This is a genomic window from Microbacterium oxydans (assembly GCF_026559675.1).
Taxonomy (GTDB): domain Bacteria; phylum Actinomycetota; class Actinomycetes; order Actinomycetales; family Microbacteriaceae; genus Microbacterium; species Microbacterium oxydans_D.
In genome coordinates, this window is the sequence record NZ_CP092891.1 from 1,131,355 (window position 1) to 1,241,758 (window position 110,404).

The 110,404-nt window shown below is 70.6% G+C and carries 111 protein-coding genes, 1 tRNA gene and 1 pseudogene (2 of these 113 running past the window's edge); 64 read left to right on the plus strand and 49 right to left on the minus strand.

Annotated elements, in window-relative coordinates; genetic code table 11:
- The 8 genes and pseudogenes from dhaK to MME74_RS05410 all read left to right on the plus strand — a co-directional run.
- Positions 1–163, plus strand: the 3' end of a protein-coding gene (dhaK, locus tag MME74_RS05380) for a dihydroxyacetone kinase subunit DhaK (RefSeq protein WP_267417694.1). Its footprint begins 830 nt before the window's first position; only the last 163 of its 993 coding nucleotides appear in the window; its start codon lies beyond the left edge, outside the window; the stop codon is at positions 161–163.
- On the plus strand, positions 163–804 hold the full coding sequence (dhaL, locus tag MME74_RS05385; protein WP_267417695.1) for a dihydroxyacetone kinase subunit DhaL: 642 nt from the start codon (positions 163–165) through the stop codon (positions 802–804). Before dhaK ends, dhaL begins: the two co-directional genes overlap by 1 nt.
- Positions 804–1,532: pseudogene (locus MME74_RS18370) on the plus strand (HPr family phosphocarrier protein); the annotation flags it as partial. The gene dhaL and the pseudogene MME74_RS18370, both read left to right, overlap by 1 nt.
- Before the next feature lie 126 nt (positions 1,533–1,658).
- Positions 1,659–3,329, plus strand: a complete 1,671-nt coding sequence (ptsP, locus tag MME74_RS05390) for a phosphoenolpyruvate--protein phosphotransferase (RefSeq protein ID WP_416383341.1) — start codon at positions 1,659–1,661, stop codon at positions 3,327–3,329.
- Positions 3,330–3,480: 151 nt separating this feature from the next.
- On the plus strand, positions 3,481–4,779 hold the full coding sequence (locus MME74_RS05395) for a hypothetical protein (RefSeq protein ID WP_267417697.1): 1,299 nt from the start codon (positions 3,481–3,483) through the stop codon (positions 4,777–4,779).
- Between the two features lie 118 nt (positions 4,780–4,897).
- Complete coding sequence (gene paaI, locus MME74_RS05400) at positions 4,898–5,326, plus strand: hydroxyphenylacetyl-CoA thioesterase PaaI (protein WP_267417698.1); 429 nt, start codon at positions 4,898–4,900, stop codon at positions 5,324–5,326.
- Positions 5,327–5,353: 27 nt separating this feature from the next.
- Positions 5,354–6,676: a phenylacetate--CoA ligase PaaK gene (paaK, locus tag MME74_RS05405; protein ID WP_267417699.1), complete on the plus strand. Its 1,323-nt coding sequence runs from the start codon at positions 5,354–5,356 to the stop codon at positions 6,674–6,676.
- 74 nt (positions 6,677–6,750) lie between these two features.
- Positions 6,751–7,389: a TetR/AcrR family transcriptional regulator gene (locus MME74_RS05410; RefSeq protein ID WP_267417700.1), complete on the plus strand. Its 639-nt coding sequence runs from the start codon at positions 6,751–6,753 to the stop codon at positions 7,387–7,389.
- Between the two features lie 18 nt (positions 7,390–7,407).
- Here MME74_RS05410 and paaZ read toward each other — a convergent pair whose 3' ends face one another.
- The 8 genes from paaZ to MME74_RS05450 all read right to left on the minus strand — a co-directional run bounded on the left by paaZ (position 7,408) and on the right by MME74_RS05450 (position 17,472).
- Positions 7,408–9,489 carry a phenylacetic acid degradation bifunctional protein PaaZ gene (paaZ, locus tag MME74_RS05415; protein ID WP_267417701.1) on the minus strand — a complete coding sequence of 694 codons (2,082 nt, stop codon included), beginning with the start codon at positions 9,487–9,489 and terminating at the stop codon, positions 7,408–7,410.
- Between the two features lie 14 nt (positions 9,490–9,503).
- Positions 9,504–10,367, minus strand: a complete 864-nt coding sequence (locus tag MME74_RS05420) for a 3-hydroxyacyl-CoA dehydrogenase family protein (protein WP_267417702.1) — start codon at positions 10,365–10,367, stop codon at positions 9,504–9,506.
- Positions 10,364–11,119, minus strand: coding sequence for an enoyl-CoA hydratase/isomerase family protein (locus MME74_RS05425; RefSeq protein ID WP_267417703.1), 756 nt, complete (start codon positions 11,117–11,119; stop codon positions 10,364–10,366). The genes MME74_RS05420 and MME74_RS05425 overlap by 4 nt, the downstream gene beginning before the upstream one ends.
- Positions 11,119–12,309, minus strand: coding sequence for a thiolase family protein (locus MME74_RS05430; RefSeq protein WP_267417704.1), 1,191 nt, complete (start codon positions 12,307–12,309; stop codon positions 11,119–11,121). The genes MME74_RS05425 and MME74_RS05430 overlap by 1 nt, the downstream gene beginning before the upstream one ends.
- Positions 12,310–12,435: 126 nt before the next feature.
- A complete protein-coding gene (locus MME74_RS05435; protein WP_267417706.1) occupies positions 12,436–13,755 on the minus strand; it encodes an MFS transporter in 1,320 nt (439 codons plus the stop codon).
- Between the two features lie 137 nt (positions 13,756–13,892).
- Entirely contained in the window at positions 13,893–15,332 is a 1,440-nt protein-coding gene (locus MME74_RS05440; RefSeq protein WP_267417707.1) for a dihydrolipoamide acetyltransferase family protein, read from the minus strand.
- Complete coding sequence (locus tag MME74_RS05445) at positions 15,329–16,357, minus strand: alpha-ketoacid dehydrogenase subunit beta (protein WP_267417708.1); 1,029 nt, start codon at positions 16,355–16,357, stop codon at positions 15,329–15,331. Before MME74_RS05445 ends, MME74_RS05440 begins: the two co-directional genes overlap by 4 nt.
- Positions 16,354–17,472, minus strand: a complete 1,119-nt coding sequence (locus MME74_RS05450) for a thiamine pyrophosphate-dependent enzyme (RefSeq protein ID WP_267417709.1) — start codon at positions 17,470–17,472, stop codon at positions 16,354–16,356. Before MME74_RS05450 ends, MME74_RS05445 begins: the two co-directional genes overlap by 4 nt.
- Before the next feature lie 152 nt (positions 17,473–17,624).
- On the opposite strand from MME74_RS05450, the gene MME74_RS05455 reads away from it, so the two are divergent.
- On the plus strand, positions 17,625–18,062 hold the full coding sequence (locus tag MME74_RS05455) for an Lrp/AsnC family transcriptional regulator (RefSeq protein ID WP_267417710.1): 438 nt from the start codon (positions 17,625–17,627) through the stop codon (positions 18,060–18,062).
- 55 nt (positions 18,063–18,117) lie between these two features.
- Here MME74_RS05455 and MME74_RS05460 read toward each other — a convergent pair whose 3' ends face one another.
- The 3 genes from MME74_RS05460 to MME74_RS05470 form a co-directional block, all read right to left on the minus strand.
- On the minus strand, positions 18,118–18,498 hold the full coding sequence (locus tag MME74_RS05460; protein WP_267417711.1) for a DUF202 domain-containing protein: 381 nt from the start codon (positions 18,496–18,498) through the stop codon (positions 18,118–18,120).
- Positions 18,495–18,851 (minus strand): YidH family protein, encoded by a 357-nt coding sequence (locus tag MME74_RS05465; RefSeq protein WP_267417712.1) that lies wholly within the window; start codon positions 18,849–18,851, stop codon positions 18,495–18,497. Before MME74_RS05465 ends, MME74_RS05460 begins: the two co-directional genes overlap by 4 nt.
- A gap of 72 nt (positions 18,852–18,923) precedes the next feature.
- A complete protein-coding gene (locus tag MME74_RS05470) occupies positions 18,924–19,574 on the minus strand; it encodes an HAD-IA family hydrolase (protein ID WP_267417713.1) in 651 nt (216 codons plus the stop codon).
- 66 nt (positions 19,575–19,640) lie between these two features.
- On the opposite strand from MME74_RS05470, the gene MME74_RS05475 reads away from it, so the two are divergent.
- Positions 19,641–20,783 carry a DUF998 domain-containing protein gene (locus MME74_RS05475; protein WP_267417714.1) on the plus strand — a complete coding sequence of 381 codons (1,143 nt, stop codon included), beginning with the start codon at positions 19,641–19,643 and terminating at the stop codon, positions 20,781–20,783.
- A gap of 77 nt (positions 20,784–20,860) precedes the next feature.
- On the opposite strand, the gene MME74_RS05480 is transcribed toward MME74_RS05475, so the two are convergent.
- Entirely contained in the window at positions 20,861–21,718 is an 858-nt protein-coding gene (locus MME74_RS05480; protein WP_267417715.1) for a MurR/RpiR family transcriptional regulator, read from the minus strand.
- 136 nt (positions 21,719–21,854) lie between these two features.
- Between MME74_RS05480 and MME74_RS05485 the strand changes: the two genes are divergently transcribed.
- The 4 genes from MME74_RS05485 (at position 21,855) to MME74_RS05500 (ending at position 24,978) form a co-directional block, all read left to right on the plus strand.
- Entirely contained in the window at positions 21,855–22,751 is an 897-nt protein-coding gene (locus MME74_RS05485) for a BadF/BadG/BcrA/BcrD ATPase family protein (protein WP_267417716.1), read from the plus strand.
- Positions 22,741–23,676, plus strand: coding sequence for an N-acetylmuramic acid 6-phosphate etherase (gene murQ / locus MME74_RS05490; protein WP_267417717.1), 936 nt, complete (start codon positions 22,741–22,743; stop codon positions 23,674–23,676). Before MME74_RS05485 ends, murQ begins: the two co-directional genes overlap by 11 nt.
- Before the next feature lie 62 nt (positions 23,677–23,738).
- Positions 23,739–24,281 carry a hypothetical protein gene (locus MME74_RS05495; RefSeq protein WP_267417718.1) on the plus strand — a complete coding sequence of 181 codons (543 nt, stop codon included), beginning with the start codon at positions 23,739–23,741 and terminating at the stop codon, positions 24,279–24,281.
- Between the two features lie 31 nt (positions 24,282–24,312).
- Positions 24,313–24,978 carry an SDR family oxidoreductase gene (locus MME74_RS05500; protein ID WP_267417719.1) on the plus strand — a complete coding sequence of 222 codons (666 nt, stop codon included), beginning with the start codon at positions 24,313–24,315 and terminating at the stop codon, positions 24,976–24,978.
- 25 nt (positions 24,979–25,003) lie between these two features.
- Here MME74_RS05500 and MME74_RS05505 read toward each other — a convergent pair whose 3' ends face one another.
- Together MME74_RS05505 and MME74_RS05510 are read right to left on the minus strand one after the other, a co-directional pair.
- Positions 25,004–25,327: a DMT family transporter gene (locus tag MME74_RS05505; protein ID WP_267417720.1), complete on the minus strand. Its 324-nt coding sequence runs from the start codon at positions 25,325–25,327 to the stop codon at positions 25,004–25,006.
- Complete coding sequence (locus MME74_RS05510; protein WP_267417721.1) at positions 25,324–25,692, minus strand: DMT family transporter; 369 nt, start codon at positions 25,690–25,692, stop codon at positions 25,324–25,326. Before MME74_RS05510 ends, MME74_RS05505 begins: the two co-directional genes overlap by 4 nt.
- 241 nt (positions 25,693–25,933) lie before the next feature.
- Here MME74_RS05510 and MME74_RS05515 point away from each other — a divergent pair, with 241 nt between their 5' ends.
- Together MME74_RS05515 and MME74_RS05520 are read left to right on the plus strand one after the other, a co-directional pair.
- The gene (locus MME74_RS05515; RefSeq protein WP_267417722.1) at positions 25,934–27,382 is read left to right on the plus strand and encodes a glyceraldehyde-3-phosphate dehydrogenase; all 1,449 of its coding nucleotides are present in this window, start codon (positions 25,934–25,936) and stop codon (positions 27,380–27,382) included.
- A gap of 44 nt (positions 27,383–27,426) precedes the next feature.
- The gene (locus tag MME74_RS05520) at positions 27,427–28,473 is read left to right on the plus strand and encodes a winged helix DNA-binding domain-containing protein (protein WP_267417723.1); all 1,047 of its coding nucleotides are present in this window, start codon (positions 27,427–27,429) and stop codon (positions 28,471–28,473) included.
- A gap of 58 nt (positions 28,474–28,531) precedes the next feature.
- On the opposite strand, the gene MME74_RS05525 is transcribed toward MME74_RS05520, so the two are convergent.
- Positions 28,532–29,974 carry a helix-turn-helix transcriptional regulator gene (locus MME74_RS05525; protein WP_267417724.1) on the minus strand — a complete coding sequence of 481 codons (1,443 nt, stop codon included), beginning with the start codon at positions 29,972–29,974 and terminating at the stop codon, positions 28,532–28,534.
- Positions 29,975–30,086: 112 nt separating this feature from the next.
- On the opposite strand from MME74_RS05525, the gene MME74_RS05530 reads away from it, so the two are divergent.
- Both MME74_RS05530 and MME74_RS05535 read left to right on the plus strand, forming a co-directional pair.
- The gene (locus tag MME74_RS05530) at positions 30,087–31,949 is read left to right on the plus strand and encodes a phosphoenolpyruvate carboxykinase (GTP) (RefSeq protein ID WP_267417725.1); all 1,863 of its coding nucleotides are present in this window, start codon (positions 30,087–30,089) and stop codon (positions 31,947–31,949) included.
- Between the two features lie 209 nt (positions 31,950–32,158).
- On the plus strand, positions 32,159–33,289 hold the full coding sequence (locus tag MME74_RS05535; protein ID WP_267417726.1) for a DUF4232 domain-containing protein: 1,131 nt from the start codon (positions 32,159–32,161) through the stop codon (positions 33,287–33,289).
- A gap of 4 nt (positions 33,290–33,293) precedes the next feature.
- On the opposite strand, the gene MME74_RS05540 is transcribed toward MME74_RS05535, so the two are convergent.
- From MME74_RS05540 to MME74_RS05550, 3 genes are all read right to left on the minus strand, one after another.
- The gene (locus tag MME74_RS05540) at positions 33,294–35,180 is read right to left on the minus strand and encodes an ABC transporter ATP-binding protein (RefSeq protein WP_267417727.1); all 1,887 of its coding nucleotides are present in this window, start codon (positions 35,178–35,180) and stop codon (positions 33,294–33,296) included.
- A 77-nt stretch (positions 35,181–35,257) separates the two neighbouring features.
- Positions 35,258–35,464, minus strand: a complete 207-nt coding sequence (locus tag MME74_RS05545) for an AsnC family protein (RefSeq protein ID WP_267417728.1) — start codon at positions 35,462–35,464, stop codon at positions 35,258–35,260.
- 154 nt (positions 35,465–35,618) lie between these two features.
- A complete protein-coding gene (locus tag MME74_RS05550) occupies positions 35,619–37,079 on the minus strand; it encodes an MFS transporter (protein WP_267417729.1) in 1,461 nt (486 codons plus the stop codon).
- Between the two features lie 149 nt (positions 37,080–37,228).
- On the opposite strand from MME74_RS05550, the gene MME74_RS05555 reads away from it, so the two are divergent.
- Positions 37,229–37,726 (plus strand): metallophosphoesterase family protein, encoded by a 498-nt coding sequence (locus tag MME74_RS05555; RefSeq protein WP_267417730.1) that lies wholly within the window; start codon positions 37,229–37,231, stop codon positions 37,724–37,726.
- Positions 37,727–37,751: 25 nt separating this feature from the next.
- Here the strand turns inward: MME74_RS05555 and MME74_RS05560 are convergent, their stop codons facing one another.
- The 4 genes from MME74_RS05560 to MME74_RS05575 form a co-directional block, all read right to left on the minus strand.
- Complete coding sequence (locus MME74_RS05560) at positions 37,752–39,548, minus strand: glycoside hydrolase family 35 protein (RefSeq protein WP_267417731.1); 1,797 nt, start codon at positions 39,546–39,548, stop codon at positions 37,752–37,754.
- 73 nt (positions 39,549–39,621) lie between these two features.
- Positions 39,622–40,983, minus strand: coding sequence for an ABC transporter substrate-binding protein (locus tag MME74_RS05565; protein WP_267417732.1), 1,362 nt, complete (start codon positions 40,981–40,983; stop codon positions 39,622–39,624).
- Between the two features lie 67 nt (positions 40,984–41,050).
- Positions 41,051–41,896 carry a carbohydrate ABC transporter permease gene (locus tag MME74_RS05570; RefSeq protein WP_324170134.1) on the minus strand — a complete coding sequence of 282 codons (846 nt, stop codon included), beginning with the start codon at positions 41,894–41,896 and terminating at the stop codon, positions 41,051–41,053.
- A gap of 46 nt (positions 41,897–41,942) precedes the next feature.
- Positions 41,943–42,860, minus strand: a complete 918-nt coding sequence (locus tag MME74_RS05575) for a carbohydrate ABC transporter permease (RefSeq protein ID WP_267417734.1) — start codon at positions 42,858–42,860, stop codon at positions 41,943–41,945.
- Positions 42,861–43,019: 159 nt separating this feature from the next.
- Between MME74_RS05575 and MME74_RS05580 the strand changes: the two genes are divergently transcribed.
- The gene (locus MME74_RS05580) at positions 43,020–44,006 is read left to right on the plus strand and encodes a LacI family DNA-binding transcriptional regulator (protein WP_267418520.1); all 987 of its coding nucleotides are present in this window, start codon (positions 43,020–43,022) and stop codon (positions 44,004–44,006) included.
- 47 nt (positions 44,007–44,053) lie between these two features.
- Here the strand turns inward: MME74_RS05580 and MME74_RS05585 are convergent, their stop codons facing one another.
- The 7 genes from MME74_RS05585 to MME74_RS05615 all read right to left on the minus strand — a co-directional run bounded on the left by MME74_RS05585 (position 44,054) and on the right by MME74_RS05615 (position 49,634).
- Entirely contained in the window at positions 44,054–44,407 is a 354-nt protein-coding gene (locus MME74_RS05585; protein ID WP_267417735.1) for a Fe-S protein, read from the minus strand.
- A 53-nt stretch (positions 44,408–44,460) separates the two neighbouring features.
- On the minus strand, positions 44,461–44,934 hold the full coding sequence (ribH, locus tag MME74_RS05590; protein WP_267417736.1) for a 6,7-dimethyl-8-ribityllumazine synthase: 474 nt from the start codon (positions 44,932–44,934) through the stop codon (positions 44,461–44,463).
- Positions 44,931–46,199: a GTP cyclohydrolase II gene (gene ribA / locus MME74_RS05595; protein ID WP_267417737.1), complete on the minus strand. Its 1,269-nt coding sequence runs from the start codon at positions 46,197–46,199 to the stop codon at positions 44,931–44,933. Before ribA ends, ribH begins: the two co-directional genes overlap by 4 nt.
- Positions 46,196–46,825 (minus strand): riboflavin synthase, encoded by a 630-nt coding sequence (locus MME74_RS05600; protein ID WP_267417738.1) that lies wholly within the window; start codon positions 46,823–46,825, stop codon positions 46,196–46,198. Before MME74_RS05600 ends, ribA begins: the two co-directional genes overlap by 4 nt.
- Entirely contained in the window at positions 46,825–47,868 is a 1,044-nt protein-coding gene (gene ribD, locus MME74_RS05605; RefSeq protein WP_267417740.1) for a bifunctional diaminohydroxyphosphoribosylaminopyrimidine deaminase/5-amino-6-(5-phosphoribosylamino)uracil reductase RibD, read from the minus strand. Before ribD ends, MME74_RS05600 begins: the two co-directional genes overlap by 1 nt.
- A 286-nt stretch (positions 47,869–48,154) precedes the next feature.
- Positions 48,155–49,018, minus strand: coding sequence for an Fpg/Nei family DNA glycosylase (locus MME74_RS05610; protein ID WP_267417742.1), 864 nt, complete (start codon positions 49,016–49,018; stop codon positions 48,155–48,157).
- Positions 49,019–49,049: 31 nt separating this feature from the next.
- A complete protein-coding gene (locus tag MME74_RS05615; protein ID WP_267417743.1) occupies positions 49,050–49,634 on the minus strand; it encodes a GNAT family N-acetyltransferase in 585 nt (194 codons plus the stop codon).
- A gap of 55 nt (positions 49,635–49,689) precedes the next feature.
- Here MME74_RS05615 and mfd point away from each other — a divergent pair, with 55 nt between their 5' ends.
- Together mfd and MME74_RS05625 are read left to right on the plus strand one after the other, a co-directional pair.
- Positions 49,690–53,265, plus strand: coding sequence for a transcription-repair coupling factor (mfd, locus tag MME74_RS05620; RefSeq protein WP_267417744.1), 3,576 nt, complete (start codon positions 49,690–49,692; stop codon positions 53,263–53,265).
- 35 nt (positions 53,266–53,300) lie between these two features.
- Positions 53,301–53,900, plus strand: coding sequence for a gamma carbonic anhydrase family protein (locus MME74_RS05625; RefSeq protein WP_267417745.1), 600 nt, complete (start codon positions 53,301–53,303; stop codon positions 53,898–53,900).
- 69 nt (positions 53,901–53,969) lie between these two features.
- Here MME74_RS05625 and gdhA read toward each other — a convergent pair whose 3' ends face one another.
- Positions 53,970–55,340 (minus strand): NADP-specific glutamate dehydrogenase, encoded by a 1,371-nt coding sequence (gene gdhA, locus MME74_RS05630; RefSeq protein ID WP_267417746.1) that lies wholly within the window; start codon positions 55,338–55,340, stop codon positions 53,970–53,972.
- A 132-nt stretch (positions 55,341–55,472) separates the two neighbouring features.
- Complete coding sequence (locus tag MME74_RS05635) at positions 55,473–58,166, minus strand: phosphoenolpyruvate carboxylase (RefSeq protein ID WP_267417747.1); 2,694 nt, start codon at positions 58,164–58,166, stop codon at positions 55,473–55,475.
- Positions 58,167–58,277: 111 nt separating this feature from the next.
- Between MME74_RS05635 and nhaA the strand changes: the two genes are divergently transcribed.
- The 4 genes from nhaA to MME74_RS05655 all read left to right on the plus strand — a co-directional run bounded on the left by nhaA (position 58,278) and on the right by MME74_RS05655 (position 62,338).
- Entirely contained in the window at positions 58,278–59,447 is a 1,170-nt protein-coding gene (gene nhaA, locus MME74_RS05640; protein ID WP_267417748.1) for a Na+/H+ antiporter NhaA, read from the plus strand.
- A gap of 100 nt (positions 59,448–59,547) precedes the next feature.
- Positions 59,548–60,144 (plus strand): MazG family protein, encoded by a 597-nt coding sequence (locus MME74_RS05645; RefSeq protein ID WP_267418521.1) that lies wholly within the window; start codon positions 59,548–59,550, stop codon positions 60,142–60,144.
- Positions 60,145–60,212: 68 nt separating this feature from the next.
- Complete coding sequence (gene hisS / locus MME74_RS05650; protein WP_267418522.1) at positions 60,213–61,463, plus strand: histidine--tRNA ligase; 1,251 nt, start codon at positions 60,213–60,215, stop codon at positions 61,461–61,463.
- A gap of 53 nt (positions 61,464–61,516) precedes the next feature.
- Positions 61,517–62,338 (plus strand): SGNH/GDSL hydrolase family protein, encoded by an 822-nt coding sequence (locus tag MME74_RS05655; protein ID WP_416383333.1) that lies wholly within the window; start codon positions 61,517–61,519, stop codon positions 62,336–62,338.
- Here MME74_RS05655 and MME74_RS05660 read toward each other — a convergent pair.
- The gene (locus tag MME74_RS05660) at positions 62,307–62,849 is read right to left on the minus strand and encodes a VOC family protein (protein WP_267417749.1); all 543 of its coding nucleotides are present in this window, start codon (positions 62,847–62,849) and stop codon (positions 62,307–62,309) included. The genes MME74_RS05655 and MME74_RS05660 overlap by 32 nt on opposite strands.
- Before the next feature lie 86 nt (positions 62,850–62,935).
- Here MME74_RS05660 and MME74_RS05665 point away from each other — a divergent pair, with 86 nt between their 5' ends.
- Positions 62,936–63,724: a helix-turn-helix domain-containing protein gene (locus tag MME74_RS05665; protein WP_267417750.1), complete on the plus strand. Its 789-nt coding sequence runs from the start codon at positions 62,936–62,938 to the stop codon at positions 63,722–63,724.
- A gap of 2 nt (positions 63,725–63,726) precedes the next feature.
- Here the strand turns inward: MME74_RS05665 and MME74_RS05670 are convergent, their stop codons facing one another.
- The gene (locus MME74_RS05670; RefSeq protein WP_267417751.1) at positions 63,727–64,956 is read right to left on the minus strand and encodes an APC family permease; all 1,230 of its coding nucleotides are present in this window, start codon (positions 64,954–64,956) and stop codon (positions 63,727–63,729) included.
- Positions 64,957–65,117: 161 nt separating this feature from the next.
- Between MME74_RS05670 and MME74_RS05675 the strand changes: the two genes are divergently transcribed.
- From MME74_RS05675 to MME74_RS05685, 3 genes are all read left to right on the plus strand, one after another.
- Complete coding sequence (locus tag MME74_RS05675; RefSeq protein ID WP_267417752.1) at positions 65,118–65,411, plus strand: hypothetical protein; 294 nt, start codon at positions 65,118–65,120, stop codon at positions 65,409–65,411.
- Positions 65,408–67,069, plus strand: coding sequence for a hypothetical protein (locus MME74_RS05680; protein WP_267417753.1), 1,662 nt, complete (start codon positions 65,408–65,410; stop codon positions 67,067–67,069). The genes MME74_RS05675 and MME74_RS05680 overlap by 4 nt, the downstream gene beginning before the upstream one ends.
- 95 nt (positions 67,070–67,164) lie before the next feature.
- Positions 67,165–67,569: a hypothetical protein gene (locus MME74_RS05685; protein ID WP_267417754.1), complete on the plus strand. Its 405-nt coding sequence runs from the start codon at positions 67,165–67,167 to the stop codon at positions 67,567–67,569.
- A gap of 31 nt (positions 67,570–67,600) precedes the next feature.
- Here the strand turns inward: MME74_RS05685 and MME74_RS05690 are convergent, their stop codons facing one another.
- The gene (locus tag MME74_RS05690) at positions 67,601–68,071 is read right to left on the minus strand and encodes a PaaI family thioesterase (RefSeq protein ID WP_267417755.1); all 471 of its coding nucleotides are present in this window, start codon (positions 68,069–68,071) and stop codon (positions 67,601–67,603) included.
- 101 nt (positions 68,072–68,172) lie between these two features.
- On the opposite strand from MME74_RS05690, the gene MME74_RS05695 reads away from it, so the two are divergent.
- From MME74_RS05695 to MME74_RS05750, 12 genes are all read left to right on the plus strand, one after another.
- Positions 68,173–68,523 carry a GntR family transcriptional regulator gene (locus MME74_RS05695; RefSeq protein WP_267417756.1) on the plus strand — a complete coding sequence of 117 codons (351 nt, stop codon included), beginning with the start codon at positions 68,173–68,175 and terminating at the stop codon, positions 68,521–68,523.
- The gene (locus MME74_RS05700) at positions 68,520–69,572 is read left to right on the plus strand and encodes a DUF1648 domain-containing protein (RefSeq protein WP_267417757.1); all 1,053 of its coding nucleotides are present in this window, start codon (positions 68,520–68,522) and stop codon (positions 69,570–69,572) included. The genes MME74_RS05695 and MME74_RS05700 overlap by 4 nt, the downstream gene beginning before the upstream one ends.
- Complete coding sequence (locus tag MME74_RS05705; RefSeq protein ID WP_267417758.1) at positions 69,569–70,624, plus strand: DUF1648 domain-containing protein; 1,056 nt, start codon at positions 69,569–69,571, stop codon at positions 70,622–70,624. Before MME74_RS05700 ends, MME74_RS05705 begins: the two co-directional genes overlap by 4 nt.
- A gap of 26 nt (positions 70,625–70,650) precedes the next feature.
- The gene (locus MME74_RS05710; RefSeq protein ID WP_267417759.1) at positions 70,651–71,571 is read left to right on the plus strand and encodes a CPBP family intramembrane glutamic endopeptidase; all 921 of its coding nucleotides are present in this window, start codon (positions 70,651–70,653) and stop codon (positions 71,569–71,571) included.
- Positions 71,572–71,602: 31 nt separating this feature from the next.
- The gene (locus MME74_RS05715; RefSeq protein ID WP_267417760.1) at positions 71,603–72,262 is read left to right on the plus strand and encodes an O-methyltransferase; all 660 of its coding nucleotides are present in this window, start codon (positions 71,603–71,605) and stop codon (positions 72,260–72,262) included.
- A gap of 122 nt (positions 72,263–72,384) precedes the next feature.
- A complete protein-coding gene (gene eno / locus MME74_RS05720; RefSeq protein WP_267417761.1) occupies positions 72,385–73,665 on the plus strand; it encodes a phosphopyruvate hydratase in 1,281 nt (426 codons plus the stop codon).
- 77 nt (positions 73,666–73,742) lie between these two features.
- Entirely contained in the window at positions 73,743–74,300 is a 558-nt protein-coding gene (locus MME74_RS05725; RefSeq protein ID WP_267417762.1) for an FtsB family cell division protein, read from the plus strand.
- Between the two features lie 47 nt (positions 74,301–74,347).
- Positions 74,348–74,890 carry a DUF501 domain-containing protein gene (locus MME74_RS05730; RefSeq protein ID WP_267417763.1) on the plus strand — a complete coding sequence of 181 codons (543 nt, stop codon included), beginning with the start codon at positions 74,348–74,350 and terminating at the stop codon, positions 74,888–74,890.
- A complete protein-coding gene (locus MME74_RS05735) occupies positions 74,887–76,194 on the plus strand; it encodes a S8 family serine peptidase (protein WP_267417764.1) in 1,308 nt (435 codons plus the stop codon). The genes MME74_RS05730 and MME74_RS05735 overlap by 4 nt, the downstream gene beginning before the upstream one ends.
- A 25-nt stretch (positions 76,195–76,219) precedes the next feature.
- A complete protein-coding gene (locus tag MME74_RS05740) occupies positions 76,220–77,731 on the plus strand; it encodes an NAD(P)/FAD-dependent oxidoreductase (RefSeq protein WP_267417765.1) in 1,512 nt (503 codons plus the stop codon).
- A 294-nt stretch (positions 77,732–78,025) separates the two neighbouring features.
- Positions 78,026–78,955 (plus strand): cation-transporting ATPase, encoded by a 930-nt coding sequence (locus MME74_RS05745; protein WP_267417766.1) that lies wholly within the window; start codon positions 78,026–78,028, stop codon positions 78,953–78,955.
- Positions 78,956–78,961: 6 nt separating this feature from the next.
- Entirely contained in the window at positions 78,962–79,651 is a 690-nt protein-coding gene (locus MME74_RS05750) for a DedA family protein (protein ID WP_267417767.1), read from the plus strand.
- A gap of 35 nt (positions 79,652–79,686) precedes the next feature.
- On the opposite strand, the gene MME74_RS05755 is transcribed toward MME74_RS05750, so the two are convergent.
- Positions 79,687–79,759, minus strand: a tRNA-Leu gene (locus MME74_RS05755).
- Between the two features lie 88 nt (positions 79,760–79,847).
- Here MME74_RS05755 and MME74_RS05760 point away from each other — a divergent pair.
- The 3 genes from MME74_RS05760 (at position 79,848) to MME74_RS05770 (ending at position 83,061) form a co-directional block, all read left to right on the plus strand.
- Complete coding sequence (locus MME74_RS05760; protein ID WP_267417768.1) at positions 79,848–81,095, plus strand: alanine racemase; 1,248 nt, start codon at positions 79,848–79,850, stop codon at positions 81,093–81,095.
- Complete coding sequence (locus MME74_RS05765) at positions 81,092–82,405, plus strand: D-arabinono-1,4-lactone oxidase (RefSeq protein WP_267417769.1); 1,314 nt, start codon at positions 81,092–81,094, stop codon at positions 82,403–82,405. The genes MME74_RS05760 and MME74_RS05765 overlap by 4 nt, the downstream gene beginning before the upstream one ends.
- Before the next feature lie 89 nt (positions 82,406–82,494).
- Entirely contained in the window at positions 82,495–83,061 is a 567-nt protein-coding gene (locus tag MME74_RS05770; protein WP_029262976.1) for a LemA family protein, read from the plus strand.
- Between the two features lie 9 nt (positions 83,062–83,070).
- Here the strand turns inward: MME74_RS05770 and MME74_RS05775 are convergent, their stop codons facing one another.
- Together MME74_RS05775 and MME74_RS05780 are read right to left on the minus strand one after the other, a co-directional pair.
- The gene (locus tag MME74_RS05775) at positions 83,071–83,991 is read right to left on the minus strand and encodes a hypothetical protein (protein WP_267417771.1); all 921 of its coding nucleotides are present in this window, start codon (positions 83,989–83,991) and stop codon (positions 83,071–83,073) included.
- The gene (locus MME74_RS05780; RefSeq protein WP_267417772.1) at positions 83,988–85,247 is read right to left on the minus strand and encodes a winged helix-turn-helix domain-containing protein; all 1,260 of its coding nucleotides are present in this window, start codon (positions 85,245–85,247) and stop codon (positions 83,988–83,990) included. The genes MME74_RS05775 and MME74_RS05780 overlap by 4 nt, the downstream gene beginning before the upstream one ends.
- Before the next feature lie 89 nt (positions 85,248–85,336).
- On the opposite strand from MME74_RS05780, the gene MME74_RS05785 reads away from it, so the two are divergent.
- Together MME74_RS05785 and ilvA are read left to right on the plus strand one after the other, a co-directional pair.
- Positions 85,337–86,533 (plus strand): AI-2E family transporter, encoded by a 1,197-nt coding sequence (locus MME74_RS05785; protein WP_267417773.1) that lies wholly within the window; start codon positions 85,337–85,339, stop codon positions 86,531–86,533.
- Entirely contained in the window at positions 86,530–87,759 is a 1,230-nt protein-coding gene (gene ilvA / locus MME74_RS05790; protein ID WP_267417775.1) for a threonine ammonia-lyase, read from the plus strand. The genes MME74_RS05785 and ilvA overlap by 4 nt, the downstream gene beginning before the upstream one ends.
- A gap of 70 nt (positions 87,760–87,829) precedes the next feature.
- On the opposite strand, the gene greA is transcribed toward ilvA, so the two are convergent.
- Both greA and MME74_RS05800 read right to left on the minus strand, forming a co-directional pair.
- Positions 87,830–88,318, minus strand: a complete 489-nt coding sequence (greA, locus tag MME74_RS05795; RefSeq protein ID WP_267417776.1) for a transcription elongation factor GreA — start codon at positions 88,316–88,318, stop codon at positions 87,830–87,832.
- A gap of 98 nt (positions 88,319–88,416) precedes the next feature.
- Positions 88,417–88,803, minus strand: a complete 387-nt coding sequence (locus MME74_RS05800; protein ID WP_267417777.1) for a DUF4307 domain-containing protein — start codon at positions 88,801–88,803, stop codon at positions 88,417–88,419.
- Positions 88,804–88,871: 68 nt separating this feature from the next.
- Between MME74_RS05800 and MME74_RS05805 the strand changes: the two genes are divergently transcribed.
- Positions 88,872–89,177 carry a hypothetical protein gene (locus MME74_RS05805; protein WP_267417778.1) on the plus strand — a complete coding sequence of 102 codons (306 nt, stop codon included), beginning with the start codon at positions 88,872–88,874 and terminating at the stop codon, positions 89,175–89,177.
- A 49-nt stretch (positions 89,178–89,226) separates the two neighbouring features.
- Here the strand turns inward: MME74_RS05805 and trhA are convergent, their stop codons facing one another.
- Entirely contained in the window at positions 89,227–89,958 is a 732-nt protein-coding gene (gene trhA / locus MME74_RS05810; protein WP_267417779.1) for a PAQR family membrane homeostasis protein TrhA, read from the minus strand.
- Between the two features lie 112 nt (positions 89,959–90,070).
- On the opposite strand from trhA, the gene MME74_RS05815 reads away from it, so the two are divergent.
- From MME74_RS05815 to MME74_RS05830, 4 genes are all read left to right on the plus strand, one after another.
- Positions 90,071–90,850, plus strand: coding sequence for an isoprenyl transferase (locus tag MME74_RS05815; RefSeq protein ID WP_267418524.1), 780 nt, complete (start codon positions 90,071–90,073; stop codon positions 90,848–90,850).
- Positions 90,851–90,889: 39 nt separating this feature from the next.
- The gene (locus MME74_RS05820; protein ID WP_267417780.1) at positions 90,890–91,801 is read left to right on the plus strand and encodes an aminotransferase class V-fold PLP-dependent enzyme; all 912 of its coding nucleotides are present in this window, start codon (positions 90,890–90,892) and stop codon (positions 91,799–91,801) included.
- Positions 91,708–92,019: a hypothetical protein gene (locus MME74_RS05825; RefSeq protein ID WP_267417781.1), complete on the plus strand. Its 312-nt coding sequence runs from the start codon at positions 91,708–91,710 to the stop codon at positions 92,017–92,019. Before MME74_RS05820 ends, MME74_RS05825 begins: the two co-directional genes overlap by 94 nt.
- A gap of 158 nt (positions 92,020–92,177) precedes the next feature.
- Positions 92,178–93,560 (plus strand): PhoH family protein, encoded by a 1,383-nt coding sequence (locus MME74_RS05830; protein ID WP_267417782.1) that lies wholly within the window; start codon positions 92,178–92,180, stop codon positions 93,558–93,560.
- 59 nt (positions 93,561–93,619) lie between these two features.
- On the opposite strand, the gene MME74_RS05835 is transcribed toward MME74_RS05830, so the two are convergent.
- Genes MME74_RS05835 through xseA form a run of 5 tightly spaced genes read right to left on the minus strand, consistent with a single transcriptional unit; the run spans position 93,620 to position 97,918 of the window.
- Entirely contained in the window at positions 93,620–95,041 is a 1,422-nt protein-coding gene (locus tag MME74_RS05835; protein ID WP_267417783.1) for a class II fumarate hydratase, read from the minus strand.
- Complete coding sequence (locus MME74_RS05840) at positions 95,038–95,724, minus strand: carbonic anhydrase (RefSeq protein ID WP_267417784.1); 687 nt, start codon at positions 95,722–95,724, stop codon at positions 95,038–95,040. Before MME74_RS05840 ends, MME74_RS05835 begins: the two co-directional genes overlap by 4 nt.
- Positions 95,721–96,365, minus strand: a complete 645-nt coding sequence (locus tag MME74_RS05845; RefSeq protein ID WP_267417785.1) for a DUF4245 family protein — start codon at positions 96,363–96,365, stop codon at positions 95,721–95,723. The genes MME74_RS05840 and MME74_RS05845 overlap by 4 nt, the downstream gene beginning before the upstream one ends.
- Positions 96,362–96,604, minus strand: a complete 243-nt coding sequence (locus tag MME74_RS05850) for an exodeoxyribonuclease VII small subunit (protein WP_267417786.1) — start codon at positions 96,602–96,604, stop codon at positions 96,362–96,364. Before MME74_RS05850 ends, MME74_RS05845 begins: the two co-directional genes overlap by 4 nt.
- Before the next feature lie 36 nt (positions 96,605–96,640).
- On the minus strand, positions 96,641–97,918 hold the full coding sequence (gene xseA, locus MME74_RS05855; RefSeq protein WP_267417787.1) for an exodeoxyribonuclease VII large subunit: 1,278 nt from the start codon (positions 97,916–97,918) through the stop codon (positions 96,641–96,643).
- A gap of 64 nt (positions 97,919–97,982) precedes the next feature.
- Here xseA and MME74_RS05860 point away from each other — a divergent pair, with 64 nt between their 5' ends.
- The 4 genes from MME74_RS05860 (at position 97,983) to MME74_RS05875 (ending at position 101,916) form a co-directional block, all read left to right on the plus strand.
- Entirely contained in the window at positions 97,983–99,062 is a 1,080-nt protein-coding gene (locus MME74_RS05860) for a 4-hydroxy-3-methylbut-2-enyl diphosphate reductase (RefSeq protein ID WP_267417788.1), read from the plus strand.
- Positions 99,063–99,064: 2 nt separating this feature from the next.
- On the plus strand, positions 99,065–99,847 hold the full coding sequence (locus MME74_RS05865) for an IclR family transcriptional regulator (protein WP_267417789.1): 783 nt from the start codon (positions 99,065–99,067) through the stop codon (positions 99,845–99,847).
- A gap of 246 nt (positions 99,848–100,093) precedes the next feature.
- Positions 100,094–100,627 (plus strand): DUF6264 family protein, encoded by a 534-nt coding sequence (locus MME74_RS05870; RefSeq protein ID WP_267417790.1) that lies wholly within the window; start codon positions 100,094–100,096, stop codon positions 100,625–100,627.
- Positions 100,628–100,656: 29 nt separating this feature from the next.
- Positions 100,657–101,916 carry a hypothetical protein gene (locus tag MME74_RS05875; RefSeq protein WP_267417791.1) on the plus strand — a complete coding sequence of 420 codons (1,260 nt, stop codon included), beginning with the start codon at positions 100,657–100,659 and terminating at the stop codon, positions 101,914–101,916.
- An 83-nt stretch (positions 101,917–101,999) separates the two neighbouring features.
- Here the strand turns inward: MME74_RS05875 and fbaA are convergent, their stop codons facing one another.
- Entirely contained in the window at positions 102,000–103,028 is a 1,029-nt protein-coding gene (gene fbaA / locus MME74_RS05880; protein ID WP_267417792.1) for a class II fructose-bisphosphate aldolase, read from the minus strand.
- A 185-nt stretch (positions 103,029–103,213) separates the two neighbouring features.
- Between fbaA and glpX the strand changes: the two genes are divergently transcribed.
- Together glpX and MME74_RS05890 are read left to right on the plus strand one after the other, a co-directional pair.
- Positions 103,214–104,200 (plus strand): class II fructose-bisphosphatase, encoded by a 987-nt coding sequence (gene glpX / locus MME74_RS05885; protein ID WP_017828697.1) that lies wholly within the window; start codon positions 103,214–103,216, stop codon positions 104,198–104,200.
- Between the two features lie 194 nt (positions 104,201–104,394).
- Positions 104,395–104,682 (plus strand): hypothetical protein, encoded by a 288-nt coding sequence (locus tag MME74_RS05890; RefSeq protein ID WP_267417793.1) that lies wholly within the window; start codon positions 104,395–104,397, stop codon positions 104,680–104,682.
- Positions 104,683–104,739: 57 nt separating this feature from the next.
- On the opposite strand, the gene MME74_RS05895 is transcribed toward MME74_RS05890, so the two are convergent.
- A complete protein-coding gene (locus tag MME74_RS05895) occupies positions 104,740–106,026 on the minus strand; it encodes a DNA recombination protein RmuC (RefSeq protein WP_267417794.1) in 1,287 nt (428 codons plus the stop codon).
- A gap of 64 nt (positions 106,027–106,090) precedes the next feature.
- Positions 106,091–106,684 (minus strand): 3'-5' exonuclease, encoded by a 594-nt coding sequence (locus MME74_RS05900; protein WP_267417796.1) that lies wholly within the window; start codon positions 106,682–106,684, stop codon positions 106,091–106,093.
- Positions 106,685–106,743: 59 nt separating this feature from the next.
- Here MME74_RS05900 and MME74_RS05905 point away from each other — a divergent pair, with 59 nt between their 5' ends.
- The 5 genes from MME74_RS05905 (at position 106,744) to MME74_RS05925 (ending at position 109,784) form a co-directional block, all read left to right on the plus strand.
- The gene (locus MME74_RS05905) at positions 106,744–107,484 is read left to right on the plus strand and encodes a class I SAM-dependent methyltransferase (RefSeq protein ID WP_267417797.1); all 741 of its coding nucleotides are present in this window, start codon (positions 106,744–106,746) and stop codon (positions 107,482–107,484) included.
- A gap of 52 nt (positions 107,485–107,536) precedes the next feature.
- Positions 107,537–108,610 (plus strand): redox-regulated ATPase YchF, encoded by a 1,074-nt coding sequence (gene ychF / locus MME74_RS05910; RefSeq protein ID WP_267417798.1) that lies wholly within the window; start codon positions 107,537–107,539, stop codon positions 108,608–108,610.
- Positions 108,611–108,716: 106 nt separating this feature from the next.
- Positions 108,717–108,896, plus strand: a complete 180-nt coding sequence (locus tag MME74_RS05915) for a hypothetical protein (RefSeq protein ID WP_267417799.1) — start codon at positions 108,717–108,719, stop codon at positions 108,894–108,896.
- Positions 108,897–108,968: 72 nt separating this feature from the next.
- The gene (locus MME74_RS05920) at positions 108,969–109,166 is read left to right on the plus strand and encodes a hypothetical protein (protein WP_267417800.1); all 198 of its coding nucleotides are present in this window, start codon (positions 108,969–108,971) and stop codon (positions 109,164–109,166) included.
- A gap of 60 nt (positions 109,167–109,226) precedes the next feature.
- Entirely contained in the window at positions 109,227–109,784 is a 558-nt protein-coding gene (locus MME74_RS05925) for a hypothetical protein (RefSeq protein WP_267417801.1), read from the plus strand.
- Here MME74_RS05925 and MME74_RS05930 read toward each other — a convergent pair.
- The gene (locus tag MME74_RS05930; RefSeq protein WP_267417802.1) at positions 109,781–110,233 is read right to left on the minus strand and encodes a hypothetical protein; all 453 of its coding nucleotides are present in this window, start codon (positions 110,231–110,233) and stop codon (positions 109,781–109,783) included. The two genes, MME74_RS05925 and MME74_RS05930, sit on opposite strands and share 4 nt — an antisense overlap.
- A gap of 108 nt (positions 110,234–110,341) precedes the next feature.
- Here MME74_RS05930 and MME74_RS05935 point away from each other — a divergent pair, with 108 nt between their 5' ends.
- Positions 110,342–110,404, plus strand: the 5' end (the start) of a protein-coding gene (locus MME74_RS05935) for an ABC-F family ATP-binding cassette domain-containing protein (RefSeq protein WP_267417803.1). The gene runs 1,599 nt beyond the window's last position; the window shows 63 of its 1,662 coding nt (coding positions 1–63); it begins with the start codon at positions 110,342–110,344; its stop codon lies off the right edge, out of view.

The window sequence follows — 110,404 nt, forward strand, 5'->3', positions numbered from 1 at the left end:
CCTCGAGAAGTCCGGCGTGCAGATCGCCCGGAACCTCGTCGGCAACTACATCACCTCGCTCGACATGGCGGGATGCTCGGTCACGCTGCTCAAGGCCGACGGCGAGCTGCTGCGGCTGTGGGATGCCCCGGTGAACACGCCCGGCCTGCGGTGGGGCGCGTGATGGCGGCGATCGACACCACCGTCGTGGCCGACTGGATCTCCCGCTTCGGCGCCGCGGTCACCGAGAAGCGCGACTGGCTCACCGAACTCGACTCGGCGATCGGCGACGCCGATCACGGCGCCAACATGGCTCGCGGCATGAGCGCGGTCGGCGAGAAGCTGGGCGCGGGCACACCGGCGACCGTCGACGAACTCCTCAAGTCCGTCGGCATGACGCTCGTGAGCTCGGTGGGCGGGGCCAGCGGCCCCCTCTACGGCACCTTCTTCCTGCGTATGGGGATGACGGCGGGGGCGGTCTCCGAGCTCGACGGTCCCGGCCTCGCCGCGGCACTGCGCGCCGGACTCGACGGCATCGTCGCCCGCGGGAAGGCCGAGGCCGGCGACAAGACGATGTTCGATGCCATGGCACCGGCCGTCGATGCGCTGGACGAGGCGCTCGCCGCCGGCTCCTCGGTGCCGGATGCCGTCGGAGCGGCGGCGGACGCGGCTGCGAGGGGCCGAGACGCCACGCTGCCGCTCGTCGCCCGCAAGGGTCGGGCGAGCTATCTGGGGGAGCGGAGCGCCGGCCACCTCGATCCCGGTGCCGCCTCGACGGCCATCCTCTTCGAGACGCTCGCCGCGGCGGTCGCGGACAGCGCCTGATGATCGGCATCGTCGCCGTCTCCCACAGCGCACGACTCGGGGAGGCGGCGCTCGAGCTCGCCCTGCAGATGGTCCCGCGCGGCGGGGTGCGCGTCGAGGTCGCGGCCGGGGCCGGGGTGGACGCCGACGGCGAGCCGATCCTCGGCACCGACGCCGTCGCGGTGGCGACCGCGATCGATGCGCTCGCCGAGGACTGCGACGGCGTGCTCGTGCTCATGGACCTCGGCTCCGCTGTGCTCAGCGCGGAGCTGGCGCTCGAACTGCGCGCGAGCGACGTGCCCGTGCGACTCGCGCCCGCTCCGTTCGTGGAGGGGCTGCTCGCCGCGGTCGTCTCCGCGGCGGCGGGAGGGGCACTGGACCTGGTGGCCGAGGAAGCCTCTGCCGCGCTGGGGGCGAAGACCGGGCAGCTCGACGCCGCCGATCCCGGCTCCTCTCCCGGGGCTCCTGCTCCGACGTCCACGGCGTCGCCCGCCGATTACGCCGCCGAGGCGGACGCGCTCGTGCGCACGGTCCGGGTCCGCAATCCGCAGGGGATCCATGCGCGACCGGCCGCCCTGATCGCCGAGGCCGCCGCCGGAGTGGACGTGCGCCTCCGGCGGCTGCCTGACGGCCCCGAGGCCTCGGCCGCGAGCCTCACCCGCCTCCTCGTCCTCGGGGCGCGGCAGGGGGACGAACTGGAGCTGTCCGCCCGAGGACCCGAAGCGCTCGCCGTGCTCGACCGCCTCTCCGGCCTGTTCGACGACGGCTTCGGTGAGGGGACCGAGCAGGTCGTGGCCGCGGCGCCGACATCCGCATCCGAGGCCGAGGCGTCGGCGGCCGCGAAGCCCGCGGAGTCGAGCCCGCGATCCGTCCCGATCTCCTCCGGCACCGTGCTGCAGGGGCGCGGGGTGAGCCCGGGCCGCGTGGCCGCTCCCGTCGTGCACCTCGCACCGGCGCTTCCGGAGCCCGACGCGGACGCCGTCGTCGCGGTCCCCGATCGGGACGCCGAGGTCTCCGCGATCGAGTGGGCGGCCGTCGCGGTCGCCGATCAGCTCCGCTCCCGCACCGCGCAGGCGACGGGGGAGACCCGGGCGATCCTCGATGCGTCACGGCTGCTCGCCTCCGACCCGGAGCTGGTGTCCGAGGCGACCGCGCTGGTGCGGGCGAAGGGGCGCACCGCCGCGCGCGCGGTATGGGAGACGGCTGCCGGCCACGAGAGGGGGCTGGCCGCTCTGGGCGGGCGCATGGCCGAGCGCGTCGCCGACATCCGCGATGTGCGCGACCGGATCATCGCCGAGATCCTCCAGGTGGACATGCCGGGCGTTCCGGAGCGCGATGAGCCGTTCGTGCTCGTGGCGACCGACCTCGCACCGGCAGACACCGCGGCGCTCGACGGCGGCCGGTGCGTCGCCCTCGTCACCGAGCAGGGCGGTCCGACCTCGCACACGGCGATCATCGCGCGTTCCCTCGGTCTGCCGGCCGTCGTCGGGGTCACCGGCGCCGTCGGCATTCCCGACGGCGCCGTGCTCCTCGTCGACGGCGACCGGGGCACGGTGCAGGTCGACCCGGCGGAGTCCGAAGTCGCCGATGCGAGGGCCGCCGCGACCGTCGTCGCCTTCGACGGACGCGGCCGCCTCGCGGACGGGCGTCGTCTGCCCCTGCTCGCGAACGTGGGCGGCGCTGCCGATGCCCGGGCGGGAGCGACGGCGCAGGCGGAGGGGATCGGGCTCTTCCGCACCGAGTTCTGCTTCCTCGGCCGGAGCGATGCGCCCACCGTGGCGGAGCAGATCGAGGCCTATCGCGGCGTGCTCGCGGCGTTCCCCGGGCGCAAGGTGGTGGTCCGCACCCTCGACGCGGGCAGCGACAAGCCGCTCCCGTTCGCGAACGCGGAGCAGGAGGAGAATCCGGCGCTCGGAGTGCGCGGACTGCGCATCGCCCGCCGCAACCCCGGCCTCCTCGACGATCAACTGCGCGCGCTCGCCGCGGCGGCGGAGCAGGAGTCGGCCGATGTCGAGGTGATGGCTCCCATGGTCGCCACGGTCGACGAGGCGGCGGAGTTCGCGGCCCGGTGCCGGGGCGCCGGTCTCGAGCGGGTCGGGATCATGATCGAGACGCCCTCGGCCGCCCTGCTCGCCGCCGAGCTCTTCGAGGTCGTCGACTTCGTGAGTCTCGGGACCAATGATCTCGCCCAGTACACGATGGCGGCGGACCGGCTCCTGAGCGACCTCGGCGACCTCAACGACCCGTGGCAGCCTGCGGTGCTCCGCCTGATCGGGATCGTGGGCGCCGCCGGTCGTGCGGCGGGCAAGCACGTCGGCGTGTGTGGGGAGGCAGGCGGAGACCCGACCCTGGCCCCGGTGCTCGTCGGTCTCGGCGCGACCTCCCTGTCGATGACCCCGCGCTCCCTCGGCCGTGTCGCGGCGGCACTCGATGCGGTCACGGAGGACGACTGCGTCCGCGCCGCGGAGGCTGCCCGCAACGCAGCCACAGCGGCGGAGGCCCACGAGGCCGTGAGGGAGATCCTCGCCGGGAGCGCCGGGCGCTGAACGTGACGGGGCATATGCCCGTGGCGGCATGCGTTTCATCACGTTCCGATGACGACGATGGCCCGGCACTGCGGCGGGTCGGGTGCTTCCCACTACGCTGACGCTCAGGGGGCCCGCAGGGGCGCACGATCTCGACGGAGGGTCGATATATATGTCTCGAGCGCTGCACAACAGGACGTCGCGGAGCGGAGGGGTGCTCGGCGGGTTCCTCGTCGCGGCTCTCCTTCTGCTCCCGGGATGCGCACCGGCGCCTCAGTCGACCCCGACGCCCACGGCGGCACCGGAGACCCCGGCGCCGGAGCCCTACGCCGGGCCGCTCGCGTTCGTCGGCGACGAGCTGGAGCTGTTCGCGCTGACCCCCGACGAGGTCGCCGGCCTGCTCCCCGATGCGCCGTCCGCGGGCCCGGTGTCGGACGCGCTCCTGCAGTACTCCGATGGCGGCGGCGCCGAGTTCGTTCCCGCCGTCTGCGGGCTGCTCATGACGGAGACGTCGATGCGCAGCATCGGCGCACGCACGGTGCTCTGGGGTGAGGAGGCGGAGGGCGCACACGACTCCGGCGGGCAGTACATCCTGCAGTTCGCCTCCGAGGAGGTCGCGGCTGCGCGGATGGACCAGTTGGCATCGACGGTGGAGCAGTGCGCGACATTCGAGGCGGATGGCCCGGGGAGCTTCGAGGCCTTCGCCGCTCCGGAGGTCGACGGGGTCCGGGCGTTCGCCGGCACCTTCTCGGCGGACTTCGCCGGCAACCCGTGGAGCGCGCATCACGCGTTCGCGGCCGTCGGGAACGTGATCGTGCATCTCACGCAGCCTTCCCGCGAGGAGTCCGCCTTCGACGCCGAGGCGGCGGCGCTGCTGCTTCGTGACCGTGCCGTCGAGGCTCGCGCGACCTTGATCGACGAGCTCACCGCGAACCCGCCGGAGGCGTCGGCGTCACCGGAGCCCGGTGCGGCAGATGCACCGTGGGGCGAGTGGGACATGTCCTCGACGGGGACCGGCCCGCTCCTGCTGGGCTCGGACCGCGACACCGCGTTGGCCGCGGTGCCCGGTGCGACCGTGGCGGAGTTCGACTGGACGGACAACCCGGTGCGTCTGGTGAGTCCGGACGGCACGGCCTCCCTTGTCCTCTGGTTCACGGAGGACGGCTCCACGCTCGACGCGATCACCGCCGGAATCGCGAATCTCGACGGCGACACCGACCCGGACGGCGCCGTGCTCCCGTCCACGGGCGGCGTGCGCATCGGTGCCGCCATCTCCGATGCGGTCGCAGCCTTCCCCGAGGGCACGTTCCTCACCGTCGTCTCCTCGGGTGAGTTCTTCTACGAGTGGTCGACCCGGGAGGGCGGGACGATCCGCTTCCGTGCCGACCGCGATGCCAGCGACCCCGATGCCGTGATCACCGGCGTGACCATCGAAGACGCCACGCTGCTGCCGCCGCTCTCCATCAGCTGACGCGCGTGGCACCGACGCTCGATTCCGCCTCCGGGCTGTATTCCTGACCGATCGTTCGGTTAGTATGGGGCGGTCGGGACGCGGCTGTCCCGTGCGGAGCGCGACGAGGAGGTCGGCGATGACAGAGGCGACGACGGAGACGGCGGATGCCGTGCGACCCAACCGGGCCATGATGGAGCGCGATCGGGCGTCGGCGATGCTCGGTCTCGTGGTCGAGCGGGACGATCCCGGCCACGCGGTGGTGTCGATGCGCGTGCGCGACGACATGACGAACGGCTTCCACATCACCCACGGCGGGTTCGTGTTCGCCCTCGCCGACACCGCCTTCGCGATCGCCTGCAACGAGGACGACCGGGTCACGGTCGCCGCCGGTGCCGACATCTCCTTCCTCAAGCCCACGGTGTCGGGGCAGACCCTGACCGCGACGGCCGTCCGGCGTTCGAGGTCGGGCCGCTCGGGCATCTACGACGTCACCGTCGCCGACGAGCACGGCGAACCCGTCGCCGAGTTCCGCGGCCGCTCCCGCACCACCAGCCAGACGTTCTGACCACACACCGATCCGACGGAGCCCACCGTGTCGACGACGACCGAAACCCTCACCGTCCGCCCTCCCGCACCCGACGAACTCGATCCCGAGGAGCGTCTGAGTCGCGAGGAGATCACCGCGCTCCAGCTCGAGCGGCTCCAGTGGACCGTGCAGCACGCCTACGCGAACGTGCCGCTCTACACGCAGAAGTTCGATGCGGCGGGGGTGCACCCCGATGACATCCGCTCGCTCGACGATGTCCGGCGCCTGCCGTTCACGACCAAGGACGACCTGCGCCAGACGTACCCGTTCGGCATGTTCGCGGTCCCGATGACCGAGGTCGCCCGCATCCACGCCTCCAGCGGCACGACCGGTCGCCCGACGGTCGTCGGCTACACGCGCGGCGATCTGGATCGGTGGGGGTCGCTGGTCGCCCGCTCGCTGCGCGCGAGCGGCATCCGACGGGGCATGAAGGTGCACAACGCGTACGGGTACGGCCTGTTCACCGGCGGTCTGGGTGCGCATGCGGGCATCGAGGCGCTGGGCGCGACCGTCATCCCGATGTCGGGCGGGCAGACCGCGCGGCAGGTGCAGCTCATCCTCGACTTCGAACCGGACGCGATCCTGTGCACGCCGAGCTATCTGCTCACGATCGCCGATGCGATGGTGGCGCAGGGGGTGGATCCCCGTTCCACCTCCCTCAAGGTCGCGGTGCTCGGCGCGGAGCCGTGGACCAACGAGATGCGGCATGAGCTCGAGCAGCGCCTCGACATCGATGCCCTCGATATCTTCGGGCTGAGCGAGGTCATGGGTCCGGGCGTCGGCAACGAGTGCATCGAGACCAAGGACGGTCCGCACCTCTGGGAGGACCACTTCCTGCCCGAGGTGATCGACGGGGAGACGCTCCAGGCGCTGCCCGACGGCGATCGTGGCGAGCTCGTGTTCACCTCGCTCACGAAGGAGGCGTTCCCCGTGATCCGCTATCGCACGCGCGACATCACCCGACTGCTGCCGGGTACCGCGCGCCCGGGCATGCGGCGGATGGAGAAGGTCACCGGCCGCAACGACGACATGATCATCCTGCGCGGCGTGAACCTCTTCCCGACGCAGATCGAGGAGCTCGTGCTCGGCATCGAGCAGCTCACGCCGCACTTCATCCTGGAACTCTCCAAGGAGGGGAGGATGGACGCGCTGACGGTGCGGATCGAGCGTCACCCCGACCTGTCCGTGGAGACCTGCCGGAGCGCGGCAGCGGTGCTGGCACAGCGCATCAAGGTGTTCGTCGGCTCCTCCGTCGCGGTGCAGCTGGAGGAACCGGGCGCCCTGCCGCGGAGCGAGGGCAAGTTCAAGCGGGTCTACGACCTGCGCTGACCCGATCCGACGCTCCGACGCCGCGCGAGCGCCGGTGCGCGGATCACCGCGGGTCGGATGGGAGACTGTGGGTGATGTCCGAGATGCAGAGCACGCGACGAGGCCGCCCCGGCTATGACCAGCAGGGCATCCTCGCCGTCGCCGTCACCGCCTTCAACGAGCACGGGTACGACGCCACGTCCATCGGCATGCTCGCCGAGCGCCTGGGCCTGTCGAAGTCCGCGATCTATCACCACTTCGGGTCGAAGGACGAGATGCTCGACCGTGCGCTCGATGCGGCGCTGAGCGGGCTCGAGGCCGTCGTCGACGACCCTCTTCCCGCGGACGGCAGCGCGGATGCGAGCGCGGTGGACCGCCTCGAGCACGTGCTGCGCGGAGCCGTGCGGGTGCTGGTGGAGCAGCTCCCCGCCGTGACGCTGCTGCTGCGCGTGCGCGGGAACACCGAGGTCGAGCGCCAGGCGCTCACGCGACGTCGCGTGTTCGACCGGCGGATCACGGCTCTCGTCGAGGAGGCGCAGGCGGAGGGGGAGCTGCGGTCCGACATCGATGCCAGCGTCGTCGCCCGGCTCGTGTTCGGCATGATCAACTCGATCGTCGAGTGGTATCGCCCGGGAGGACGCGAGGGCGCCGATCGGCTCGCCGACGACGTCGTCGCGCTCGCCCTGGACGGTCTGCGACGTCCGGACGTCGCAGCGGCCGCCCCGGCCGTCTGACCGGGACGCCGCAGCGGACTACGCGGCCACCTGCTCCTTCGCCACGAGCGTGAGCACGTCGTAGGTCGCGACGATCTCGTCGTGCTGGTTCTTCAGCACCGCATCCCAGCGCACCTCGCCGTACTCGTCGGTCTCGCGCGGCGTGATGAGCTTGGCGGTCAGCTCGACGCGGATCTGGTCGTCGGGGGAGACCGGCGTCAGGAACCGCAGGTTCTCCAGACCGGAGTTCGCCAGCACCGGGCCGGGCGCCGGGTCGACGAAGAGCCCCGCCGCCCACGACACGAGCAGGTACCCGTGGGCCACTCGCCCCGGGAAGAACGGGTTCGCGGCGGCCGAGGTCTCGTCCATGTGGGCATAGAAGGTGTCGCCCGTGAACGCCGCGAAGGTCTCGATGTCGGCGAGGGTCACGGTGCGCGAGGGGCTCACGACCTGGTCCCCGATGCGCAGCTCCGCCAGTGACTTGCGGAACGGGTGGATGCCGTCGCCGTCCAGGTACGGACGGGACGCGGCCCCCTGATGCCAGACCCCGGTCAGGGCCGTCATCATCTCGGGGGAGCCCTGCACGGCCGTGCGCTGCATGTGGTGCAGCACCGCACGGATGCCGCCGAGCTCCTCGCCGCCACCCGCGCGACCGGGGCCGCCGTGGACGAGGTTCGGGAGCGGGGAGCCGTGTCCGGTCGAGCTGCGCGCGTCGTCGCGGTCGAGGAAGAGCACGCGCCCGTTGTAGGCGGCCATCCCGGTCGCGAGAGCGGTCGCGACGGCCGGGTCGTGCGTCGCGACACTGGTCACGAGCGAGCCGCCGCCACGGGCCACGAGGGCCGAGGCCTCTTCGAGCGACCGGTATCCGATGATGCTCGACACCGGGCCGAACGCCTCGATCTCGTTGACGGCGGGACTCTCCGCATCCGGGAATCGGAGCAGCATCGGGGAGAGGAAGGCCCCGTCGGGGGCGGGCGCATCGCTGCCGTCGCCGTGCCGCACCGCGGGGGCCTCGGTCGAGCCGATCACAAGCTCGCCGCCGCCCTCCTGCAGACGCGCGACCTGACGCAGCACCTCGTCGCGCTGGGCGGTCGAGGCGAGCGGCCCCATCGTGACGCCCTCGGCTCGGGGATCGCCCAGCACCACGCGCTCCGACAGTCGCGCCCCCACCGCGCCGATCACGTCGTCCACGGCCGACTCCGGCACGATGGCCCGACGGATCGCGGTGCACTTCTGTCCGGCCTTGGTCGTCATCTCGGTGACGAGCTGCGTGACGTAGGCGTCGAACTCCGGGGTGCCGCGCACGGCATCCGTGCCGAGGACCGAGGCGTTGATGGAGTCGGTCTCGCTGGTGAACCGCACGCCCCCCGTCTGCACCGCGTCGTGCGCCCGCAGGCGCTCGGCGGTCGACGCCGATCCGGTGAAGGCCACGAGGTCGCCCAGTCGCAGTTCGTCGAAGAGCCCGGGGACGCCACCCGAGACGAGCTGCAGGGATCCCTCCGGGAGGAGGCCGGACTCCACCATGATGCGCACCATCGCCTCGGCGAGGTATCCCGTGGGCGTCGCCGGCTTCACGACGGTCGGGACTCCGGCGAGGAACGCGGGGGCGAACTTCTCGAGCGATCCCCAGACCGGGAAGTTGAAGGCGTTGATCTGCACCGCGACGCCGGGGAGGCGGGTGTAGATGTGGCGTCCGAGGAAGGAGCCGTCCTTGGACAGGTTCTCCACCGCGCCGTCCACGTACACGGTCGCGTTCGGCAGCTCCCGCCGGCCCTTGCTCGAATAGGCGAAGAGGACGCCGATGCCGCCGTCGATGTCGACCCACGAGTCCTGCTTCGTCGCGCCGGTGCGGCTCGAGATCTCGTAGAGCTCGGCCTTGCGCTCCGTGAGCGCGAGCGCGAGCTGCTTCAGGCGCACCGCGCGCTGATGGAAGGTGAGTGCGCCGAGCGAGGCCTGGCCGGCCCGGCGGGCGTAGGCGAGGGCGCCGCCGAGGTCGAACCCCTCCGTGGAGACCCGGGCGACCACCTCTCCCGTCGAGGCGTCTCGCACCTCGGCGGCGTCCGCCTCGGGGGAGGGCACCCACCAGGCGCCCTGCAGGTAGCTGGGGAGGATCTCGGTCATCTCGGTTCCCTTCATCAGGCGTCCCATTCGTAGAAGCCGCGTCCGCTCTTGCGGCCGAGGTGGCCCTCGGCGACGAGTCGTCGCAGCAGTGCAGGAGGTTCGAAGCGCGCGCCCAGATGCGCGGCCAGGTACTCGGCGATCCCGAGTCGGACATCGAGTCCGACGATGTCGGTGAGTCGGAGCGGACCCACGGGGTGCTTGTACCCCAGCGTCATCGCGGCGTCGATGTCCTCCGCGGAGGCGACGCCCTCCTCGAGCATCCGGATCGCCTCGAGCCCGATCGCGACGCCGAGTCGCGAGGACGCGAAGCCGGGGGCGTCCGCCACGACGATCGGGGTCTTGCCCAGGGCGCGCACCCATCCGCGGGCGTCGTCGATCAGCGCCGGTCCGGTCGTGGCCCCGCGGACGATCTCCACGAGCGTGGAGGCGGGTACCGGATTGAAGAAGTGCATGCCGAGGAAGCGCTCGGGATCCTCGAGCACGGCGGCGAGCTCGTCGATGGAGATCGACGAGGTGTTCGACGCGAGCGCGGCGCCGGGAGTCAGCTGCTTCTCGACGCGGGTGAGGGCGTCGATCTTCAGCGCGATGTCCTCCGGCACGGCCTCGATCACGAGGTCGCACGCCGCGAACGACGAGACATCCGTGCCCGTCACGAACCGCGCACGATAGGAGGTCGCCTCCTCGAGCGCGGTGCCCCGGTCGATCGAGGCGTCCACCGAGTCGAGGACGCGGTCCGATGCGGCAGCGGCCGCGGTGTCATCGCGCTCGATCACGGTCACGGAGGATCCGGCGAGCAGGAAGGCGTGCGCGATGCCGGCGCCCATCCGTCCGCCGCCGAGGACCCCGACGTGTGCGGGGGTGCTGTCGGTCTCGCTCATCGGTCTCTCCGCTCCAGGAAGTCGGTCATGCGGCGGAACTTCTCGGGGCTCTCGAAGAGCTCGGACTGGGCTTCCAGATCCGCCGCGGGATGCCGGTCGCGGGGAGCGCGGAACACGCGCTTGGTCGCGACCGTCGCCGCGGTGTCGTTCCGGGCGATGCGGTCGGCGATCGCGTGGGCGGCCGGCAGCAGGGCGGCCGGCTCATGCAGGGCGGACACCAGACCGATGCGCAGAGCCTCCTCGGCACGGACCGTGCGGCCGGTCAGCAGCAGCTCGATCGCCCGGGCGTCGCCGATGATCTCCTTGAGGCGCCAGCTGGCACCCGCTGCGGCGAGGATGCCGAGTCCGGTCTCCGGATTGCCGATCGCCAGGGTCGGGGTGGCGATGCGGATGTCGGCGGCGTAGGCGAGCTCCGCGCCGCCGCCGAGAGCGTATCCGTCGATCGCTGCGATCACGGGCATGGGCAACTCGGCCAGGCGCACGAAGGCGTGGGCGTTGATGCCGCGCAGCGCATCGGCCGCCCGACGCTCGCGGAGCTCGGCGATGTCGGCTCCGGCCGCGAAGACGCCGTCGGCGCCGGTGAGGATCAGGGTGCGCGGCGACTCCTCGAGCTCGGCGCAGAGCAGGTGGAGCGCATCGATCGTCGCCTGGTCGATCGCGTTGCGCTTGTGAGGACGATGGAGCGTCGCCACCACGCGGTCCTCGTGCCGCTCGACGAGCAGCGGCGCCGGGGAGGGCTGCTCCGCGGGCATCACATCTTCTCCAGGATCATCGCGGCGCCCTGACCGACGCCGACGCACATGGTGGCGAGGCCGTACCGCGAGTCCTCGCGCTCCATGCGCCCGAGGAGCGTGACCAGCAGGCGCGAGCCGGACGAGCCGAGCGGGTGGCCGAGGGCGATCGCCCCGCCGTCGGCGTTCACGCGCGCCTCGTCGAGCCCGAGACGTCGGATACAGGCGATCGACTGCGTCGCGAACGCCTCGTTGAGTTCGACCGCACCGATGTCGTCGATCGAGAGCCCCGCCCGGCGGAGGGCCTTCTGCGTCGCCGGGACCGGACCGAGGCCCATGATCTCGGGCGCGATCCCCGCGCTGGTGCCGACGACGATCCTCGCCCGCGGGATCAGCCCGTGGCGTTCGACGGCCTCGGCGCTCGCCACCACGATCGCGGACGCGCCGTCGTTGAGCGCGCTCGAGTTCCCGGCCGTCACGACCTCACCACCGGCGACCACGGGACGCAGGCGTGCGAGGACGTCGAGTGTCGTGTCGGGCCGCGGTCCCTCGTCGACGAGGAACTCGCCGTCCCGGACCGGGACGCCCACGATCTCGGCCGTGAAGCGACCGGCGGCGATCGCCGCCGCGGCGCGCTGCTGGGAGCGGACCGCGAAGGCATCCGCCTCGGCGCGGGTGATCCCGTCGACCCGGGCGACCTCCTCGGCCGTCTCCGGCATCGAGAACGTCGCCTTGTCGCGGGCGAGCAGGCGCGGGTTGGGGAACCGCCAGCCGATCGAGGTGTCGTACGCGGCTCCGGGCTTGGCCCAGGCCTTCTCGGGCTTCGCCTGCACCCAGGGCGCGCGGGTCATCGACTCGACCCCGCCGGCGACGATGATGTCGGCGTCGCCGGAGCGGATCGCCTGCGCGGCCATCGTCACCGCGGACATCCCCGACGCGCACAACCGGTTCACGGTGATGCCGGGCACGCTGTCGGGGAGTCCTGCGAGCAGCACCGCCATCCTGGCGACGTTGCGGTTGTCCTCCCCGGCCTGGTTCGCCGCGCCGAGGATGACCTCGTCGATCTCGACCCGATCGGCGTCGAGGCCCGCGCGCCGCGCGGCTTCCCTCACGACGAGGGCGGCGAGGTCGTCGGGACGGACCCCGGCGAGGGCTCCGCCGTATCGTCCGACCGGGGTGCGCGTGCCTCCGACGAGGTAGGCCTCGGTCATGCGGATCTCCTGACTGCGTCGTCTCGGGGGTGGTCCGTACGATCGGCCAGCAGGAATTACTGACCGATCGTATGGTAATTATGGCACAGACCCTCCGTCGTCCGCGATCCCGGATCCGCCGACAGCTCAGGTCAGCAGATCGACGTCCTTGGTCTCCTTCACGAGCGAGACGCCGATCAGGGAGATCACCGAGGCCACGGCGATGTAGACGCCGATGGTCCAGGCCGCGTGGAACTGGTTCAGCAGCGTCTCGGCGATCATCGGGGCGAACGCGCCGCCGAGGATGGCGCCGAGCGCGTAGCCGATCGAGACGCCGGAGTAGCGCACGTTCGCCGGGAACATCTCCGCGTACAGGGCGGCCTGGGGGCCGTAGGAGAGGCCGAGGGCGAAGGTCATCACGAACAGCGCGACGAAGTACCAGAGGATGTTCGCGGTGTCGATCAGGAACCACATCGGCACGGCCCAGAGGGCGAGGGCGACGTAGCCGATCTGGAAGGTGCGGATGCGGCCGAGCCGGTCGGAGAGATGCCCTCCCCACAGGGTGAAGATGAGCCAGCCGAACGAGGCGAGCGTCGTCGCCAGCAGCACCGGCGGGCGGTCCATGCCGAGTGCGGTGACGGCGTAGGTCGCGAAGAAGGCGATGAGCAGGTATCCGGCGGCGTTGTTCGCGATGAAGATGACCGCGGTCAGGATGACCTGCTTGGTGTTCGAGCGGAACAGCTGTCCCAGCGGTGCGGATGCCTCCTTGCGACGCCGGCGCAGCTCCTCGAAGATCGGGCTCTCGTCGACGGCGCGCCGGATCACGTAGCCGACGGCGATCAGGACGATCGACAGCAGGAACGGGATGCGCCATCCCCACTCCAGGAAGGCCTCCGGCGACATCGAGGTCGTCAGCGCCCACAGCGTGAACGTCGCGAGGATCATGCCCACCGGGACGCCGATCTGGGGGAAGGCCCCGAACAGGCCGCGCCGGCCGCGCGGCGCGTGCTCGACGGCCATCAGGGCGGCGCCGCCCCACTCGCCACCCGCCGAGAAGCCCTGGAGGATGCGGAGCAGGATCAGCAGGATCGGGGCGGCGACGCCGATCGCGGCGTACGTGGGCAGGATGCCGATGAGCGAGGTCGAGAGGCCCATCATGATCAGCGTGAAGACGAGCATCTTCTTGCGTCCCAGCTTGTCGCCGAGGTGGCCGGCGACGATCGCTCCCAGGGGGCGGAAGAGGAACGAGATGCCGATCGTGGCGAACGACAGCACCTGCGCGAGCCCCGGGCTGGTCTCGGCGATCGGCGCGAGGAAGAGCGGTGCGAGCACCAGGCCGGCCGCCTGGGCGTAGATGAAGAAGTCGTACCACTCGATCGAGGTGCCGACGAGAGTGCTCGCGAGCACTCGACGTTCCTCGGCGGGCATCCGCCCGGTCGGGGTGTGGGCGGAGACGGCTGACGTCATGCGAACTCCATTGTTCTGCGGTTCCGTGGTGGGTGACGGCGAGGTGCCGACGATATTTCATGACCGAATGGTCGGTCAGTTAATCGCCGAGCGTAGCGCATCGACCACGGGGGAGCGCAAGAAGTTCGGTATTCCGGTCAGAGCCTCCCGAACGTCCGAAGCGGGTGCTCGATGAGCTCGGTCACGCGGCGGAGGAACCCGGCCGCGTAGCCGCCGTCGCACACCCGGTGGTCGAAGACGAGCGAGAGCTGGACGATCCGGCGGACCACGATCGCGCCGTCCACGACCCAGGGCCGCTCGAGGATCCGGCCGATGCCGAGGATCGCGACGTCGGGGTGGTTGATGATCGCCGCCGAGCCGTCGACGCCCAGACCGCCGTAGTTGTTGAGGGTGAACGTGGAACCGCGCAGGCGCTCCGGAGGCATCGACCCCGCACGGGCGGTCGCGGCGAGCTCACGCAGAGCCGCGTCGAGCCGGTCCACGCTGAGGGCGTGCGCGCCGGGGACCACCGGGACCAGGAGTCCGCGCTCGGTGTCGGCGGCGACGCCGAGGTTGACGCCCTCGAACGAGATCAGCTCGTCGCCGTCGTCGCTGAGCCGTGATGCCAGCACCGGGTGCTCCTCCAGCGCGATCAGGACGAAGCGGGCGAGGAGCGCGGTGAGGGACGGAGCCCTGCCGCCTTCGGGCGCCATCTGCCCGCGGAGGTCCCACAGCGCCGTCGCGTCGACGTCGACCCAGACGGTCGCCTCGGGGATCTCGGACCGGCTGCGGCTGAGCTTCGCGCTCACCGCGCGCCGCAACGGCGACAGGCGCTCGCGCGAGAGGACCGTGAGGCCGTCGACCGACTCGCCCGCGCCCGTCGCGGTGTCGCGGTGGTGTGCGGCAGCACCGTCCACGGCACTGTCGACGGCGGCGCGCAGCACGTCGGCGCGGGTGACGGCTCCGTCGGCGCCGGTCGCGGCGATCGTGTGCACGTCGAGACCCAGATCGCGCGCGAGGCGGCGCACGAGCGGGGAGCGGACGGCCACGGGACGGCGTTCGACGGGAGCGGACGGCGGCGTCGGTGCGGGTGTCGGTGTGGGTGTCCGTGCCGGTGCCGAGGTCGCTGCCGATGCGGATCCGGCGGGGCGGGCCGCGCCGGCCCGCGGACGGCGACGCCCCTTCGCCGCCGGTGCCGTGGTGCCGTAGCCGATGAGGACGTTGCCGGATCCGGCCCGCTCCTCCTGGCGGTAGGCCTCGTGTTCGGGCTCGGCGGTGGCCGCGTCGCCCATCGTCGCCGGCGCATCTCCGGGGTCTTCGCCCTGGGCGGTCGCGGGCGCGCTCACCTCGAGGACCGGCGCGCCGACGTCGATGGTGTCTCCGGCCGTGCCGTGCAGTGCGGTGACGACCCCCTCGAACGGGGACGGCAGCTCGACCACGCTCTTGGCGGTCTCGACCTCGGCGATCGGCTGGTCCGTCGTGATCGTGTCCCCGACCGCGACGAGCCACTGCACGAGACCCGCCTCCGTGAGTCCCTCGCCGAGGTCGGGCAGCCGGAAGACCCGCGTGCCGGTGTGCGATGTCAGCGGGGTGCTCATGCGTCCTCGTCCCAGTGCAGGGTGTCGATCGCGTCGAGCACGCGGTCGACGTCGGGCAGGTACCAGTGCTCGAGCTTCGGCGGGGCGTAGGGCGTGTCGAAGCCGGTGACGCGGCGCACGGGAGCCGCGAGGTACTCGAAGCAGCGCTCGAACACACGGGCCTGGATCTCGGAGGCGACGCTCGCGTAACCGGGAGCTTCGGCGATGACCACGGCGCGTCCGGTCGACCGGACGGCGGCCGTCACGGTGACGTCGTCGAACGGCGAGAGCGAGCGCACGTCGACGACCTGCACGCTGTGACCCTCCGCGGCGGCGACCTCGGCGGCCTCGAGTGCGAGCGGCACCGAGGCGCCGTAGGCGAGCAGCGTCACGTCCGTCCCGTCGCGGGCGACGCGCGCCGAACCGAGCTCGGCGGTGATCGAGGTGTCGACCTCGCCCTTGGCCCAGTACAGCTTCTTCGGCTCGAGGAAGATCACCGGGTCGGGGGAGGCGATCGCCGCACGCAGCAGCGAGTAGGCGTCCTGCGGCGTCGACGGGCTCACGACCGTGAGGCCGGGCGTGTGGGCGTAGTAGGCCTCGGAGGAGTCGCAGTGGTGCTCGACCCCGCCGATGCCGCCGCCGAACGGGATGCGGATCACCAGCGGCATCCGCATGCCGCCGCGGGTGCGGTTGCCGAGCTTCGCGACGTGGCTGACGACCTGCTCGAACGCCGGGAGCGCGAACGCGTCGAACTGCATCTCGATCACCGGGCGCATGCCGTTCATGGCCATGCCGACGGCGGTGCCGACGATGCCGGATTCGGCGAGCGGGGTGTCGAAGCAGCGCTCCTCGCCGAAGCGCGCGGTCAGGCCGTCGGTGATGCGGAAGACCCCGCCGAGCGCCCCGACGTCCTCGCCGAAGACCACCACGTCCGGATCGGACTCGATCGCGTCGGCGAGCGCGCGGTTCAGGGCAGCGGCCATGCTCATCGTCGTCACGGTCGTCGCCTCGCTCTCCGTGCGGGTGTCGTGCTGTGCGATGGTCATCGGTGGTCTCCGTCCCGGGCAGTCCCCGCATCGGCGAGACGCGACCGCTCGATCTCGTCGCGCAGCAGGTGCCACTGCTCCTCGAGCTGCGGCGAACGGGTCGCGGTCACGAAGCGGAACAGGTCTTCGGGGTCGAGATCGGCATCGGTGTTCAGGGCGGCGCGCATGGCTGTCGCGATCTCCTCGGCGCCGGCGGCGAAGCCCTCCTCGGCATCGGCGTCGAGCGCGCCGGTCGACGTGAGGTGGGCGCGCAGACGCAGCAGGGGGTCGCGGTCGATCCACGCCTGCACCTCCTCGCGTTCGCGGTACCGGGTGTCGTCGTCGGCGTTGGTGTGGGCCTGCATCCGATACGTGTGGGCCTCGACGAGCGACGGACCGCCGCCGGCGCGGGCGCGGGACACGGCCTCGCCCAGCACGGCCAGCACAGCGGCGACGTCGTTCCCGTCGACGCGCTGCCCCGGCATTCCGTAGCCGATGGCCTTGTGGGCGAGGGAGGGGGCGGCCGTCTGCCGGGAGAGCGGGACCGAGATCGCGAACTCGTTGTTCTGCACGAAGAACACGACGGGCACGTGGAAGACGGCGGCGAAGTTCATCGCCTCGTGGAAGTCGCCCTCGCTGGTCGCGCCGTCGCCGCAGAGCGCCAGCACGACGGTGTCCTCGCCGCGATGCTTCGCGGCCTGAGCGAAGCCCACCGCATGCAGGAGCTGCGTGGCGAGCGGGGTCGCCTGCGGGGCGACGCGATGGGCGCGCACGTCGTAGCCGGAGTGCCAGTCGCCCTTGAGGAGCACCATGGCGTCGGCGGGATCGACACCGCGGGCGATGACGGCGACGGAGTCGCGATAGGTCGGGAACAGCCAGTCCGTGTCGCCGAGCACCATCGCGGCGCCGACCTGGCAGGCCTCCTGCCCGTGCGAGGAGGGATAGACGGCGAGGCGTCCCTGGCGCACGAGGGCGCCGGCCTGGTCGTTGATCCGTCGGCCCTCGACGAGGCCGCGATACGCGGCCAGCAGGGACGCGGTGTCGGGGAGCGCGTAGCGCTCATCCGGGACGGCCGTCCCGTGCTCGTCGATCAGTCGCACCGCGGTGTCTCGCGGGAGCATGTCGGTGTGCTGCATCCGTTCGCCCTCCTTGCCGAACTCGATGGGGACAGCATGCCTCCGCGCGCGACAGTCATCCAAGATCATTTGCTCATTCATGGATGAAAGTGCTCCGAATGGGGCATTCTTGAGCGAAACGTCAGAAATTGTGGACCGATGGAAGGGGTCACATGATCGCGCTGGACGAGACGGATCGAGCGATCCTCGAGGAGCTGCGCCGCGACGCGCGTTCCTCGATGACGGCGATCGCGGATGCGGTGCACATCTCCCGAGCGGGGGCGCACGCGAGGATCAAGCGGCTCACGGATGCCGGGGTGATCACCGGCTACTCGGTGCGGACCGACCCGGTGCTGCTCGGCCATCACGCGAGCGCCTACGTCACGCTGGCGATCGAGCAGGCCACCTGGCAGGCCGTGAGCGACCGGCTGCGGGCCATCCCCGAGATCGAGCACATGGCGCTGGTCGGCGGAGACTTCGACGTGATCCTCCTGGTGCGCGCGAACGACGCCCGGGACCTGCGTCGGATCGTGCTGGAGGACATCCAGGCGATCCCGTCGATCCGCTCGACGAGGACGACCCTGATCTTCGAGGACTACACGCGGGACTGAGACCCGACCCTCGGGGGAGTGCGGACGTGATCCCGCCCCCCGCGAGGGAGCCCGCTCAGATGCCGTCGCCGGCGAGGGACGACACGATGACGATCGCGATGCACGCCGCACCGAAGGCGGTCGCGAGCGCGGTCAGCGCGAGCATCATCCCGCCGCCCGGTGCCGTGACGGTCGGCGGTCCGGGCAGGAGCGACGCCCGCAGCGCGGCGGTGACCCGCAGCTGGCGACGCCGCGCGGCGAACCAGAGTGCGCACGCGGCGGCGAGCCCGACCGCCCCCGGGACGAGTCCCCAGACGGCGCCGGCGGACGGCAGCACAAGAGGGAAGATCCGCAGCGAGATCAGGGAGCCGATCGCGATCGCCAGGGCGGTGCGCCGCCAGGCGAGTTCGGTGCGCTCCGGTTGCAGACCCGGATCGAACGGTCCCGGACCGGTCACCGCCAGAGCACCCCGGCCAGGACCAGCAGGCCCACGACGGTCGCGACGACCGCGAGCACGACGGCGGAGAACGCCCCGGGAAGGGGACGGGACTGCCGCATGGCCCGTTCCGCCCGCATCCACTCCCACCAGGCGAGAGGGGCGACCGCGGTTCCGGTGATCATGAGGAGCAGCGACGCCGCGAGGCGGAACCCGGGGTGCAGATCCAGGCCGAGCACCTCCAGGGCGACACCGCCGGCGATGAGGGCGAGTCCGGTGCGCGTCCAGGCGAGGAAGGTGCGCTCGTTCGCCAGCGAGAAGCGCGGATCCGGCTCTTCGCCGATGCCGAACACGGAGGCGGGGAAACGTCGCATCGCCTCATCGTAGCGGCGGGTGCGGAGGGGACGGGGCTCGGGTGTCGCCCGGGCCGGACGGGGGAGTCGGCGTCAGTCGACGGTGATGTCGAACCCGGTGGCCGTGGCGGAGACGGTCACCTGGGAGAGGTCGGAAACCAGGGCGGTCGGGTGGTGCGCGGCGGCATGCGGTCCGACACCGATCACGCGCATGCCGGCGGCGAGACCCGCCTGGATGCCCGCGCCCGAGTCCTCGAACACGAGGCAGTCCGCGGGGTCGATCCCCAGCATCTCCGCACCCCGGAGGAAGCCCTCCGGGTCGGGCTTGGACGCCGACACGTCTTCGGCGGTGACGCTGTGCGCGGGCACGGTCAGACCGGCGGCCCGCATCCGCGCCGTCATGAGGGCGACGTTGGCGGAGGTGACGATGGCGTGCGGGAACGGCTGCAGGGCGTCGAGCAGTACCCGCGCTCCGGGGACCTCGATCACTCCGTCGACGTCGCCCGCCTCGGTGGCGAGCATGACGTCGTTCTCCCGGAGGTTGATGGCGTGGTCGCGCTCCGGGAGCATGATCGCCATGCTCTGGTGCCCCTGCCGGCCGTGCACGGTGCGCAGCACGGTCTCCGGATCGATGCCGTGCGGCTCGGCCCACGCGAGCCACAGCCGCTCCACGACCGCTGTCGAGTCGACGAGGGTCCCGTCCATGTCGAGGAGGACGGCGCGGGCGGAGAGAGTCTGGGTCACCGCTCCAGGCTACTGCGGGCGGCCGGCAGGGCCGGCTTCTAGGATGTGCATCGGGAAGGAAAGACCATGAACGCACTCGCGAGCAGGGTGATGCAGGTGCTGCGGCAGGTGCGCGGTCCGGAGACGGCGGAGACGGTCTTCGAGGCGACCGCGCTGATCGTGGGCGGCGGCTTCCTCGTCGTCGGCTTCGTGATCGGTCTCCCGGTGTTCTGGGGGCACGAGCTGGCCATCAGCGGCCCGGGCTCCATCGGCGTGTTCGCCGCGTACGGCGGTGCGATCACCGCGGTGATCGCCTTCACCCTCGGACGCCTCGCCGTGCGGCCGGAGCAGCCCGATCCGCAGGCCGTCCGCGACGGTTTCAGCGTGCCCGGCGATCGGCTGCGCTGGTACGACCTCGCAGCGATCGCGTTCGCGCATGCGGCGATCGCGTGCCTGGGCTGGCTGGGGATCGCGGAGCTGCTCGAGCGCAGCTTCACCGACGCGCCGGTGTTCCCGTTCCCCGGCGCCGTGCTGGTGGCCGTGGCCTTCGCCCTGACCGGATACGTCTCATTCCTCAGCGCCGTCGCGCTCACGCCGATGGTGCTGTCGCTCGTGCTCGCGGTGTTCCTCGTGATCGGCGCCTTCGCCAGCATGCTCGCCTCCAGCGACGTGCACTGGTGGCGCGACAACCTGTCCGCGTTGGGCATGAGCACCAACAGCGCGTCCGTCGCGTTCAACGTGACGCTGGTCATCGCCGGCGTCATGATCACGACGATCTCGCGCTACGCGACCGCGGGGCTGCCCGCCGAAGACCCGGCCGATCGCCGCGGACGGTTCATCGTGCGCGGCGGCCTGATCCTGATGGGGATCTTCCTGGCCTGCGTCGGGATCTTCCCGGTGGACGAGTTCTTCCTCGTGCACAACACCGTCGCGACGGGGATGACCGTCGTGTTCGCGGTGGTCGTGGTCGGACTCCCGTGGTTCCTGCCCACCATCCCGCGGGTGTTCGTCGCGTTCGGCTGGGCGTACGTGCTCGTCATCGTCCTGCTCGCGGCGTTCTTCGCGGTCGGCTACTACAACCTCACCGCTGTCGAGCTCATCGCCGCGGTCCTGATCTTCAGCTGGATCATCGTCTTCCTGCGCACGGCGGGATCCGTGGGGACCTCGTCTGCTGCGCGCGGTGTCGAGGAAGGACGGGCGGACGGCGCGGTCTCGGAGGCGGTGTCGTGACCGCGCGCTCGACGCCCGTGCGACGGGCCGGCGTGATCACCACCAGGTGAGGTGGAGGGCGGTGCTGCGCCGCCGTGTCAGTCGCGCAGGGCGCGGGTGGCCTCGCGTGTGCGCTGCAGCGCATCGACCGTCTCGGCGAAGCGGCGCTTGGCGATGCCGACGAAGAGGCAGTCGACCAGGGCCAGCTGGGCGATCCGGCTGACCATCGCGCCGGCGCGGAAGGTGGATTCGCGGACCTCGGTGAACAGCGCGTGGTCGGCGGCGCGTGCCAGGGGGGAGTCCTTGGCGGAGGTGACCGCGATGGTCGCGGCGCCGTTGGCCCGGGCGGTCTGGAGGAAGCGCACGGTCTCGGTCGTCGATCCGGCGTGGGAGAAGCCGATGGCGACCGTGGGGGCGGTGTGCAGCACGGTCGCCGCGATCGCCTCGTGGGGGTCGGAGGGCACGTGGGCGTTGCGCCCCACCCGGAGGAGCTTGTGGGCGAGGTCCTCCGCGACGAACTGGCTGGCGCCGATCCCGAACAGCAGGATGCGGTCGGCCGCGTCCACGGCGTCGATCGCGGCCTCGAGCACCGTGAAGTCGAGTCGTGCGACGGTCTCCTCGATCGCGAGCAGCTCGAGCGCGGCGAGCTTGGAGACGGCCTCGTGGAGCGTGTCCTCGTCGGAGATCTCCGAGCCGAAGGCGCCGCGGGCCGAGAACTGCGCCTCCTCCTTGCCGAGCTCGGTCGCGAGCGCCATCCGTAGCGGGGCATATCCGCTGAACCCGATCGCTCGGCAGAATCGCACGACCGAAGCCACCGACGTGTGGCATTCCTCGGCGAGCTCGTTGATGGTCATGTCGATGACGACGTGGGGGTTCTCCCTGATCGCCGCCCCGACACGGGCGAGTGAGGGCGGCAGCGTCGAGGCGGCGGCCTCGATCGTCGACTGGATGCTCATCTGCTCCTCCGGGGGTGTGGGATTCTCAGTATGTCCTGGCTGTTCGGTCGGACGCTCCGTAAATTCTTTTCAGTAGTTTTAGATTCAATGTAGAGTTCTTTCCGAAAGTGTTCCGCAGGGCAGAGCGAGGAGAGAGATGAGCAGCGTCCCGACGACCGCGGCGGTCGACCTCGGCAAGACCCGATGCCGCATCCTCATCGACCAGGGCGAGCGCCTCATCCGCTCGGGAGTCGGTGCCCCCGGACTCGCGACTCCCCGCGGCGTCGACGACGCGATCGCGGCCATCCTGCCCCTGCTCGACCTCGACGCGCCTCCCGCGCTGCTCGGCGTCGGAGCGGCCGGGGCGTGGGCCGCACCCGTCGCCGCCCAGGCGCTCGCGAGCGCGCTCGCCGCATCGACCCGGGCGCGGGTGGCCGTCGCCTCCGATGTCGTGACGGCCCACGCGGGTGCGCTCGGCGGTGCCCCCGGCGTGCTCCTCATCGCCGGAACCGGTGCGGCGGCGCTCGGCGCCGACGCCGACGGCATCCGCCTCATCGACGGCTGGGGCCCCGACCTCGGCGACCTCGGCAGCGGGTCCTGGCTCGGGCGCGAGGCCGCCAGGGCCGTGCAGCGCGCCGCCGTCGGACTCGGGCCCGCGACCCGCCTGACGACGACCGTGGCCGAGAGCATCCGTCCCGCCGACGACGTGGTCTCCTGGGTCGCGGAGGGCGGATCGATCGCCCGACGGCTCGGAACCCTCGCACCGCTCGTGCTGGACGCCGCGGCGGACGGTGACGCCGTCGCGGGGGAGATCGCCGCGGAGGCCGTCCGCCTGCTCACCGCTTCCGCCGTCGCCGCGTCGTCGCTCGCCCCCGAGGTCGCGCTCCACGGCGGCCTCACCGATCACGACTGGTTCCGTGCCGAACTGGTCTCCGCACTCGACGCGGCGGGACGCACCATCGTGCCGTCCGCCGGCGACGCCCTGGACGGTGCGCTGCTGCTCGCGCGCCGCACCGACCTCCCCCACGAAAGGTTCGTCCACCGTGCCGAATGACGACTCCCGCCTGTCCGCTCTCCTCTCCGTCCTCGAGGGCCTCGACACCGAGGCGTCGACGACCGAGCGCGGCGATCTGGACCTGCTGGGCACGGCCGAGCTCGTGCGGCGGATGAACGCGGAGGACAGGCGTGTGCCCGAGGCCGTGGCCGAGCGCGCGGACGAGATCGCCACCGTCGTCGACGGCATCACCGAGCGGTTCCGTCGCGGCGGGCGCCTCATCTACATCGGTGCCGGGACGGCAGGGCGCATCGGCGTGCTCGACGCCAGCGAGTGCCCGCCCACGTTCGGCACCGACCCGTCGATGGTGGTCGGCCTGATCGCCGGGGGCGAGACCGCGATCCGCTCCGCCGTGGAGAACGCGGAGGACGACGAGGAGGCGGCCGGCGCGTCGCTCCGCGAGCTCCGGCTCTCTGAGAACGACACGGTGGTGGGCATCTCGGCCTCCGGCCGCACCCCGTACGTGGTGGGCGGACTGGCCTACGCGCGCAGCGTGGGGGCGTTCACCGCGGCCATCGCCTCGAACGCGGGCTCCGAGATCGGAGCCGTCGCCGAGGTGGCGATCGAGGTCGTCACCGGGCCCGAGTTCATCTCCGGGTCCACCCGGCTCAAGTCGGGGACCGCGCAGAAGCTCGTCGTGAACATGCTCACGACGCTCTCGATGATCAACCTCGGCAAGACGTACCGCGGGGTGATGGTCGACCTGCTCGCCACGAACGAGAAGCTCCACGCGCGCTCGATCCGCACGGTCTCGCAGCTCGCGGGCGTGGATATCGACCGGGCCGCCGACGCACTCCGGGCGGCGGACGGATCAGTCAAGCTCGCGCTCCTGATGCTCGCGACCGACGCCGCACCGCAGACCGCGGCATCCGCCCTCGACGCGGCGGACGGCGTCCTCCGGGACGCGATCGCCGCCCTCGCCTGAGCCAGGGTCCTTCGTCGCCCGGGCACGGCCCCGCGCCCGCCCGCGCTCAATAGGATTCGGGTGTGGATGATCTCGTGCCGGCGGCGCCCTGGCTGATGGCCGCGGCAGCGGTCGTCGCGGCGGGAACCTCGATCGCGGGCGGCCGTGCGGTGCCCTGGCAGGGGCGCCAGACCGTGCTGGTGATGGCGGTGGCGATGCTGGTGACCGCGCTCACGGACGGCGCGCCGCTCTCGGGGCTCGTGCTCGGCGCCGTGCTGCTGCTCTCCGCGATGCTCGGCACGATGGGGGTGCGCGGCACTCCGGAGGCTGCCGGCTGCTTCCGACGGGCGCTCGTCGCGCTGCTCCTGGCCGTGTGCTCCTTCGAGAGCGCGTCGACGGGCGCGGCCTCGGCGACGGGCGTGACGGCGGGTCCGCACGGCGGGCACGGCGGTCTCTCCGGACTGCTCGCGATCCTCATCGTCGTCGGGGTGATCGCGGTGGTGCTGTGGAACGTGGTGGAGGGCTGGTTCATCGAACCCGTGCACCACGGTCGCACCGCACGCCTGCTGACGATCGAGTCGTGGGCGCTCGCGGCCGGCACCGCGGTGACCTGCCTCGGCACCTGACCGTCGCCGCGGGGTCCGGTAGCGTGGCCGGATGCCCCTCGCTCTGATCACCGGCGCTGCGCGCGCGAACAGCATCGCCGCGGGCATCGTCCCCCGACTCCGTGCCGCCGGCTGGACGGTCGTCACGAGCGACGTCCGCGATGCCGATCGCCTCGCCGACCTCTCCACGTCGGAGGGGCCCGACGCCCTGATCGCCGAGGTGAACGCCGCACACGGACCGATCTCGGCGCTCATCCTCAGTCACGCGCACGATGTGGAGTCCGGCATCCTCGACACGACCGCCGAGAGCTTCGATCTGCACGTCGCCGTGAACGCGCGGGCGAGTCTGCTGCTGATCGCGGCGTTCGCGCGGCAGGTCGGCGACGACGGGGGAGTGATCCTCGCGCTCACCAGCGACCACGTGACCGGGAACCTCCCGTACGGTGCGTCGAAGGGCGCGCTCGATCGGCTGGTGATCTCGGCCGCGCGTGAGCTCGGACCGCGCGGGATCTCGGCGAACGTCCTGAACCCCGGACCGATCGACACCGGGTGGATGGACGACGAGACGCGCACGGGGCTGGCGGGGATGACGCCCCTGGGGCGCCTCGGGCAGCCGACGGACGTGGCTGCGGTCGTCGAATTCCTCGTCTCGGACGAGGGGCGCTGGATCTCGGGTCAGCTGCTCAAGTCCGACGGCGCGTTCTCGGCGCAGTACTGAGGGGACGGGGCCGATAGGGTCGCGATCAGTGCCCGCCGCCGAACTCGATCAGGCCCACGCCGACCGCGATGAGCGCGACACCGACGGCCATCATCGCCGAGAAGTGGTCCTTGAAGATCACCCGTCCCAGCACGGCGGTCAGCGCGACGCCGGCGGCCGCCCAGATGCCATAGGCGACGCCCACCGGCATCCCCAGAGCGAGGATCGTGCCGAGCAGCGTGAACGCGGCGAGGTAGCCGACCACGATCACGGGTATCCAGCGGCGGCGGCGCAGGCCCTCGGAGGCGCGCAGGCTCAGCGTCGCGGTGACTTCACTCACGATGGCGAGTGACAGCAGCAGCCAGGTCACGGGGTGACCTCCGTCGCCTCACGCTTGTGCGAGCCGAGCTCGACGAGCAGCACGCCGAGCACGATCACGCCGACGCCGATGATCTGCACCGGGCCCAGCAGCTCGCCGAACAGCACGGTGCCGAGCACCGCGGTGAGCACGACCCCGAACGCCGACCAGATGCCGTATGCGACACCCACCGGCATCCCGCGATCGAGGACGACCGACAGCAGCCACAGCGAGCCGGAGTACCCGAGCACCACGACGATCAGCCAGAGCGGATGCGTGAATCCCTCGGCGGCTCGCAGCGAGAGGGTCGCGGTGACCTCCAGGCCGATCGCGACCAGCAGGGGAGGCCATGCCGAGCGGCGGGGGCGGTCAGTCATCGGAGGGCCTTTCGTGGAGCGTCCGAGGAGGGGAACGCGAGGGCGGCGTGCGGGATTCCCTCGGCGGCTGCGGAGTGCCCCGGTGCGGTGGCGTGCGCGCCACGAGCGTGTGTCCTTCGGGCTTCCCGACGCCCGGATTCGGTGCGTGTTCGACCGACTTGTACGCTGGAGACATCCCCCGATCCACCCGGCAACTCGCGCGCCGGTGATCTCGGCGCGCGCTCACCATGCAAGGACGCAGATGAACGATTCCGCGGCACACCGCGACGACTGGACCGAGAGCGAAGAGCTGGCGGAGCGGATGATCCCGCTCATCGGAGCACTCCGACGCGAACACGACGTGGTCACCTCGCTGCACGGGCACCGCCTGCTCGGGCTCTCGGCGACCGGCCTCGTCGAGGTGCACGAACGCGTGGCCCAGCTCGGGCACGAGCGCCTTCCCCTCGACGACAGCCTGGCCGTGCTGGAGGCGATCCATGCGCTCGCTCCGGGTGCCTCGTCCCTCGACATCGCCCGCCTCGTCGCCGGCCACGCCGAGAGCGGCCAGTCGCTGGAGACCTACCTCGCCGAGGTCCTCGCTCCCGCGATGGGGGCCGTCGCCGCCGAACCCACCGACGTCGTGCTGTACGGCTTCGGACGCATCGGGCGCCTGCTCGCCCGCATCCTCATCGCCCACACCGGCGGAGGAAGCGGACTGCGGCTGCGGGCGATCGTCGTCCGTCGCGGTGCCGAGAACGACCTCGCCAAGCGCGCGTCCCTGCTGCTGCGCGACTCGGTGCACGGCCGCTTCGCCGGATCCGTCACGGTCGACGAGGAGGCCGAGCAGATCATCGCGAACGGCACCCGCATCCAGGTGATCTACTCCGACGACCCGGCGACCATCGACTACACCGCCCACGGCATCCACGACGCCATCGTCGTCGACAACACCGGGCGCTGGCGCGACGAGGAGGGGCTCTCGCAGCACCTGCGCTCGAAGGGCGTCGCCCGCGTGCTCCTCACCGCGCCGGGGAAGAGTCCGCTCAAGAACATCGTGCACGGCATCAACGACGAGACGATCGCCGACACCGATCGCATCCTCTCCGCCGCCTCGTGCACGACGAACGCCATCACGCCGGTGCTCGCGGCGATCGACGAAGCGTACGGCGTCGTCAAGGGCCACGTCGAGACCGTCCACTCGTTCACGAACGACCAGAACCTCATCGACAACTTCCACAAGGGCGACCGGCGCGGACGCTCGGCGGTGCTCAACATGGTCATCACCGAGACCGGGGCGGCGAAGGCCGTCGCCAAGGCGCTCCCGCAGCTCGAGGGCAAGCTCACCGGCAGCTCGATCCGCGTCCCCACCCCTGACGTGTCGCTCGCGGTGCTGCACCTGACGATCGAGCGGCCCGCGACCAAGGAACAGGTCAACGACTACCTGCGCCGCGTCTCGCTGCACTCCAAGCTGCGCCAGCAGATCGACTACGTGGAGAGCCCCGACGTCGTCTCCACCGACTTCGTCGGCTCCCACCGTGCCGGCATCGTCGACGGCCTCGCCACGATCGCCGACGAGGACACGCTCATCCTCTACGTCTGGTACGACAACGAGTTCGGCTACTCCTGCCAGGTGATCCGGGTCCTCGAGGTCATGGCCGGGTCGCACCCGATCGTGCTTCCGGAGCGTCGTGAGGTGACCCTGCAGGGCTGAGACCACCCGTGCGGAGCGTCGGTGGCGCCCGGCATGATGGGGTCATGAAGACCGCGACCCTGCTCGCCGAGCGCCTCCGATCGCATCGCCTCACCGCGCCGACGCGGACCGTCGCGGATGCCGCTCAGCACATGCTCGCGGTGCAGAGCCAGGACTTCACGGCCGGTCGGTGGGCGCTCGCGGTCCGCACGCGTGGCCCGGTGCGACTGCGTGACGTCGATCGCGCGTTCGACCGCGGCGACATCGTCCGCGGCTGGACCATGCGGGGAACACTGCACACCGTGCCGGCGCGCGACCTCGGCTGGGTGCTGGAGGTCACCGCCGGACGGCAGCGGCAGCAGGCGGCCTCGCGGCACCGGCAGCTGGGCATCGACGACGACATGGTCGCGGCGACCGTCCGGGTGCTCACCCCGGCGCTGCGCGACGGCGGGCGCACCCGCGCCGAGGTGTTCGAGATCCTCTCGGGCATCGGCATCGACCCGTCGGGACAGCGCGGCCTCCACCTGCTCTTCACCCTCACGATCGACGGCCTCATCTGCCAGGGACCCGTCGTCGCCCGAGCGGGTGTCGCGCGGGAGCAGCGGTTCGTCCTCGTCGAGGAGCACATCGGCGAGCACAGCCGGCCCGACGACCCGCTCGCAGAGCTGTTCGTGCGCTACATCGACGGACACGGACCGGCGCGGGTGGCCGACTTCGCGTGGTGGTCGGGTCTCACTCTCGGACAGGCGCGCGAGGCGGCGGCCCGGGCGGCCGCACGTGTCGACGAGCTCGACGACGGACTGTTCGCCGCGCTCGCACGGCCCCGACGGGCGACGGGTGCCGCATCCGTCCACGCGCTCGGCGCGTTCGACGAGTACTACATCTCCTATGCCGACCGCACGGTCGTCTGCGCACCCGAGAACCTGGCGGCCGTCGGCCCCGGCAAGAACGGGATGGTGCGCCCCACGATCGTCGAGGGCGGGCGTGTCATCGGAACGTGGTCGCATGCCGTCGCGACCCAGGAGGCGCCGCCCGAGCTGTTCGAGGAACCGACGGACCCGACCGCTGTGGCCGCAGCACTCGCGCGGTTCGCCCGCTTCTCCGACGGCTGACGATGCCCGACTCCGTGAGCACCGTGCCCGTGAGCAGCCTGCCCGTGAGCCGCGGGGGTCACTCGCTCGCGTGACGTCCGAGGAAGTTGTAGACCTCGTTGTCGTCCACGCCGGGGAACGCACCGCGGGGGAGCGGCGAGAACATGTGCGTGTGCACGCGGGCGCTCGGCCAGGCGCGGCCGTTCCAGCGCTCGGTCAGCTCGGCGGAGGGGCGACGGCAGCACGACTCGTCCGGGCAGGTCGACACGGCGCGGTCGCCGGTCTCGCGCCCGCGCCACCAGCGCGCGTCGTCGAACGGGACGCCGACGGTGACGGAGAACTCCCCGTCGCTGGATGAGCCCGTCTGCGTCGAGCACCAGAACGTGCCGGAGGGCGTGTCGGTGTACTGATGGTGCTCCGTGGTGCGGTTCTGCTGCGTGAACGCGGCCCGCGCCTGGAACTTCCGGCACACCCGCTGTCCCTCGACGGCGCCGGTGACGTCCATCGGCAGGGGCAGGTCGTCGTTCTCGTACACGCGGGTGATCGCCCCCGTCGCATCCACGCGCAGGAAGTGCAGCGACATGCCGAGGTGCTGGGTGAGCAGGTTCGTCATCCGCATGCCCGCGCTCTCGTGGGTGACGCCGAACGCGTCCCGGAAGTCCTCGACCGCGAGGTTGCGGTCCTTCTTGGCCTGCTGCAGGAACGCGACGGCCGCGGTCTCCGGCATCAGACAGCATGCGGCGAAGTAGTTGATCTCCAGGCGCTGCTGCAGGAAGTCGGCGTAGTCGGTCGGCGGCGTGTGTCCGAGGTAGCGGTGCGCCATGGCCTGCAGTGCCATCGAGCGCAGGCCGTGGCCTCCGGGGATGGAGGCGGGCGGCAGGTAGATGCGTCCGTTCTCGAGGTCGGTGACCGAGCGGGTGGAGTGCGGGAGGTCGTTGACGTAGATCAGCTCGAAGCCGAGCTTCTCGGCCATGATGCTCACGGTGCGGTGGGTGAGCGCGCCCTGCACGTGCCCCGCCGCCTTGAGGTGCTTCTCGGCGAGCTTCTCGATCTCGGGGAGGTAGTTGTTCTGCGCGCGCATCCGCAGCCGCAGCTCGGTGTTCGCGCGCCGTGCCTCCTCCGGCGTGGCGATGGCCTCGCGCTCGCGACGCTCGAGCTCGCGGTGCAGCCCGAGGACGGACTCGATGGTCTCGTCGCTCATCCCCTTCGTGACGCGGACCGGTGCGACGCCGAGCTGCCGGAAGACCGGGCTCGCCTGGGCGCGTTCGAGCTCGATCTCGAGAGCGGCACGCCGGTTCGGCGGCTCCCCGGAGATGAGGTCGGTCACCTCGGTGCTCGTGGCGTGCGCGATCGCCTGCAGCAGGGAGAGCTTGGGTTCGCGCTTGCCGTTCTCGATCAGGCTCAGCTGGGAGCCGGCGACGCCGACCAGGGCGCCGAGCTCGTCGAGCGTGTACCCGTTCTCCAGCCGGTGGTGGCGGATGCGGTGACCGAGAGTGGTGAGGTGGATGCCGGAGGACGCCATTCCTTGAGTCTAGCGAAAGAATCCAATTTCTTACCGCCGGATTCGGCCGAAAGTACCCCGAGAAGCAGAAGAAGATAGGTGCAACGCCCCACACTTCAAAGGAGCACCTGTCATGGCCATCGCCGAAGTCTTCACCCCCCGCACGTCTCCCGTCGCAGCGACGCGTACGTTCGGTGCGGCTCCGACGTATGACACCCCCGCCATGGCCGAGCTGGCCGCGTGGGTCGAGGAGATCCGCGCGCTCACCCAGCCCGACTCCGTGCACTGGGTCGACGGCTCGCGCGCCGAGAACGACTGGCTGCTGCGCGGCCTCGTCGACGAGGGCAAGCTGATCAAGCTCAACCCCGAGTGGCGTCCCGGCTCGTACCTCGCCCGCTCGCACCCCAGCGACGTGGCCCGCACGGAGGGGCGCACCTTCATCGCCTCCGAGCGGGAAGAGGATGCCGGCCCCACGAACAACTGGGCGGCTCCCGCCGAGATGCACCGGAAGATGGACGAGATCTTCGAGGGCTCGATGCGCGGTCGCACGATGTACGTCGTGCCGTTCTCGATGGGGCGCGTCGGCGGCCCCCTCTCGCACACCGGCGTGCAGATCACCGACAGCGCCTACGCGGTCACCTCGATCGGCATCATGACCCGCGTCGGCGACGCCGTCACGCGCCAGATCGCCGAGGGCGCGCCCTGGGTCAAGACCGTGCACACCGTCGGCGCTCCGCTCGCTCCGGGTGAGCAGGATGCCGAGTGGCCGTGCAACGACGACAAGTACATCGTCCACTTCCCGGAGACGCTCGAGGTCTACTCCTACGGCTCGGGATACGGCGGCAACGCGATCCTCGCGAAGAAGTGCTTCGCGCTGCGCATCGCCTCGGTGATCGCCCGTGACGAGGGCTGGCTCGCCGAGCACATGCTCCTCATCCGGGTGATCGACCCGCAGGGCAAGGCGTACCACGTCGCCGCGGCGTTCCCCTCGGCGTGCGGCAAGACCAACCTCGCCATGCTGCGTCCGACGATCCCCGGCTGGCGCGTCGAGACCCTCGGCGACGACATCGCCTGGATCCGTCCGGGTGAAGACGGCCGCATGTGGGCCATCAACCCCGAGGCCGGTTTCTTCGGCGTCGCGCCGGGCACCGGTGAGTCGACCAACGTCACGGCGGTCGAGACCCTGTGGGGGAACACGATCTTCACGAACGTGGCGCTCCGCCCGGACGGCGACGTGTGGTGGGAGGGTCTGACCGACCAGGCTCCCGCGAACCTCATCGACTGGGAGGGCAACGACTGGACGCCCGACTCCGGGCGACCGGCCGCGCACCCCAACTCGCGCTTCACGGTGTCGGCGGCGCAGTGCCCGCAGATCTCCGAGGACTGGGAAGAGGCCGTGCCGCTCGACGTCATCCTGTTCGGCGGACGTCGTGCCAGCAACGTGCCGCTCGTCGTCGAGGCCACCGACTGGACGCACGGCGTGTTCCTCGGCTCGAACATCTCGTCCGAGCGGACCGCCGCCGCCGAGGGCACCCTCGGGGAGCTGCGCCGCGACCCGTTCGCGATGCTGCCGTTCTGCGGCTACAACATGGCCGACTACTTCGGGCACTGGCTCGAGGTCGGTCGAGGACTGCGGTTCGACCGCGCGCCGCGCATCTTCCAGGTGAACTGGTTCCGCCGCGGAGCCGACGGTCGCTTCCTGTGGCCTGGCTTCGGTGACAACTCGCGCGTCGTGGACTGGATCATCCGTCGCATCGCGGGAGACGTTCCGGCGGTCGACAGCCCGATCGGACGCCTGCCGCGTGTGGAAGACCTCAACCTCGACGGACTCGACATCCCCGCCGCCGACCTCGACGAGCTGTTCTCCGTCGACGCGGAGGCATGGAAGACCGAGGCCGACCTGACCGAGGCGTTCTACGACACCTTCGGCGACAAGGTCCCTGCGGCGCTGCGCGCCGAGCTGGCCTCGCTGCGCTACCGCCTCGCGAAGGTGTAGCTCCCAGACCGGTGCCGGTTCGGGGGAGCCGGCACCTTCGGGCTCGATGCCCGTCGAACCCGCGAAGGCGGGAAGTCAGAGACGAACCCATGGCTGAGTGGTCTCCGGCATCCCGCCTTCGTGTTCGCGCAATCCCCGGGGTGAGCGCGTCACGGCGCTAGGGTCGTGGTACCCGCGCCTGTGCGGAGTTGTTCTCCGGGGGAAATGCGATGCGGCAAGGTCTGATCGGCGGGGGCGTGCTCGCCGCGCTGTGGTTCTTCTTCGGCTGGCTGCCGTACTGGCTGTCCGCGGCCGGCGGGAGCCTGGCGACGCTGACGTACTTCGTTCCGACGCCCATGGGTCGCGGTGTCTTCGGAAGCCCGGTGCTGTGGGCCGTCGTCGTGCAGCTGCTCATGGCGGCCGTGCTGATCGCCGGGTTCGCGACGCTCGTCTCTCGTCTCTCCGCGGGACGTGCGGTTTTCGCGGCGGGCTGGCTCGCCGCGATTCTGACCGCCTTCGCCATCGGTGCGGCCCTGGACCTCGGAAGCTTCGTCGTCGGAGCGGCGAGCTACGGGATCCGTGGCGCCATCGGCACCATGGGCGCCGCGGCGGAGACGACGTGGTGGGCGGTCGTCGTCGGATGGATCCCGGCACTCGTGAGCATGTGGGCAGGGCGGTCGCGCGGCGCGGATTCGGCGCCCGTACGCGACTCCGGGTCGAGAGCGCGCGTCGCCGTCGTGCCCGTCGTCGCGGCCGTCGCGCTGGCTCTTCTTCCCTTCGCGGCTCAGGCCGGGCACGACGCCGGGCAGGAGCAGCTGCGCCAGGAGCAGGCGGCGGCGCAGGAGCAGGCCGATCCCGGCGGAGCAGCGGTTCCGGATCCCTCCGCGCCCGGTGAGCCGGTGCCCACCGCGGCGCCCTCCGACGGCTCGGCGGCCGAAGGGTCGTGCACCTCGGAGAACACGACGATCCTGGCGCCGGCGCCGGATGGCGCGACCGGGCACCGCGGGCAGGTGCTCGGACTCGTGAACGTGGCCGAGGAGCCGTGCACCATCGAGGGGTATCCCGACGTCGCGTACGGGGACCAGAACGGTCACCTCCTCGACGTGACCGTCGAGCGCGGCGACTCCTTCATGGCGCAGGACCCTGGCCCCTCGCCGATCACCCTCCAGCCGGGGGAGTCGGCCTCGGCGGTGATCGGGTGGGACGCGAACTCGGTGAACGGACAGCTGGCCGCCAGCACCCTGTGGATCGCGGTGCTCCCGGGGGAGGACCGGCTCTCGTGGGCGATGCCGCTGGACATCATCTCCGGGGCCACCGTGAACGTCACGGCGTGGCAGACGGCGGTTCCGCCCGCCGGCTGACGGCTCAGGTGAGCAGCTGGTGCCGGGCGAGGTCGCGGTACAGCGGCGTCGACTCCACGAGCTCCGCGTGCGTGCCCTGACCCACCACGGTGCCGTCCTGCAGCACCACGATCAGGTCGCTGTCGACGACGGTCGAGAGACGGTGCGCGATCACGATGAGCGTCCGGTCGGTGGAGACCGCGTCGATGGCCTCGCGCATCCGCTGCTCGTTCACCCCGTCGAGCGACGAGGTCGACTCGTCGAGGAGCAGGATCGGAGCATCGGTGAGCAGGGCGCGCGCGATCGCGAGACGCTGACGCTCTCCGCCGGACAGCATCACGCCGTCCTCGCCGACGGGCGCTTCGATGCCGAGCGGGTTGCGCTCGAGCACGTCGCCGAGGTTGACCGCGCGCAGCACGCGCTCGCAGTCGGCATCCGAGGCATCGGGAGAGGCGAGTCGCAGGTTCTCCGCGAGCGTGCCGGCCAGCGTCGGGGCGTCCTGCTCGACGTAGCCGAAGTTGGCGCGGAGGTCATCGCGCGGATAGGTGCGCGCGTCGTGTCCGTGCAGTCGGATCGACCCTCCGGTCGGATCGTAGAAGCGCTCGATCAGCGACAGGATCGTGCTCTTGCCCGCACCGCTCGGCCCGACCAGCGCCACCCGGGCGCCGCAGGGCACGGCGAACGAGACGCCACGCAGCACCTCGTGGTCCTGCACGGCGGGTGAGGAATCCTCGGCCGACTCCAGGTGCGCGTCGGCGAGCAGGGTCCGCGCGGCCTGGGCGGCGGCCTTGCGGGCGGCGACGACGTTCTCCGGGTAGCGGAAGTGCACGTCGCGGAACTCGATGGCGGGGGCGTCCGGCGCGGCGGTCTCGCGGGGGAGCGCGGCGGCGATCGCCTCATCGTCCTGCGACTCGGTCGGCAGGTCGAGCACCTCCTGGATGCGCCCGAGCGCGCCGAGGGCCTGGTTCACAGAGGTGATCGCGCCGAACGTGGTGGCCAGCGGCATCACGAGGAGGAAGAGGAACATGATGAACGAGATCAGCGCGGCGATCGTGATCGCGCCGGCGGCCACGCGGAACCCGCCCACGCCCAGGACCACGAGCAGCGAGAGCTGCAGCGCGATGCCGGAGACGGGCACGACGAGCGAGGAGATCTTGGCGATGCGCACGCCGATGCCGTAGGCGTCCGAGGCGAGCCCGGATACGGCGGTCGTCTCGCGCTCGGTCGCACCGGAGGCGCGGATCGTGCGGATCGAGCCGACGGCCCGCTCCACGCCGGACGCCAGCTCGCCGACCTTCTCCTGCTGTGCGGTCGAGGCGGTGCGGATCCGCCCGCTCAGCAGCACGACGACCGCGACCGAGATGCCGATGACGACCACGATGAGCAGCAGCAGGACGGGGTCGATCAGCAGCATCGCGATGAGCGCACCGATGAACAGGACCGCGCTGCCGACGGCATCCGCGAGGCCCTGGGTGAGCACGGCATAGAGCAGCGTCGTGTCCGTGCCGACGCGGGAGACGAGGTCGCCGGTGCGGCGGGCGTCGAACTCCGACGTGGGCAGGTGCAGGATGCGGGCGATGAGCTGGCGACGGCTCGAGTAGACCACCGCGGTGCCCGTGCGCTGCAGCAGATAGTGCTGGAAGCCGGAGATGATCGACGACACGATCACGAAGCCGACCAGGAGCCAGACGAGTATGCCGATGCCGGTGTCGGACTGCACCGCCTCGATGACCTGGCCGACGAGCAGCGGTTGCACGAGCGATGTCGCGGCGCCGACGATGCTGAGCACCGCGACCACGATCAGGGTGCGCTTGTGTTCGAAGAGGAAGGGGAGGAGCTGGCGGAAGGTGGCGCGCGGGCCTTCGGGCTGTGCGCCACGTCCGCGGCGGCGTGCTGTCGCCGAACCGGACATGCGGGACCTCGATCTGGAGATGGTACTTCGACCGTACTTCGTTCGCGGGCGAATCCTATGGAGAGGCTGTATGCCGGTCAGGAGCGGCCGAACCGGCGGTGCGCCGCCTGCTTGCTCACGCCGAGCGCACTCGCGATCGCCTGCCACGAGTATCCGAGGTTGCGCGCACGACGCACGTTCGCCTCTTCGGCGCGGGCGACCTCGGTGCGCAGCTCGGCGAGCCGGTGCAGCGCGGCCAGGGGCTCGCTTCCGTCGTCCTGTGCGATCGCGGTGGGAAAAGTCATGATGCACCTCCGTCGTCAATACTCGTTGACGACGGGCGCGTTGTCAATATCTGTTGACGATGCGATCGGCGACGGCTGACCGGATCGCAGAAGGGCACCCCGTCCGCAGACGGGGTGCCCTGGAGTGCCCTGGAGCGATGCGTGTGCCGAGAGGCTACAGCTCGACGGCCGCCGCGACACCGAGGTCGTCGTCGTAGTCATGGTCCTTCGTCTCGGGGCTGAAGATCAGCGCGATGAAGGTGAGCACGCCCATCGCCGACAGGTACAGGCCCACCAGCCACGGGGCGCCGCCCGCCGCCTCCCACAGCTTCAGGGCGATCAGCGGCGCGACGGCCGCACCGAGGATCGACGACACGTTGTAGGCGATCGCCGACCCCGTGTAGCGCACGTTCGTGGGGAACAGCTCGGGCAGCAGGGCGCCCATCGGACCGAACGTCGCCCCCATCAGCATGAACCCGAGCACCAGGAACGCCTGCGTGAGAGCCCCCGTGAACTTCGGGTCGACCGCGGGCAGGAGGAAGGTGTTGAACGTGAAGCCGAACACGATGATCGCGCCGGTGACCCACAGCAGGAGCTTGCGGCGTCCCACGGCGTCGGCGATCGGACCGGAGAGCAGCGTGAAGATGCCGAAGAACACCACGCCGATGATCTGCATCAGCACGAAGTCGGTGTAGCCGAAGCCGAGACCGGGGTAGAACTGGGCCGCGAACTTGACCGGATCGAAGTCGGCGCCCGTCGCCTCGGCAGCGGCCTTCGCGGCGGCGGAGGCCGTGGCCAGGGAGTCCGGCTTGGTGCCGTACGCGAGGGTGAAGTTCGTCATCAGGTAGAACAGCACATACGTCGCCAGCATGATGAACGTGCCGAGGATGAGCTGCTTCCAGTGGTACCGGAAGACGGTCGCCAGGGGCAGTTTGCGGATCGCGCCCTTCGTCTCGGCCTTCTTGAAGGTGTCGGATTCGACGAGCTTGAGCCGCACCCACAGCCCGATGATGACCATCACGGCGGAGAACAGGAACGGGATGCGCCAGCCCCACGACAGGAAGGCCTCGGACTTCAGGACCGGGTTCTCGGCGTGCGGCAGGAGCCAGTTGATCGCGAGGAAGAGGAAGTTCGCGATGATGAAGCCGAGCGGCGCGCCCAGCTGCGGGAAGGTGCCGTACCAGGCGCGCTTGCCCTTCGGGGCGTTCTCGGTGGCGACCAACGCAGCGCCCGACCACTCGCCGCCGAGCGCGAAGCCCTGCGCGAGGCGGAGGATCAGCAGCAGCAGCGCCGCCCACCAGCCGATGTCCTGGAACGTCGGCAGCAGACCGATCACGAACGTCGCGATGCCCATCGTGAGCAGCGACGCCACGAGTGTGGCCTTCCGGCCGAACTTGTCGCCGAAGTGGCCGAAGACCACGGCGCCGATGGGGCGGGCGACCATCGCGGCACCGAACACCGCGAACGAGGAGAGGAGAGACGTGGTGTCGTTCCCGGTGGGGAAGAACAGCACCGGGAACACGAGGACGGCCGCTGTCGCATACGCGTAGAAGTCGTAGAACTCGATCGTCGTGCCGACGAGGCTCGCGGTGATGACGCGCGAACGAGGGTTCGCCGGCGCAGTGGCAGTACTCATGGATCTCCTCCGATCAGTCCCTGGTATACCAAGGGACTCGGGTGAGTTTACGCCTTCCTGAGTGTTCGCTGTGTGCGCATGACGCCGGTCGTCGGTGCATTCGGGGCGGTGCGTAGAGTCGGAGGCAGGCGGAAGGCGGGAATCACACGATGACGACGAGGATGCTGCTCCTGGCGGACACCCACGTGCCGAAGCGGGCGCGACGGCTTCCGGACGCCGTGCTGCGCGCGGTCGAGGAGGCCGACGTCGTCGTGCATGCGGGGGATTGGGTGGACGCGGCCACCCTCGACCTGCTCGAAGCCCGGGCGCGGGTGCTGCACGGGGTGTGGGGCAACAACGACGGACCGGAGCTGCGGGCGCGGCTCCCCGAGGTCGCCCGGTTCCGGGTGGAGAGCGTCGACATCGCCGTCGTGCACGAGACCGGGCCGTCCCGGCAGCGCGAGGAGCGGATGGATCAGGTTCACCCCGGCGTGGATCTGCTCGTGTTCGGACATTCGCACATCCCGTGGGACACGGTGTCGCCCCGGGGGATGCGGCTGCTGAACCCGGGATCACCGACCGATCGGCGCCGACAGCCCGTCTGCACCCTGATGTGGGTCGAGATCGACGGAACCGCGGTGGACGCGACGCTCGTGCCGCTGCCCTGACCGCGGCCCGGCGCCCGGTCGGCCCTCACTCCTCCGTGTCGCCGAGCGCGGAGGATCCGACGAACGCCGCCACCGGCTCCACGAGCTGCTCGAGCTCCAGCACGACGAGACGGTTGGAACCGGCCTTCGTGGCGGGTGCGGGAACGTGGAGCGTGCGCTGCGGGCCGTTCCGCCAGTAGCGCCCGAGGAAGAAGCCGTTCACGAAGGCGTAGCCCTTGCCCCAGGCCGCGGTGTCGAGGAAGAGACCGGCAGGGTCATCGAGACGGAACTCGGCGGTCCAGGCCGTGGGCCCGGTCGCCACGGTCTCGGTCGCGGTGCCGATCCCTGCGCCGACCTCTGCGCCGATTCCCGACGCGGACTCCGACGCGAACGCAGCCGCGATGGCGGCGACGTCCAGCGGCGTCGAGCGCCACCCGTGCAGCGGTGCGCCGTCGAGCGACACCTCGCCGATCAGTCCCTTCTCCTCGCCGAGCCGGTGGTCGTAGTTCACCCGCCCCTGGTCCTCGACGAGGATGCGGAGGGTGCGTCCGGCCGGGATGCGCAGCGCGCGGTCGTGCCGGGTGCGGGAGAACGTGCCGACCGCCACGCCGTCGACGCTCACCCAGCCGAGGTCGCGCACCTCGTCGATGACCAGCAGACCGCCGTCGCCGTGCGGGAGGTCGATGTCGTAGCGCACGAGCGCGCTCAGGTGTCCGAGGGCGTCGAAGGTCTGCGGCTGCTCCGTGAGGGATGCGGATGCGGATGCGGAGGCGGGGGCGGCCGCGTCGGCCCAGGGCCCGGTCGGGGTGAGCGGAGCGCGGAAGGCCGGTGCGGGAGACAACCTGCGGGGAACCTCGTCGGGCACCGGAGCGTACTTCGCGATCACGTCGCGGAAGGCGAAGAACTTCTCCGTGGGCTCCCCGGCCTCGTCGAGCGGAGCGTCGTAGTCGTAGGAGGTGACCAGGGGCAGATAGCGGCCCTTGTCGTTCGCACCGTTCGTCAGGCCGAAGTTCGTGCCGCCGTGGAACATGTAGATGTTGACCGAGGCTCCGGCGGACAGGAGCGCATCGAGGTCGGCGGCCGCTGCGGCGACATCGGTCGTGTGATGGACCCCGCCCCACCAGTCGAACCAGCCGTCCCAGAACTCGGAGCACATCAGGGGTCCCGTCGGCTGGTGTCGGCGCAGCGTCGCCAGGCGCTCGGCGCTGCGCGACCCGAAGGAGCCGGTCTTGTGCAGCTCGGGGAGGCTGCCGTCGCTCAGCATCCGGTCGAGGGGCTGATCCACGGTCGTCAGCGGCACGGTGATCCCGGCATCGCGGGTGACGGCGACCAGGGCCTCGAGGTACGCCGTGTCGGAACCGTACGCGCCGTACTCGTTCTCGATCTGCACGAGCACGACGGGGCCGCCCCGATCGACCTGCCGCGGCGCGACGATGTCGTACACCCGGCGCAGATAGGCGCTCACCTCGGTGAGGAAGGCCGGTGCAGAGGACCGCAGCTCGTCGACGCTGCCGGTGAGCCAGACGGGCAGCCCTCCGTTGTGCCACTCGGCGCAGATGTAGGGTCCGGGGCGCACGATCGCGTCCAGGCCCTCGGCATGCACGAGGTCGAGGAAACGCCCGAGGTCGTTCCATCCGCTCGCATCCCACTCCCCGCGGCGGGGCTCGTGCGCGTTCCAGGCGACGTACGTCTCGATCGTGTTCAGCCCCATCAGCCGGGCCTTGCGGATGCGGTCCTGCCACTGCTCCGGGTGCACGCGGAAGTAGTGGATGGCGCCGGAGATCACCCGGTGGGGCTGTCCGTCGCGGAGGAAGTCGGTGTCGCCGAGGGAGAAGGTGGTCACGTGTCGTGGCGCTTTCGATGAGGCGGGCGAAGCCGGCCCCGACGCGAGGTCGGGGCCGGCTCGGCCGCGGGTGTTACTTGTTGACGGTGAAGCCCTGCGCGTTGCCGTACTCGACCAGCGCGTCCTGCCAGGCGGTGAGACCCTCGTTCAGGTCCGTGCCGTTCTGGTACGACTGGCCGACGGTGTCGCCGAAGATGCTGTTCGCGTAGACCTGGTAGGGCAGGTAGCTCCAGCCCTCGACCACGTCGTCCGCCGCGGCCGCGAGGACCTCGTTGATCTTCTGGCCACCGAAGTACTCCGGGGCGTCGGCGAGGAACTCCTCGCTCGACAGCTCGGCAGTCGTGGAGGGGAAGCCGCCGGACTCGAGGAAGACCGAGATGCTCTCCTCGGAGTTGTTCAGCCACCACAGGAAGCCCGCCGCCAGCTCGGGGTTCTTGCTCTGCTTCGTCACGGCCTGGCCGCCGCCGCCGTTCTCGGCGCTCGCCGGGGTCCCGTCGTAGGTCGGCATCGGCGCGACGCGCCAGTCGCCGGCGCCGTCGGGGGCGCCGGAGATGAGGTTGCCGGGCATCCACGCGCCGATCACGAGGCTGGCGAGGCTGCCGTCGCCGAGGCCGCGGAACCACTCGTCGCTCCAGCTGCCGTAGGGCGCGATCAGGTCCTCCTCGACGAGGCGGTTCCAGTTCTCGGTCCACTTCTTCGAGCCGGCGTCCTGCAGGTCGATCGTGACGTCGGTGCCCGAGGTCTCGAACGGCTTCCCGCCGGCCTGCCAGATCATCGACGTCGCGAAGCCCGCGTCGCCGGTGTCGTTGGTGATGTACGCGTCCGGGTTCGCCGCGTGGATCGCCTTGGCGGCCTCGTAGTACTCGTCCCAGGTGGTGGGCACGTCGACGCCGGCGGCGTCGAAGACGGCCTTGTTGTAGAACAGTGCCATCGGGCCCGAGTCCTGCGGCAGACCGTAGATCGCATCGCCGTTCGTGACCGAGTTCCAGGTGGAGGCGGTGTAGTCGTCCTCGAAGTCGGCGAACCCGTAGGGGGCCAGGTCGGCGAAGGCGTCGGTCAGCGCGAACTGCGGGAACGCGTAGTACTCGATCTGCACGACGTCCGGAGCGCCGGAGCCCGCCTTGATGGCGTTCTGCAGCTTGGTGTACTCCTCGTTGTTCGTGCCGGCGTTGACGAGGTTGACCTTGACTTTCGGGTACTCCTTCTGGAACGCCGCGACCTGGGCCTCGGCGGACGGCGTCCACGACCAGTACGTGATCTCGCCGCCCTTCTCGAGCGCGGCCTCGACGGAGTCGAAGGATCCTGCGCCCGCGCTGCCGCCGTCGCCGGCGTCGGTGGTGCCGCCGGTGCTGCATCCGGCCAGGGCGATGGCCGCCACGGTTCCTGCGGCGAGCACCGCGAGGGTGCGCCGCGTCGGAGAGGGAAGGTGCTTCATTGCTGTGTCCTTTCGGGAGGTGCGGACCGTCGTCGGGCCGCGGTGGTGATGCAGAGGGTGCGGGGAGCTACTGCTTGACGCTTCCCGCGGTGAGACCTGACTGCCAGAAGCGCTGCAGCAGCAGGAAGGCGATGACGATCGGGATGATCGTGAGGAGCGAGCCCATGATCACGAGGTTGTAGATCGGCTGCGACCCCGCGCCGATGGCCTGGGCGCTCCACTGGTTGAGCCCCACGGTGAGGGGATACCAGGCGGGGTCGGAGAGCATGATGAGGGGCAGGAAGTAGTTGTTCCAGGTGGCGACGACCGTGAACAGCGCGACCGTCACGATGCCGGGAGCCAGCAGGCGCATCGAGATCGTGAAGAACGTGCGGAACTCGCCGGCGCCGTCGATGCGCGCGGCTTCGAGCAGCTCGGTCGGCACTGATTCGGAGGCGAACACCCAGATCAGGTACAGACCGAACGGGCTGATGAGGGACGGGATGATCACCGCCCACGGGGTGTTGGTCAGACCGAGCTCGCTGAACAGGAGGAAGGTCGGCACCGCGAGGGCGGTTCCGGGCACGGCCACCGCGCCGAGGACGACCGCGAACACCGCGCGACGCCCCGGGAAGCGGAACTTCGCGAGTCCGTAGCCGGCCATGGTGGCGAGCAGCGTCGCCCCTCCGGCGGCCACGACGACGTACAGGAGGGTGTTGCCGAGCCAGCGCAGGAAGATGCCGTCGCGGTACGAGAACGTGGCGATGAGGTTGTCGAAGAACGCGAAGTCGTCGGCGAACCAGAGGCCGAACGAGCTGAACAGGCCTGCCTGCGTCTTGGTGGAGCTGAACAGCAGCCAGACCAGCGGGACGAGCGTGTACAGCGCGTACACGATCATGACGATCAGCAGCGTGTTCGATTTGCGGGGGTTCATCGGGTCGTGGCGTCGGCGCGAGGGGCGGGCGAGGGGGAGTGCCATGTCAGCGCACCTCCGACTTCGAGCCGCGCAGCTGCACGACGTAGGCGATGACCGCGGTGATGACGCCCATGATGATGGCGATGGTCGCGGCGTAGTTGAACTGCTGCCCGGCGAACGACAGGTTGTACGCGTACATGTTCGGGGTGAAGAACGTCGTGATCACGTTCGGTGCCAGCGGGCGCAGGATGTTGGGCTCGTTGAAGAGCTGGAAGCTGCCGATGATCGAGAAGATCGTCGCGATGACGAGGGCTCCGCGCACCGACGGGATCTTGATCGAGAAGATCGTGCGCCACGCTCCGGCGCCGTCCAGTGACGCGGCCTCGTACATCTCCGTCGGGATGGTCTTCAGCGAGGAGTAGAAGATCAGCATGTTGTAGCCGACGAACTCCCACGTGACGATGTTGCCGATCGAGAGGAGCATCCACTCCTTCGCGAACGGCGTGATCGCATCGACCCCGAGGAAGTCGTTGATGTTGCTCGTGAGGCCGAACTGGTCGCCGTAGATGTAGCCCCACATGAGCACCGCGACGACGGCGGGGACGGCATAGGGCAGGAAGATCAGGATGCGGAAGAAGGACGCTCCCCGCAGACGTGCGCTGTCGAGGGCGAGAGCGGCGCCGAGCGCGAGCAGCAGCATGATCGGCACCTGCACGACGAGGAAGATCAGCACGCGGCCGAACGCCTCCCAGAACTGCGGGTCGGTGAGGGCGCGGACGTAGTTGTCCACGCCGACGAACGCGGTGCCGCCGATGAGCTTCTCCTGGAAGAAGCTCAGGTACAGCGCATAGGCGAGGGGCGTGAGGAACACCAGGGCGAACACGACCATGAACGGGCCGACGAAGGCCCAGCCCTTCCAGTCGCGCTTGTCGCGGCGCCGGACGCCGGGGGCGCCCAGGGCTGCGGGGATTTCAGTCGTCATCGACGAGTCCTTCTTACGATCCGGGCGCACCGTGCGCCGTGTGTCAACGTCAACATATTGGATGGACTGGTAGTGTGTCAACGTCAACATATGAGGGGATGGGTGATCGTGACCCCAGAGCATCCGACCGAGACGTCACCGCGTCGTCGTGAGCCCTCCATGGAAGACGTCGCCCGCGCAGCCGGGGTCTCCGGACAGACCGTCTCCCGTGTCGTGAACGCCCGGGGATATGTCGGCGCCGCCACCCGCGAGCGCGTCGAGGCCGCGATGCACAGCCTCGGGTACCGCCCCAACAGCGCTGCCCGCGCGCTGCGGTCAGGGCGCTTCCGCACGATCGGCGTCGTGATGTTCTCGTTCAGCTCCTACGGCAACCAGCGCACGCTCGATGCGATCGCGGTGCGCGCCGCCCAGCTCGGCTACGCCCTCACCCTCATCCCGGTGGAGTCGAGCGCGGGCGAGACCGTCGCCGGCGCCTTCCGTCGGCTGGAGGAGCACGCGGTCGACGGCATCATCATCGTGATCGAGGCGCATCAGCTCGACGAAGCCGACATCGAGATCCCCGAGGCGCTGCCCGTGGTGTTCGTCGACTCGAACCGCGGCGAGACCCACCCGTTCGTCGACACCGACCAGGCGCAGGGCGCGCGGCTCGCGACCGAGCACCTTCTCGATCTGGGCCACGACACGGTGTGGCATGTCACCGGTCCCGCACGCTCCTACTCCGCCGAGCGTCGTCGCGAAGCCTGGCGGGAGACGCTCGAGAAGCACGGGCGGGCCGTGCCGGAACCGCTGTCGGGAGACTGGACCGCGGCATCCGGCTATGCGGCCGGTGTCGAACTGCGCGGGCTCGACGACGTCACCGCCGTGTTCGCCGCGAACGACCAGATGGCGATCGGCGTGCTGCGGGCCTTCCACGAGATCGGCCGCGATGTGCCCGCAGACGTCAGCATCGTCGGATTCGACGGACTGCCGGACGCCGCCCAGCTGTGGCCGCCGCTGACGACGATCCAGCAGCATCCGGAGCGGGTCGGTGCGCTCGCCGTGGACGCGCTGCTGGCCGAGCTCGACGGGGTCGAGCGTCAGCAGACGCCGCTCGTCGGCACCGAGCTCATCGTGCGGGAGAGCACAGCGGCACCGCGGAAGCGCTGAGCCGCTCCGGCGTCAGCTCGCGACGAGAGGGGCGGGGAGCCTCCGGATCAGCGCCAGATCGCGGCGATCGCGGCGTTGGCGGCGGTGAGGATTCCGACCAGCCAGAACACCGCGGGCGGGATGGCTGCTCCACGCCGCTGGCGACCCAGACCGATTCCGAGCAGCGCGCCGATGACGAGCAGGATCACGAGCTTCACGCCGATCTTGACGTAGTTGAGCTCGTACGAGATGCCCCACGGCGCGGCGAGAGCGAGGCCTGCGACCGCGGCGATCGCCATGCCGATGTTCATCAGACGGGTGAACTCCCGCTTGCCGCCGAACGCCTGCACGGCCCAGGAGCCGAAGAGCACGGCGAATCCGATGAGGTGGACGAACAGCACGATGTGGCGGAGGGTCTCCATGCCCTCACCGTACGAGCGCGGAGCCCTTCTGCGCTAGCAAGGGCAGGCTGACCTCAGCCCCGCAGCTCCCGCGTCACCAGGGCGGTGCGCAGTGCGGCATCCGCGGCCTCGGCGCCCTTGTCCTCCTTGGAGCCTTCGAGGCCGGCGCGGTCGAGACCCTGCTGCTCGTCATCGAGGGTCAGCACTCCGAAGCCGACCGGCTTCCCGGCGTCCAGTGCGACGCGCGTGAGGCCGTCCGTGGTCGCGGCCGAGACGTACTCGAAGTGAGGTGTGCCGCCGCGGATGATCACGCCGAGGGCCACGACCGCATCGGCTCCTCCGGCGAACGCCGCCTGCGCGGCGATCGCGAGCTCGAACGAGCCGGGCACGCGCACCAGCCGATGGGTCGCCTGGGCGGCGTCCAGCACCCGCTCGGCGCCGGCGATCAGCCCGTTCGAGATGGTCTCGTGCCAGGTTCCGGCGATGATGACGACGTTCAGACCGCGTCCGTCGATGTTGCCCGTCTCGGGTGCTCCTGCGCCGCTCATTTGTCGTCCTCTCCGTGGGCGAGCGCCTCTGCGAGTTCCGCTTCGCCGATGATGTGACCCATCCGGTCACGCTTGGTCTCCAGGTACTGGTGGTTGTTCGGGCCGACGCCGACGATCAGCGGGACCTGCTCCACGACGTCGAGTCCGAGCTCGCGCAGCTGCGCGACCTTGTCCGTGTTGTTCGTCAGCAGGCGCACCTTCGACACGCCCAGGTCGGCGAGGATGCCGGCCGCCGCGGCGTAGTCGCGGGCATCGGCGGGCAGCCCGAGCGCGAGGTTGGCGTCGACGGTGTCGAGCCCCTCCTCCTGCAGGCTGTAGGCGCGCAGCTTGTTGATGAGGCCGATGCCGCGCCCCTCGTGGCCGCGCATGTAGATGACGATGCCGCCCTCCTGCTCGATGGCGTCGAGGGCGGAGTCGAGCTGGGGGCCGCACTCGCACTTCAGCGAGCCGAACGCCTCGCCGGTCAGGCACTCGGAGTGCACGCGCACCAGCGCGGTCTCGCCGGGCTCGCCGGAGACCACGGCGATGTGATCCGTGCCCGTGACGCGGTCCTTGTAGGCGAGGAAGCGGAACGTGCCGTGCGTGGTCGGCACCGTGGCGTCCGCGCGCAGGCTCACGCGCCGACCGCGGTGCGCGCCCGGAGTCGCACCCTCGGGGTCGATCTCGTTGAGGTGCGCGATGAGCTGCTCGATCGTGATGACGGGCACGCCGTCGCGGGCACCCAGCTCCAGCAGTCCGGGAAGGCGCATCATGCTGCCGTCCTCGGCGACCACCTCGGCGATCGCGCCGACCGGGCGGAGACCGGCGAGCTTCATGAGCTCGACGGCGGCCTCGGTGTGGCCGCTGCGCTCGCGCACGCCGCCGTCGACTGCCCGCAACGGGAGCACGTGCCCGGGGCGGATGACGCTGGTCGCAGTCGACGCGGCGTCGGCCAGCACGTTGAGGGTGTGGGCGCGGTCGTGCGCGCTGATGCCGGTCGTGACACCGGAGGCGGCGTCCACGCTCACGGTGTACGCGGTGGACCGTGCATCCTCGCTCGCCGCGACCATGGGCTGCAGGTTCAGGTGATCCGCGAGGTCGGTGGGCATCGGCGCGCAGATGAATCCGGACGACCAGCGCACGGTCCACGCCACCCACTCGGGGGTCGCGAGCTCGGCCGACAGGATCACGTCGCCCTCGTTCTCGCGGTTCTCGTCGTCGGCGACGAGAACGGGACGCCCGGCGCGCAGCGCCTCCAGGGCCTCGGGGATGGTGGAAAGGCTCATCGCGAGCCTCCTTCCGATGCGGCGCGGAACGCGAGCAGGCGCTCGACGTGGCGAGCGAGGATGTCGGTCTCGAGGTTCACGCGGTCGCCGGCCGCGCGGGTGCCGAGGGTTGTCGCGGCCAGGGTCTCCGGGATCAGGGAGACCTCGAACCAGGGGGCGGGGTCGGCGGGGGCGCTGACCGCGCTCACGGTCAGCGAGGTGCCGTCGACCGAGATCGAGCCCTTGTCGACGACGAGGGGGGCGAGGTCGGTGGGCAGGCTGATGCGCAGCACGCTCCACTGCGCGCCGGGTCGCACCTCGAGCACGGAGCCGGTGCCGTCGACATGACCCTGCACGATGTGCCCGCCGAGTCGCGCACCGACCGGCATCGCCTTCTCGATGTTCACGCGGGTGCCGACCGTCGCCGACCCGATCGCGGCGACGTCGAGCGTCTGCTTCATCACATCGGTGTCGAAGGTGTCGGCGGTCGAACCCACGACGGTCAGGCACACGCCGGAGACCGCGATGGACTCGCCGTGCACGGCGTCCGCTGCGGCGCGAGGGGCGCGCACGGTCAGGCGCCATCCGTCGCCGGAGGGGGCGATCGCGGTGATCTCGCCCATCTCCTCGATGATTCCGGTGAACATCAGGCGGCTCCTTCGTTCTGGGGGTCGGTGTCGTGCGCGGGGTGCGCGATCGCGAGCAGGTCGGGCCCGAGCGGGACCCACTCGTCGACGGTCAGGCGTCGCGCCTGGTCGATGGATCCGACGCCGATGTCGGTGAGGGCGAGCCGGTCGCCGCCGAGCAGCACCGGGGCGATGTAGGCGAGCACGCGGTCGGCGAGCCCGGCCTGGAGGAAGGCGCTGGCCAGCGTGGGGCCGCCTTCCACGAACAGGCTCTGGATGCCGCGGGCGTGCAGCTCGGCCACGACCGCGGGGAGGTCGTGGGTGTCGAAGAAGAGCGGGGCGTGCGGATGCCGGTGCACCGCGGCGTCGGCCGGGGTGGGACGCGACCCGATGATCACCGGGATCGGCTGGTGGGGGAGCAGGGCGTCGCCGTCGCGGGCGGTGAGCGCGGGATCGTCGGCGAGCACGGTGCCGGTGCCGACGGCGATGGCATCGGCCTCGGCGCGGCGGCGGTGCACGTCGGCCCGGGCGGCCGGTCCGGTGATCCACTGGCTCGATCCGTCGGCGGCGGCGGCGCGGCCGTCGAGGCTCTGCGCCCACTTGACCGTGATGTGCGGGCGACCGAGCCGCTGCGCCGTGAGCCAGCCGTCGATCAGTGCGCGGGCGGCCTCGGCCTGCTCGCCGGACTCGACGTCGACCCCGGCGGCGCGCAGGCGCTCCGCGCCCCCGCCGGACACGGCCCCCGGATCGTCGAGGGCGTAGACGACACGGGCGATACCCGCCTCGATGAGTGCGACCGCGCACGGGCCGGTGCGTCCGGTGTGGTTGCAGGGCTCCAGGGTGACGACGGCCGTGGCTCCGTCGGCCGCACCGGGCGCGAGCTTCGAGAGCGCGTCGACCTCGGCGTGCGGGGTCCCGGCGCCGTGGTGCCAGCCCTCGGCGAGGACCGTGCCGTCGGGAGAGAGGATGACCGCGCCGACCTGCGGGTTCGCTCCGCGCGGTCCACGCGTGGCGAGCCGGAGCGCGCGATCCATCGCGCTGCGCTCTGCCGGGTTCACTGCCATCCGTCGTCCTCCTCTGAGACTCCGAGGTCGGGCGGGGTGGCGGAACGGACGCACGGATGCGTCTCGTGCTGCCTCCCTTCCGGACTAGCGAGGTCTCCCTCGCATCACCGTCGGTCCCGGAGTTCCACCGGATCGGCATCTCGATCTCTCGAGACGCTCGCGGACTGTCACCGCCGGTTCGGATTCCCACCGACCCCGGAGCACGTTGTTGCTCTGAGTGTACTCAACGCGTCCGGCCGCATTTCATTCCAAGACATGGACCGGGTCCGCAGGGCCACGCGGACGGTCACTTGAGCAGGCGCGAGAGCCGCCGGTCGGCGAGCACCTTGCCACCGGTCTGGCAGGTCGGGCAGTACTCGAGCGAGCGGTCGGCGAAGAACACGCTGCGGACGGTGTCACCGCAGACCGGACACGCCTCACCGCGGCGGGCGTGCACCTGCATGCCGCGCCGCTTGGCGTCCTTGAGGTCGGCGGGCGGCTTGCCCGAGGCCTCGGCGACCGCCTCGGTGAGCGTCTCGCGCATCGCCGTGAACAGCCGGTCGATCTCGGCGTCGTCGAGCGTGCCGGCGATCGCGTAGGGCGACATGTGCGCGGCGTGCAGGATCTCGTCGGAGTAGGCGTTGCCGATGCCGGCGATCACGGCCTGGTCGCGCAGCAGCCCCTTGATCTGCATCCGCCGCTCTTCCAGGAGGCCGGCGAAGGCCGCGCGGGTGAACGCGGGGTCGAGTGGATCGGGGCCGAGGCGCGCGATGCCCGGGACCTCCTGCGGGTCGCGCACGACGTAGACGGCCAGCGACTTCTTGGTCCCGGCCTCCGTCAGGTCGAATCCGCTGCCGTCGTCGAGGGCGATGCGCAGCGCGATGGGGGACTTGCCCGGTTTGATGAGCGTGGAGGGGAGGGTCTCGTACCACCGCAGCCAGCCGGCCTTCGCGAGGTGGAACACGAGGTGCAGCTCTTCGCCGCAGGAGAGCACCACGAACTTGCCGAGCCGGGCCGAGGCCGTGATCGTCGCGCCCTGCAGCGCGGTGATCGGCGGGTCGTAGGTCTTCAGAGCAGCGATGGCGGCGACGGACGCGCGCGTGATGGTGCGGCCGACGGCGCGCTCGGCGAGGAAGGCGGTCAGGCCCTGGACCTCCGGCATCTCCGGCATGCACTCATCCTGTCACCGGCGTCCGACACTGTCACCCGTCGGTGGCGAGGGCCTCGAGGATCGGCCAGTCGACCGGGGCGCGGTCGTCCTCCGGCAGGAGCCCGGCGACCCAGCCGTCGTCGCGGCCGCGCGGGCTCGTGAGCGCCTGGCGCTGCAGCCCCTCGTAGCGGAAGCCGAGGGCGCGGGCGGCGCGGGCGGAGGGGATGTTCCCGGCGACGGCCTGCCAGCGGATGCGCACGAGTCCGAGCTCGGCGAATCCCCAGTCGATCACGGCACGTGCGGCCTCGGTCAGGTACCCCCTGCCGCGTGCCGACGCCACGACCCAGTATCCGAGCTCCGCGTGCCGGCCCGTGAAGTGCTCGGTGATGCCGTGCAGCCCGATCATCCCGACGAGCTCGTCTCCGGCGTACATGCCCCACACGGTCTCCGCGCCCTCGGCCCACCATCCCGCCACCAGGCGCACGAACTCCTCGGCGTCCTCGCGGTTGTACGGGCTCGGGACGGTCGTCCAGCGGGAGATCTCCGGCTCCTGGCACGCGTCGGTGATGGCATCGACATCCGCCTCGGCGGGTGCCCGGAGCACGAGTCTTTCGGTGGTCAGGGTGGCCGATCGCATCAGACAAGCCTAAGCGGCGGGCCGCGGTGTCGGTGGGCGCGACTAGTCTTGTCCGGTGACTGTTCCGGGGATTCTGCGCGCCTTGGAAGAGGCGTCTCTGTACCGTGACGCCCTGCAGTGGGCGCACACCGACGCCGACCTCGGTCTGGTCGACGGGCTCGACGCTCCGGCCCTCGCCGGGCTGATCGAGAAGCGGGCGGCGGCGGGACATCCGGCCGCGCTCCTCGCCGTCGTACCCACGGGGCGACGGGCGGAGAGTCTGGCACTGGCGATGCACGCCTACCTGCCCGACGCCGACATCCTCACCTTCCCCGCCTGGGAGACGCTCCCGCACGAGCGGCTCAGCCCGAGCCCCGACACCGTCGGCCAGCGCCTGCAGACGCTGCGCCGCATCGCCGAGTGGTCCGGAGACCACCCGCTCGTCGTGGTCGCCTCGGTGCGCGCGGCGCTCCAGCCGATCGCGGGCAACCTGGGCGAGATCGCCCCCCTCGAACTCGCGGTCGGCAGCCGGGGCACCGAGCTCGATCGCGTGGTCGAGCAGCTGGTCGAGCGCGCCTACTCGCGCGTGGACATGGTGTCGCGGCGTGGCGAGTTCGCGGTGCGCGGCGGCATCCTCGACGTGTTCCCACCCACGTCGGAGCATCCGTACCGGGTCGAGTTCTTCGGCGATGAGATCGATCAGATCCGCGCGTTCTCCGTCGCCGATCAGCGCTCGCTCCCCGGCGACGTCGCCGGTGTCGACCTGCCGCCCACCCGCGAGCTGCTGCTGACGGCCGACGTGCGCGAGCGCGCCGGCGCGCTCGTCGCCGGTTTCCCCGCCATCGCGGGCATGCTCGAGAAGATGGCCGAGGGCATCCCGGTCGAGGGCATGGAGTCGCTGCTGCCCGCGGTGGCCGGTCCGCTGAAGTCCCTGGCCGAGTACCTCCCGGCCGGGAGCGCCACCGCGGTGGTCGACCCCGAGCGGTCGAGCGCCCGCGCCATCACGCTGGGAGAGACGAACCGCGAATTCCTCGACGCCGCCTGGAGCGCCGCGACGTCGGGTGCCTCCGCGCCCATCGACCTGGGCGCCGGCGACTTCCTGACGATCGCCGAGCTGCGAGAGGTGGTGCGCGACCGCGGCGGCGTGTGGTGGCGGCTGAGTCCATTCGGCGCGGGTCTCGGCGAGGGCGATGTGGAGGCGGCGAACCTCAGCGCCGCCGTGATCCCGTCGTTCCACGGCAACGTCGACGGTGCGATCTCCTTCGTCGAGGCGAAGGTCACCGACGGCTGGCGGGTCGTCGTGATCGCGGCCGGTCACGGTCTGGTCGACCGGGCGCGCGATGTCCTCGCCGACCGCGGCCTGGCCGCGCGCGTCGTCGAGACGCTCACCGATGCGCCCGAGGGCGGTGTCGCGACCCTCGTCACCGGATCCGTCGAGGCCGGGTTCCAGGTGGCGGAGGCGAAGCTCGCGGTCCTCACCGACAACGAGTTCTACGGCCGCACGATCGGCGGCGACCAGCGCGTCGTCAAGAAGCTCGCCTCGCGACGCAAGAACGTGGTCGACCCGCTCCAGCTCAAGCCGGGTGACTTCGTCGTGCACGCCACGCACGGCATCGGCCGCTTCGTCGAGATGACGCAGCGCGAGGTCTCCACCGGCGGCCGCAACGCCACCAAGTCGATCCGCGACTACCTCGTGCTGGAGTACGCGCCCTCGAAGCGGGGGTACCCGGGCGACAAGCTGTTCGTGCCCACCGATCAGCTCGACCTGCTCTCGAAGTACGTCGGCGGCGAGGCCCCGACGCTCTCCAAGATGGGCGGCAGCGACTGGTCGCAGGCCAAGGGCAAGGCGCGCAAGGCCGTCCGCGACATCGCCGTCGAGCTCGTGAAGCTCTACTCGGCCCGTATGAGCGCGAAGGGCCATGCGTTCGGGCCGGACACCCCCTGGCAGCGCGAGCTGGAGGAGGCGTTCCCGTTCGCGGAGACCCACGACCAGCTGCAGACGATCGACGAGATCAAGGCCGACATGGAGCGACCCATCCCGATGGACCGGCTGCTGTCGGGCGACGTCGGCTTCGGCAAGACCGAGGTCGCCGTCCGTGCCGCGTTCAAGGCGATCCAGGACGGCAAGCAGGTCGCGATGCTCGTGCCGACGACGCTGCTGGTGAAGCAGCACCTCGAGACGTTCACCGAGCGCTTCGCCGGCTTCCCGGTCAAGGTGCGGCCGCTGTCGCGCTTCCAGACCGACAAGGAGGCACGGCTCACGCTGCAGGGCCTGCTCGAGGGCTCGGTCGACATGGTGATCGGCACCCATCGCATCCTCACCGATCAGGTGCTGTTCAAGGACCTCGGCCTGATGATCATCGACGAGGAGCAGCGGTTCGGCGTCGAGCACAAGGACGCGCTCAAGAAGATGAAGACCAACGTCGACATCCTCGCCATGAGCGCCACGCCGATCCCTCGCACGCTCGAGATGGCGGTCACCGGCATCCGGGAGATGTCGACGCTCGCGACACCGCCCGAGGACCGGCATCCGATCCTCTCGTTCGTCGGCCCGCGCAGCGACAAGCAGATGGCGGCGGCGATCCGACGGGAGATCCTGCGCGAAGGGCAGATCTTCTTCGTGCACAACCGCGTGCAGTCGATCCAGCGCGTGGCCAGCGAACTCGCCGAGCTCGTCCCGGAAGCCAGGATCGCGGTCGCGCACGGGCAGATGGGCGAGCACCAGCTGGAACAGGTCGTCGACGACTTCTGGGAGCGCAAGTTCGACGTGCTCGTCTCGACCACCATCATCGAGACCGGTCTCGACATCGCGAACGCGAACACGATCATCATCGACCGCGCCGACAAGTACGGACTCAGCCAGCTGCACCAGCTGCGCGGCCGCGTGGGACGAGGGCGCGAGCGCGCGTACGCGTACTTCCTGTACGACGAGATGAAGCCGCTGAGCGAGACCGCGGCCGACCGTCTGCAGACCATCGCCGTGAACAACGATCTGGGCTCGGGCATGCAGGTCGCGCTGAAGGACCTCGAGCTGCGCGGGGCGGGAAACCTCCTGGGCGCCGAGCAGGCCGGACACATCGCGGGCGTCGGATTCGACCTGTACCTGCGGATGATCGGCGAGGCCGTGGCGACCTTCCGCGGCGACGAGGTCGAGACCGGGCAGGAGCTGCGCCTGGAGCTGCCGCTGGATGCGCGCATCCCCGAGTACTACATCGACAGCGAACGGCTGCGCCTCGAGGCGTACCAGAAGCTCTCGGCGGCCTCGGCGGCGACCGCGAAGGACGAGGCGATCGATCTGGTCATCGAAGAGCTCGTCGACCGCTACGGCACGCCGCCCGAGGAGGTCGAGGGGCTGCTGGCGATCTCGCGGCTGCGTCGCCGTGCCGCCCGTGCGGGGCTCACCGACGTCGTCGTGATGGGCTCGAACCTGCGCATCGCGCCGGCACGCCTCGAGGACTCGATCAAGGTGCGGCTGCAGCGGCTGTATCCCAAAGCGAAGCTCGTGGCCGGGGGAGAGGCCCTGGTCGTGCCGATGCCCACGGTCCCCGCCGCGGTGGGAGTCGGCGTCGAGCCGCTTCCCGATGCCGAGCTGCTGGCCTGGGTGGAGCAGCTCTTCACCGCGATCTTCCCGGAGCCGGTCAAGACCGAGTGAGGCGCGGGAGCGGTGCGCGGGACTAGTCTGGCCGCATGTTGTACGAGCACCTCGGGGCTCGCCCCCGCATCCATGACACCGCCGTCATCGCCCCCACCGCCGTGGTATCCGGCGACGTGGAGGTCGGGCCGGGTTGCCAGGTGCTGCACGGCGCCGTGATCACCGCGGAGGGCGGCCCCATCACGCTCGGGGCGCACGTGATCGTGATGGAGAACGCGCTCATCCGGGCGACGGCGGCCAACGCCGTGCACATCGGCGCGCACACGCTGATCGGCACGCTGGCGAGCATCGCGGGGGCGACCGTGGGCGAGGAGGTCTTCTTCGCGTCGGGGGCCCGCATCTTCAACGGCGCGCTGATCGGAGACCGCTGCGAGGTCCGGGTGAATGCGATCGTGCATCGTCGCGCCGTGCTGCCGGAGGGCACCGTGGTCCCGATCGGATGGGTGGCGGTCGGCGATCCCGTGCAGCTGCTCTCGCCGGATCGGGAGGGCGAGATCGCCGCAGCCCAGCCCGAGCTCGACTTCCCCGGTCATGTGTTCGGCGTCGACCGGGACACCCCCGACCTGATGGTGCAGCTCACCGAGCGGTACGGCAGCTCGCTCGCGCGGCACGCGCACGACAGGGAGATCGGCTGATCGCGGCCCGGCCGCAGAGAACGACGAAGCCGGGCGCCCCTGCGGACGCCCGGCTTCCTGTCGTTCGGATCAGATGACGCCCTGGGCGAGCATCGCCGCGGCGACGCGCTCGAAGCCGGCGATGTTGGCACCGGCGACGTAGTCGCCGCCGACGCCGTGACGCTCGGCGGCGTCGAAGGCGGCGTCGTGGATGTCGGCCATGATCTCGCGGAGCTTGTTCTCGCTGTCGCCGAAGGTCCAGCGCTGGCGGGAGGCGTTCTGGCTCATCTCGAGCGCGGAGGTCGCGACACCGCCGGCGTTCGCGGCCTTGCCGGGAGCGAACAGCACACCGGCCTTCTGGAACGCCTCGACGGCCTCGGGCACGCACGGCATGTTCGCGCCCTCGGAGACCACGCGCACGCCGTTGGCGATCAGCGCCTCCGCATCGGCGAGGCCGACCTCGTTCTGCGTGGCCGACGGAACGGCGATGTCGACCGGGACCTCCCAGACGCTGCCGCCCTCGACGAACCGGGCGCTCGGTCGACGGTTGGCGTACTCGACGATGCGGGCGCGCTCGACCTCCTTGATCTGACGCAGCAGGTCGACGTCGATGCCGGCGTCGTCCACCACGTAGCCGGAGGAGTCGGAGGCCGTGACGGCGGTCGCGCCGAGCTGGGTGGCCTTCTGGATCGCGTAGATCGCGACGTTGCCCGAGCCCGAGATGCCGACGCGCTTCCCGGAGAGGGAGTCGTTGTGCACGGCGAGCATCTCCTGCGCGAAGAACACCGCGCCGTATCCCGTGGCCTCGGTGCGCACCTCGGCGCCGCCCCAGCCGGTGCCCTTGCCGGTGAACATGCCGGACTCGTGGCGGTTGGTGACCTTGCGGTACTGGCCGAAGAGGTAGCCGATCTCGCGGCCGCCGACGCCGATGTCGCCCGCGGGGACGTCGGTGTGCTCGCCGAGGTGACGGTAGAGCTCGTTCATGAACGACTGGCAGAAGCGCATGACCTCGGCGTCGGACTTGCCGTGCGGGTCGAAGTCGGAGCCGCCCTTGCCGCCGCCGATGCCCTGACCGGTGAGCGCGTTCTTGAAGATCTGCTCGAAGCCGAGGAACTTGATGATCGACAGGTTCACCGAGGGGTGGAAGCGCAGTCCGCCCTTGTACGGGCCGAGGACCGAGGAGAACTGGATGCGGTAGCCGCGGTTGACCTGCAGCTTGCCGGAGTCGTCGATCCACGGCACGCGGAACAGGATCTGGCGCTCGGGCTCGACGAGTCGCTCCAGGATGCCGCCGTCGACGTATTCCGGGTGCCGCTCCAGGACGGGGGCGATCGAGTGGAGCACCTCGTGGACGGCCTGGTGGAACTCCGGCTCGTGCGGGCTGCGTGCGAGCACCGTGTCGAAGACGGGCTGCACGGAGACGGCGAGCGGATGGAAGTCAGCGGAAGTCGTAGCGGTCACGCGGGAGGGCTTTCTGGTGGGGGATGGTGGTGCAGGCGATCGTGTCGCGTGAGGCTTCGCCGGATCCGGCGGAGTTTTCACTCTAGCGGCCGTCGGAACGGGCGCCTCGCACGCGGCTCGACGGTATACCGGTCACCCGGTGTTCTGCAGGCCGGCGGCGACGCCGCTGACCGAGAGGAGGAGCAGTCGCTGCTGTTCGGCATCCGCTCCCGAGCCCGTGGGGTCCTCGCCCGCCGAGCGCAGCGCCCGCAGTGCACGGAGCTGGAGCAGCGAGAGCGCGTCGACGTACGGGCTGCGCAGCTGCACGGCCCGCTGCAGCACGGGCTTGTTCTCCAGCAGGCTCTCGCCGCCGGTGAGCCGGATCACCCAGCGCCGGGTGATCGCGAGCTCGTCGAGCACAAGCTGCGCCAGGTCGTCGCGGTCGCCGAGCGCCAGGTACTGGCGGGCGATGCGCTCGTCGGTCTTGGCGAGACTCATCGCGACGTTGTCGATCATGGTGCGCAGCAGCGGCCACTCGCGATACGCCTCGATGAGCAGCTCCTCGTCGCCGACGGCGTCCAGCGCCGTGCCGAGTCCGAACCAGCCGGCCAGGTTGATGCGCGCCTGCGTCCACGCGAACACCCACGGGATGGCCCGAAGGTCTTCCAGCGACTCGACCGACAGCCCGCGGCGGGCAGGACGTGAGCCGAGCGCGAGCAGGCCGATCTCCTCGAGCGGGGTCACGGTGGCGAACCACGGGGCGAAGCCGTCGGCCTTCACGAGGGAGAAGAAGCGCTCGCGCGACGCGGCGTCCATGACCGAGGCGACCTCGGCATAGCGCTCGGCCGCGCGGCTCGTGTGCGCCTCCTCGGTGGGGGAGGAGGCGAGCAGCGTCGCCGCAGCGACCTGATCGATGTGCCGCATCGCGATGGCGGGCTCGCCGTAGCGGGCGAAGATGACCTCGCCCTGCTCGGTGAGCTTGAACCGTCCGTCGACCGAGTGCGGCGGCTGCGCGAGGATGGCGGAGTTCGCGGGGCCGCCGCCACGTCCGAGGGCGCCGCCGCGTCCGTGGAAGAGGGTCAGCTCGATGTCGGACTCCTGCGCCCAGCGGGCGATCTTCTCCTGCGCCTCGTACAGCGCGAGGTTCGCCGCGACCGGGCCGACGTCCTTCGACGAGTCCGAGTAGCCGAGCATGACCTCGAGGCGGTTGCCGGTGGCGGCCATGCGCTCGCGGAACTCCGGGAAGGTGACGGCCTCGGCGAGGATCGCGGGAGCCGCCTGCAGGTCGGCGAAGGTCTCGAACAGCGGCACGACGTCGAGCACGGGCGCGTCGTCGCCGAGCGCGTGGCGGGCGAGGCGGTACACGTTGGCGAGGTCGGCGGCGGACTGGGTGAAGGAGACGACGTAGCGTCCGGCGGCGCGGGCACCGCGGTCGTGCTGGATCTCGGCGATCGCACGGAACACCTCCAGCACCTCCTCGGTCTGCGCGCTGAGGGCCTCGCCGCCTTCGAGCTCGGCGAGTGCCTTCCGGTGCACCTGGGAGTGCTGGCGCACCTCGAGCTCGGTCAGGTGGAAGCCGTAGGTCTCGACCTGCCAGATCAGGTGCTGCACGCCGCCGAACGCGTGCCGCTTCGCGCCGGCCGCGGCGAGCGACGACTGCACCGCGCGCAGGTCTTCGAGCAGCTCTTCGGGACGGTGGTAGCCCTGCGTCGTGTCACCGTGCCGGGTGGCGGACACGCGCCGCGCCAGTACGAGCAGCACGCGACGGTGGGGCTCGTCGGGCGAGCGGGTGGCGAGCTCGGCGGCCAGTTCCGGCTCCGCGGCGGCGAACCGCTCCCAGAGCGCCGTGACCTCGGTGCTCGGCGGGGTGTCGTCCGACGCGAGGGTGAGGGTGCGACCGATGCGCTCCAGGGCGCGCTCGAGACCGCGCAGCACGTGGTCGGCGGCGATCTGCGACGCCTCCCGGGTGACGGAGGCGGTGACGAAGGGGTTGCCGTCACGGTCGCCGCCGACCCACGAGCCGATGCGCACGAACGCGGGCACCACCGGCGCGCTCGCCCCCGAATCCTCGCCGCGGAGGGCGTCGTCGATGCGGCGGTACACGTGGGGCACGGTCGTGAAGAGCGTCTCGTCGAACACGCCCATGACGGTGCGGACCTCGTCGGTCGGGGACGGCTTCTGCGAGCGCAGGGGCGCCGTGCGCCAGAGGGTGTCGATCTCCTCCAGCATCCGCCGGCGGGCGCGGTGCTCCTCGGAACCGCCGGCGCTCGCCGCATCGTGCTGGGTGAGCAGCTCGGACAGCCGGCGGATGCTCGACGACACGGCGCGACGACGCGCCTCGGTCGGGTGCGCCGTGAAGACGGGGTGGAAGCGCAGACCCTCGAGGCGACGACGAGCCTCCTCCTCGCCGACCTCGGTGCGCAGTCGTGCGTACGCGGTCGCGACGGTGTCGGCGGCGTCCTCGCGTCCCGGCTGACCGGCGCGCTCGCGCAGTACCCGCACGCGCTGGTGCTCCTCGGCGAGGTTCACCAGGTGGAAGTAGCAGGTGAAGGCGCGGGCGACCTCGTCGGCCCGGGCCACCGTGAACGATTCGGCGATCGTCGCGGCGCGCTCGAAGGCGTCCGGGGTCTCCTCGTCGTAGGCCTGGATCGTCGCGAGACGCAGCCGCTCGACGTCGTCGAACAGTCCGTCGCCGCCGGCTTCGCGCAGGACCTGCCCGAGCAGCTGCCCGAGCATCCTGACATCGGTGCGCATCGCATCGGGGATGCCGCGACCGGCTTCGAAGCGGCCGATCACGCGGATGGCCTCGGTGTTCGTGGGCTCGGAGAAGGAGTGTGCGGGGGTCACCCTTCGAGAGTATCCCGCGTGAGAGGGGTGTCCTGCACGCATGACGATGTGCTCCGAAACGGGCCGAAGCGGGGAGGCGCCGAGACGTACCGGCGACCTACGATGGGGGGAATGCGCATCTCAGCGAACCCCCTCCGCGGCCAGCAGTTCCCCGCCGTCCTGCTCCTCGTCGCGGCGGGACTCGGCCTGCTCCTCGCGAACCTTCCCACGCACGATGCGCTCGCCGCCTTCCTCGACTTCCACATCGCCGTCCCCGGCACCGATCTCGACCTGTCGATCGCGCACTGGGTGTCGGACGGCCTGCTCGCGGTCTTCTTCCTCGTCGTGGCCATCGAGCTGCGCCATGAACTGACCCACGGCGAGCTCGACTCCCCGCGCAAGGCGGTGCAGCCCGCGATCGCCGCGACCGGCGGCGTGCTGGTCCCGATCGCGGTGTACCTGCTCATCGCGGGCGGCGACGCCTCGACGGCGTCCGGCTGGCCCATCCCGACCGCCACCGACATCGCCTTCGCGCTCGGTGTCCTCGCGATGTTCGGACGCGGCCTGCCGTCCCGGGTCCGGGTGTTCCTCCTCGCTCTCGCGATCCTCGACGACATCATCGGCATCATCTTCATCGCCGTCCTGTTCGCCGCGGACGTGCAGTGGCTGCAGCTCGCCCTCGCGGTGGTCGGCGTCGCCGTGTTCTGGGCGCTCAGCCGACTCCTGCACGCGAAGGGCCATCCGCTGATCGCCGTCGCCATGGTCCTGGTCGGCGTCGTCACCTGGGGTCTCGTCGCCTCGTCCGGCATCCACGCGACGATCGCCGGCGTGCTGCTGGGCCTCGTGATGTCGCCGGTGCCCGCCGCCCGCACACGGCATGCGCTCGAGCCGACGGTGAACGGCGTCATCCTCCCGGTCTTCGCCTTCGTCGCGGCCTTCGTCGTGATCCCGGCCCTGTCCCTCGGGCAGCTGTCGCCGGCGTTCTGGGCGATCGTTGTCGCTCTCCCCGTCGGCAAGATCATCGGCATCTCGCTGTTCGGCTGGCTCGCGATGCGCATCCGTCCGAAGGGTGCGGAGCCGGCGCTGCCGTTCGCCGACATCCTCGCCGCCGGCGCCCTCGGCGGCATCGGCTTCACGGTGTCGCTGCTGCTGGCGAACCTGGCCTTCGCGAGCGACGGCGGCATCCGGGATCAGGCCATCCTGGGCGTGCTCGTCGGCTCGCTGATCGCCCTCGTGCTGTCGGCGTTCGTCGTGTCGCTGCGGGCGCGCTGGTACCGTCGGGTCGCATCCGCCTCCTCGTGAGCGCGGCGCCCCGCTCCGAGAGATCCAAGGAGAGAGTGTGAGCCCTCAGACCGAGTCCGGTACGGATGCCGACGACCCGCTGCGCATCGCCGCCGAGACCATGCACGCCGTGCGCGAGCGGTGCGTGTGGTCGCAGCAGATCACGCATCGCGACCTCGTGCCGTATCTGATCGAGGAGTCGCACGAGGTGATCGACGCCGTCGAGGCCGGCACCCGCGACGATCTGCGGGAGGAGCTGGGCGACCTGCTGTGGCAGGTGCTGTTCCACGCGGCGATCGCGGCGCAGGACCCGGAGGACCCGTTCGACATCGACGACGTCGCACGCACGCTCACCGAGAAGATGGTGCGTCGGCATCCGCACGTCTTCGCGGGCGAGGTGGCGGAGACGCCGGAGCAGGTCCTCGTGCACTGGAACGCCGCGAAGGCCGCGGAGAAGCGCACCCGCCGCAGCGTGCTCGACGGCGTGCCCCGGGGGATGCCGGCGCTCGGGCTCGCGCAGAAGCTCGCCGGACGCGCGTCGGGAGTGGGGGTCACGGTCGAAGCCGCCGCCGCACCGGCGTCCGAGGCGGAGCTCGGCGATGCGCTGCTCGCCCTCGTGGCCACGGCGCGCGCCGAGGGGTGGGACGCCGAGCGGGCGCTGCGCGAGCGGCTGCGCGTGCTGGAAGACGACGTGCGGGCCGCCGAAGCGGCATCCTGATCCCGGCGCGGCGGCGTCGACAGACCTGGGAAGATGGAGCCGTGGCTACTGTGAACCCGCCGCGCGGCATGCGCGACATCCTCCCCGCCGACAAGGCCCGCCGTGAGCGCGTGCTCTCCGTCATCCGCGATCGATACCTCGCGCACGGATTCGACGAGATCGAGACGCCGGTCGTCGAGGACTACGACCGCCTGCATGCCGGCATCGGCGGCGACAACGAGAAGCTCTCGTACAACATCCTGCGCCGCGGCCTCGACGCCGACGCGATCCGCGCTGCGGCCGACGACCCGGCTGCGCTCTCCGACCTCGGCCTCCGCTACGACCTCACCGTGCCGCTCGCACGCTTCTACGCGAGCAACCGCGGGCAGCTCCCGACCGTGTTCCGCTCGATCCAGATCGGTCCGGTCTGGCGTGCCGAGCGTCCGCAGAAGGGGCGCTACCGCCAGTTCGTGCAGTGCGACATCGATATCATGGGCGACGACTCCGCGCGCGCCGAGGCCGAGCTGATGGTCGCCTCGCTCGACGCCGTCGACGCGCTCGGACTCGAGGGCGCGACCGTGCGCATCAACGACCGGGGCGTGCTCGACTGGATGCTGGACAGCTTCGGCTTCACGGCCGAGGAGCGCCCGGGCGTGCTCATCACGATCGACAAGCTCGACAAGATCGGCCCGGAGGGCGTCGCGACCGAGCTGCGCGAGCGCAGTGCGTCGACCGCGGCCGCCGATGCGTTCGACGCCTTCCTGCGCCGCCCGCAGACCATGGAGTACAACCCGTTCGGCGAGCGGCAGATCCGCAAGGCGCTGCCCGAGGGGGCGCCCGCCGAGCTGGTCGAGCACCTGGTCGGCATCGGCGAGGCGGTCGCCGCGGGGCGCGGCCAGTCCGACATCCCGCTCGTCTTCGACCCGTTCCTCGTGCGCGGCATGGGCTACTACACCGGCACGATCTTCGAGCTCGCGCACCCCTCCGTCAGCTACTCGCTCGGCGGCGGCGGACGCTACGACGGCATGATCGGCCGGTTCCTCGGACAGCAGGTCCCGGCCGTCGGGTTCTCTCTCGGGTTCGAGCGTCTCGTCGATCTGATCGCCGAGGATGCCGACGCCGAGGCGCAGGCGGTCGTGCTCATCCACGATGCCGACGTGCCGGTCGCCGATCTCGTCCGCCACAAGGCCGCGCTCATCGCGGAGGGCGCGCGCGTGCGGCTCGAGCGCCGGACGAAGAACGTCAAGGCGCTGCTGGAGCGTTCGGCGGCCGACGGGTACACCGCCTTCGCGACCGTGTCCGCGGGCACCGGCGAGCTGGAGCTCAAGCCGCTCTCCTGACGCGGCTCGGATCCGTTCACGCCGCGTTCACGGCAACGCGGTGGAATCGGGGCGTGACTCGCGTTCGCATCCCGGTGGTCGTGCGACCGATCCTCGTGGCGCTGACCGTCGCCGCGGCGCTCGGGGGCGTCCGTCTCGTGCTCGCGCAGCAGGCCGCTCTCGCGCGTAAGCGCATCGGCAAGCCGCTGGGGGAGGAGTCCCTCGACGCGGACCGTGTCTGGCGCGGCGCTCTCGACGGGGAGCCGCTCGAACTGCTCGTGCTCGGAGACTCGATCGCCGCCGGTCTCGGAGCGGAACATCGCAAGGAGACGCTGGGCGGGCGTCTGGCGAAGGCGACCGCACGCCGGATGCACCGTCCGGTCCGGCTGCGTACGGCTGCGGTCGTCGGCTCGGAGTCGCCGGACCTGCCGGACCAGCTCGACGCGCTGCCCGCGGAGTACCACCCGCACGTGGCCGTGATCGTCGTGGGCGGCAACGACGTCACCCACCGCCTCCCCGTCGCCCTGTCGGCGCAGCACCTGCACGAGACGATCCGCCGACTGCGGGGGACGGGTGCCGAGGTCGTCGTGGGCACCTGCCCCGACCTCGGTGCGTTGCGCGCGGTGCCGCAGCCCCTCCGACGGATCGCGTCGAGCCTGTCGCGCCGTCTCGCCGAGATCCAGGACGAGACGGCCCGACGGGCGGGCGCGGAGCCGGTCGATCTGCGCCGCGCGGTGGGGCCGATGTTCTTCGACGAGCCGGAGGCGATGTTCAGCCTCGACCGCTTCCATCCGAGCGCACTGGGCTATCGGCGTACGGCCGAGGCCCTGCTCCCCGCCGTCAGTCGTGCGGCGGAGAGGGCGCTCAGCTCGCGCCGTCCTCCGGTGCCGCGCTGAACGACGCCGCCCACTCCGCGACCCGACGGCTGCTCTCCTCCTCGGAGATGTCCTCGACGCGGGTCATCACCGACCAGCGCACCCCGAACGGGTCGCGGATGCTGGCGAAGCGGTCGCCCGAGACGAACGGTGCCGGGGCTTCCCGCACCGTCGCCCCGGCCGCGACGGCCTTCTCCACGACGGCGTCGACGTCGGAGACGTAGAGCCCGAGGGAGTAGCAGTCGTCCTCGCCGTCGGGCGCGGGCACGAGGTGGTACTCGGGGTTGGGCTCACCGAGTTGCAGGAGTCCCACCCCGAAGTCGAGGTCGGCGTGCGCGACGAGGCCCTCGAACTCGGTCACGTCGACGACCCGCGCACCGAAGACGTCGCGGTAGAACTCGATCGCCTGCTTCGCGTGGGGGATGGCCAGGAAGGGGGTCAGGGAGGTCGCGCCGTTCGGCCGTCCCGCTGTCGTGTACGTGCCGGTCGCGCCGGTGGTGCGGATGTCGTCCGTGGACGTGTCTTCGCTCATGTGGCCACGGTATGTCGGGCGAGGAGCCGGTGACTTGAAGATCCGCGACAACCTCCGCTGTCTGCCTCGAGGCCTACGCTGAGCGCATGGTGAACCCGACCCGCGGCGTGCTCTATCCCTCGCGCCTGCCGCAGTTCCATCGGCTGCCCGCCCCGGCCGCGGTGGCCGACCTGGTCGCCTGGTTCTGGATCCCGGAGTGGGACATCGAGCCCGGGCGCTCCTCGCGCCAGGAGATCGTGTCGTACCCCGCGCTCAACCTCGTCGTCGACGCAGGATCGGTCACGCTGTCCGGCGCGACGACGCGTGCCTCCCACCGCGATCTGCACGGGCGCGGCTGGGCCGTCGGCGCGCTCCTGCGCCCCGCCGCGGTCGCCGCGCTGATCGACGACCCCGTGGCGCTGGTCGACGGGGAGCGGGTGATCGAGTCGCCGGAGGCCTCCGCGCTGCGCGAGGCCGTGGTCGCGGCGATGACGTCCGGCGAGGGCCATCGCGAGCGTGCGGTCGCGGTCTTCGCCGACGGGCTCGGGGAGCGGGTGGGCCCCGTGGGCGACTCGGCGCACCAGGCCAACGCGCTGATGGAGGTGCTGATGGGGGAGGAAGCGGCGCTCACTCCGGAGGAGGCCGCCACACGTCTGGCCGTCTCGGTGCGGACGCTTCAGCGGATGACGCACCGCCACGTCGGTCTCTCGCCCGCGGCGATGATCCGTCGTCGACGGCTGCAGGAGGCCGCGCAGCGCATTCGGGAGGAACCGGACGTCGATCTGGCGTCGATCGCGGCCGAGCTCGGATATGCGGATCACGCCCATCTGACGCGCGACTTCCGGTCCGTGCTCGGGATCGCACCGCGCGCCTACCGTTCCGAGTCGGGCCGCTGACGTCAGGCCCGTGCGAGCCGGAGCCGCAGCATCCGGTACGCGATGCCGAGCACGACGACGGCGGTCCCGAGGAGCGACGCCAGCACCGGGAGCGTGTTCACCAGGACCAGGCAGCCGAGAGCGCCGAGCACCTGCAGGGCGCGGGGATAGCGGCGGACGGACCCGGTCTGGCGGAACGCGGCCGCGTTCGCGATCAGGTAGTACAGCAGCACGCCGAACGACGAGAAGCCGATCGCCTGCCGGAGATCGGCGACGATCACGACGGCGATCACGATCACGGCGATCGCGATCTCCGCGCGCTGCGGCACCCGGTGGCGTTCGTCGATCTTCGCCAGGAAGCGCGGCACGTCGCTCTCCCTCGCCATGGCCAGGGTCGTGCGCCCGATTCCGGTCAGCAGCGCCAGCAGCGCGCCCAGGGCGGCCATCGCCGCGGCCACGCGGACGATCGGTGCGAGCTCCGGCGCTCCTGCGGCGACGAGCAGGTCCACGAGCGGTGCGGTCGAGCCGATGGCGTCGGCGCCGAGGACGAGGACCACGGCGAGCGCGACCAGCACATAGACCACGACGGCCCCGCCGAGGGCGAGGACGATCGCGCGGGGGATGGTGCGCGCGGGATCGACCACCTCCTCGCCCATGGTCGCGATGCGCGCGTAGCCGGCGAACGCGAAGAACAGCAGCCCGGCTCCCTGCAGCACGCCGTACGCCGTGGGGTCGGGGAGCGGCGCCGGCGTGGCGACCGCGGCGCCGCCGAAACCGACCCCGACCGCGACGGCGAGCCCGAGCAGGGAGCACACGACCAGAACGCGCGTGAGCAGTGCCGTGCGGGTCACGCCGAAGCAGTTGACGACGGCGAGCGCGGCGACGGCCACCACGGCGACGGGCACCTGCCAGCCCTCGGGAGCGGCGTAGGCGGCGAAGGTCATCGCCATGGCGGCGCAGCTGGCGATCTTGCCGATCACGAAGCTCCATCCGGCGATGAAGCCCCACCACGGCCCGATCTCCGCGCGGGCGTAAGCGTATGTCCCGCCCGCGACGGGATGCGCGGCGGCGAGCTGGGCGGAGGAGGTCGCGTTGCAGTACGCCACGACCGCGGCGATCCCGAGCGCGATCAGGATGCCGCTCCCGGCGACGCCGATCGCCGGTGCCCACACCGCGAACACGCCGGCGCCGATCATCGAGCCGAGGCCGATGGCGACGGCGTCTCCGAGCGTCAGGCGGCGGGCGAGGGGCATCCCGTCATGGTGGCACGCAGCGGTGAACGGCGGGTGGCCGGGACGGCGATGGTCACGATCCGCGATCCGCGGGGGCTCGCATATGCTGGGTTCCACGTCTGGGGCCCGAGCGGTGACATCGCGAGCGCACGCGGTCCAGATGGATACCGGGGGGTGTCTTCATGTCAGAAGTACAGGTGTTCTACGACGAGTTGCAGTCGTCGGCGTACGACCTCGCCGATGCCGCGTTCGTCCTGCAGACGGATGCGTCGAATCTCGTCGGCGGTGATGCCGGAGTCGATGCTCCCCTCGGCCGCTACACGCTGAAGGCAGCGGTCGGCAGACAGGTCGAGGCACTCCGCGAGGCCACGCGTGCGCACCAGGAGGCGAGCGCCGCACTGAGGACGACGCTGACCAACATCACGGATCGGTACTCCGACCTCGATGTCGAACTCACGGGCAAGGAGCAGCCGTGAGTCTTGCTTCTCCGAATCGCGGATACCCGCTGGAGAGGATCACCGGTGACGTGGGGACGATGTCGCGCTGGGTGGATCAGTTCGAGGTCGTCGCCGAACACCTCACCGCGCTCCGCGGGGCGGCGGCGCGGACCTCGGGATGCGCCGGGGTGGGGAAGGCCGTGTCCGGCGCCCGCAAGGACGCTGTGGCGATCCTGTCGGTGATCGGCCCGGACGTCGCCCTCGCTCAGACACTGGGCGAGGCACTGTCGGCGTACGCGCAGGCGCATGACGCGCATGCGCAGAAGGCGAACGCGCTGATCGAGGAGATCGAGAGCGCGCACACCCGGTTCGAGACGCTGGGGAGGGCCGCGGACAGCGCCGGGCGCGGTGCGCTGGCGGCGTCGAGGCTCGACGACCCCGTCGCCCTGGAGAAGGCGCAGGACGAGGCGACGGAGCAGATCGGTGCGCGCGATCGAGCGGAGGAGGAGCTGAACGAGCTCTGGCTCGAGTACGAACGGCATTTCGGTGCCTGGGAAGAGGCCTACGACGCCGCCGTGCGGGCACTGGTCCCGTCGGAGAGCGTGCCGGTGACCCTCGAGGCGAGGGACTTCCTCGACGCGCTCCTCTCCGCCGACACGCCGGAGGAGGTGCTGCGCCTGTGGCTGTCCCGGCCGGAACTGCAGGACGAGGTGATCAACGCGCACCCGGAGATCGTGGGCGCGATGGACGGGATTCCCGCGCTCGTCCGCGTGGCCGCCAACCGCCTCAACGCGCCCGGCTGGATCGCGGAGGCCGAGGCGGATCTCGCCGTCGAAGGGATCTCGGACGAGCGCGCGGCCTTCCTGCGCAGCGAGATCGCCTACCTGAGACAGGTGATGAGCGACGACGACCCCGTTCAGCTCTACCTCTACGATCGTGATTCCTCACGGATCATCGAGATGATCGGAACTCCCTCGCCCGAGACGGAGAAGGTGATCACGTACGTGCCGGGGACCTTCACGAGTCTCGGGGACTTCTACACGGGCGGCGCTCAGCAGATCGCCGGATACCTCGCGGACCAGGTGCCCGGTACCGTCGCATTCGTCTACAAGGACGGGCCCTTCCCGGGTGAGAACCCGGACGTCGGCGGCATCGACATGTTCCGCATCGGCGAGGCGAACGATCCGGATCGTGCGCTCGCGGCGGGGCAGCAGCTCGCGCGGTTCCAAGCGGGGATGCGCGCGGATCCGCTCCTGGGGACCGCGGAACACGACGCCTTCGGGCACAGCTGGGGGCTCGCGAACGTCACGAGTTCCGAGGTCGCCGGGGCACACTATGACAAGGTGATCTCGCTCTCCGGGGCGGGAATGCTCGAAGCGTGGAAGCCCTCGCGGGACACGTCGTACACCGATCTGTCCTACAACGACATCCTGCAGTCCGGACAGGGGCTCGGGCTCGTCTGGGGCGGGAACAACCCGCGGGAGCACCCCGCTTTCGAACACGGCGAATACTACGAAGGACCACATGACGACCAACTGGCAGACTCGGCCTCCGTGCCATCCAGCGGGTACCCCGCGGTCTACGTGCCGCTCGATGACATCGGGGTGCTGATGGACAATCACAACCTGATCGCCACGACCGCCACGGCGAACGACAAGGCGCTGAACGAGATGCTGAACCTGGTGATCGGAAGATGAAGACACGGTGGGGTCTCATCGCCGTCGCGCTGGGCTGTGTCGTCGCACTGTCGGGGTGCGCACCCGCCGCCGAGGAGCCGAATGAGGAGGGCAACGTGACGCTGGAAGAGGCCAAGGCGCAGGTGCAGGCGACGGAGTTGGAGATCGCGTCGTTGATTCCCGATGACGTCGTCGCCAGCATCGATCAGAAGCCGGAGGGGACGCTGTTCTCCTGTGACGAGAAGCAGCACCGGTGGAAGGGATCGACGACCGTGGTGCTCCTTCCGGAGGCCGATGCGACCGCGGTGGTGAAGCAGCTGGAATCGGACGTGAAGGATGCGGGCCGGTTCACTGTCGAATCGTGGGTGGATGTCACCGAAACCTACAGCGTGCAGTTGACGTTGCCCGGTTCCACGGAGAACTACGTTCTCAGTGAGGGAGAGCCGCACACGATCCGCATCGCTTCGGGTTCGGTGTGCTTCACCCTGCCGGAGGGCGTCTACCCGGGCGGCACGTTCTGACGGCCGACCCGCCGACGCCTCCACGCCGCGGTCAGCCGCGTGAAGCCGTGACGCGCTTCTTCTCCCGGATGTAGACCTCGCGTCGCACCTTCGCGACGACGTCGCCTTCGCGGTCGGTGATCACCGTCTCGAACCACTCGAGCACCTTCGCTCCGCCGCGTGCGCGCTCGCGGATATCCTCGGCCTTCTCCTTCGAGACCGCGAACTCCGCGGTCAGCACCCCGCGCCCCGGCTTGAGGAACTCGATCTCGCCGCGGGTGTCCCACACCACGTGGTCGCGTCCGAGCTGGTGCATGACCAGCATGAAGAAGTACGGATCGGTCATCGCCGACATCGATCCGCCGAACGCGGTCTTGACGTAGTTGCGGGTGAAGACGTTGACGTGCAGCTCGACGGTGGCGTGCGTCCAGTCCTCGCTGAAGCGGCGGACGCGGATGCCGCTGAAGAGGTTCGGGATCCACAGGCTCATGCCGATCGCGAGAAGGCGGGGAGTGATGCGCATGAGGTCAGTGTGGAGGAGGCCTACGAGAGCGACAAAGACGTCTGTGGGGTTGCCACAGTTGTTCTAGTTTCTTTAGAATTAGTGCAACAACCGGAGGTCCGATGCTGATCAGGGTCGACATGGCGAGCGGGGTGCCGCTCTACGAGCAGGTCGCCGCGTCCGTGCGCGCCGACATCGTCGCCGGGAGCCTGGCGCCCGGCGATCGTCTGCCGTCCGCGCGTGAGGTGGCCGAGACGCTGGAGATCAATCTGCACACGGTGCTGCACGCCTATCAGCAGCTGCGCGCCGAGGGACTGATCGATCTGAGACGCGGCCGCGGCGCCGTCGTCTCCGCCTCCGTGGGGCCGCTCGCCGAGCTGACCCACGACCTCCGTGATCTGGTGACCCGCGCCGCCGCTCTCGGGGTCACGCCGGCCACTCTCGCCGCTCTCGTGAAGGAGATCACCGTATGACCGCCGACGTCCGTCGTGCCCGCACCGCGTTCCTGTGGGTCGGGGTGATCCTTCCCCTCACCGTCCTCGCCGTCTCGGCGGTCATCGTCGCGTTCTGGCTTCCCGATATGCCGGAACCCGCGGCGATCCACTGGGGGGAGGACGGCGTCGACGGCTTCGGGCCGGGGTGGACGTATCTCGTCGTGCTGGGCGGCATCGCGGCGATGGTGACCGCCTTCGCGCTGCTCGCGTGGTTCGCGCATCGTCTCCCGCAGAACGGGCAGCCGGTTCCCTCCGCGGAGGCGGAGCGCCCGCAGTGGTCGATCACCGCGAGGTTCCTCGGTGCGATGAACCTCGGCACGGTCGCCCTCATCGCGCTCATCACGCTCGTCGGGGTCGGCTCGCAGCGGGGGCTCGCCGATGCCGCGGACACCCCCGACATCGGCATCGAGGTGCTCATCGGGTTCGTGCTCATGGCGGCCGGTATCGCGATCGGATGGTTCCTGCAGCCGGCGACGCCGCTGCCCGAGTCGAGTCGCACGGAGGACTCCGCGACCCCGCTCCAGACCTCCTCCAGCGAGCGCCTGGTCTGGATCGGCACCGCGGCGATCGCCGGCAGTGGTCTGGCGGTGCTCGGCGGCGCCGCGCTGCTGGGGTGCTCGCTCGCGGCCATCATGATCGCGACCGGAGCGGGCGGACTGATGACCGCGATCATCATGCTGGCCGCCTGCGCGATCCTGATCGCCGCGCTGGCCACCACCTTCGCGTTCCGGGTGCGCATCGGCCCCGCCGGACTGCTCGTGCGCTCGCTGACGGGTTGGCCGAGGATCGAGATCCCCGCCGCGGACGTGGCCTCGGTGCGTGCGATCCAGGTCGATCCCTTCGCCGAGTTCGGGGGGTGGGGGCTGCGCTACGGACTCGACGGCCGGTACGGCGTGGTGCTGCGCCGCGGCGAAGCCGTCGAGGTGACGCGCGTCGGCGGACGGCGATTCGTCGTCACGGTCGACGAGGCGCAGACGGCCGCGGCAGCGCTCGCCGCCGTCGCGCAGAGGGAAGGACGCGTCGCATGACCCACGACCTCACCCGCACGCCGCCCGCGCTCCTGCGACGCGCCCGGCTGACCTTCCTCATCGTGGCGGTCATCGTGCCGATCGTGATCACGGCGATCGCGGTCGGGGTGCTCCTGTCCTGGCTGCCGACGTTGCCGTCGCAGGTGGTCACGCACTGGGGCGTCGACGGCGCCGACGGGTTCGGTCCGCCGTCCCTGTATCTCTGGCTCCTCCTCGGTATCGGTCTCGCGCTCCCCATCCTGATGGCGGTCGTGACGCTCGCCTCCGTCGGTGCGCACTGGGGCGGCGCCGCGCGACTGATGGGCGCGCTCGCCGCCGGCATGGCGGCCTTCGCCGCGGTCACGAACCTCGGCTCGCTCGTCATCCAGCGCGACCTGGCCGACCCGGCCGATGCTCCCGGCATCGGGGCTGTCATCGCGCTCGCCTTCGCCGCGCTCGTCGTGGTGGGCGCCCTCGCCTGGATCGTGCAGCCTCGGGTCCGGCCGGAGCAGGGCCGCACGCTCGAGCCCCGCCACCGTGTGGACATCGCCCAGGGGGAGCGCGTCGTGTGGGTGGCGACCGCGTCGATGCCGCGGGGCCCGCTCGTCTTCCTCACCGTCGTGCTGCTGGGTCTCGTCGCGCTCGCCGGCTACATGCTCCTCACCGGCGTCGAGGGAGGCGTGATCGTCGCCCTCGTCGTGGTGGTCGTGGCCTTCGCCCTGGCTGCCACCATCTCCTTCCGCGTACGGGTGACGCCCGAGGGCTTCGCCGCCCAGGCGCTGCTCGGGTGGCCCCGCGTCCGCATCCCGCTGGACGAGGTCGCCTCCGCTCGAGCGGTCGAGATCTCCCCGTTCGGCGAGTTCGGGGGCTGGGGGTGGCGCATCGCCGTCGACGGGCGGCAGGGGATCGTCCTGCGTCGCGGGTCGGCGATCGAGGTCACCCGCCGCGACGGGCGGATCTTCCTCGTCACGATCGACGGCGCCGAGGACGCGGCGGCGCTGCTGCAGGCGTACGTCGACCGCTCGGAATCACCGGGAACCGCGCCCGGCCACCCCGGAAAGGGAGCCTCATGAACGACCGGACTCTTCACGATCGGCGCGTGCCCTGGCCCGCCGTCGTCGTCTTCGTCCTGACCGCCTGCGCCCTGGCTTGGCTGGTGGCCCTGCCGCTGTGGCTCGGTGACGGACTGGCCGAGCCGCTCACGGTCGTGCTGCTGCCGGTCATGATGTTCACACCCGCCCTCGCGACGCTCGTCGTCATGTTCGTGATGGGCGTTCCGGCCCGTGGGCAGCGCGCCCGCTTCCTCGGGCTGTGGCCGCTGCGCCCCGCCACGCGCGTGATCTGGCTCATGGTCGCGGGGTGGCTGGTTCTGCCGCTGCTGGTGGGGCTCGGGATCCTGCTGTCCGCCGCGCTCGGCTTCGTGCAGCTCGACCTGACCTTCGCGGCGTTGGCGGCCCAGCTCCAGAACAGCCTCCCGGCCGGGACGCCGCTCCCGCCGGTCGAGGTCGTGGTGATGGCGCAGCTCGCGATGGTCCCCGTCGGAGCCCTGTTCAACAGCATCTTCGCGTTCGGCGAGGAGCTCGGCTGGCGCGGCTGGCTGCTGCCTGCTCTCCGTCCGCTCGGCACCTGGCCGGCACTCATCCTCAGCGGTGTGATCTGGGGTGTGTGGCACAGTCCGATCATCCTGCTGGGCTACAACTTCGGGCGCACCGACGTCACCGGGGTGCTGCTCATGATCGGCGGCTGCGTCGCCTGGGGCATCCTGTTCGGCTGGCTGCGCCTGCGCTCGGCATCGGTCTGGCCGGCCGTCATCGCGCACGGATCGCTGAACGCGGCGGGAGGCGTGATCCTCCTGTTCGCCGCCACGCAGCCCGACATGGCGCTCGCCGGCCCGCTCGGGGTCGCGACGTGGATCGTCATCGCGGTGGTCGTCATCGTGCTCGTGGTCACGGGTCAGTTCCGGAAGCAGCCCGAGCTCGCCGATGCACCGGGTCGGCTGCTCTCAGCTCCACGCCCTTGACGCACCGCGGCGGCGGGGGTTGGCTGAACGCATGGACTCCACCCCCGACGCCTGGTCGCAGACCGATTCCTTCCTCGCCGACCTCCTCGTCGGGCCCGACGCCGATCTGGAAGCGGCGCTGACCGCCCAGCGGGCCGCGGGCCTGCCGGAGATCGAGGTCGCGCCCGTCGCCGGCAAGCTGCTGGATCTCCTCGTCCGCATCAGCGGCGCCCGCCGGGTGCTGGAGATCGGCACCCTCGGCGGCTACTCCACGATCTGGCTCGCCCGCGCGGTCGGGCCGGAGGGGCGCGTCGTGACGATCGAGGCGGAGTCGGACAACGCGGCCATCGCCCGGGCCAGCATCGACCGCGCGGGCGTCGGCGATCGCGTGGACATCCGCGTGGGCCGGGGTGCCGACGTCCTGCCGACCCTGGTCGCCGGTTTCGACCTGGTCTTCATCGACGCCGACAAGGAGTCGAACACGATCTACCTCGACTGGGCGGCGAAGCTCGGTCACCCCGGCACCGTGATCGTGCTCGACAACATCGGGCGTGAGGGCGAGATCGTCCGGGACGACACCACCGATCCCAAGGTGGTCGGCACGCGCGAGGGGCTCCGGATGCTGGGGGAGGACCCGCGCTTCGACGCCACGGCGCTGCAGACCGTGGGCGTGAAGGGCTGGGACGGCTTCGCGATCGCCGTCGTCGTCTGACCTCGGGCGGTCGCCGACCCGGGCCGGGCGAGTCCCTGAGTCCGTCGGACGGCCGGGCTAGACTGGGCGCGGATCGACGACGCTCCACACCACGTTTTTCCCCCTGAGCAAGGAGCACATCAGTGGCACTGATCGAGGCTGTAGGCGCACGCGAGATTCTCGACTCGCGCGGAAACCCGACCGTCGAGGTGGAGGTGCTCCTCGACGACGGCATCGTGCAGCGGGCGGCTGTCCCGTCCGGCGCATCCACGGGCGCGTTCGAGGCGTACGAGCTCCGCGACGGAGACAAGAGCCGTTACGGCGGCAAGGGCGTCCTCAAGGCCGTCGAGGCCATCATCGACGAGCTCGGACCGGCGATCGAGGGCGTCGAGGCGAGCGAGCAGCGCATCGTCGACGAGATCCTGATCGAGGTCGACGGCACCGAGAACAAGAAGCGCGTCGGCGCCAACGCCATCCTTGGCGTGAGCCTCGCAGTGGCCAAGGCCGCCGCCGACTCGGCCGACCTCCCGCTGTTCCGCTACCTGGGTGGCCCGAACGCGCACGTGCTGCCCGTTCCGCTGTTCAACGTCATCAACGGCGGCGAGCACGCCGACAACGGCATCGACATGCAGGAGTTCTTCCTCGCGCCGATCGGTGCGGAGACCTACTCCGAGGCCCTGCGCTGGGGCGTCGAGACCTACCACGTGCTGCGCGCCGAGCTGAAGGCCGCCGGCTACGCGACCGGCCTCGGCGACGAGGGCGGCTTCGCCCCCGACCTGCCCAGCAACCGCGAGGGCCTGGACTTCCTGGTCAAGGCGATCGAGAAGGCGGGCTTCACGCCCGGCACCGACATCGCCCTGGGCCTCGACGTCGCCGCGACCGAGTTCTTCAAGGACGGCGTCTACCGCCTCGACAACAAGGACTGGGACGCCGCCGCGCTCACCGAGTACTACGTCGGGCTGGTCAACGACTTCCCGATCGTCACGATCGAGGACGCTCTCGCCGAGGACGACTGGGACAACTGGAAGCACCTCACCGACGCCCTCGGCGCCAAGGTGCAGCTGGTCGGCGACGACCTGTTCGTGACCAACCCGCAGCGCCTCGCCGACGGCATCAAGCGCGGCGTCGCCAACTCGCTGCTCGTCAAGGTCAACCAGATCGGAACGCTCACCGAGACGTTCGACGCCGTCAGCCTCGCGCAGCGCTCCGGCTACACCGCGATGCTGTCGCACCGCTCCGGTGAGACCGAGGACACCACGATCGCCGACCTGGTCGTCGCGACCAACGCGGGTCAGATCAAGGCGGGTGCGCCTGCTCGCAGCGAGCGCGTCGCGAAGTACAACCAGCTCCTGCGCATCGAGGAGGAGCTCGGCGACGCCGCGGTCTTCGCCGGTCGTTCCGCGTTCCCGCGGTACCAGGCCTGAGCGCAGCTGAGACAACGAAGAAGCCGCCCGCACGGCGGTGAGGATCGCCGCTGAAGCGGCACGACGAAGGAGGGGCCGTGGCACGACGACCGGCTCCTCCTTCGTCGTCTCCGGCGTCGACCGCGAAGGCGGGCCGCAACGCGCCGCCGACGAAGAAGCCCCCGGGGAAGTCGTCGAACAGGACGACCCGCGGCGAGGCCCCGAGGGTCGACGTGCGCGAGTGGGCCTCCGGCATCCGCCTGTCCGCGTTCTCCGTCATCATGCTCTCGCTGGTGGTCCTGGGCGCGTGGGTGCTCGTGCCGACGCTCGGCACCTTCATCGACCAGCGCCAGAAGATCGCGGCCCTGGAGCACTCGGTGCAGGTCAGCGAGGACGAGATCGCGGCCCTCGCGGCCGAGCGCGATCGATGGAACGACCCCGCGTACATCACGACGCAGGCGCGTGAGCGTCTGTACTACGTCAAGCCGGGGGAGGTCGTGTTCCTGATCGACAACGACCTCGACCCCGCAGCCCTCCCGCGGGAGCAGAAGCCGGTGAGCGACACCCTCGAGGAGAGGCCGGCGGACTGGATGCCCCAGCTGCTGCGCACCCTCGTCTCGACCGGGCTCAGCGACACGGCGACGGTCGCTCGCTGAGCGGCCGCTCCGAGCATCCTCTCGGCAGCCTCCCCTACGCTGGTGTGGTGACCACGCCGCCGTTCCCTGCTCCGACTCCCGCCGAACTCGCCGTCGTATCGGCCCAGCTCGGCCGTCCCGCCCGGGGTGTGGTGGGCATCGCGGCCCGCTGCGCCTGCGGCAACCCGACCGTGGTCGCGACGACGCCCCGGCTGCCGGACGGCACGCCGTTCCCGACGTTCTACTATCTGACCCACCCGGCGGCCACGGCGGCCATGTCGACGCTCGAGGCCACGCAGGTGATGCCCGAGCTCGCCGCTCTCCTCGTCGACGATGAAGGTGTGGCTGCGGCCTACCTCGCGGCGCACGAGGCGTACCTCGCCGACCGGGCGCAGTTCGGGGAGGTCTCCGAGATCGACGGCATCTCCGCGGGCGGCATGCCGACGCGCGTGAAGTGCCTGCACGCCCTCGCCGGTCACGCCCTCGCGGCCGGACCCGGCGTGAACCCCATCGGCGACGCGGCTCTCGCGCGGTCGTCGTGGTCGCCGACGGTCTGCCGTTGCGAAGACCCGGGTGCCGCACAGCGCGAAGAGGCGGCGCTCCCGGCATGAGCTCCCGTCGGACGCTGCGCAGCGCTGCCGCCATCGTGGTGGTCGCGGCCTCCGTCCTGCTCATCGGCGCCACCGCGACGCCGCCGCCGATCCCGGACGACCCGGCGGATCCGGCGCGCGCCTCGGAGTACTGGCTCGACGGCGCGCGCATCCGCGAGGCCTGGCAGACGACCCGCGGCAAGGGCGTGACGATCGCCGTGATCGACACCGGCATCGGCAAGGTGCCCGCGGTGTTCGGGGACGCGGTCGTGGGCGGCACCGACGTGTCGGGCGCCGGAACACCCGACGGGCGCACACCCCTCGGCGCGGTCGACGGCAACCACGGCTCCTGGGTGGCCTCGCTCGCGGCAGGACGCGGCGCACCCGACGGCACCGGCATGATCGGCGTGGCCCCGGAGTCCGACCTGCTGTCGATCTCGGTGGGCTTCGGGGCGGCCGCCGCCGTGCCGTTCGCCGAGCAGGTGGCGAAGGGGATGCGGTGGGCCGTCGACAACGGCGCCGACATCATCAACCTCTCGTTCACGACGAACACCCTCGACTGGGACGAGAGCTGGGACGACGCGTTCCTGTATGCGTTCGAACACGACGTGGTCGTGGTCGTCGCGGCGGGGAACCGGGGGAGCGGGACCAGCATCATCGGCGCTCCCGCCACGATCCCGGGTGTTCTCACGGTCGGCGGCGTGGACCAGACCGGGACGGCGAGCGTCGAGGCGTCGACGCAGGGGATCACGATCGGCGTCTCCGCCCCCAGCGAGGGACTGCTCGGAGTGTCCGCCGATGGCGAGATCGCGAGGTGGCGCGGCACCAGCGGTGCGGCCCCCATCGTCGCGGGAGTCGCGGCGCTGATCCGCTCGGCGCATCCCGACATCAAGGCGATCGACGTCATCAACCGGATCATCAAGACGGCGATCCCGGTCCCGGATGCGATCAAGCCGCAGGATCCGCTCTACGGCTACGGCCTCGTGGACGCGGAGGCGGCGATCTCCGCGGACATCGCTCCGGTGACCGAGAACCCGATGGGCGACCTCGCGGAGTGGATCAGGGTCTTCCGCCGTGCCGAGACGGAACCGCAACCCGAACCGTCCATCACGCCGGTGGCGGTGCCGCCTCTTCCCGCGGCCGACGCGCCCACCGAGGCCGGTTCACCGTTGCTTCCCAGCGCCGATTCATTGCGCTACGGTACCCTGCCGCTCATTGCGCTCACCGTCCCTGGTATCCTGATAGCGCTTGGCGTCACCGCAGCTGCCCGGCGCATCCGATCGGCGCGCGTTCCCGTACGCCAAACCCCCGACTCCGAGGAGTAGTTCTTCTGTGCCTCAGAACAGCACTGTGCCCAAGATCCTGATCGTCGGCGGAGGGTACGCGGGTTTCTACACCGCGTGGAAGCTCGAGAAGCATCTGCGCAAGGGTGAAGCCGACGTGACCATGGTCGACCCGCTGCCGTACATGACGTACCAGCCGTTCCTCCCCGAGGTCGCCGCCGGCTCCATCGAGGCCCGGCACTCTGTCGTGGCGCACCGTCGCCACCTCAAGCGCACCAACGTGCTCACCGCCAAGGTGACGAACATCAACCACGCGCAGAAGGTCGCGACGATCACGCCGCCCGTGGGCGAGCCGTACGAGTTCGCGTACGACCAGATCGTCGTCACCGCGGGTGCCGTCTCGCGTACCTTCCCGATCCCCGGCATCGCCGACAATGCGATCGGGCTCAAGACGATCGAAGAGGCCGTCGCCATCCGCGACAAGGTCATGTCGAACTTCGACAAGGCTGCTTCCCTCCCCGCCGGTCCCGAGCGCGACCGTCTGCTGACCGTCGTCGTCGTCGGCGGTGGCTTCGCCGGCATCGAGGTGTTCGCCGAGCTGCGTTCGCTGGCCTCCTCGCTGGTGGGCAAGTACCCGCAGCTCAGCTTCGACGACACGCACTTCCACCTCATCGAGGCGATGGGGCGCATCATGCCCGAGGTCTCGCTCCAGACCAGCGAGTGGGTGCTCAAGGACCTCGCCAAGCGCGGCGCCAACGTGCACCTCGACACGCAGCTCACGAGCGCGGTCGACGGCAACGTCGAGCTCTCCACCGGCGAGGTCATCCCGACCGACGTGATCGTGTGGACGGCCGGCGTCATGGCCAACCCGACCGTCGTGCGCGGCGGCGACCTCCCCGTCGAGGAGCGCGGTCGCATCCAGACCCGTGCCGACCTGCGCGTCGGCACCCCCGAGGCGTTCGTCGAGGGCGCCTGGGCCGCCGGTGACGTGTCCGCCGTCCCCGACCTGTCGGGTGGTGGCGTCGGCGGCTTCTGCGTGCCGAACGCCCAGCACGCGGTTCGCCAGGCGAAGCTCCTCGCGAAGAACCTCGTCGCGGTGCTCCGCGGTGAGGCCCCGAAGGACTACCTCCACAAGAACCTCGGTGCGGTCGCCGGCCTCGGTCTGTACAACGGTGTCTTCCAGTCCGGAAAGATCGCCCTCAAGGGCTTCGTCGCCTGGGTCGCGCACCGTGGCTACCACGGCCTCGCGATGCCGACGTGGGAGCGCAAGTTCCGCGTCATCTGGGGCTGGTGGAACAACCTGTGGCTGGGTCGCGACCTGGTGAACCTCGAGACGGTGCAGAATCCGCGCTACGTCTTCGAGGAGTTCGCCGCGCGTCCGCGTCCGGCAGCGCCGGCCGCCCCGGCCGCTGACGCCGCTCCGGCAGCCAAGGCCGAGCCCGCCGTGAAGAAGCCGGCGGCGAAGACCGCGTCGGCAGCGTCGGCCGAGGCTGCCGAGAAGCCGGCCGCCAAGAAGCCCGCTGCGAAGAAGGCTCCCGCGAAGAAGGCCGCCGAGCCCGTCGAGGCCTCGGCGAAGTAGTCTCCTTCCGAACAGGACGATCGGCCCCGTGCGCTCTGCGCCGGGGCCGATCGCCGTTCCGGAGCTGATCGGCGACTCGGAGGCGACGCATAGGTGGGGCCGGTAGCGTCAGCCGGGCAAGGGGAGTACTCCCGTCTGCAGCGTCGTCGTCATTACGAGCACGAGATCGTGCTCCGGCCCGCTGGCCCGAAAGGGTGGAGGAGACCTTGGCACCCGCATCGCGGGCTGCCGAGAAACCCCTGCCGTCGTCTCGACGTGGTGGATCCCGGTGGCCCCACCACGAAGGGACCACCCATGGGAAAGCTCTCCCGCCTGATCGGACTCGCGTCCGACGCACTCGAGAAGAACTCCGGCTCCGGGCGCAACGGTCACCCGCAGGACGCGTCCCGCTCGCAGGGCGGATCGCGCTCGACCGACTGGGGAGGCATGCTCCGCGGTGCCGTGGACGCGGTCCGCGGCCAGGCCGATCCTGCACGGCCGTCTGATCGGGACGCTCGCCCCGCGCCGGCCGACCCGTACGCGCCGCCTGCCTCGCCGGGAGCCGCGCCTCGTCGTGCGGGCGCCGCCCCCGCATCCGCCGACCGCTACGCGCCGCCCGTCCCCGGGTCCGGACGCGCCTCGCACCATGGCTCGGACGCCGATCGTGCGGCCATCGCCCGCTACGACTACCTGCTGCAGACGGCCGATCCGCAGCGCATCGAGCAGATCCATCGTGAGGCCTTGGCGCGGCTGACTCCGCCGCAGCGGGCACTCGTCGAGGACCGGATGCGGCAAGAGCTCGCGCCGGAGGAGCGCCCGCGTTCGTCATCACCCGACGATCTCGCGCGCGCGGCCGGACGGGCAGAGGCCATGCGGCCGGGGCGGATGCGCGGACTCCTGTCCCGGGTGCGCGGCGCCGGTGCCGGTGGAGCGGCGGTCGCGGCAGGCGGCGCGGCGGTCGGGCTCCTCGGCGTGGTCGCCGGCGGGGCGGTGCTCAGCACCGTCGCCGGACCGCTCCTGGAACAGGCCGCGAACATCGGCGTCGACTTCGGCGCGCTCGCGGAGGGCGTCGATCTCGAGTCCCTCGCCGCCGGCGTCGACGTCGAAGGCCTCGCGGGCGGTGCCGAGGACCTGATGGGATCCGCCGGCGAGGCGGTCTCCGGACTCGGTGAGAGCGCGAGCGGGTGGGGCGAACGGCTCGGCGATCTCGGCATCCCGGGCATCGGCGATCTCTTCGGGCGCTGAGCCGGCATGATCCTCGCGACAGACGCAGAGCACGGCTTCACCGGCCTCACCGGGTTCGCCGCCGATGTCCTCACCGCTTTCGGCGACATCGGCGTCGGTGTGCTGGTGTTCCTCGAGGTGCTGATCCCCCCGATCCCCAGCGAGGTGATCCTGCCCTTCGCGGGCTATCTCAGCCAGAGCGGCGACCTGAATCTGGGCTGGCTGATCTTCTGGAGCACGCTCGCATCCTGGCTCGGAGCGCTGCTGCTGTACTGGCTCGGGGCGGCGATCGGCATGGAGCGCGCGATCCGACTGCTTGCGGCGACACGGCTGGTGAGCCGCACCGACCTGGAGCGAGGATCGGACTGGTTCGTGCGCAGCGGCGGCTGGACCGTGCTGGTCGGGCGGATGGTGCCGGGCGTTCGCAGCCTGATCTCCATCCCCGCCGGGGCGTCCCGCATGAACCTTGTGACCTTCAGCCTCTACACGATCATCGGCAGCGGGATCTGGAATGCCCTGCTCATCGGGGTCGGCGCGGCGCTGGGCACCCAGCACGAGCAGCTCGAGCACTATCTCGGCTACCTGGACTACGCCGTGTACACGGCCATCGCGATCGCGCTCGTGGTCCTGATCGTGCGTCGGATGCGGGAGGCGGCGGAAGAGCGTCGGGTCGCGACCGCCGGCATCGTCTCCGGGGGCGACGAGCGGGACGAGTGACGGGACTCCGGGGCTTCCGCCTCGATCGCGGGGTGTGCCCCCGCTGGGACTCGAACCCAGACTGAAGCGATTTTAAGTCGCCTGCCTCTGCCATTGGGCTACGGGGGCCGCCCGGCCAGCCTATCGCCGCCCGCCCCGATGCGACGGGGTGCCGCGAGGGGTGATCCCGGGTACGCGGAGGCCTTAGGGTGGGGGAGTGCTCGACCTCATCGACGAACTGAGCCCCGTCCAGGGTGCCCCCGCGGTCGCCCCCGAGTGGGAGGACCCGGCGCGCTACTGGCCACGCCTTTCCGCCGTGACGGGACACCTTCCCGCTCCGGTGGCCGTGATCGATCGCGAGGCGCTCCGGTACAACGCGATGGACCTCCTGGTCCGCGCGGGCGGACTCCCGATCCGCGTCGCCTCGAAGTCGGTGCGCGTGCGCGCCGTGCTCGATGCGGTCCTGAAGCTCCCCGGGTTCCACGGCATCCTCGCCTTCACGCTCGAGGAGGCCCTCTGGCTCGCCGAGACCCACGATGACGTCATGCTCGGCTACCCGACGGTGGATCGCGCGAGCCTGGAGCGGCTGTTCGCCGACGAGCAGGCGGCGCAGCGCATCACGCTGATGGTCGACGACCTCGTCCACCTGGATCTGATCGACAGCGTCGCCGGGCCGGGCCAGCGCCCGGAGATCCGCGTCGCGATCGATGTCGACGCCTCCTGGCGCTCCTCGCTGCTCGGGCACATCGGCGTCCGCCGGTCGGCTCTGTTCACGGCAGGGGAGGTCGCCGCGTTCGCTCGCAAGGTCGTCGCGCGACCGGGCTTCCGGCTCGTCGGACTGCAGATGTACGACGCGCAGATCGCCGGGCAGGGCGACGACGCCGGACCCGATGCGCCGCTGATCCGCATGGTCCAGGCGCGCTCGCGGAACGAGCTGCGCGAACGTCGTGCGGCGATCGTCTCCGCGGTGAGCGCGATCGCCCCGATGGAGATCCTGAACGGCGGCGGCACCGGTTCACTCGAGTTCACCGGGAGCGATGAATCCCTCACCGAGGCGAGCGCCGGCAGCGGCCTCCTCGGCGGTCATCTCTTCGACGGCTATCGGTCGTTCCGCCCGGCACCGGCGTCCGCGTTCGCATTCGACGTCGTCCGTCGTCCGGCCGCGGACATCGCGACGGTGCTCGGTGGAGGGTGGATCGCCTCCGGCCCCGCTCTGGCGTCCCGACAGCCGCGCGCCGTGTGGCCCGAGGGGCTGCACACGCTGTCCCGCGAAGCGGCCGGCGAGGTGCAGACACCGTTGCAGGGTCCGGCGGCGACGTCGCTGGGCGTGGGGGACCGGGTCTGGTTCCGACATGCCAAGAGCGGGGAGCCGGCCGAGCGCATCACGCACTACCACCTGGTCTCGGGCGACGAGATCATCGACGAGCTGCCGACGTACCGCGGCGAGGGAAAGGCGTTCCTGTGACGAGAATCGGCGGCTCCTGGCAGAACTGGAGCCGTACGGCCTCGGTGCGACCCGTGCGCGTGGAGCGCCCGCGCAGCCCCGAGGGCGTGCAGCGGGCGGTGATCGCGGCGGTCAAGCAGGGCCTCAGCGTGAAAGCCGTCGGCGCGGGGCACAGCTTCACCGGCATCGCCGTCGCCCCGGGCGTCCTGCTGGAGCTCGACGACCTGCAGGGACTCGTCTCGGCGGATGCCGCGACCGGGAGGGTCACGCTCCTCGCCGGCACGCGACTGCACCGCATCCCCGGCCTGCTCGCGCCCTACGGGCTCGCGATGGAGAACCTCGGCGACATCGATCGGCAGTCGATCGCCGGCGCGATCTCGACGGGCACGCACGGCACCGGCGCGGAGTTCGGCGGTCTCGCCACCCAGGTCGTCGGCATCACGCTGGTCACGGCCGCCGGCGAGTTCCTGCGCATCGACGACGAGCACGAGAGCGATCTGCTCCCGGCCGTGGCGCTCAGTCTCGGTGCGCTGGGCATCATCGTCGAGGTGACCCTCCAGTGCGTTCCGGCGTTCGTCATGCACGCGGTCGACGAGCCCGCGCCGCTCGACGAGGTGCTCGCGACGCTCGACGAGCGCGTGGCTGCCTCCGATCATTTCGAGTTCTACTGGTTCCCGCACACGGACGTGGCGCTGACCAAGCGGCAGATGAGACTTCCGGAGTCGACGGTCCGCAAGCCGCTCCCGGTGGTCGGGAAGTGGATCGACGAGACGCTGCTGTCGAACGGCGTGTACCGAGTGGTCTGCGCCGCGGGGCGGGCGGTTCCGGCGATCACGCCGCCGTTCAGCCGCCTCGCGGTCACGCTCACGGGCGACCGCGAGTACACCGAGCTCTCGCACCGTGTGCTCATCCAGAGCCGGACCGTGCGGTTCCGCGAGATGGAGTACGCGCTGCCCGCCGAGAACGTCGTGCCGGCCTTCGAGGCGGTCCGCGCGCTGATCGCCCGACGTGGATGGCGGATCGAGTTCCCCATCGAGGTGCGCTTCGCCGCCGCCGACGACCGCTGGCTGTCGACCGCGCACGGGCGCGCGAGCGCGTACGTCGCCGTCCACCGCTATTGGCGGGCGGACCCGACCGAGTATTTCGGTGCGGTCGAGGAGATCATGCTCGAGTTCGGCGGACGTCCGCACTGGGGCAAGCTGCACACCCTGACCGATGCGACACTGCGGGAGCGCTACCCGCGCTTCGACGACTTCATCGCGCTGCGTGATCGACTGGACCCGGAGCGCCGGTTCGCGAACCGGTATCTCGAGCGCGTCCTCGGCAGCTGATCGGACCTCAGCGCGACCCGCGTCGCGCCCAGTCCACGTGCAGGGTGCGCGTCTAGGATGAGAGAAACACGAGGAAGGGTGGGCCTCTGATGGAATGGCTCGTGCCGGTACTGATCGTTGTCGGAGTGATCCTGCTCGCCGGCATCTATCTGTGGGCCACGTACAACTCGCTGGTGCAGCTGAAGGTGCGCGTCGACGAGGCGTGGAGCGGCATCACGGTGCAGCTGAAGCGTCGGGCCGACCTCATCCCCAACCTCATCGAGACGGTCAAGGGCTACGCGTCGCACGAGAAGGCCGTCTTCGAGAACGTGACACGTGCGCGCGCCGAGACCCTCTCCGCCGGGGGACCGGGCGAGGCGGGCATCGCCGAGGGACACCTCCAGCAGGCGCTGCGCAGCCTCTTCGCGGTCGCCGAGGCGTACCCGCAGCTCCAGGCCAGCACGAACTTCCTCCAGGTGCAGCAGGCTCTGGTCGACACCGAGGACAAGATCCAGGCCGCGCGCCGGTTCTACAACGGCGGTGTGCGAGAGCTCAACACCAAGATCAAGGTCTTCCCGAACAACCTGTTCGCCAAGGGGCTCGGCTTCACCGAGCGGGAGTTCTTCGAGGTCGCCGACAGCAGCGCGATCTCCGAGCCGCCGCGCGTCCAGTTCTGATCCGCGCGTTCACCAGACGGTGAGCGCCACCCCGTCTTCGGTGAAGGACACGTCGCCGCGCACGCTCCAGGACGCGGTCCGATAGCTCGTCGTGCGTGCGGCGCCGTCCTGGCCCGTGCCGGTCACCGTCGCGACCAGCGCGCCGCCGTCGGCGCGGAAACCGGCCCCCGGCAGCACGATCATCGGCAGCTGCTCGATCCGATAGCGGATGTCGGAGACCTCTCGGAACTCCGTGCCCCAGGGGATCCGGATGCCGCACCCGGTGGGCAGGGCGGTGCCCGGTTCCGTGCAGGTCTCGAGGTGCTCGTCGAGCTGCTTCTGCGCCGCGGTCGTCGCCTCGGCGCGGACGGACACGTCGACATCGACGGCGGTCTCGTCGCCGGGAAGGACGGTCACCGACTTCTCGCCGCTGAGCAGCGCCACCGGCGCGGCAGTGACGGTGTAGGTCGCCGGCAGCAGCGCCGTCGCCTCGCCAGCGGGCAGGGTGTGCTCCCCGATGGCGACGAATGTGCCGACGGACGGAGCGGCGGTCACGCTGCCCCGCCCGGAATCGTCCACGACCCACCGTCCGTCGACGGGTGAGAGTGTCAGCTCTGCCGTGTGCTCTTCATCGGCCAAGCGGAAGGAGATCTCGGCCACAGCCGTCGCACCCCCGACCGGGGCGCTGTCACCGCCCTCGATGGAAGTCACCTCGGCATCCTCGACGAGTGCCGTCGCCTCGGAGAACGTCTCAAGGGTCTCCGGTGAGACCACCGCGCCGGTCTTCTCCACGGCGGCGGGGTCACCGGATTCGAGTGCGCGCAGGTACGCGGCAGCGGCCTCTTCCGGGGTGGGCTCGCTCGTCGTGGACTGCCAGATCCACAGCCCGGCGGCGACGGCCACGACGACTGCTGCCGCTCCGCCGATCAGCCACCACCGCCGCCGACTCATGCGGGTTCTTCCCTGGTGTGCACGTGGCGCCGCACCGACGAGCCCGCTCCGGCGGCCAGTGCACCGTGCAGCGCGCCCGTGGCGTCGCCCCAGCCGGAGACCGAGACGTGCTCCAGGCCCTGCCAGGAGGCGGCGAGGGCGAGTTCTTCCGCGATCGGCTCCGCATCGCCGGGGCGGGCCTGCGGCTCCCACCAGGCGGATTGCACCTGCAGGGTCGATGTGGCGCGGTCCGCCTTGAGGTCGACCCGCGCGACGACGCGATCGCCCACGAGCACGGGCAGCGAGTAGTAGCCGTACCGGCGCTTCTCCGCGGGGACGTAGATCTCGATCCGGTAGTCGAGGTCGAACACGCGGAGGGCGCGCTCGCGGAACCACACCACCGGGTCGAAGGGCGTCAGCACCGCGGCCGTCTCGACTTTGCGCGGAAGGACCGCATCGCGATGGCGCCACGCCGGCAGCGCACGGCCACCGCGCTCCCACCCGCGCACCTGCACCGGCAGCAGCTCGCCCTCGTCGACGAGCTGCACAATCGATCGGGCGACGGCCGCCCGATCGCGGATCCGGTAGTAGTCGGCGAGGTCGGACTGGGTCGCGACGCCGCTCGAGCGTGCGGCGCGGCGCGTCAGTTCGAGGATCGCGTCATCTCGCGAGATCTCGTGCGAACGGATGCCCTCGGGGATCACGTGCTCGGCCAGCGCGTACGTGCGCTCGAAGCCCCGGCGGCCGCTGACGGCGACGTCTCCCGTGCGCCAGAGGTGCTCGAGGGCCAGTTTCGCGTCGTCCCAGTCCCACCAGGTCCCGCGCTCTCGTGGCGCGTCGTCGCGGAGGTCGGCGGGACGAAGGGGTCCGCGGGCTCGCAGCTCGTCCTGCACCCACTGCACGGTGCGTGCGTTGTTGCTCATCCAGGAGTCCGCATCGGCCCAGCGACGACGGAAGTCGTCCATCCGAAAACGCCACAGCGGCCAGTCGGCGACCGGGATGAAGGTCGCCTCGTGCGCGAGGTACTCGACGTAGTGGGTGGTGCGAGACAGGAAGACCCGGTCGAGGAGCGCGGGGTCGTAGGAGCCGAGGCGGGAGAACAGGGGCAGGTAGTGCGAGCGCGCGAAGACGTTGACGGAATCGATCTGGAGCACGCCGAGCCGGTCCATCACGCGGTGGACGTGCCGTGCGCTGACGGCGCTCGGCCGCGCGCGTGTGAAGCCCTGAGCGGCCAGAGCGATACGGCGTGCCTGGGTGGGGCTGAGGGTGTCGTTCACGTCGTCAGCGTAACGCCGACCGGCGACATCGCGGTCCGTACTCGGAAGGATGCGTCCAACGGCATACGGCATGACCGTAGACTTGGGCGATGAGCGAGGACCAGCGACCCCGGCTGCGAGATCTCTTCCGTCCGCGCCCGGTCTCCACAGACCGCACCGTGACGACCGATGCCGACGAGGCGGTGCCCCTGCCGTTGCGCATCACCGCGAGCTATGCCTGGCGGCTGCTGATCATCGCCGCCGCCATCGGCGTCTTCATCTGGCTGGTGATGCTGCTCAAGCTCCTGGTCATCCCGCTCATGGTCGGCATCCTCATCACCGCCCTGCTGTGGCCCGCGTTCTCGTGGATGCTGCGACACGGTCTGCCGCGCTGGCTGGCGATCGCGATCTCCCTCATCGGCACCGCCGCGATCGTCGCGGGGCTCCTGTGGCTCGTGATCTGGCAGGTGCGCGCGCAGCTGCCCGACGTCCAGCAGCGCTCGACCGAGGCCTTCGACCAGTTCCAGGTCTGGCTCCACCAGGGTCCGCTCAACCTCTCCGACACCCAGATCGCCGACTACCTGCAGCAGGGGCTCGACTTCCTCGACGAGCAGGCGCAGGTGCTCTGGACCGGCGCACTGGCCATCGGCACCACCGTGGGGCATGTCGCCACCGGCGCGGTGCTCTCGCTGTTCATCCTCATCTGCCTGCTCGCCGACGGCGCCGGGATCTGGCGCTGGACCCTGCGGATCTTCCCGCGCAACTCCCGCCCGGCGGTCGATGGCGCGGCCCGCAACGGCTGGGCGACGATCGTCAACTACGCCCGCACCCAGCTGTTCGTGGCGACCATCGACGCGATCGGCATCGGCCTCGGGGCGTTCCTGCTCCAGGTGCCGCTCGCGCTGCCGGTGGCCGTGCTGGTGTTCCTCGGCTCGTTCATCCCGATCGTCGGTGCCGTCGTCACCGGTGCCGTCGCCGTGTTCCTCGCCCTCGTCTACAACGGGCCGTGGATCGCGCTGTGGATGCTCGTGGTCGTCCTGGCCGTCCAGCAGATCGAGGGCCACATCCTGCAGCCGATCATGATGGGCTCGGCGGTCAAGGTGCATCCCCTTGCCGTCGTCCTCGTGGTGGCGGGAGGCGCGATGATCGCCGGCATCCCCGGGGCGCTGTTCGCGGTGCCGCTCGCGGCGTTCGTGAACGTCTTCGCCGTGACGGTGAGTTCGGGGTCGTGGCGTACCGGTGTCGGCCCGAGTGGCGACCTGATCTGGAGCACAGTACCGCGCGAGCGGAGACGGAGGAATCGATGAGTGCAGTCCCCAGCCTGACCGAGTTCGAGCACGCTGCTCAGAGTCTGGCTGAGGTGATCTCGCACACGCCGACGCTGCCGTCGCGAGCCCTCTCCGACATTCACGGAGGTCCGGTCCTGCTGAAGATGGAGAATCTTCAGCGCACCGGCTCGTTCAAGATCCGCGGTGCGGCCTATCGGCTGTCGAAGCTGAGCGCCGAGGAGCGCTCCCGCGGCGTCGTCGCGGCCTCCGCGGGCAACCACGCCCAGGGCGTGGCCCTCGCCGCGCAGGCGCTCGGGATCCCCGCCACGATCTTCATGCCCCTGGGCGTGCCGGTCCCCAAGCTCCTCGCCACTCGCGGCTACGGCGCGGAGGTGGTGCTGGAGGGCGAGACCGTCACGACGTCCCTGCGCCTCGCCGCGGAGTTCTCCGAGCGCACCGGTGCCGTCCTGATCCATCCCTTCGACCACCGCGACGTCGTGATCGGCCAGGGCACACTGGGCCTCGAGCTGCTCGAGGATGCGCCGGAGGTCGACACCGTGGTCCTCGGCATCGGCGGCGGCGGCCTCATCGCGGGCGTCGCGGCAGCCGTCAAAGCCCGTGCCGCTGAGCTCGGACGCACGGTGCGCATCATCGGCGTCCAGGCCGAGAACGCCGCCGCGGTCCCGCCGTCGCTCGCCGCTGGGGAGCCCGTCGACATCGTCACGCGACCGACCATCGCCGACGGCATCCTGGTCGCCCGTCCCGGCGCGATCCCGTTCGAGATCATCAAGGACCTCGTCGACGAGGTGGTCACCGTCTCCGACGACGATCTGGCGCGCGCGATCCTGATCCTGCTGGAGCAGGCGAAGGTCGTGGTCGAGCCCGCCGGCGCCGCGGGCGTGGCAGCCATCCTCGCCGGGAAGGTCTCCGGCACCGGAACCACGATGGCCGTCCTCTCCGGCGGCAACATCGACCCGCTGCTGCTGCAGCGCGTCGTCTCCCACGGGCTCGCCGCATCCGGCCGGTACCTCACCATCCGCATCCCGCTGCCCGACCGTCCCGGACAGCTCGCGAGGGTGTCCGAGCTCATCGCCGAGGCGGGGGCGAACGTGATCGAGGCCATGCACACCCGGCACGGCCACGGCCTGCAGATCAGCGAGGTCATCCTCGAGCTGAGCGTCGAGACGCGCGGGCCCGAGCACTCGGAGCACACGCTCGACACGCTGCGTCGCGCCGGCTTCGAGCCCATCCTGCTCGCGGACTGAGCGACCGGCCGAACACGCAGAAGCGCCCCGCATCCGAGAGGAGGCGGGGCGCTTCTGCGTGGGGCTCGGCTCAGCCCGTGTACGTCTCGACGTTCACGATCTCGACGCTGATCGAGCGGCCGTTCGGAGCTTCGTACGACGACTTCTCGCCGACCTTGAGGCCGAGGATGGCCTGGCCCAGCGGGCTGGCCTCGCTGTAGACGTCCAGGTCGCTGCCGGCGGCGATCTCCCGGCTTCCGAGGAGGAAGACCTCTTCGCCACCCGCGACGACGGCGGTGACGACGGTGCCGGGCTCGACGATGCCGCGGCTGGCGGGAGCCTCGCCCACCTTCGCGGTCTTCAGCAGTCCCTCGAGCGTGCGGATGCGGGCCTCCTGCTTGCCCTGCTCATCCTTCGCAGCGTGGTAGCCGCCGTTCTCCTTGAGGTCGCCTTCCTCGCGAGCCGCCTCGATGCGCTTGGCGATCTCATCGCGGCCGAACGTGGACAGGTGCTCCAGCTCGGCGACGAGCCGGTCATACGCTTCCTGCGTGAGGAAGGGAACCTGAGCGTCGGTGGACATGACGAAGCTCCTTCTTTCGGGATCCCTCCGACATGCTGCGGGGGATATGCCAAGACGCCCCGGCACGGTGCCGGGGCGTCGTCTTGTCTGGCACGAGTCTAGGCGACCCAGCAGGTGTTCACCAAACCTGTCGTCGCCTCCGCGACCGTCGGGATGGTCACCTTCCGGGCCTGGGAGTGGCTCTCGCCGGCGGCGATCTCGACGATCTTCCAGCCGACGACACCGAACTCCTCGTCGAGCGCCTCCACGGCGCAGACGACGTCCTTGCCCTGCACGCCGGTCACCTGGAAGCTCAGTTCGACCGAGTGCTCGTCGACGAGCACGAAGCCCAGATCGTCCGCGTCCACGGAGGCCATGGACTGCGCGACGGTCATCCAGCTGAAGGCGACGACGACGAGCAGCGCGACGGCGCCGCCGATGATCCAGGGCAGCCGACGCCGTCGGGTTCGGCCATAGCGTTCGTCGAGCTCGAGTGCGGTCGTCACAGGGGGGTTCTTCCGGTCGTTAGGCTGGTGTTACCAGGTTATGCGACCTGCGTGAGAAAGGCCCATTCATGCGCTCTCTGACCGAGACCCCGATGCCGACACCCAGCATGACGGTCAATCCGGTGCTGGTGACTCCGGGGTTCGTCGGTTTCGCCGTGATCGTCGTCATCGTGATCGCCGTGATCCTGCTGATCTGGGACATGAACCGCCGTATCCGGCGGGTCCGGTACCGCGACGAGGTGCGGGAGGAGCTCGACGCCGAGGAAGCCGCACGCGCGGCGGCGGAGGCCGCTGACGGCGCGACCGGTGCCGCGACTCCGGACCGGGACGACGCCGACGCGCGCGACGAGGGCCGGGAACCGCCCACGCGCTGAGCCCGTCGGGCGCCGCCGCCCCGAGTGCACACGTCCGCCGGTCTCGGACCTACGGTGCGCCCAGCGACGGCGAGAGCGGCGCCAGCGCGATGAGAAGGCACGCGGTCCAGTGGCACAGGAACGCGAGCACCGTGCACACGTGGAAGATCTCGTGGAAGCCGAAGTGGCCGGGCCACGGGTTGGGCTTCTTGAGCGCGTAGACGATCGCGCCTCCCGTGTAGAGCAGCCCTCCGACGATCACCAGCACCATCATCGCGAAGTTCGCGTTCATCAGGTCGACGATGTACATCACCGCCGCCCAGCCGAGCAGCAGGTACAGGGCGACGTAGAGCCAGCGCGGAGCATTGATCCAGAACACGCGGAACAGGATCCCGATCAGCGTGCCTCCCCAGACCAGCGACAGCAGGAGCACGCCCTTCGACGGGGGCAGCGCGAGGGTGGCGAGGGGAGTGTAGGTCCCGGCGATCAGCAGCAGGATGTTGGCGTGATCGATGCGCTTCAGAAGCACCTTCACCTTCGGTGACCAGTCGAAACGGTGATAGAGCGCCGAGTTGCCGAAGAGCAGGAGCGAGGTGACCATGAAGACCGCCGCGGCCCACTTCGCGGGCGCACCGTCCGCGACGATGATCAGTACGACACCGGCGACGATGGCCACCGGGAACGTGGCGGCGTGGATCCATCCCCGCCAGGTCGGCTTGATGTCGACCGCCGCATCCACGGCCGCGGCTTCGAGCAGTGGCAGCTGGGGGACGTCGGGGCCGGAGGCTTCGGGAGTGCTCACGTGCTCACTCTAGGCCGGTGCGCATACCGTGCACGGAACATATCCCACGCGGCGCGATTCCTCAGCATCCGCACCGGTGGTGGCGGTCCCGGCACGATAGCGTAGGGAGGTGATTTCCCGCGAGAGCCCGGTGCGAGGGCCGCTGTACCGGCTCTACACCAGTCGCCTGCGTCGTCACCTCGATCCCGCCTCCGTGCCGCATCACGTCGCGATGATGATCGACGGCAACCGGCGGTGGGCGCGCCAGCTCGGACTGGACACCCCCGCGGAGGGCCACCGCGCCGGAGCTGCCAAGATGCGCGAGTTCCTCGGCTGGTGCGATGAGCTCGGCGTGCGGGTCGTCTCCCTGTACCTGCTCTCCAGCGACAACCTCCGCAAGCGCGACTCCGCGGAGCTCGCCGACCTCATCGAGATCATCGCCGAGCTGGCGGAGGCCCTGTCCCGTGAGGGGAACTGGCGGGTCAAGCACGTCGGGCGCGCCGACATCCTGCCCCCCGAGCTCGCGCGGGTGCTGGCGGACGCGGAGGAGCGCACCAAGGACCACAGCGGACTGCACGTGAACCTCGCCGTCGGATACGGCGGTCGCAACGAGATCGTCGACGCCGTCCGGAGCATCATCACGAAGCACGAGGCGTCGGGCGGCACGATGGAGGACCTCGCCGCGCACCTGACGCCGGAGATGATCGGCGAGCACCTGTACACCGGGGGGCAGCCCGACCCCGACCTCGTCATCCGCACGAGCGGCGAGCAGCGGCTCAGCGACTTCCTGCTCTGGCAGAGCGCGCACAGCGAGTTCTACTTCGTCGAGGCGCTCGGACCCGACCTCCGCCAGGTGGACTTCCTGCGCGCGATCCGCGACTACGCCGATCGCGACCGCCGGTTCGGACGCTGAGCGGGCGCGGGCCGGACGGCACCGTGCCACAATGACGCAGTGAGCACTTTCCAGGACTATGTCGACACCTTCGACAACGAGTCCGGCTACCTGAACTGGGCGGCCTTCGGGCCGCTGTCGCCCTCGGTGCGCGAAGAGGTCTTCGCCGACGCCGACCTGCTCGGCAACGGGCGCCCGTCCTCCCTGTCCCTGGTCTGGGAGCGGGTCGGACAGGCGCAGGAGGTCGTGGCGGAACTGCTCGGCGGCGACGCCGACGACGTCACGCTCCAGCCCTCGTCCACCCACGGCCTCATGCACGCGCTGTACGGGCTGTCCGGTGCGGTCATCGCGAGCACGGCGGAGTTCCCCAGCGTCAGCCTGACCCTGGAGCGGGCATCCACGGCATCGGACCGTGCGCTGACGCCGCGCTGGATCACTCCCGACGACGGACGCGTGACCCCGGATGCCGTGGCGGAGGCTCTCGACGACGAGGTCACCGCACTGGCCGTGAGCCACGTGGACTTCCGCACCGGGTACCGCGTCGATCTCGCGGCGCTGCGTGAGGCCATCGGCCCCGACCGGCTGCTCATCGTCGACGCCGTCCAGTCGTTCGGCGTCATCGACGTCGACTACAGCGCGGCGGACGTCGTGGTCGGACACGGCTACAAGTGGCTGCGGGCCGGACGCGGCAGCGCCTTCGCCTGGTTCTCGCCTCGGGCACGGGAGCGGATATCCCCGTGCTCTCCGGGATCACCGGGACCACGGCCTCCGGCCTGTTCGTGGACGAGCTCCCCGCGCCCGCGGCATCGGCCAGGGCGTACACGATCAGCGGCCCGGACACCCTCGCGGCGGGTCGCCTCGCGATCGGGGTGCGCGACATGCGCGACGCCGGCATCGCCGCGATCGAGGAGCGCCTCGCCGAGCACGTCGACACCGTGCTCGAGATCGCCGACCGCCACGGCATCGAGGTGAGCTCACCGCGGGAGCGCTCGCAGCGCGCCGGCATCGTCGCCCTCGCGCCGGAGGAGCCCGCACGCCTGGCCGCGGCCCTCGCGAACGCCGGTCTGGTGGTGACGGCACGGGGGCCCTCGGTGCGGATCGCGCCCCACGCGGGCACCGACGCGGACACGTTCCAGCTCCTCGACGACACCCTGCACGCGTTCGGCAACGAGACGTTCATCAGCGCGTAACGAAGCGCTGGCGTGTCGAGTGCGGGTTAATCCCTCTCGCGGTCGTACGTTCTAGGCATCGGGCAAGGCGCCCGGTCGGGTCGGCCTCAGGTTTTCGACTCGAGACCCCCTGGTCGACTCGTTCGAATAGCCGGGATTCCCCGGGTCGGGAGTGGGTCGTGACCACACGTACAGCGCAGCAGGCCACCAGCACCGCGCAGCAGTCCACCCGTAAGACGACGAGGCGAGCATCGTCCGCCGATCCGGATCAGGATCTGCGCACCTATGTGCTCGACACCTCGGTCCTGCTGAGCGATCCGCAGGCGTTCTTCCGGTTCGCCGAGCATTCCGTCGTCCTCCCCGTCGTCGTCATCACGGAGCTCGAGGGCAAACGGCACGACCCGGAGATCGGCTACTTCGCGCGACAGGCCCTGCGTCATCTCGACGACCTGCGAATCGAGCACGGTCGCCTGGACTTCCCGGTCGAGGTGGGGGAGGGCGGAACGCTCCGCGTCGAGCTCGCCAACACCGACTCCTCCGTGCTCCCCGCCGGCATCCGCCTCAGCGACAACGACACCCGCATCCTCTCGGTCGCGATGCACCTGGCGCAGGACGGGCAGGACGTCACGATCGTCTCCAAGGACCTGCCGATGCGGGTCAAGGCCGCCTCGCTCGGACTTCGCGCCGAGGAGTACCTCGCCGAGCAGGCCGTGGACTCCGGGTGGACGGGCATCTCGACGATCGACCTCTCCGGAGACGACATCAGCGACCTGTACGAGAGCGAGGTCGGCATCAGCGAGGAGGCTCGCGGGCTGCCGGTCAACACGGGACTGATCATCCACTCCGAGCGCGGTTCCGCCCTCGGACGGGTCACCGGCGACGGCGAATACCGACTGGTGCGCGGCGACCGCGACATCTTCGGGATGCACGGCCGCTCCGCGGAGCAGCGCATCGCGATCGACCTGCTCCTGGACCAGGAGGTCGGCATCGTCTCCCTCGGTGGTCGCGCCGGCACCGGCAAGTCGGCGCTCGCGCTGTGCGCCGGACTCGAAGCCGTGCTCGAGCGTCAGCAGCAGAAGAAGATCATCGTGTTCCGTCCGCTCTTCGCGGTCGGCGGGCAGGAGCTCGGCTACCTTCCCGGCGACCAGGGCGAGAAGATGGGGCCGTGGGGCCAGGCGGTCTACGACACCCTGGGGTCGGTCGTCTCCGGCAACGTGATCGAGGAGGTCATCGAGCGCGGACTGCTGGAGGTGCTGCCGCTCACGCACATCCGCGGACGCTCCCTCCACGACGCGTTCGTGATCGTCGACGAGGCGCAGTCGCTCGAACGCAACGTCCTGCTGACCGTGCTGAGCCGCATGGGGCAGAACTCGCGCGTCATCCTCACCCACGACGTCGGGCAGCGCGACAACCTCCGCGTCGGCCGGCACGACGGGATCGCCAGCGTGATCGAGACGCTGAAGGGACACGACCTCTTCGGTCACGTGACCCTGATGCGCTCCGAGCGCTCGGCGATCGCAGCCCTCGTCACCGAGCTCCTGGAGGGCGGAGAGCTCAGCTGACCGAGGAAACAGCGGATGCCGCGAGGAACGAGTCCTCGCGGCATCCGTCGTCTCGGGGGTCAGCCCGGGTGGGTCATCGAGAGCAGGTCGAGCTTCTCGTCCAGCTGCTCCAGGGTGAGCTCGCCGCGCTCGACGTAGCCGAGGTCGATCACGGCGTCGCGCACCGTGATGCCCTTGGCGACCGAGTGCTTCGCGATCTTCGCAGCGGCCTCGTAGCCGATGAGCTTGTTCAGCGGGGTCACGATCGACGGGCTCATGCCCGCGAACGCGGCGGCGCGGTCGACGTTCGCCTGCAGGCCGTCGATGGTCTTGTCGGCGAGCACACGCGAGGCGTTCGACAGCAGGCGGATCGACTCGAGCACCGCGGTGCCCATGACGGGGATCGCGACGTTGAGCTCGAAGGAGCCGGATGCTCCGGCCCAGGCGACCGTCGCGTCGTTGCCGATCACGCGGGCGCACACCATCAGCACGGCCTCGGGCACGACCGGGTTGACCTTGCCGGGCATGATCGAGGAGCCGGGCTGCAGGTCGGGGATGTGCAGCTCACCCAGACCCGTGTTGGGGCCGGAGCCCATCCAGCGCAGGTCGTTGTTGATCTTGGTCAGCGAGACCGCGATCGTGCGCAGCGCGCCGGAGGCCTCGACCAGACCGTCGCGGTTGGCCTGCGCCTCGAAGTGGTCCTTCGCCTCGGTGATGGGCAGCTCGGTCTCGGCCGCGAGCAGCGCGATGACCTTCTGCGGGAAGCCGAGCGGCGTGTTGATGCCGGTGCCGACCGCGGTGCCGCCCAGCGGGACCTCGGCGACGCGGGGGAGGGCCGACTGCACGCGCTCGATGCCCAGGCGGATCTGACGGGCGTAACCGCCGAACTCCTGGCCGAGGGTCACCGGCGTGGCGTCCATGAGGTGCGTACGGCCGGACTTGACCGCGTCCTTCCACAGCTCCGCCTTCGCCTCGAGGGCGACGGCGAGGTGGTCGAGCGCCGGGATGAGCGTGTCGATGAGCGCCTGGGTGACCGCGATGTGCACCGAGGTCGGGAACACGTCGTTCGACGACTGCGAGGCGTTCACGTGGTCGTTGGGGTGAACCGTCGCGCCGAGGATGCGAGTCGCGAGCGTCGCCAGCACCTCGTTCATGTTCATGTTCGACGACGTGCCGGAGCCGGTCTGGTAGGTGTCGACCGGGAACTCGCCGTCGTGGGCGCCCGAGGCGACCTGGTCGGCGGCCTGGGCGATCGCGTCGGCGATGGCGCCGTCGAGCGTGCCGAGCTCCTTGTTGGCGAGTGCCGCAGCCTTCTTGATGCGGGCCAGGGCGGCGATCTGCGTCGACTCCAGCCCCTTTCCGGAGATCGGGAAGTTCTCCACGGCGCGCTGGGTCTGCGCTCCGTAGAGTGCGTTCACGGGTACCCGCACCTCACCCATGGTGTCGTGCTCGATGCGGTAGCTCAGCGAGTCTTCGCCGCTGCGCTGGTCGGTCTCGGTCATTCCGAACCCTCCTTGGTTACGGGGCCTGTCCCCTGGATAGCGTCCTCGGTGTCGATGCCGACCGTGATCACGGGCACCGCGGTGCCCTCGGCCAGGCGGTAGTTGGCGCCGACGATGCCGAGTCGACCCTCGGCGACGGCGTTGCTGATGATCTCGGACGACTGCAGCAGATCGCCGACGGTGTTGCGCAGGTGCTCGCGCCCGACGAGTTCCGAGTCGATGTCCGCCACCGTGCCGCCGCCGCTCTCGGCGAGGACCTTCCGCGCGGCCGGCACGATCGGAGCGATCAGCTTCCAGATGTGCGGGGGCAGCGGGGCCGCGTCGATCGCGGTGCCGTCGATCGCGGCGCGCACCGCGCCGCACGAGTCATGGGCGAGGACCACGATCAGCGGCACCTCCAACACGGCCACGGCGTACTCCAGGCTGGCCACGATGGACTCGCCCATCACCTGGCCGGCGTTGCGCACGACGAAGAGGTCGCCCAGGCCGAGGTCGAAGATGATCTCGGCGGCGAGGCGCGAGTCGGAGCAGCCGAACAGCGTCGCGACGGGGTGCTGCGCCGCCTCGAGATCCTTGCGGCGAGCGACGTCCTGGTTGGGATGCCTCGGCTCGTCCGCCACGAACCGGCGGTTGCCCTCCTGCATCTGCTGCCAGGCCGCGGACGGGGTCAGGGGGTGCGTCATGAAGCCTCCGAGAGGGAGCGGATCTGGGGGATGAGGGACTCGGCCAGCTCGGCGGTGGAGTCGGGGGATCGCGAGCCGTAGAGCAGGATGTAGTCGTCACCCGCCTGGGTGCCGATGGCGTAGCTGACGTTGGCGTTCGAGTCGGAGCCGCCCGGCTTGAACACATCCCAGTCGAACCCGCCGATGCGGACGGTGTCGGTGGGGGCGATGCCGTTCAGACGCTGCGGCGCCCAGGATGCGTCGGCGTCGAAGGCCTGGGCGACCTTGATGAAGCCGCGCTCGTCCTCGTCCTTCGGAGCGAGGGTGACCTCCCAGACGACCGTCGCCCCGCCCTGCATGGCGGCGGCGTTGGCGCGCCAGAAGGTGCCGAGATCGGGGATGAGCACGTCGCGATCCATGGAGGACTCGACGCCCTCGGCGATGCCGGCCACGTCGAGCGGCTTCTGCTCCACCGGCTCGCCGCGGGGGACCGCGAGGATGATGACGGCCACGACGGCGACCGTGACGAGCAGGGCCGCGACGAGGTTCCGCATGGTCTGGCTCGACCGGTAGGCCTTGCTGGATGCGGCCTTGCGTGCGGCGGTCTCGTCGGGGGTCTCCGGGCGGCCGAGCTCGGCGATGATCGGGGGCTGCTTGCTCATGACTCTCCCGACGGCGTCTCGGTATCGGAGGCGGCGGCGCGGGCGGCGTCCAGACGGCGCTTCGCCCCGAGGAGCCACTCCTCGCAGCGGGCGGCCAGGGCTTCGCCGCGCTCCCAGAGGGCGAGCGAGTGCTCCAGCGTCGGGGAGCCCTGCTCGAGCTCGGCGACGACCTTCACGAGCTCGTCACGGGCCGCCTCGAACGACAGCGTCTCCACGGGGATGTCGTTCAGCGCACTCACCCCTCCATCCTACGTCGTGCGCCGCGGCGGCCAGGCTCAGGCGGATTCCGCGACCTCGCCCTCCGAGCGCGCCGCCACGGAGCCGCGATCGAGCGTGATCGTCAGGGCGCTGCCGGCCGGAGCCTCGGCGGCATCGCGCAGGATCACGCCTCCATCGAGGTGGGCGATCGCGTAGCCGCGGGCGAGGGTCGCCGCGGGGGACAGCGCGCGCAGGGAGGCGCGCAGCTCACTGGTGCGACGGCCCGCGGTGTCGAGGTGTCGGGTCAGGGTGTCGCGTCCGCGCGACAGCAGCAGCCACAGCTCCTGGGCGCGGGCATCGATGATCGGTGCGGGGGAGCGCAGCACCGGGCGGGAGCGGAGCTGCTCGAGCTGGGCGATGTCATGCGAGAGACGGTGCGTCAGGCGGGTGGTCGCGCGGGACCGCAGCTGCGCGATCAGGGCGCGCTGCTCGCCGACATCGGGCACGACCCGCTTGGCTGCATCCGTCGGCGTGGAGGCGCGCAGATCGGCGACGTCGTCGAGGAGCGGGTGGTCGTTCTCGTGGCCGATCGCGCTGACGACGGGGGTGGACGCGGCGGCGACGGCACGGACGAGCCGCTCGTCGCTGAACCCCAGGAGCGTCTGCGGGTCGCCACCGCCGCGGGCGATGATGATGACGTCGACCTCGGGGTCGGCGTCCAGGCGTGCGAGCGCGGCCAGGGTGTCGGGGACGCAGCGGTCGCCCTGCACGGCGGCGTACTCGGTGCGGAAGCGCACCTGCGGCCAGCGGAGCTCGGCGTTGCGGTGCACGTCCTTCTCGGCGTCGGACCGCTCTCCGGTGATCAGGCCGATCACGTGGGGGAGGAACGGCAGGCGCTGCTTGCGGGACGGATCGAACAGTCCCTCCTGCCGGAGCTGGACGCGGAGCTTCTCGAGGCGCTCCAGCTGGTCGCCGAGCCCGACGTGCTTCATCGCCGAGACGGTGAAGCTGAAGTCGCCGGCCTTGACGAAGTAGTCGGCCTTCACCGCGGCGACGACATGGTCGCCCACGCCGATGTCGGAGGGGATGCGCCCGCGCACGCTCGACCACACCCGGATCGAGATCTGCGCGTCGGAGCGGGTGTCCTTGAGACGCGCGAAGACGTTGCCGGCCCGCACGTTCCAGGAGGTGATCTCGCCCTCGACCCACACCGTGTTCCATCGGGCGATGAAGTCGCGGATGGTCGTGTTCAGGCGGGTGACCGAGGTGGGGGCGTCGGCCGTGGAGTCACGCGGTGCCACGGAGTCGGCGGGTGGCGTCTCGCCCTGTCCGGTCGTCGCTTCGAAGACTGTCATCCGCTCCCGCTCCTGCTCAGACTCTCCCCGGCCCCGCACAGCTGCGCGACGGTAGAATTCAAGGGTGACTTCGACTGCCGTTCATCTCCCCGTCCCTCGCCTCCCACGCGTTCGCGCGGCGGCCGGGCGGCTTCAGGATAACCCGGTGGCCGGACACAAGCGGGTTCTGCTCGCCGCTCCGCGCGGATACTGCGCCGGCGTGGACCGCGCGGTGGTCGCCGTGGAGAAGGCTCTCGAGCGCTACGGCGCGCCCGTGTACGTGCGCAAGCAGATCGTGCACAACATCCACGTGGTGACCGAGCTCGAGGAGAAGGGCGCGATCTTCGTCGAGGAGGTCGACGAGATCCCCGAGGGCGCCCACGTCGTGTTCAGCGCGCACGGTGTCTCGCCGGCGGTCGTGAACGCGGCCTCCGATCGCGGCCTGCACGCGATCGACGCCACCTGCCCGCTCGTCACCAAGGTGCACCGCGAGGCGGTGCGCTTCGCGCGCGACGATTTCGAGATCCTGCTCATCGGCCACGACGGCCACGAGGAGGTCGAGGGCACCGCGGGCGAGGCGCCCGACCATGTCACGGTGGTGAACTCCCCGGAGGAGGCCGACACCGTCGTCGTGAAGGACCCGAACAAGGTCGTCTGGCTCTCGCAGACCACCCTCTCCGTCGACGAGACCATGGAGACGGTCAACCGCCTGCGCACGCGCTTCCCCGAACTGCAGAATCCGCCGTCCGACGACATCTGCTACGCCACGCAGAACCGTCAGGTCGCCATCAAGAAGGTGGCCGCCGGCGCGGATCTCGTGATCGTCGTCGGCTCGTCCAACTCCTCCAACAGCGTGCGCCTCGTCGAGGTGGCGCTCGAGTACGGGGCGAAGGCGGCGTACCGCGTCGACTACGCCGAGGAGATCCGGCAGGAGTGGCTCGACGGTGTCGAGACCGTCGGCGTGACGAGCGGGGCGTCCGTCCCGGAGGTGCTCGTGCGCGAGGTGCTCGACGCGATCGGCGATGCCGGCTACCGCGATGTCGAAGAGGTGAAGACGGCGGAGGAGGACCTCATGTTCTCGCTCCCCAAGGAGCTGCGTCAGGACGCTGCCGGTCAGCGCGACGCACGGGCCCTCGGCGGACGTGCATCCGGAGGAGGCGCGTAGCGTTGAGCGCCGCGGAAGCGGAGCCGACCCTCATCGGGTCCGTACAGCGCGCACTGCGTCTGATCGACATCGTCGCCAACTCGCCGCGTCCGCTTCCCACCAAGATGCTGGCGGCGATCACGGGGCTCACCCCGGGCACCACCTACAACCTGGTACGCACTCTCGTGCACGAGGGGTACCTCAGCTCCGAATCCGACGGAGTGGTGCTCGGCTCGCGGTTCCCCGCCTTCCAGCAGCAGATCGACTCCCGGGGCGTCTTCCTCGCCCGCGTCCGCGCCGCCCTGCGCGATGTGACGGAAGACGTCGGCGCGACGGCGTATCTCTCCCGATTCGCCGACGGCGAGATGCACCTCATCGACATCGTCGACGCGGCGCGCAACCCGCGGGTCGAGCTGTGGGTCGGCTTGCAGTCCAGCGCGCATGCGACGGCCCTGGGGAAGCAGATCCTCGCCGACCTGCCCGACGAGGAGCGGATGGACTATCTCTCCCGGCACCGTCTGGAGGAGCTCACGCCGCGGACGATCAGCGACCGCCGCACGCTGCTGACCCAGCTGGAGCGCTCGCCGGGGTGGGCGGTGGACCACGAGGAGTACGCGATCGGCGCGACATGCGTGGCCGTTCCGGTCATCGCTCCCGGCATCATCGCGTCGCTCGCGATCTCGCTGCCCGCGAACCGGGCGGTGGTGGACCGGGAGCTCGTCTCGACTCTGCAGCGCACCGCGCGGCGCCTCTCGCTCCAGCTCGGAGCCGACTCCTTGGGCGACGGCGCCGATTTCACTATCTGAAGTCTCCCCCTGGCGCGGCGGCAGGCGTTTTCCTATGATCGGGGGAGTAGCGGATAAACATGAACGCTACCGATCGCCTCAAGCGTCCCCAGCGCTGGTGATCGATCCGGATGAGGAGCGTCCCCAGCGCTCCACATCCGCGGCCCCGAGAAGTCCCCACTTCTCCGGGGCCGCTATCGTTTCCGGGGTCCACGACGGCGGCGGCCCCTGGGAGCCGTGCAGAGCTTGTGCCGTTAGCATGGCGGGATGACCGATCAGCGGCCCCAGTACGGCGAACTCGCGACTCCCGAGGAGCAGCGCCGCGCCGCCGGGCTGCCCCCGATCGAGGAGTTCGCGCCCGCGCCCCCTCCCGCCGCGGTGCCCAGTACCGTGCAGGCCGCCGCACCGGCGGGCACGGCCCGCGCGAAGTCGCATCCGGTGGACCGCTTCGTGACGATCGCCTTGCTCGCGTACGGGCTGATCAACATCGTCATCACGGGCCTGGCGTACCTCGATCTGCCGAGCGTGATGAACGAGACCATGAAGATCATGGGCGTCGAAGGGGAGTTCACGAACTTCGCGCAGGGGCGCACCTGGGGGACCATCGCCGCGATCGTCCTCGCCGTCGGCTGGTCGATCACCGCGGCGCTGTCGATCCGTCGCCTGCGTCGCGGCCGGATCACCTGGTGGGTGCCGATCGTCGGAGCGATCGCGACCATGGTCGTGGTGTCGATCTGCATCGCGGTGCCGATGATGGGCGACCCGGCCTTCGTCGCCCATCTGACGGATCTCGGTCCGTAGTCACAGGACGGGGCCGGTACGTTCGAAGCATGCTTCAGAACAGCTTCGGCGTCCAGCTCTCCTACGTCTCCGTCGATCGCGGCGACGGCTCCGACCCCCGCACAGCCGCGCAGGATGTGCTCGCCCGCCTGCGCGTCCTCGCCGGACTGCGCGATGCGACCGGCGACTGGGGGGATGCGCAGGACGCCGTTCTCGCGATCCCGCTCACCGATGACCGTCACGTCCTGACCCTGGACGACGAGGACGGGGTCGCGTCGACCCTGAGCACCGCGGAACTGCGCGCCGCGTTCCAGGAGCACGGACTGACGCTGTGGCTCGACGCGGACGACGACACGGAGGACGACACGGACGAGGAGGCGGGCGACGCCCTCGACATCAGCGTCGAGGGCGACGTGGACGGCGAGGACGCGGAGGAGGACATGGTCGACATCGACCCCGCGCTGTTCGACACGCCGACCGTGCAGGTGTCAGCGTTCTCGCATCGGGGCCCCACCATCGCGCGGGTGCTCGCCTCGGCGCGCCGGACGCCGGTCGATCACCGCGAGTCCGGTGACTGGTCGCTGCAGCAGTTCGAGTCCGCCGATCCGACCGCGGACTGGGTCAGTTCGCGGGCCGAGCTGCCGCTGATCGAGCTCAGCCGCACGGAGTCCGGTGCCTGGTTCGACGTGACGGCGGTCGGCACGGGGACGGTGCCGTTCTGGCCGGATGCGGAACGGGACACCCGTGCGGTGCTCGACATCGATGCCATCCGCGTTCCGGAGACGGCCGAGATCTATCGCCGGCTGCTCACGGAGGGCGACGGGAGCCGGGACGAACTCCTCGGACTCGCCGCCATCGTGCCCCTCGACGTCGACGCCGCCCATCGCGCGCTGATCCCGGAGTCCCTGGGTGGGGTGGTGGGCTCCGAGGCCCGGCTGCGCGCCTTCGTGGCCGCGTTCGGTGTGGCGCCGGACCTGATCGAGGCCGCGTTCGCGGAGAACGCCACGGTGCCCGAGCGGCGCTTCCTCCCGACCGGATGGTGGCCCACGCTCCGGGAGACCGCGATCGCGGGCATGGGGGAGCTCAGCCCGCTCACCCGTCGTCGGCGACCGCTGGTACGGCTGGAGGATGCGCTCCTGCGTCGTCCCGCACTGGGTCTCTCGGTGACGCTCGGCGAGCTCGGAACGGGGGTGTGGGCGGCGTCCCGCTGGCGCGGAGTCGGTCGGTTCCTGGGCGTTCTCCTGATCATCGACGCGGTGATCGATACCGCGATCTGGGTCACGCGGATCCGTCGCGGACGCCGCCCGTAGCGCTCGCTGCGTCCGCACCCGCCTCACACAAGAGATGCCCCCAGCCGTGCGGCTGGGGGCATCTCTTCGTCGGAGCGGGTCGCTCAGCTCTGGGACTGGCCGTAGGAGCCGAGCTGACGGGTCGACTCGACCACGCGGGCGCCCATCGCCGACTCGGCGATCTTGCCCCAGGCGCGCGGGTCGTACTGCTTCTTGTTGCCGACCTCGCCGTCGACCTTCAGCACGCCGTCGTAGTTCTTGAACATGTAGTCGGCGATCGCACGCGTGTAGGCGTACTGCGTGTCGGTGTCGATGTTCATCTTGATCACGCCGTTGGCGACCGCGAGGGCGATCTCCTCGTCGGTCGAGCCGGAGCCGCCGTGGAAGACCAGGTCGAGCGGCTTGGCGCCGGTGTTGTACTTCGCGGCGACCTCGGCCTGGATCTCGCCGAGGAGTTCCGGACGCAGCTTCACGCCGCCGGGCTTGTAGACACCGTGCACGTTGCCGAAGGTGAGCGCGGCGATGTAGCGGCCCTGCTCGCCGAGGCCCAGCGCCTGCACGGCCTGGTCGACGTCGGCGAAGGTCGTGTAGAGAGCGTCGTTCGAGCCCTCGTGCTGCACGCCGTCCTCTTCGCCGCCGACGACGCCGATCTCGACCTCGAGGATGGCGTTGATGTTCTTCATGCGGGGGAGGAGATCCTTCGCGATCTCGATGTTCTCCGCGAGCGGAACGGCGGAGCCGTCCCACATGTGGGACTGGAAGATCGGGTTGCGACCGGCCTTGACCTCTTCCTCGGAGGCGGAGATCAGCGGCTCGACGAAGCCGGCCAGCGCGTCCTTCGGGCAGTGATCCGTGTGCAGCGCGACGGTGATCGGGTAGTTCTTGGCGACCTCGGTGGCGAAGCGGGCGAACGCGAGGGCGCCCGTCGCGCGAGCCTTCACCGTGTGGCCGGCGAAGTAGTCGGCGCCACCCGTGGTGACCTGGATGATGCCGTCGGAGCCGGCCTCGGTCAGTCCCTGGAGGACGGAGTTGATCGTCTGCGAGCTGGAGACGTTGAATGCGGGGTACGCGAAGCCGCCGGCCTTCGCGCGGTCGAGCATTTCGGCGTACTGATCCGGGGTGGCGACGGGCATGAGAACTCCTGCGATAGGGGAAGCCGGGACAGGTGCCACTCTATCGGGGCGCGTGGGTCGCTACCGCAGGCGTGACGTCGCTCGCGGCCCGGCGCTTCTGCGCCACTGTTAAGAATCGCGATTCCTTCGTCCGAACGGGCGCGAAAACCGGGCTCTTCGCATCGACCGATGGCTAGGCTGACCGCATGGTGAGTCTGACAGCCGATCTGAGTCCTCTTCGTCCCGACCGCAACCTCGCGATGGAGCTGGTGCGTGCGACCGAGGCGGCGGCCATCCGCGCGGTGCCGTTCATCGGCCGCGGCGCGAAGGAGGCGGCGGACGGCGCGGCGGTCGACGCCATGCGCGCCTTCCTCGGCACCGTCGACTTCCAGGGCCGGGTCGTGATCGGCGAGGGGGAGAAGGACAACGCGCCGATGCTGTTCAACGGCGAGGTGGTCGGAACGGGCCGCGGTCCGCTGTGCGACATCGCGGTCGATCCCATCGACGGCACGTCTCTCACCGCCGCCGGACGGCAGAACGCCCTCTCCGTGATCGCGGTGTCCGATCGCGGCACGATGCTGGACGCATCCACCGTCTTCTACATGGACAAGCTCGTCACCGGGCCGGCGGGTGTCGGCGTCGTCGACATCCGTCTCCCCATCGGCGAGAACATCCGCAAGCTCGCCGGGGCGCTCGACAAGCCGGTCGACGAGATCGTCGTCTCGGTGCTCAACCGCCCGCGTCACGAGCAGCTGATCCAGGAGATCCGCGACGCGGGTGCCGGCACCCGTCTCATGAGCGACGGCGACGTGGCAGGCGGGATCAACGCCGCGCGTCACGACGCCCGCACCGACATGTGCGTCGGCGTCGGTGGCAGCCCGGAGGGCATCGTCACGGCGTGCGCGATCAAGGCGCTCGGCGGACACATCCAGGGACGCCTCTGGCCCCGCGACGACGACGAACGCCAGCGCGGGATCGACGCGGGCCTCGACATGGACAAGGTCTACGAGGCCGACGACCTGGTGCAGGGGAACAACACGATCTTCGTCGCGACCGGTGTGACCGACGGCCAGCTGGTCGCGGGCGTGCGTCGTGAGCGCGGATACGTCTACACCGAGAGCGTCGTGCTCCGCGGAGCGTCCGGCACGCTGCGCCGCATCGCGTCGGAGCACCTCGTCTCGAAGTGGCTCTGACGCCTCCGGAATGACGTTCCTGGGACGAGCCCTGGTGCGCGCCATAGACGTCTGACCGGGCGGCATCGTTATCGAGCCGGTATCGGTCGGGAGTGGCGTGATCCACGCTTTCCGGAGCGCCGTGTCACAATTGTCACTGGGTTTGTCGCCGTCGACGGAGCCGTCAGGCACCGCAGGCACAGGAGGGCGAACGGATGACAACGCAGCACACGAGCGGCTCGAAGGCCGCCGCGACGAAGATCATCACGACGAACACCGGACGGATTCTCCGGGTGAGTGCGGATGCCGAGTCCGGCGTCACCACTCCGCCTGTGACCGCCCCACCGGCAGCGATCGCCGATCCGGCTCGCCGCGCCGACGTGCTGTTCCGTGTCCGCCGTGACGAGGGGCATGAGATCAGCGCCTGGTGGATGATCGGGGCTTTCCTCGCCACCAGCGGACTCGTCATCCTCCTGCTCAGCGGCGTTCCCGGCGTCGCCTGAGTCGACTTCGCACTTCCGGCTGTCGCCCTGCTCGCGGGGTGACCGCATCGCGGTCGTCTAGACCTCGTCGAGGCGCAACCGCACCTCGCCCACATCGGCCTGCACCGCTGCAGTCGAGTGCTCCTCGGTGTCCGGCGTCTCGGCCGCCGTCTTCTCGTCCGCTGCTCCGTCGGCGGCGATCAGCTCGGGGGCGGTGAAGCGTCGACCGGTCCCCGCCGTCACCGGGCGCGCCGACTCGAGGGCGGATGCGTCGACGCCGGGGAATTGCCTCGCCGTGACGAGCACGCGCGTCTCCAGCGAGCCCGCGAACCGGTTGTAGCTGTCCACCGTGCGCTCCAGGGCGCGGCGCAGGTCGTCGGCGTGCCCGGCGAGCGTGCCCAGCCGGTCGTAGAGCTGCGTGCCGAGGGCGAGGAGGGTGCGGGCCTCGGTCGAGACCTCCTGCTGCGTCCAGGTGAAGGCCACCGTCTTGAGCACCGCCCAGAGGTTGACGGGGGAGGCGAGTGCCACGCGGCGGCTGAAGGCGTAGTCGAGCAGTGCCGGGTCTTCATCGATCGCCGCCGCCAGGAGCGACTCGCTGGGCAGGAAGCAGATCACGAACTCGGGGCTCGCATCGAGACCTGCCCAGTACGCCTTCTTGGCGAGAGCATCGATGTGGGCGCGGACGGCCTTCACGTGCTTCTGCATCAGCGCGCGGCGCTGCGGCTCGTTCGCGTCGCCCGCCGAGAGCGCCGAGGCCTCGAGGTAGGCGTCGAGGGGGACCTTGGCGTCGACGGCGATCGAGCTGCCGCCGGCGAGACGGATCACCATGTCCGGCCGCCCCTGACCGCGGTCGGATGAGATCGTCGCCTGCAGGTCGAAGTCGATGTGCCGGGTGAGTCCGGCCGCTTCGACGACCCGGCGCAGCTGGGTCTCGCCCCAGACGCCGCGTGTGGCGGTCGAGCGCAGTGCGCCCGCGAGCGACTCCGTGGTGGCACGCAGGGCCTCGTCGGACTCCTGGGCGCGGCGCAGCTGCTCCTCGAGCGTGCCGAACTGCGCGTGCCGATCCCGCTCGATCGCGGTGACCTTGTCCTGCATCTGCTGCAGGCTCTCCCGCACCGGTGCGAGCGCGGTCAGCACGGCGTTCTGCTGCTGCACGCGCTGCGCTTCGGCCCGCTGCTCGTTCCGGGAGTGCTCCACGGCGTCGCGGTAGAGGTCGTACTGGCGGTCGCGATCGTCGCGTGCGGCAGCCAGTTCGGCCTGGGCGCGCGCGAGATCCGCGGCACCGCGACCGGCGCGCAGGAACCAGCCGACGGCGACACCCGCCGCGAGGGCGACGAGGACGAGAACCACTGCCAGAGCATCCATGTCTTCATGATGCGGCCGGCATCCGACATTCCGAGGCCGCCGCGCACGAAGGGCACGTGCGGGGTCAGGCGACGGCGCGCTCCAGGGCGGGGGCGACGGGCGCGGTCACGCGCAGGCTGAGGGCGTCAGCGAGCGCGAAGACGTCGGCAGCGCCCGCTCTGGCGGCGGCGTCGATCACGATCTGCGCGCAGGCACGGGCATCCGCGAGGGCGTCGTGGTGCGAGAACTCCTCGAACCCGGCAGCCGCCGCGGCGATCGGCAGGCGGTACGAGTCGAGCTGGTACGTCTTGCGGGCGACCTGCAGGCTGCACAGCGAGCGGTAGGGCGGGCAGAGCTGCCCGGTGGCCTCCGAGGCGCGGCGCAGCACGTTGAGATCGAATCCCGCGTTGTGGGCGACGAGGACGTCGGCTCCCGCGAAGGCGCACAGGCGATCGAACTGGTCGACCCAGGTGGCGGCCGACAGCACGTCCTCCGGCTGGATGCCGTGGATGCGGACGTTCCACTCCTGGAACTCGTCGTGCCCGGGCGGCGGCTGGATCAGCCAGCCGGTGGTGGCGACGACTTCGCCGCCGCGCACGCGGACGAGTCCGACGGAGCAGGCGGAGGCGGGGCTGGAGTTCGCGGTCTCGAAGTCGATCGCAGTGAAATCCAGTGGCACATCCCCACTTTCCCCCGGGCTCTCGGAGACCGGTCGCAGACTCGCCGTATGCTGGCGACATGGCTGAGGACATGGCGACGTCGTTCGGAGCGCAGGCGGGGGACTACGAGGTCGGCAGGCCCGAGTACCCCTTCAACGCGGTGGCCTGGATGCTGGAGCGGATGCCGGCGGATTCGCGTCGAATCGCCGACGTCGGCGCCGGCACGGGCAAGCTCACCCGCGTCCTCGCCCAGGCTCCCGATGCCGAGGTGGTCGCCGTCGATCCCGACCCGGAGATGCTGGCGACGCTTCGTGGGGCGGTGCCCGGAGTGCCGACGTTCGTCGGGACGGCGGAGCGGCTGCCGCTCCCGGACGCGAGCCTCGACGCCGTCGTCCTGGGACAGGCCTGGCACTGGGTCGACCCGGATGCCGGGTCCGCGGAGATCGGTCGCGCCGTGCGCAGCGGAGGAACCCTCGGTCTCATCTGGAACATCCGCGACGATCGCGTCGAATGGGTGCGGAGACTGACCGAGATCATGCACGGCAGTCATGCCGAGAACATGCTCGCCGAGGGAGACCCGGTCGTCGCCGCGCCGTTCGGGCCGCTCGAACAGGAACGCTGGGAGTGGGTCCGCCCCATCACGCGCGATCTGCTGCATCGGATGGCGGCATCGCGGAGTTACATCATCACCGCCCCGGACGAGGAGAAGGCGCGCATCCGCCGAGAGCTGGACGAGCTGTTCGACGAACTCGACCTGCACGGCGACGCCACCATCGACCTCCCGTACGTGACGCGGGCGTACCGGGCTGTGCGCGACTGACGCACAGCATCCCGCAGGATCACGGGGTGGCGGCCAGGTAGACTCGTGCCCCGTGGCTCTCACTATCGGCATCGTCGGCCTGCCCAACGTCGGCAAGTCCACCCTCTTCAACGCACTCACCAAGAACGACGTGCTCGCGGCGAACTATCCGTTCGCGACGATCGAGCCCAACGTCGGCGTGGTGAACCTGCCCGACCCGCGTCTCGACAAGCTCGCGGAGATCTTCGGCAGCGAGCGGATCCTCCCCGCAGCGGTGTCGTTCGTCGACATCGCCGGCATCGTGCGCGGTGCGAGCGAGGGCGAGGGGCTGGGCAACAAGTTCCTCGCGAACATCCGTGAGGCCGACGCGATCGCACAGGTCGTCCGCGGCTTCGCCGATGACGACGTGGTGCACGTCGACGGCACGGTGAACCCGGCGTCCGACATGGAGACGATCAACGCCGAGCTCATGCTCGCCGACCTGGAGACCGTCGACAAGGCGATCACCCGGTACGAGAAGGAGGTCCGCGGCAAGAAGATCGAGCCCGTGGTGCTCGAGACCGCGAACGCGGCGAAGGACGCGCTGGAGCGCGGCGTGCTGCTGTCGGTCGCCGGCATCGACCTGACGCCCATCCGCGAGCTGGGGCTGCTCACCGCGAAGCCTGTGATCTTCGTCTTCAACGTCGACGAGGCCGTGCTGACGGACGACGGACGCAAGGCCGAGCTCGCCGCCCTCGTCGCGCCGGCGAAGGCGATCTTCCTCGACGCGAAGATCGAATCCGAGCTCATCGACCTCGACCCGGAGGATGCGGCGGAACTGCTCGCCTCGACCGGGCAGGACGAGTCCGGCCTGGACCAGCTCGCCCGCATCGGCTTCGACACCCTCGGTCTGCAGACCTACCTCACGGCCGGTCCGAAGGAGGCTCGCGCCTGGACGATCCCCAAGGGGTCGAAGGCGCCTCAGGCAGCCGGTGTCATCCACACCGACTTCGAGAAGGGCTTCATCAAGGCCGAGATCGTCTCGTTCGAGGACCTGGTCGAGACCGGCTCCGTCGTCGAGGCCCGCGCCAAGGGCAAGGCCCGCCTCGAGGGCAAGGACTACGTCATGCAGGACGGCGACGTCGTGGAGTTCCGCTTCAACAACTGAGGCGTGGCATCCGGCGGGAGCGTGGGACGACTCGGATGCGAGCTACGGTGACGTCGTGGAGTTCTGCATCGGGAACACATCCGATGGCTCAAGGGAGGCTTCGTCCATGATCCAGGGCAACAGAGCGTCGCTCAGCATCCAGAGCGACACGAAGACGGTCGCCCAGATCTCCGCGATGCTCGGCCTCGAGCCCACCGACTGGGGTGACGAAGGCGATCTCACGCCCTCGGGCCGGGCCGGTCGGAACTTCGCGCCGGAGTTCCTGACGTACCAGCGGACCTACTAGTCTCTCACGGAGAGCATCGACGAGCCGGATGCTGACGATCAGACCGGTTTCTCCGCGCTCCGGGCGTTGGCGGTGAGACTGGAACCCGCCGCACAGGCGCTCGCGGAGCTGCGCCAGGGCGGGGAAACCGTGCTCTGGTGGTCCGGGGACTCCGACAGCACGCAGGGCGGATTCGTGCTGGAGGCGGACCTGATCGGCCGCCTGGCGAAGCTGGGGTGCGCCGTCTACGGGACCGCCTTTCTCACGGAGGATGAGGCCGAGGGCGCCTGAGCGCGTCGCCGTCGTGCGCGAGCAGATCTCGTGAGGGCGAAAGACAGGCAGGAGCCGACCATGCATGACGACGTCCGAGACGACGCCCCCACCGCCTCGACACGGCGACGGATCCTCGCGATCCGCATCTGCCTGATCATCGTCATCATCGGGCTCGTCGTGAGCGGGGTCACCGCCTTCCCGTTGCGCGAGGAGCTCATGCTCGGCCGCGACATCCTGAACAGCACCGGTCTGAGCGCGACGTTCCCCGACCTCGCCTTCTGGGTGCAGCGGGTCGCGGAAGGGCTCGAGGTCACCGGAGACGACTATCCGTTCCTGGCGTACGGCACGGACTGGCTCGCGTTCGCCCATCTGGCGATCGCCGTGGCCTTCGTCGGACCGCTCATCGATCCGGTGCGCAACGTGTGGGTGACCGTCTGGGGCCTCATCATGTGCGCAGGCATCATCCCGCTCGCCCTGATCGCGGGAACCGTCCGCGGTCTGCCGATCGGCTGGCAGCTCATCGACATCTCGTTCGGGGTCGTGGCCGCCGTGCCCCTCACGATCGCGCTCCTCCTGACGCGCCGACTCGAGAGAGCGCGCAGGAACGTTCCGGACCGGCGGACTCCGCAGCCCTAAGCGGCGCTCGCGACGTCGTCGAGCAACGCCCGGAGGAGTGCGGGGCGCCCATCCCGCACCGACCGGGGAAGCAGGGCGGCGAAGGCCACACCGAGTGCGAGTGGCACCACGGACACGATCAGGGCGATGTCGGCGCTCAGCGACAGACCGAGCGTGACGAAACCCGCCGCTGCCAGGAACAGGACGGCGACGACGGCCAGGTCGGGACCGCTGGGGGCAACCCTGCCGGACACGCGCACGCCGGTGTCCGTGTCGCGCAGCCGCGCCCGGAGTACCGTGCTGCCGGTGGCGTAGATCCCGCCGACCCGGTTTCGAGCGACGAGCACGTCGTCGTCTCGGATGCGCATCCGCACGCCGCTCGCATGCCCTCGCGGGCGCGAACCGAGGCGTCGTCGGAGATCGGACACCGTCGCATGCGGGAGCAAGACCTCCACCTCGCCCCAGAACATGCGGACGAGTCTAGGTGGTCTCGGCAACGGCCGATGGCCACGAGCGGCTGTGAAGACCCGGTCGGAGGGGCGTCCGCGCACCACCCGCGCGGGTGACAGGATTGACGGATGACCGCAACACTCGTGGCCCAAGGGCTGGCCGGCGGGTACGGCCATCGCACCCTGTTCGAT

What these genes read in the sequence shown, in the direction of transcription:
- dhaL (WP_267417695.1), top strand. Translation starts at nt 163, where the DNA reads ATGGCGGCGATCGACACCACCGTCGTGGCCGACTGGATCTCCCGCTTC.
- MME74_RS05395 (WP_267417697.1), top strand. Translation starts at nt 3,481, where the DNA reads ATGTCTCGAGCGCTGCACAACAGGACGTCGCGGAGCGGAGGGGTGCTC.
- paaI (WP_267417698.1), top strand. Translation starts at nt 4,898, where the DNA reads ATGACAGAGGCGACGACGGAGACGGCGGATGCCGTGCGACCCAACCGG.
- MME74_RS05410 (WP_267417700.1), top strand. Translation starts at nt 6,751, where the DNA reads ATGTCCGAGATGCAGAGCACGCGACGAGGCCGCCCCGGCTATGACCAG.
- paaZ (WP_267417701.1), bottom strand. Translation starts at nt 9,489, where the DNA reads ATGACCGAGATCCTCCCCAGCTACCTGCAGGGCGCCTGGTGGGTGCCC.
- MME74_RS05420 (WP_267417702.1), bottom strand. Translation starts at nt 10,367, where the DNA reads ATGAGCGAGACCGACAGCACCCCCGCACACGTCGGGGTCCTCGGCGGC.
- MME74_RS05425 (WP_267417703.1), bottom strand. Translation starts at nt 11,119, where the DNA reads ATGCCCGCGGAGCAGCCCTCCCCGGCGCCGCTGCTCGTCGAGCGGCAC.
- MME74_RS05430 (WP_267417704.1), bottom strand. Translation starts at nt 12,309, where the DNA reads ATGACCGAGGCCTACCTCGTCGGAGGCACGCGCACCCCGGTCGGACGA.
- MME74_RS05435 (WP_267417706.1), bottom strand. Translation starts at nt 13,755, where the DNA reads ATGACGTCAGCCGTCTCCGCCCACACCCCGACCGGGCGGATGCCCGCC.
- MME74_RS05440 (WP_267417707.1), bottom strand. Translation starts at nt 15,332, where the DNA reads ATGAGCACCCCGCTGACATCGCACACCGGCACGCGGGTCTTCCGGCTG.
- MME74_RS05445 (WP_267417708.1), bottom strand. Translation starts at nt 16,357, where the DNA reads ATGACCATCGCACAGCACGACACCCGCACGGAGAGCGAGGCGACGACC.
- MME74_RS05450 (WP_267417709.1), bottom strand. Translation starts at nt 17,472, where the DNA reads ATGCAGCACACCGACATGCTCCCGCGAGACACCGCGGTGCGACTGATC.
- MME74_RS05455 (WP_267417710.1), top strand. Translation starts at nt 17,625, where the DNA reads ATGATCGCGCTGGACGAGACGGATCGAGCGATCCTCGAGGAGCTGCGC.
- MME74_RS05465 (WP_267417712.1), bottom strand. Translation starts at nt 18,851, where the DNA reads ATGCGACGTTTCCCCGCCTCCGTGTTCGGCATCGGCGAAGAGCCGGAT.
- MME74_RS05475 (WP_267417714.1), top strand. Translation starts at nt 19,641, where the DNA reads ATGAACGCACTCGCGAGCAGGGTGATGCAGGTGCTGCGGCAGGTGCGC.
- MME74_RS05480 (WP_267417715.1), bottom strand. Translation starts at nt 21,718, where the DNA reads ATGAGCATCCAGTCGACGATCGAGGCCGCCGCCTCGACGCTGCCGCCC.
- MME74_RS05485 (WP_267417716.1), top strand. Translation starts at nt 21,855, where the DNA reads ATGAGCAGCGTCCCGACGACCGCGGCGGTCGACCTCGGCAAGACCCGA.
- MME74_RS05500 (WP_267417719.1), top strand. Translation starts at nt 24,313, where the DNA reads ATGCCCCTCGCTCTGATCACCGGCGCTGCGCGCGCGAACAGCATCGCC.
- MME74_RS05510 (WP_267417721.1), bottom strand. Translation starts at nt 25,692, where the DNA reads ATGACTGACCGCCCCCGCCGCTCGGCATGGCCTCCCCTGCTGGTCGCG.
- MME74_RS05515 (WP_267417722.1), top strand. Translation starts at nt 25,934, where the DNA reads ATGAACGATTCCGCGGCACACCGCGACGACTGGACCGAGAGCGAAGAG.
- MME74_RS05520 (WP_267417723.1), top strand. Translation starts at nt 27,427, where the DNA reads ATGAAGACCGCGACCCTGCTCGCCGAGCGCCTCCGATCGCATCGCCTC.
- MME74_RS05525 (WP_267417724.1), bottom strand. Translation starts at nt 29,974, where the DNA reads ATGGCGTCCTCCGGCATCCACCTCACCACTCTCGGTCACCGCATCCGC.
- MME74_RS05530 (WP_267417725.1), top strand. Translation starts at nt 30,087, where the DNA reads ATGGCCATCGCCGAAGTCTTCACCCCCCGCACGTCTCCCGTCGCAGCG.
- MME74_RS05535 (WP_267417726.1), top strand. Translation starts at nt 32,159, where the DNA reads ATGCGGCAAGGTCTGATCGGCGGGGGCGTGCTCGCCGCGCTGTGGTTC.
- MME74_RS05540 (WP_267417727.1), bottom strand. Translation starts at nt 35,180, where the DNA reads ATGTCCGGTTCGGCGACAGCACGCCGCCGCGGACGTGGCGCACAGCCC.
- MME74_RS05545 (WP_267417728.1), bottom strand. Translation starts at nt 35,464, where the DNA reads ATGACTTTTCCCACCGCGATCGCACAGGACGACGGAAGCGAGCCCCTG.
- MME74_RS05550 (WP_267417729.1), bottom strand. Translation starts at nt 37,079, where the DNA reads ATGAGTACTGCCACTGCGCCGGCGAACCCTCGTTCGCGCGTCATCACC.
- MME74_RS05555 (WP_267417730.1), top strand. Translation starts at nt 37,229, where the DNA reads ATGACGACGAGGATGCTGCTCCTGGCGGACACCCACGTGCCGAAGCGG.
- MME74_RS05565 (WP_267417732.1), bottom strand. Translation starts at nt 40,983, where the DNA reads ATGAAGCACCTTCCCTCTCCGACGCGGCGCACCCTCGCGGTGCTCGCC.
- MME74_RS05570 (WP_324170134.1), bottom strand. Translation starts at nt 41,896, where the DNA reads ATGAACCCCCGCAAATCGAACACGCTGCTGATCGTCATGATCGTGTAC.
- MME74_RS05575 (WP_267417734.1), bottom strand. Translation starts at nt 42,860, where the DNA reads ATGACGACTGAAATCCCCGCAGCCCTGGGCGCCCCCGGCGTCCGGCGC.
- MME74_RS05580 (WP_267418520.1), top strand. Translation starts at nt 43,020, where the DNA reads ATGGAAGACGTCGCCCGCGCAGCCGGGGTCTCCGGACAGACCGTCTCC.
- MME74_RS05585 (WP_267417735.1), bottom strand. Translation starts at nt 44,407, where the DNA reads ATGGAGACCCTCCGCCACATCGTGCTGTTCGTCCACCTCATCGGATTC.
- ribH (WP_267417736.1), bottom strand. Translation starts at nt 44,934, where the DNA reads ATGAGCGGCGCAGGAGCACCCGAGACGGGCAACATCGACGGACGCGGT.
- ribA (WP_267417737.1), bottom strand. Translation starts at nt 46,199, where the DNA reads ATGAGCCTTTCCACCATCCCCGAGGCCCTGGAGGCGCTGCGCGCCGGG.
- MME74_RS05600 (WP_267417738.1), bottom strand. Translation starts at nt 46,825, where the DNA reads ATGTTCACCGGAATCATCGAGGAGATGGGCGAGATCACCGCGATCGCC.
- ribD (WP_267417740.1), bottom strand. Translation starts at nt 47,868, where the DNA reads ATGGCAGTGAACCCGGCAGAGCGCAGCGCGATGGATCGCGCGCTCCGG.
- MME74_RS05610 (WP_267417742.1), bottom strand. Translation starts at nt 49,018, where the DNA reads ATGCCGGAGATGCCGGAGGTCCAGGGCCTGACCGCCTTCCTCGCCGAG.
- MME74_RS05615 (WP_267417743.1), bottom strand. Translation starts at nt 49,634, where the DNA reads ATGCGATCGGCCACCCTGACCACCGAAAGACTCGTGCTCCGGGCACCC.
- MME74_RS05625 (WP_267417745.1), top strand. Translation starts at nt 53,301, where the DNA reads ATGTTGTACGAGCACCTCGGGGCTCGCCCCCGCATCCATGACACCGCC.
- nhaA (WP_267417748.1), top strand. Translation starts at nt 58,278, where the DNA reads ATGCGCATCTCAGCGAACCCCCTCCGCGGCCAGCAGTTCCCCGCCGTC.
- MME74_RS05645 (WP_267418521.1), top strand. Translation starts at nt 59,548, where the DNA reads ATGCACGCCGTGCGCGAGCGGTGCGTGTGGTCGCAGCAGATCACGCAT.
- hisS (WP_267418522.1), top strand. Translation starts at nt 60,213, where the DNA reads ATGCGCGACATCCTCCCCGCCGACAAGGCCCGCCGTGAGCGCGTGCTC.
- MME74_RS05660 (WP_267417749.1), bottom strand. Translation starts at nt 62,849, where the DNA reads ATGAGCGAAGACACGTCCACGGACGACATCCGCACCACCGGCGCGACC.
- MME74_RS05665 (WP_267417750.1), top strand. Translation starts at nt 62,936, where the DNA reads ATGGTGAACCCGACCCGCGGCGTGCTCTATCCCTCGCGCCTGCCGCAG.
- MME74_RS05670 (WP_267417751.1), bottom strand. Translation starts at nt 64,956, where the DNA reads ATGCCCCTCGCCCGCCGCCTGACGCTCGGAGACGCCGTCGCCATCGGC.
- MME74_RS05675 (WP_267417752.1), top strand. Translation starts at nt 65,118, where the DNA reads ATGTCAGAAGTACAGGTGTTCTACGACGAGTTGCAGTCGTCGGCGTAC.
- MME74_RS05690 (WP_267417755.1), bottom strand. Translation starts at nt 68,071, where the DNA reads ATGCGCATCACTCCCCGCCTTCTCGCGATCGGCATGAGCCTGTGGATC.
- MME74_RS05695 (WP_267417756.1), top strand. Translation starts at nt 68,173, where the DNA reads ATGCTGATCAGGGTCGACATGGCGAGCGGGGTGCCGCTCTACGAGCAG.
- MME74_RS05700 (WP_267417757.1), top strand. Translation starts at nt 68,520, where the DNA reads ATGACCGCCGACGTCCGTCGTGCCCGCACCGCGTTCCTGTGGGTCGGG.
- MME74_RS05705 (WP_267417758.1), top strand. Translation starts at nt 69,569, where the DNA reads ATGACCCACGACCTCACCCGCACGCCGCCCGCGCTCCTGCGACGCGCC.
- MME74_RS05715 (WP_267417760.1), top strand. Translation starts at nt 71,603, where the DNA reads ATGGACTCCACCCCCGACGCCTGGTCGCAGACCGATTCCTTCCTCGCC.
- MME74_RS05735 (WP_267417764.1), top strand. Translation starts at nt 74,887, where the DNA reads ATGAGCTCCCGTCGGACGCTGCGCAGCGCTGCCGCCATCGTGGTGGTC.
- MME74_RS05745 (WP_267417766.1), top strand. Translation starts at nt 78,026, where the DNA reads ATGGGAAAGCTCTCCCGCCTGATCGGACTCGCGTCCGACGCACTCGAG.
- MME74_RS05750 (WP_267417767.1), top strand. Translation starts at nt 78,962, where the DNA reads ATGATCCTCGCGACAGACGCAGAGCACGGCTTCACCGGCCTCACCGGG.
- MME74_RS05770 (WP_029262976.1), top strand. Translation starts at nt 82,495, where the DNA reads ATGGAATGGCTCGTGCCGGTACTGATCGTTGTCGGAGTGATCCTGCTC.
- MME74_RS05775 (WP_267417771.1), bottom strand. Translation starts at nt 83,991, where the DNA reads ATGAGTCGGCGGCGGTGGTGGCTGATCGGCGGAGCGGCAGCAGTCGTC.
- MME74_RS05785 (WP_267417773.1), top strand. Translation starts at nt 85,337, where the DNA reads ATGAGCGAGGACCAGCGACCCCGGCTGCGAGATCTCTTCCGTCCGCGC.
- ilvA (WP_267417775.1), top strand. Translation starts at nt 86,530, where the DNA reads ATGAGTGCAGTCCCCAGCCTGACCGAGTTCGAGCACGCTGCTCAGAGT.
- greA (WP_267417776.1), bottom strand. Translation starts at nt 88,318, where the DNA reads ATGTCCACCGACGCTCAGGTTCCCTTCCTCACGCAGGAAGCGTATGAC.
- MME74_RS05805 (WP_267417778.1), top strand. Translation starts at nt 88,872, where the DNA reads ATGCGCTCTCTGACCGAGACCCCGATGCCGACACCCAGCATGACGGTC.
- MME74_RS05825 (WP_267417781.1), top strand. Translation starts at nt 91,708, where the DNA reads ATGCGCGACGCCGGCATCGCCGCGATCGAGGAGCGCCTCGCCGAGCAC.
- MME74_RS05835 (WP_267417783.1), bottom strand. Translation starts at nt 95,041, where the DNA reads ATGACCGAGACCGACCAGCGCAGCGGCGAAGACTCGCTGAGCTACCGC.
- MME74_RS05840 (WP_267417784.1), bottom strand. Translation starts at nt 95,724, where the DNA reads ATGACGCACCCCCTGACCCCGTCCGCGGCCTGGCAGCAGATGCAGGAG.
- MME74_RS05845 (WP_267417785.1), bottom strand. Translation starts at nt 96,365, where the DNA reads ATGAGCAAGCAGCCCCCGATCATCGCCGAGCTCGGCCGCCCGGAGACC.
- xseA (WP_267417787.1), bottom strand. Translation starts at nt 97,918, where the DNA reads ATGACAGTCTTCGAAGCGACGACCGGACAGGGCGAGACGCCACCCGCC.
- MME74_RS05870 (WP_267417790.1), top strand. Translation starts at nt 100,094, where the DNA reads ATGACCGATCAGCGGCCCCAGTACGGCGAACTCGCGACTCCCGAGGAG.
- MME74_RS05875 (WP_267417791.1), top strand. Translation starts at nt 100,657, where the DNA reads ATGCTTCAGAACAGCTTCGGCGTCCAGCTCTCCTACGTCTCCGTCGAT.
- fbaA (WP_267417792.1), bottom strand. Translation starts at nt 103,028, where the DNA reads ATGCCCGTCGCCACCCCGGATCAGTACGCCGAAATGCTCGACCGCGCG.
- glpX (WP_017828697.1), top strand. Translation starts at nt 103,214, where the DNA reads ATGGTGAGTCTGACAGCCGATCTGAGTCCTCTTCGTCCCGACCGCAAC.
- MME74_RS05890 (WP_267417793.1), top strand. Translation starts at nt 104,395, where the DNA reads ATGACAACGCAGCACACGAGCGGCTCGAAGGCCGCCGCGACGAAGATC.
- MME74_RS05895 (WP_267417794.1), bottom strand. Translation starts at nt 106,026, where the DNA reads ATGGATGCTCTGGCAGTGGTTCTCGTCCTCGTCGCCCTCGCGGCGGGT.
- MME74_RS05905 (WP_267417797.1), top strand. Translation starts at nt 106,744, where the DNA reads ATGGCTGAGGACATGGCGACGTCGTTCGGAGCGCAGGCGGGGGACTAC.
- MME74_RS05915 (WP_267417799.1), top strand. Translation starts at nt 108,717, where the DNA reads ATGATCCAGGGCAACAGAGCGTCGCTCAGCATCCAGAGCGACACGAAG.
- MME74_RS05925 (WP_267417801.1), top strand. Translation starts at nt 109,227, where the DNA reads ATGCATGACGACGTCCGAGACGACGCCCCCACCGCCTCGACACGGCGA.
- MME74_RS05930 (WP_267417802.1), bottom strand. Translation starts at nt 110,233, where the DNA reads ATGTTCTGGGGCGAGGTGGAGGTCTTGCTCCCGCATGCGACGGTGTCC.